The organism is Agrobacterium sp. H141 (assembly GCF_057158725.1).
The window spans coordinates 4,088,312-4,202,156 of record NZ_CM169893.1 but is presented as its reverse complement, the minus strand read 5'-3'; the positions used below and the strand labels follow the sequence as shown (position 1 = coordinate 4,202,156).

At 56.4% G+C, this 113,845-nt stretch carries 108 protein-coding genes and 3 tRNA genes (2 of these 111 cut by a window edge); 47 read left to right on the top strand and 64 right to left on the bottom strand.

Annotated features, from left to right (window positions below):
- Together ACWPM9_RS19820 and ACWPM9_RS19815 are read right to left on the bottom strand one after the other, a co-directional pair.
- Positions 1-302, bottom strand: the 5' portion of a protein-coding gene (locus tag ACWPM9_RS19820; RefSeq protein WP_484756256.1) for a GtrA family protein. Its footprint begins 73 nt before the window's first position; 302 of the gene's 375 nt are visible here — the first part of the coding sequence; the start codon lies at positions 300-302; the stop codon falls past the left edge of the window.
- Positions 299-1,315 (bottom strand): glycosyltransferase, encoded by a 1,017-nt coding sequence (locus tag ACWPM9_RS19815; protein ID WP_484757692.1) that lies wholly within the window; start codon positions 1,313-1,315, stop codon positions 299-301. The genes ACWPM9_RS19820 and ACWPM9_RS19815 overlap by 4 nt, the downstream gene beginning before the upstream one ends.
- Positions 1,316-1,456: 141 nt before the next feature.
- Here ACWPM9_RS19815 and ACWPM9_RS19810 point away from each other — a divergent pair, with 141 nt between their 5' ends.
- The 3 genes from ACWPM9_RS19810 to ACWPM9_RS19800 all read left to right on the top strand — a co-directional run bounded on the left by ACWPM9_RS19810 (position 1,457) and on the right by ACWPM9_RS19800 (position 5,500).
- Positions 1,457-3,301, top strand: coding sequence for a hypothetical protein (locus ACWPM9_RS19810; protein ID WP_484756255.1), 1,845 nt, complete (start codon positions 1,457-1,459; stop codon positions 3,299-3,301).
- A gap of 80 nt (positions 3,302-3,381) precedes the next feature.
- On the top strand, positions 3,382-5,022 hold the full coding sequence (xseA, locus tag ACWPM9_RS19805) for an exodeoxyribonuclease VII large subunit (protein WP_484756254.1): 1,641 nt from the start codon (positions 3,382-3,384) through the stop codon (positions 5,020-5,022).
- 139 nt (positions 5,023-5,161) lie between these two features.
- Complete coding sequence (locus tag ACWPM9_RS19800; RefSeq protein ID WP_484756253.1) at positions 5,162-5,500, top strand: hypothetical protein; 339 nt, start codon at positions 5,162-5,164, stop codon at positions 5,498-5,500.
- Positions 5,501-5,567: 67 nt separating this feature from the next.
- On the opposite strand, the gene ACWPM9_RS19795 is transcribed toward ACWPM9_RS19800, so the two are convergent.
- The 6 genes from ACWPM9_RS19795 to fabA all read right to left on the bottom strand — a co-directional run bounded on the left by ACWPM9_RS19795 (position 5,568) and on the right by fabA (position 10,471).
- On the bottom strand, positions 5,568-6,821 hold the full coding sequence (locus ACWPM9_RS19795; protein ID WP_484756252.1) for an aminopeptidase: 1,254 nt from the start codon (positions 6,819-6,821) through the stop codon (positions 5,568-5,570).
- Positions 6,822-6,961: 140 nt separating this feature from the next.
- Positions 6,962-7,435: a Cys-tRNA(Pro) deacylase gene (ybaK, locus tag ACWPM9_RS19790; protein ID WP_484756251.1), complete on the bottom strand. Its 474-nt coding sequence runs from the start codon at positions 7,433-7,435 to the stop codon at positions 6,962-6,964.
- Positions 7,436-7,443: 8 nt separating this feature from the next.
- A complete protein-coding gene (locus tag ACWPM9_RS19785; protein ID WP_484756250.1) occupies positions 7,444-7,794 on the bottom strand; it encodes an ArsC family reductase in 351 nt (116 codons plus the stop codon).
- A gap of 81 nt (positions 7,795-7,875) precedes the next feature.
- Complete coding sequence (fabI, locus tag ACWPM9_RS19780) at positions 7,876-8,682, bottom strand: enoyl-ACP reductase FabI (protein ID WP_428186327.1); 807 nt, start codon at positions 8,680-8,682, stop codon at positions 7,876-7,878.
- A 5-nt stretch (positions 8,683-8,687) separates the two neighbouring features.
- The gene (gene fabB, locus ACWPM9_RS19775) at positions 8,688-9,911 is read right to left on the bottom strand and encodes a beta-ketoacyl-ACP synthase I (RefSeq protein ID WP_428186326.1); all 1,224 of its coding nucleotides are present in this window, start codon (positions 9,909-9,911) and stop codon (positions 8,688-8,690) included.
- A gap of 44 nt (positions 9,912-9,955) precedes the next feature.
- Entirely contained in the window at positions 9,956-10,471 is a 516-nt protein-coding gene (gene fabA / locus ACWPM9_RS19770) for a 3-hydroxyacyl-[acyl-carrier-protein] dehydratase FabA (RefSeq protein WP_428186325.1), read from the bottom strand.
- A gap of 322 nt (positions 10,472-10,793) precedes the next feature.
- On the opposite strand from fabA, the gene irrA reads away from it, so the two are divergent.
- Both irrA and ACWPM9_RS19760 read left to right on the top strand, forming a co-directional pair.
- Positions 10,794-11,204, top strand: coding sequence for an iron response transcriptional regulator IrrA (irrA, locus tag ACWPM9_RS19765; protein WP_484756249.1), 411 nt, complete (start codon positions 10,794-10,796; stop codon positions 11,202-11,204).
- A 149-nt stretch (positions 11,205-11,353) separates the two neighbouring features.
- Positions 11,354-11,824, top strand: a complete 471-nt coding sequence (locus tag ACWPM9_RS19760; RefSeq protein ID WP_428186323.1) for a hypothetical protein — start codon at positions 11,354-11,356, stop codon at positions 11,822-11,824.
- 10 nt (positions 11,825-11,834) lie between these two features.
- Here ACWPM9_RS19760 and ACWPM9_RS19755 read toward each other — a convergent pair whose 3' ends face one another.
- The 5 genes from ACWPM9_RS19755 to ACWPM9_RS19735 form a co-directional block, all read right to left on the bottom strand.
- Entirely contained in the window at positions 11,835-12,626 is a 792-nt protein-coding gene (locus tag ACWPM9_RS19755; RefSeq protein ID WP_484756248.1) for a YdcF family protein, read from the bottom strand.
- 28 nt (positions 12,627-12,654) lie between these two features.
- Positions 12,655-13,473, bottom strand: coding sequence for a class I SAM-dependent methyltransferase (locus tag ACWPM9_RS19750; protein WP_428186321.1), 819 nt, complete (start codon positions 13,471-13,473; stop codon positions 12,655-12,657).
- Positions 13,474-13,487: 14 nt separating this feature from the next.
- On the bottom strand, positions 13,488-14,402 hold the full coding sequence (locus tag ACWPM9_RS19745; RefSeq protein WP_484756247.1) for a metal-dependent hydrolase: 915 nt from the start codon (positions 14,400-14,402) through the stop codon (positions 13,488-13,490).
- A gap of 202 nt (positions 14,403-14,604) precedes the next feature.
- Positions 14,605-14,680 (bottom strand) — tRNA-Ala (locus ACWPM9_RS19740).
- A 151-nt stretch (positions 14,681-14,831) separates the two neighbouring features.
- The gene (locus ACWPM9_RS19735) at positions 14,832-15,218 is read right to left on the bottom strand and encodes a TIGR02300 family protein (protein WP_484756246.1); all 387 of its coding nucleotides are present in this window, start codon (positions 15,216-15,218) and stop codon (positions 14,832-14,834) included.
- A 264-nt stretch (positions 15,219-15,482) separates the two neighbouring features.
- Here ACWPM9_RS19735 and cmk point away from each other — a divergent pair, with 264 nt between their 5' ends.
- Both cmk and rpsA read left to right on the top strand, forming a co-directional pair.
- Complete coding sequence (gene cmk, locus ACWPM9_RS19730) at positions 15,483-16,130, top strand: (d)CMP kinase (protein ID WP_484756245.1); 648 nt, start codon at positions 15,483-15,485, stop codon at positions 16,128-16,130.
- A 169-nt stretch (positions 16,131-16,299) separates the two neighbouring features.
- Positions 16,300-18,000, top strand: a complete 1,701-nt coding sequence (rpsA, locus tag ACWPM9_RS19725) for a 30S ribosomal protein S1 (RefSeq protein ID WP_428186317.1) — start codon at positions 16,300-16,302, stop codon at positions 17,998-18,000.
- A 79-nt stretch (positions 18,001-18,079) separates the two neighbouring features.
- Here the strand turns inward: rpsA and ACWPM9_RS19720 are convergent, their stop codons facing one another.
- The gene (locus ACWPM9_RS19720) at positions 18,080-19,741 is read right to left on the bottom strand and encodes a hypothetical protein (protein WP_484756244.1); all 1,662 of its coding nucleotides are present in this window, start codon (positions 19,739-19,741) and stop codon (positions 18,080-18,082) included.
- A gap of 277 nt (positions 19,742-20,018) precedes the next feature.
- Here ACWPM9_RS19720 and ACWPM9_RS19715 point away from each other — a divergent pair, with 277 nt between their 5' ends.
- On the top strand, positions 20,019-21,404 hold the full coding sequence (locus ACWPM9_RS19715) for a nicotinate phosphoribosyltransferase (RefSeq protein ID WP_484756243.1): 1,386 nt from the start codon (positions 20,019-20,021) through the stop codon (positions 21,402-21,404).
- Between the two features lie 10 nt (positions 21,405-21,414).
- On the opposite strand, the gene ACWPM9_RS19710 is transcribed toward ACWPM9_RS19715, so the two are convergent.
- Positions 21,415-21,723 (bottom strand): hypothetical protein, encoded by a 309-nt coding sequence (locus ACWPM9_RS19710; RefSeq protein ID WP_484756242.1) that lies wholly within the window; start codon positions 21,721-21,723, stop codon positions 21,415-21,417.
- Positions 21,724-21,870: 147 nt separating this feature from the next.
- A complete protein-coding gene (locus tag ACWPM9_RS19705) occupies positions 21,871-22,497 on the bottom strand; it encodes a ribonuclease D (protein WP_484756241.1) in 627 nt (208 codons plus the stop codon).
- Between the two features lie 644 nt (positions 22,498-23,141).
- Here ACWPM9_RS19705 and ACWPM9_RS19700 point away from each other — a divergent pair.
- Entirely contained in the window at positions 23,142-24,569 is a 1,428-nt protein-coding gene (locus ACWPM9_RS19700; RefSeq protein ID WP_484756240.1) for a phosphomannomutase, read from the top strand.
- Between the two features lie 22 nt (positions 24,570-24,591).
- Here ACWPM9_RS19700 and ACWPM9_RS19695 read toward each other — a convergent pair whose 3' ends face one another.
- The 4 genes from ACWPM9_RS19695 to ACWPM9_RS19680 are packed head-to-tail and all read right to left on the bottom strand — an operon-like array spanning position 24,592 to position 30,099.
- Complete coding sequence (locus ACWPM9_RS19695) at positions 24,592-25,731, bottom strand: aromatic ring-hydroxylating oxygenase subunit alpha (RefSeq protein ID WP_484756239.1); 1,140 nt, start codon at positions 25,729-25,731, stop codon at positions 24,592-24,594.
- A 9-nt stretch (positions 25,732-25,740) separates the two neighbouring features.
- Positions 25,741-26,937, bottom strand: coding sequence for an aminomethyl transferase family protein (locus ACWPM9_RS19690; RefSeq protein WP_484756238.1), 1,197 nt, complete (start codon positions 26,935-26,937; stop codon positions 25,741-25,743).
- Entirely contained in the window at positions 26,934-28,496 is a 1,563-nt protein-coding gene (locus ACWPM9_RS19685) for a phytoene desaturase family protein (protein WP_484756237.1), read from the bottom strand. The genes ACWPM9_RS19690 and ACWPM9_RS19685 overlap by 4 nt, the downstream gene beginning before the upstream one ends.
- On the bottom strand, positions 28,483-30,099 hold the full coding sequence (locus ACWPM9_RS19680) for a phytoene desaturase family protein (protein ID WP_484756236.1): 1,617 nt from the start codon (positions 30,097-30,099) through the stop codon (positions 28,483-28,485). The genes ACWPM9_RS19685 and ACWPM9_RS19680 overlap by 14 nt, the downstream gene beginning before the upstream one ends.
- A 141-nt stretch (positions 30,100-30,240) precedes the next feature.
- Between ACWPM9_RS19680 and ACWPM9_RS19675 the strand changes: the two genes are divergently transcribed.
- Positions 30,241-30,912 carry a TetR family transcriptional regulator C-terminal domain-containing protein gene (locus tag ACWPM9_RS19675; RefSeq protein ID WP_484756235.1) on the top strand — a complete coding sequence of 224 codons (672 nt, stop codon included), beginning with the start codon at positions 30,241-30,243 and terminating at the stop codon, positions 30,910-30,912.
- A gap of 17 nt (positions 30,913-30,929) precedes the next feature.
- Here ACWPM9_RS19675 and ACWPM9_RS19670 read toward each other — a convergent pair whose 3' ends face one another.
- The 3 genes from ACWPM9_RS19670 to ACWPM9_RS19660 all read right to left on the bottom strand — a co-directional run bounded on the left by ACWPM9_RS19670 (position 30,930) and on the right by ACWPM9_RS19660 (position 33,198).
- Positions 30,930-31,736 carry a 3-methyl-2-oxobutanoate hydroxymethyltransferase gene (locus ACWPM9_RS19670; RefSeq protein ID WP_484756234.1) on the bottom strand — a complete coding sequence of 269 codons (807 nt, stop codon included), beginning with the start codon at positions 31,734-31,736 and terminating at the stop codon, positions 30,930-30,932.
- 187 nt (positions 31,737-31,923) lie between these two features.
- A complete protein-coding gene (locus ACWPM9_RS19665) occupies positions 31,924-32,427 on the bottom strand; it encodes a DUF3833 family protein (RefSeq protein WP_484756233.1) in 504 nt (167 codons plus the stop codon).
- Between the two features lie 60 nt (positions 32,428-32,487).
- Complete coding sequence (locus ACWPM9_RS19660) at positions 32,488-33,198, bottom strand: SDR family NAD(P)-dependent oxidoreductase (RefSeq protein ID WP_484756232.1); 711 nt, start codon at positions 33,196-33,198, stop codon at positions 32,488-32,490.
- Between the two features lie 112 nt (positions 33,199-33,310).
- On the opposite strand from ACWPM9_RS19660, the gene ACWPM9_RS19655 reads away from it, so the two are divergent.
- Complete coding sequence (locus ACWPM9_RS19655; RefSeq protein WP_428186303.1) at positions 33,311-33,712, top strand: hypothetical protein; 402 nt, start codon at positions 33,311-33,313, stop codon at positions 33,710-33,712.
- Positions 33,713-33,774: 62 nt separating this feature from the next.
- Here ACWPM9_RS19655 and ACWPM9_RS19650 read toward each other — a convergent pair whose 3' ends face one another.
- The 10 genes from ACWPM9_RS19650 to ACWPM9_RS19605 form a co-directional block, all read right to left on the bottom strand.
- On the bottom strand, positions 33,775-34,008 hold the full coding sequence (locus ACWPM9_RS19650) for a hypothetical protein (protein ID WP_428186302.1): 234 nt from the start codon (positions 34,006-34,008) through the stop codon (positions 33,775-33,777).
- A 688-nt stretch (positions 34,009-34,696) separates the two neighbouring features.
- The gene (locus tag ACWPM9_RS19645; RefSeq protein ID WP_484756231.1) at positions 34,697-35,818 is read right to left on the bottom strand and encodes a hypothetical protein; all 1,122 of its coding nucleotides are present in this window, start codon (positions 35,816-35,818) and stop codon (positions 34,697-34,699) included.
- Positions 35,819-36,180: 362 nt separating this feature from the next.
- Positions 36,181-37,491 carry a polysaccharide biosynthesis/export family protein gene (locus ACWPM9_RS19640; protein WP_484756230.1) on the bottom strand — a complete coding sequence of 437 codons (1,311 nt, stop codon included), beginning with the start codon at positions 37,489-37,491 and terminating at the stop codon, positions 36,181-36,183.
- A 96-nt stretch (positions 37,492-37,587) separates the two neighbouring features.
- A complete protein-coding gene (locus ACWPM9_RS19635; RefSeq protein WP_484756229.1) occupies positions 37,588-38,754 on the bottom strand; it encodes an acyltransferase family protein in 1,167 nt (388 codons plus the stop codon).
- A 45-nt stretch (positions 38,755-38,799) separates the two neighbouring features.
- A complete protein-coding gene (locus tag ACWPM9_RS19630) occupies positions 38,800-39,765 on the bottom strand; it encodes a glycosyltransferase family 2 protein (protein ID WP_484756228.1) in 966 nt (321 codons plus the stop codon).
- The gene (locus ACWPM9_RS19625) at positions 39,755-41,098 is read right to left on the bottom strand and encodes an O-antigen ligase family protein (protein ID WP_484756227.1); all 1,344 of its coding nucleotides are present in this window, start codon (positions 41,096-41,098) and stop codon (positions 39,755-39,757) included. Before ACWPM9_RS19625 ends, ACWPM9_RS19630 begins: the two co-directional genes overlap by 11 nt.
- Complete coding sequence (locus tag ACWPM9_RS19620) at positions 41,095-42,426, bottom strand: lipopolysaccharide biosynthesis protein (RefSeq protein WP_484756226.1); 1,332 nt, start codon at positions 42,424-42,426, stop codon at positions 41,095-41,097. The genes ACWPM9_RS19625 and ACWPM9_RS19620 overlap by 4 nt, the downstream gene beginning before the upstream one ends.
- On the bottom strand, positions 42,321-43,424 hold the full coding sequence (locus tag ACWPM9_RS19615) for a glycosyltransferase family 4 protein (RefSeq protein ID WP_484756225.1): 1,104 nt from the start codon (positions 43,422-43,424) through the stop codon (positions 42,321-42,323). Before ACWPM9_RS19615 ends, ACWPM9_RS19620 begins: the two co-directional genes overlap by 106 nt.
- Before the next feature lie 27 nt (positions 43,425-43,451).
- Entirely contained in the window at positions 43,452-44,711 is a 1,260-nt protein-coding gene (locus ACWPM9_RS19610; protein WP_484756224.1) for a GumC domain-containing protein, read from the bottom strand.
- A 623-nt stretch (positions 44,712-45,334) separates the two neighbouring features.
- The gene (locus ACWPM9_RS19605; protein ID WP_484756223.1) at positions 45,335-46,063 is read right to left on the bottom strand and encodes a sugar transferase; all 729 of its coding nucleotides are present in this window, start codon (positions 46,061-46,063) and stop codon (positions 45,335-45,337) included.
- Between the two features lie 1,136 nt (positions 46,064-47,199).
- On the opposite strand from ACWPM9_RS19605, the gene ACWPM9_RS19600 reads away from it, so the two are divergent.
- From ACWPM9_RS19600 to ACWPM9_RS19565, 8 genes are all read left to right on the top strand, one after another.
- A complete protein-coding gene (locus ACWPM9_RS19600) occupies positions 47,200-48,354 on the top strand; it encodes an MHYT domain-containing protein (RefSeq protein WP_484757691.1) in 1,155 nt (384 codons plus the stop codon).
- A 178-nt stretch (positions 48,355-48,532) separates the two neighbouring features.
- Entirely contained in the window at positions 48,533-49,399 is an 867-nt protein-coding gene (locus tag ACWPM9_RS19595) for an FAD binding domain-containing protein (protein WP_484756222.1), read from the top strand.
- A gap of 10 nt (positions 49,400-49,409) precedes the next feature.
- Positions 49,410-49,910: a (2Fe-2S)-binding protein gene (locus ACWPM9_RS19590; protein ID WP_484756221.1), complete on the top strand. Its 501-nt coding sequence runs from the start codon at positions 49,410-49,412 to the stop codon at positions 49,908-49,910.
- Positions 49,907-52,336 carry an aerobic carbon-monoxide dehydrogenase large subunit gene (locus ACWPM9_RS19585; RefSeq protein WP_484756220.1) on the top strand — a complete coding sequence of 810 codons (2,430 nt, stop codon included), beginning with the start codon at positions 49,907-49,909 and terminating at the stop codon, positions 52,334-52,336. The genes ACWPM9_RS19590 and ACWPM9_RS19585 overlap by 4 nt, the downstream gene beginning before the upstream one ends.
- Positions 52,337-52,349: 13 nt before the next feature.
- A complete protein-coding gene (locus ACWPM9_RS19580; RefSeq protein ID WP_484756219.1) occupies positions 52,350-53,231 on the top strand; it encodes an AAA family ATPase in 882 nt (293 codons plus the stop codon).
- A gap of 1 nt (position 53,232) precedes the next feature.
- Complete coding sequence (locus tag ACWPM9_RS19575; protein ID WP_484756218.1) at positions 53,233-54,420, top strand: vWA domain-containing protein; 1,188 nt, start codon at positions 53,233-53,235, stop codon at positions 54,418-54,420.
- Between the two features lie 2 nt (positions 54,421-54,422).
- Positions 54,423-55,241, top strand: a complete 819-nt coding sequence (locus ACWPM9_RS19570) for an XdhC family protein (protein ID WP_484756217.1) — start codon at positions 54,423-54,425, stop codon at positions 55,239-55,241.
- Positions 55,242-55,254: 13 nt separating this feature from the next.
- Complete coding sequence (locus ACWPM9_RS19565; protein WP_428186287.1) at positions 55,255-55,884, top strand: SRPBCC family protein; 630 nt, start codon at positions 55,255-55,257, stop codon at positions 55,882-55,884.
- A gap of 384 nt (positions 55,885-56,268) precedes the next feature.
- Here the strand turns inward: ACWPM9_RS19565 and ACWPM9_RS19560 are convergent.
- Positions 56,269-56,358: transfer RNA gene (locus ACWPM9_RS19560), tRNA-Ser, on the bottom strand.
- A 201-nt stretch (positions 56,359-56,559) separates the two neighbouring features.
- Between ACWPM9_RS19560 and ACWPM9_RS19555 the strand changes: the two genes are divergently transcribed.
- The 10 genes from ACWPM9_RS19555 to deoA all read left to right on the top strand — a co-directional run bounded on the left by ACWPM9_RS19555 (position 56,560) and on the right by deoA (position 65,759).
- Positions 56,560-56,880 (top strand): hypothetical protein, encoded by a 321-nt coding sequence (locus tag ACWPM9_RS19555; protein ID WP_428186286.1) that lies wholly within the window; start codon positions 56,560-56,562, stop codon positions 56,878-56,880.
- A gap of 37 nt (positions 56,881-56,917) precedes the next feature.
- Positions 56,918-57,568, top strand: coding sequence for a peptide-methionine (S)-S-oxide reductase MsrA (gene msrA, locus ACWPM9_RS19550; protein ID WP_484756216.1), 651 nt, complete (start codon positions 56,918-56,920; stop codon positions 57,566-57,568).
- 242 nt (positions 57,569-57,810) lie between these two features.
- Positions 57,811-58,803, top strand: coding sequence for a BMP family lipoprotein (locus ACWPM9_RS19545; protein WP_428186284.1), 993 nt, complete (start codon positions 57,811-57,813; stop codon positions 58,801-58,803).
- A gap of 69 nt (positions 58,804-58,872) precedes the next feature.
- On the top strand, positions 58,873-60,384 hold the full coding sequence (locus ACWPM9_RS19540) for an ABC transporter ATP-binding protein (RefSeq protein ID WP_428186283.1): 1,512 nt from the start codon (positions 58,873-58,875) through the stop codon (positions 60,382-60,384).
- A gap of 7 nt (positions 60,385-60,391) precedes the next feature.
- Positions 60,392-61,495 carry an ABC transporter permease gene (locus ACWPM9_RS19535; protein WP_428186282.1) on the top strand — a complete coding sequence of 368 codons (1,104 nt, stop codon included), beginning with the start codon at positions 60,392-60,394 and terminating at the stop codon, positions 61,493-61,495.
- 10 nt (positions 61,496-61,505) lie between these two features.
- Positions 61,506-62,477, top strand: a complete 972-nt coding sequence (locus tag ACWPM9_RS19530; RefSeq protein ID WP_428186281.1) for an ABC transporter permease — start codon at positions 61,506-61,508, stop codon at positions 62,475-62,477.
- A 1-nt stretch (position 62,478) separates the two neighbouring features.
- The gene (locus tag ACWPM9_RS19525) at positions 62,479-62,871 is read left to right on the top strand and encodes a cytidine deaminase (RefSeq protein ID WP_484756215.1); all 393 of its coding nucleotides are present in this window, start codon (positions 62,479-62,481) and stop codon (positions 62,869-62,871) included.
- Positions 62,868-63,683 carry a purine-nucleoside phosphorylase gene (locus ACWPM9_RS19520; RefSeq protein WP_428186279.1) on the top strand — a complete coding sequence of 272 codons (816 nt, stop codon included), beginning with the start codon at positions 62,868-62,870 and terminating at the stop codon, positions 63,681-63,683. The genes ACWPM9_RS19525 and ACWPM9_RS19520 overlap by 4 nt, the downstream gene beginning before the upstream one ends.
- Positions 63,670-64,443 carry a deoxyribose-phosphate aldolase gene (gene deoC / locus ACWPM9_RS19515; protein WP_428186278.1) on the top strand — a complete coding sequence of 258 codons (774 nt, stop codon included), beginning with the start codon at positions 63,670-63,672 and terminating at the stop codon, positions 64,441-64,443. Before ACWPM9_RS19520 ends, deoC begins: the two co-directional genes overlap by 14 nt.
- Positions 64,444-64,448: 5 nt before the next feature.
- Positions 64,449-65,759 (top strand): thymidine phosphorylase, encoded by a 1,311-nt coding sequence (gene deoA / locus ACWPM9_RS19510; RefSeq protein WP_484756214.1) that lies wholly within the window; start codon positions 64,449-64,451, stop codon positions 65,757-65,759.
- A gap of 3 nt (positions 65,760-65,762) precedes the next feature.
- On the opposite strand, the gene upp is transcribed toward deoA, so the two are convergent.
- The 6 genes from upp to ACWPM9_RS19480 form a co-directional block, all read right to left on the bottom strand.
- Positions 65,763-66,392 carry a uracil phosphoribosyltransferase gene (gene upp, locus ACWPM9_RS19505; protein WP_428186276.1) on the bottom strand — a complete coding sequence of 210 codons (630 nt, stop codon included), beginning with the start codon at positions 66,390-66,392 and terminating at the stop codon, positions 65,763-65,765.
- A 106-nt stretch (positions 66,393-66,498) separates the two neighbouring features.
- The gene (locus ACWPM9_RS19500; RefSeq protein ID WP_484756213.1) at positions 66,499-67,467 is read right to left on the bottom strand and encodes an adenosine deaminase; all 969 of its coding nucleotides are present in this window, start codon (positions 67,465-67,467) and stop codon (positions 66,499-66,501) included.
- Positions 67,464-68,684 (bottom strand): phosphopentomutase, encoded by a 1,221-nt coding sequence (locus tag ACWPM9_RS19495; protein WP_484756212.1) that lies wholly within the window; start codon positions 68,682-68,684, stop codon positions 67,464-67,466. Before ACWPM9_RS19495 ends, ACWPM9_RS19500 begins: the two co-directional genes overlap by 4 nt.
- 105 nt (positions 68,685-68,789) lie before the next feature.
- Entirely contained in the window at positions 68,790-69,338 is a 549-nt protein-coding gene (locus tag ACWPM9_RS19490) for a TadE/TadG family type IV pilus assembly protein (protein ID WP_428186507.1), read from the bottom strand.
- A 74-nt stretch (positions 69,339-69,412) separates the two neighbouring features.
- A complete protein-coding gene (locus tag ACWPM9_RS19485) occupies positions 69,413-70,006 on the bottom strand; it encodes a TadE/TadG family type IV pilus assembly protein (protein WP_484757690.1) in 594 nt (197 codons plus the stop codon).
- Between the two features lie 175 nt (positions 70,007-70,181).
- Complete coding sequence (locus ACWPM9_RS19480; protein ID WP_428186273.1) at positions 70,182-70,589, bottom strand: pilus assembly protein N-terminal domain-containing protein; 408 nt, start codon at positions 70,587-70,589, stop codon at positions 70,182-70,184.
- 523 nt (positions 70,590-71,112) lie between these two features.
- Here ACWPM9_RS19480 and ACWPM9_RS19475 point away from each other — a divergent pair.
- From ACWPM9_RS19475 to ACWPM9_RS19435, 9 genes are all read left to right on the top strand, one after another.
- Positions 71,113-71,280 carry a Flp family type IVb pilin gene (locus ACWPM9_RS19475; protein ID WP_484756211.1) on the top strand — a complete coding sequence of 56 codons (168 nt, stop codon included), beginning with the start codon at positions 71,113-71,115 and terminating at the stop codon, positions 71,278-71,280.
- A 158-nt stretch (positions 71,281-71,438) separates the two neighbouring features.
- Positions 71,439-71,951, top strand: a complete 513-nt coding sequence (locus ACWPM9_RS19470) for an A24 family peptidase (RefSeq protein WP_484756210.1) — start codon at positions 71,439-71,441, stop codon at positions 71,949-71,951.
- Between the two features lie 129 nt (positions 71,952-72,080).
- Positions 72,081-72,896, top strand: coding sequence for a Flp pilus assembly protein CpaB (gene cpaB / locus ACWPM9_RS19465; protein WP_428186270.1), 816 nt, complete (start codon positions 72,081-72,083; stop codon positions 72,894-72,896).
- Positions 72,897-72,970: 74 nt separating this feature from the next.
- Positions 72,971-74,482, top strand: a complete 1,512-nt coding sequence (locus ACWPM9_RS19460) for a type II and III secretion system protein family protein (protein WP_428186505.1) — start codon at positions 72,971-72,973, stop codon at positions 74,480-74,482.
- On the top strand, positions 74,479-75,240 hold the full coding sequence (locus ACWPM9_RS19455; RefSeq protein WP_484756209.1) for a CpaD family pilus assembly protein: 762 nt from the start codon (positions 74,479-74,481) through the stop codon (positions 75,238-75,240). The genes ACWPM9_RS19460 and ACWPM9_RS19455 overlap by 4 nt, the downstream gene beginning before the upstream one ends.
- Before the next feature lie 19 nt (positions 75,241-75,259).
- The gene (locus tag ACWPM9_RS19450) at positions 75,260-76,537 is read left to right on the top strand and encodes a CpaE/TadZ family protein (protein WP_484756208.1); all 1,278 of its coding nucleotides are present in this window, start codon (positions 75,260-75,262) and stop codon (positions 76,535-76,537) included.
- 30 nt (positions 76,538-76,567) lie between these two features.
- On the top strand, positions 76,568-78,067 hold the full coding sequence (locus tag ACWPM9_RS19445) for a TadA family conjugal transfer-associated ATPase (protein ID WP_428186267.1): 1,500 nt from the start codon (positions 76,568-76,570) through the stop codon (positions 78,065-78,067).
- A 5-nt stretch (positions 78,068-78,072) separates the two neighbouring features.
- On the top strand, positions 78,073-79,086 hold the full coding sequence (locus ACWPM9_RS19440; protein WP_484756207.1) for a type II secretion system F family protein: 1,014 nt from the start codon (positions 78,073-78,075) through the stop codon (positions 79,084-79,086).
- 12 nt (positions 79,087-79,098) lie between these two features.
- The gene (locus ACWPM9_RS19435; RefSeq protein WP_428186265.1) at positions 79,099-80,082 is read left to right on the top strand and encodes a type II secretion system F family protein; all 984 of its coding nucleotides are present in this window, start codon (positions 79,099-79,101) and stop codon (positions 80,080-80,082) included.
- 257 nt (positions 80,083-80,339) lie between these two features.
- Here the strand turns inward: ACWPM9_RS19435 and ACWPM9_RS19430 are convergent, their stop codons facing one another.
- Positions 80,340-81,140, bottom strand: coding sequence for a tetratricopeptide repeat protein (locus tag ACWPM9_RS19430; protein WP_484757689.1), 801 nt, complete (start codon positions 81,138-81,140; stop codon positions 80,340-80,342).
- Positions 81,141-81,294: 154 nt separating this feature from the next.
- Between ACWPM9_RS19430 and ACWPM9_RS19425 the strand changes: the two genes are divergently transcribed.
- The 4 genes from ACWPM9_RS19425 to ACWPM9_RS19410 all read left to right on the top strand — a co-directional run bounded on the left by ACWPM9_RS19425 (position 81,295) and on the right by ACWPM9_RS19410 (position 84,393).
- The gene (locus ACWPM9_RS19425; protein ID WP_428186264.1) at positions 81,295-82,680 is read left to right on the top strand and encodes a leucyl aminopeptidase family protein; all 1,386 of its coding nucleotides are present in this window, start codon (positions 81,295-81,297) and stop codon (positions 82,678-82,680) included.
- Positions 82,681-82,770: 90 nt separating this feature from the next.
- On the top strand, positions 82,771-83,121 hold the full coding sequence (locus tag ACWPM9_RS19420; RefSeq protein WP_428186263.1) for a MarR family transcriptional regulator: 351 nt from the start codon (positions 82,771-82,773) through the stop codon (positions 83,119-83,121).
- Positions 83,122-83,132: 11 nt separating this feature from the next.
- Complete coding sequence (locus tag ACWPM9_RS19415; RefSeq protein ID WP_484757688.1) at positions 83,133-83,987, top strand: C40 family peptidase; 855 nt, start codon at positions 83,133-83,135, stop codon at positions 83,985-83,987.
- Positions 83,988-84,066: 79 nt separating this feature from the next.
- On the top strand, positions 84,067-84,393 hold the full coding sequence (locus tag ACWPM9_RS19410) for a hypothetical protein (RefSeq protein ID WP_484756206.1): 327 nt from the start codon (positions 84,067-84,069) through the stop codon (positions 84,391-84,393).
- A 57-nt stretch (positions 84,394-84,450) separates the two neighbouring features.
- Here the strand turns inward: ACWPM9_RS19410 and ACWPM9_RS19405 are convergent, their stop codons facing one another.
- The 11 genes from ACWPM9_RS19405 to ACWPM9_RS19355 all read right to left on the bottom strand — a co-directional run bounded on the left by ACWPM9_RS19405 (position 84,451) and on the right by ACWPM9_RS19355 (position 94,804).
- Positions 84,451-85,164: an ABC transporter ATP-binding protein gene (locus ACWPM9_RS19405; RefSeq protein ID WP_484756205.1), complete on the bottom strand. Its 714-nt coding sequence runs from the start codon at positions 85,162-85,164 to the stop codon at positions 84,451-84,453.
- The gene (locus ACWPM9_RS19400; protein WP_484756204.1) at positions 85,161-85,904 is read right to left on the bottom strand and encodes an ABC transporter ATP-binding protein; all 744 of its coding nucleotides are present in this window, start codon (positions 85,902-85,904) and stop codon (positions 85,161-85,163) included. The genes ACWPM9_RS19405 and ACWPM9_RS19400 overlap by 4 nt, the downstream gene beginning before the upstream one ends.
- Positions 85,901-86,944 (bottom strand): branched-chain amino acid ABC transporter permease, encoded by a 1,044-nt coding sequence (locus tag ACWPM9_RS19395; RefSeq protein WP_484756203.1) that lies wholly within the window; start codon positions 86,942-86,944, stop codon positions 85,901-85,903. Before ACWPM9_RS19395 ends, ACWPM9_RS19400 begins: the two co-directional genes overlap by 4 nt.
- Entirely contained in the window at positions 86,941-87,801 is an 861-nt protein-coding gene (locus tag ACWPM9_RS19390; protein ID WP_484756202.1) for a branched-chain amino acid ABC transporter permease, read from the bottom strand. Before ACWPM9_RS19390 ends, ACWPM9_RS19395 begins: the two co-directional genes overlap by 4 nt.
- 52 nt (positions 87,802-87,853) lie before the next feature.
- Positions 87,854-89,023 carry an ABC transporter substrate-binding protein gene (locus tag ACWPM9_RS19385; RefSeq protein WP_484756201.1) on the bottom strand — a complete coding sequence of 390 codons (1,170 nt, stop codon included), beginning with the start codon at positions 89,021-89,023 and terminating at the stop codon, positions 87,854-87,856.
- Between the two features lie 594 nt (positions 89,024-89,617).
- Complete coding sequence (locus ACWPM9_RS19380) at positions 89,618-90,925, bottom strand: TRAP transporter large permease (protein ID WP_484756200.1); 1,308 nt, start codon at positions 90,923-90,925, stop codon at positions 89,618-89,620.
- Positions 90,922-91,437, bottom strand: coding sequence for a TRAP transporter small permease (locus tag ACWPM9_RS19375; RefSeq protein ID WP_484756199.1), 516 nt, complete (start codon positions 91,435-91,437; stop codon positions 90,922-90,924). The genes ACWPM9_RS19380 and ACWPM9_RS19375 overlap by 4 nt, the downstream gene beginning before the upstream one ends.
- Before the next feature lie 69 nt (positions 91,438-91,506).
- Positions 91,507-92,622: a C4-dicarboxylate TRAP transporter substrate-binding protein gene (locus ACWPM9_RS19370; protein ID WP_428186255.1), complete on the bottom strand. Its 1,116-nt coding sequence runs from the start codon at positions 92,620-92,622 to the stop codon at positions 91,507-91,509.
- Between the two features lie 36 nt (positions 92,623-92,658).
- The gene (locus ACWPM9_RS19365) at positions 92,659-93,534 is read right to left on the bottom strand and encodes an amidohydrolase family protein (RefSeq protein ID WP_428186254.1); all 876 of its coding nucleotides are present in this window, start codon (positions 93,532-93,534) and stop codon (positions 92,659-92,661) included.
- A complete protein-coding gene (locus tag ACWPM9_RS19360; RefSeq protein WP_484756198.1) occupies positions 93,531-94,001 on the bottom strand; it encodes a MarR family winged helix-turn-helix transcriptional regulator in 471 nt (156 codons plus the stop codon). Before ACWPM9_RS19360 ends, ACWPM9_RS19365 begins: the two co-directional genes overlap by 4 nt.
- Positions 94,002-94,009: 8 nt before the next feature.
- The gene (locus ACWPM9_RS19355; RefSeq protein WP_484756197.1) at positions 94,010-94,804 is read right to left on the bottom strand and encodes a crotonase/enoyl-CoA hydratase family protein; all 795 of its coding nucleotides are present in this window, start codon (positions 94,802-94,804) and stop codon (positions 94,010-94,012) included.
- Positions 94,805-94,951: 147 nt separating this feature from the next.
- Between ACWPM9_RS19355 and ACWPM9_RS19350 the strand changes: the two genes are divergently transcribed.
- Genes ACWPM9_RS19350 through ACWPM9_RS19340 form a run of 3 tightly spaced genes read left to right on the top strand, consistent with a single transcriptional unit; the run spans position 94,952 to position 99,209 of the window.
- Entirely contained in the window at positions 94,952-96,802 is a 1,851-nt protein-coding gene (locus ACWPM9_RS19350) for a feruloyl-CoA synthase (protein ID WP_484756196.1), read from the top strand.
- The gene (locus ACWPM9_RS19345) at positions 96,802-97,563 is read left to right on the top strand and encodes an SDR family NAD(P)-dependent oxidoreductase (protein ID WP_484756195.1); all 762 of its coding nucleotides are present in this window, start codon (positions 96,802-96,804) and stop codon (positions 97,561-97,563) included. The genes ACWPM9_RS19350 and ACWPM9_RS19345 overlap by 1 nt, the downstream gene beginning before the upstream one ends.
- A gap of 5 nt (positions 97,564-97,568) precedes the next feature.
- Positions 97,569-99,209, top strand: coding sequence for an acyl-CoA dehydrogenase family protein (locus ACWPM9_RS19340; RefSeq protein WP_484756194.1), 1,641 nt, complete (start codon positions 97,569-97,571; stop codon positions 99,207-99,209).
- On the opposite strand, the gene ACWPM9_RS19335 is transcribed toward ACWPM9_RS19340, so the two are convergent.
- Entirely contained in the window at positions 99,206-99,955 is a 750-nt protein-coding gene (locus ACWPM9_RS19335; RefSeq protein ID WP_484756193.1) for a copper homeostasis protein CutC, read from the bottom strand. The two genes, ACWPM9_RS19340 and ACWPM9_RS19335, sit on opposite strands and share 4 nt — an antisense overlap.
- 22 nt (positions 99,956-99,977) lie before the next feature.
- Positions 99,978-101,237, bottom strand: a complete 1,260-nt coding sequence (locus ACWPM9_RS19330; RefSeq protein ID WP_484756192.1) for an MFS transporter — start codon at positions 101,235-101,237, stop codon at positions 99,978-99,980.
- Between the two features lie 112 nt (positions 101,238-101,349).
- Between ACWPM9_RS19330 and ACWPM9_RS19325 the strand changes: the two genes are divergently transcribed.
- Positions 101,350-102,267 carry an ROK family protein gene (locus tag ACWPM9_RS19325; protein ID WP_484756191.1) on the top strand — a complete coding sequence of 306 codons (918 nt, stop codon included), beginning with the start codon at positions 101,350-101,352 and terminating at the stop codon, positions 102,265-102,267.
- A gap of 101 nt (positions 102,268-102,368) precedes the next feature.
- Here ACWPM9_RS19325 and ACWPM9_RS19320 read toward each other — a convergent pair.
- Together ACWPM9_RS19320 and ACWPM9_RS19315 are read right to left on the bottom strand one after the other, a co-directional pair.
- Positions 102,369-102,455: transfer RNA gene (locus ACWPM9_RS19320), tRNA-Leu, on the bottom strand.
- Positions 102,456-102,632: 177 nt separating this feature from the next.
- A complete protein-coding gene (locus tag ACWPM9_RS19315; RefSeq protein WP_428186245.1) occupies positions 102,633-102,911 on the bottom strand; it encodes an Rdx family protein in 279 nt (92 codons plus the stop codon).
- Positions 102,912-103,052: 141 nt separating this feature from the next.
- Between ACWPM9_RS19315 and ACWPM9_RS19310 the strand changes: the two genes are divergently transcribed.
- Entirely contained in the window at positions 103,053-103,760 is a 708-nt protein-coding gene (locus tag ACWPM9_RS19310) for a type 1 glutamine amidotransferase (protein ID WP_484756190.1), read from the top strand.
- 60 nt (positions 103,761-103,820) lie between these two features.
- Here ACWPM9_RS19310 and ACWPM9_RS19305 read toward each other — a convergent pair whose 3' ends face one another.
- From ACWPM9_RS19305 to nusA, 8 genes are all read right to left on the bottom strand, one after another.
- Complete coding sequence (locus tag ACWPM9_RS19305; protein ID WP_484756189.1) at positions 103,821-104,837, bottom strand: class I SAM-dependent methyltransferase; 1,017 nt, start codon at positions 104,835-104,837, stop codon at positions 103,821-103,823.
- Between the two features lie 76 nt (positions 104,838-104,913).
- Positions 104,914-107,064 (bottom strand): polyribonucleotide nucleotidyltransferase, encoded by a 2,151-nt coding sequence (gene pnp / locus ACWPM9_RS19300; RefSeq protein ID WP_484756188.1) that lies wholly within the window; start codon positions 107,062-107,064, stop codon positions 104,914-104,916.
- Positions 107,065-107,420: 356 nt separating this feature from the next.
- A complete protein-coding gene (gene rpsO, locus ACWPM9_RS19295; RefSeq protein WP_428186241.1) occupies positions 107,421-107,690 on the bottom strand; it encodes a 30S ribosomal protein S15 in 270 nt (89 codons plus the stop codon).
- A gap of 156 nt (positions 107,691-107,846) precedes the next feature.
- Positions 107,847-108,779: a tRNA pseudouridine(55) synthase TruB gene (truB, locus tag ACWPM9_RS19290; protein ID WP_428186240.1), complete on the bottom strand. Its 933-nt coding sequence runs from the start codon at positions 108,777-108,779 to the stop codon at positions 107,847-107,849.
- Positions 108,780-108,785: 6 nt separating this feature from the next.
- Positions 108,786-109,196: a 30S ribosome-binding factor RbfA gene (rbfA, locus tag ACWPM9_RS19285; protein ID WP_428186239.1), complete on the bottom strand. Its 411-nt coding sequence runs from the start codon at positions 109,194-109,196 to the stop codon at positions 108,786-108,788.
- A 71-nt stretch (positions 109,197-109,267) separates the two neighbouring features.
- Complete coding sequence (infB, locus tag ACWPM9_RS19280; protein ID WP_484756187.1) at positions 109,268-111,895, bottom strand: translation initiation factor IF-2; 2,628 nt, start codon at positions 111,893-111,895, stop codon at positions 109,268-109,270.
- A gap of 100 nt (positions 111,896-111,995) precedes the next feature.
- Positions 111,996-112,682, bottom strand: coding sequence for an RNA-binding protein (locus ACWPM9_RS19275; protein ID WP_484756186.1), 687 nt, complete (start codon positions 112,680-112,682; stop codon positions 111,996-111,998).
- Positions 112,682-113,845, bottom strand: the 3' portion of a protein-coding gene (gene nusA, locus ACWPM9_RS19270) for a transcription termination factor NusA (RefSeq protein WP_428186236.1). It continues 450 nt past the right edge of the window; 1,164 of the gene's 1,614 nt are visible here — the last part of the coding sequence; the start codon falls outside the window, past its right edge — the gene reads right to left on this strand; the stop codon is at positions 112,682-112,684. The genes ACWPM9_RS19275 and nusA overlap by 1 nt, the downstream gene beginning before the upstream one ends.

The window sequence follows — 113,845 nt, the reverse complement described above, 5'->3', positions numbered from 1 at the left end:
GCCGCAAATGGATTGAGCGTTGGAATGGTCAGCAGTAGACCAGTGAATATGAGATAGTTCACCAGGGCCGATGTCAGGCCGACCGAACCATAGCGAAAGCCCTCGCGGATAACGGAATATCGCGAGGCCCCGAAGGTGAAACGCCGATTGAGATACCAGGTCGCAGCAAGCGCGGTCAGGATCGCCAGTGCACGTGCCGGAATGGCACTTATCGGTGTGAACGTCAGAAGAAGCGCGAGCATCGATGCGTCCACAAGGAAGCCGGCACCGCCAACGACCGCGAAACGCAAAAGCCGCATCATGCCGCTTTTCTCGCCTTGCGCTTTCGCGGAGCTGTGTTGGTTTCAACCACATCCGCGACAGTGCTTGATGAGGCCTGTCCCATGACCGGCAGCGACATATAGTGGATGCGCAGCTGTTCGGCGCGCGCACGCGCCAGCGAATCGAGAATGGTGCCTGCGGTCAATAGCAGCAGCGACATCATCATCAGCGCCATGGAAAACACCCATGTCGGCATCCGATCAACGAGGCCTGTCTGAAAATACGAATAGAGGACCGGCGCCATGAAAATCAGGCTGCTGCTCATGAGTACACCGGCAAAGAGACCGAAGAAGGCAAAGGGCCGAGTTTCCTTCATCAAGGTTGCAAACATCCAGAGGATCTTCAGCCCGTCGCGAACCGTCGAAAGCTTGGAATGCGATCCTTCCGGACGCCGTCCATAATCCAGTTCAAGCTCGCAGACCGGCAATTTGAGCCGCAAGGCATGGACGGACATTTCTGTCTCGATCTCGAAACCGTTGGAAACGGCCGGAAAACTTTTCACATAGCGCCGAGAAAACGCCCTGTAGCCTGACAGGATGTCTGTAAAGCCCGGACCGAACATTACGCGATAGATCTGGTTGAACAACCGGTTTCCGAAGGCATGACCATTGCGCCCGGCATCGGCATGAACGCCACGTCGCGTTCCCACCACCATATCTGCGCGTTCGGTAATCAGCGTGCGTATCAGATCTTCGGCATCGCCAGCGGCATAGGTGCCGTCGCCATCTGCCATCAAATAGATATCCGCTTCGATATCTGCAAACATGCGGCGCACCACGTGACCCTTGCCCTGACGGCGCTCGCGAAAGACGGTGGCGCCGGCCAGCATGGCGTGAAGCGCCGTGCCATCGGTTGAATTGTTGTCGTAGACGTAGACATGAGCACTGGGTAGCGTTTCGCGAAATGCGCGCACCACTTCGCCCACGGTCGCAGCTTCGTTGTAGCAGGGCAACAGCACTGCGATCTCGTGGTCGGTCTTCTCGGAATCGAGCATCTGCTTGGCAATCCTGTCGGGCAGCGGTCTCATGCGCGCCAGACTTTACTATTTCTTGAGAAGGTTAAGGCTAGGTTTCGGGGGATTGATGCTTATGAGATATTTTCGCCGGACACCCAGTCGCCGGCAGGAACAGGCGATATGGCAAGCAGTGCAGATGCAGAGACATCTAAGCGGGAGCGTTTTTCATTCTGGCGTTACTATTGGCCGTCCGTTCTGGTTTACAGCGCGCTTCTCATTTTGGCCCTCCTGGCGATAACCCTGCCCTGGTCCAACGATTATGTTGGTAAGGACAATGATGACGTCATGCGTCTCGTGCAGGTTCGTGATTTTTTAGCAGGCCAGGGCTGGTTCGATCTCGTGCAGAAACGGCTGGGCCTCGATGGCGGCACCTTGATGCATTGGTCGCGATTGGTGGATCTGCCAATCGCGGCGTTGATTATGTCATTTAAGCTGTTTCTTGCGCCGGAAAGCGCTGAGGCAGCAGCACTTGCCGTTTGGCCTCTGGTGCTCGTCATTCCGCTCGTAGCCGGTATCGGCCTTGCCGGTCGTCGCGTGGGAAGCGCACAGACGATGCACATAACCATGGGCTTTACGGTACTCATGGTTTTGACCAGCAATCGTTTCCTTCCCGGCTCCATTGACCATCATAATGTGCAGCTTGGCCTGGTCGCGATCATCCTTGCCATGCTGGTTGACCCGCGAAGACGGGCGCTTAGCTTTGCAGTCGCTGGCTTCGCCTCAGCCCTTGCCATCGCGATCGGTGCAGAGACCACACCGCTGATCGTCACGGTTTGCCTCGTGGTTGCTGTGATGTGGGCATGGCATGGCGTCGCTTTTGCCCGCCCTGCAATGGCGTTTTCCGTTGCAATTGCCGTCAGCATCTCTGTTTTGTTCTTCGCAACAGTACCGGCCAGCCGATATTCACAGGTCACCTGCGACAGTCTTTCTCTGGGCTATTACGGGCTTGTATCAATCGGCGGGCTCGTTCTTCTCCTGTCAGTACTGTTTACCAGTCGTTTTGGCAGGCTTGTGCGGTTTGCTATCCTCGGTTTTGACGGAATGCTGATGGCTGGCGCGGCTTTGACGCTCGCGCCGCAATGCATTGGAAATCCGCTCAGCAGTCTCGATCCGCTGCTTGTCACATTGTGGTTGGACAATGTGAGCGAAGCGCAATCCATCTTTTCCGAATTGAGAAACGATCCTGGAATCGTTGGCGGCTTCTATGCACCCGGTCTTTTCGCAATTGCCATTTGTGGATTCCGCATCTGGCAACGTGATCGTGTTGAATTGCACGCACTGTTGCTGCCTCTCCTGTTGGTCAGTGCGTTGATTGCGTTTGTTCAGGTACGAGGCTCGATCTTTCTCAATCTGGTTGCAATCGTGCCATCGGCCTTGCTGGTCAGTGAGCTTCGCCAGATATCCAATCGAGATTCGGAAAATGTCTCGAAGGGTTTCGCATTCGTCACGGCCACACTCTTTTCGGTGCCGAGTTTCTGGGCGCTTGGTGGGACCATGCTGACCGAAGGGACGGCCGGTCTCACCAACAGGATGGAGAACGTAATATCCTCAGGCACAGACACTTCGCCAACGAGCTGCACGTCCCGCCGATCAATGCAGCAACTTCTAAGCCTGAAGCCAGGTCTGGTGGCGGCACCGTCGAACAGTGGCGTCGACATACTTCGGTTTACCGAAAACAGGGTTCTCTCCGCTCCCTACCATCGCAATCAAGGCGGTATGCTCACCGAACTGCATATCGGTCTTGCGCAGCCAGACGAAGCGGATGCGTTCCTGCGCGGTGCAGACGTCGCGACGATAGCCTTTTGCCCGGATGATGTGCAGACGGAAATGATCATCGCGATGAAGCCTGACGGTCTGTATGCGGCGCTGAGCCGCGGAGAGGTGCCTGCCTATCTGAAGGCTTTGCCAAAGGATCCAGAATCGGGGTTCCAGATCTACCAGGTCGAGCTGCCTGACTTGAAATAACGTCCTTGTTGGCGCCTGAAAATTGTGTCCGGCCTGCCTGCCTGTACTGATCTTGGCCCGGTTTTGGGTTACGAGAAGGCATGGCCAATTTGTTAAGCGATGATTCGCCCACCAATCTCACCGAATTCTCGGTGTCCGAACTCTCCGGATCGATCAAGCGGACGGTTGAAACCGCATTTGATCATGTGAGGGTGCGTGGTGAAATTTCTGGCTATCGCGGTCCGCACTCATCAGGTCACGCCTATTTTGCCCTGAAGGATGACCGGTCGCGCATCGATGCCGTGATCTGGAAGGGCAATTTCTCCAAGCTGAAGCACCGTCCCGAAGAGGGGATGGAGGTAATTGCAACCGGCCGGGTCTCGACGTTCCCTGGGTCCTCAAAATACCAGATCATCATCGAAACCATTGAACCTGCCGGCGCCGGCGCCTTGATGGCGCTGATCGAGGAGCGGAAACGCAAACTGGGTGCCGAAGGCCTGTTTGATGCATCGCGCAAACAGCTGTTGCCGTTCATGCCCAAAGTGATTGGTGTGGTGACGTCACCGACAGGTGCCGTTATCCGCGATATTCTGCACCGTATATCGGACCGTTTCCCGGTCCATGTCGTCGTCTGGCCGGTCAAGGTGCAGGGCGAGGGCTGCGGGCACGAAGTTGCCAGTGCCATCAATGGCTTCAACGCCATGACGCCTGGAGGACCAATCGCGCGTCCGGACGTCCTGATCGTCGCGCGTGGCGGTGGCAGTCTGGAAGATCTGTGGGGCTTCAATGATGAAATCGTGGTGCGGGCGGCGGCGGCCAGCGAAATACCGCTGATTTCGGCCGTCGGACACGAAACAGACTGGACACTGATCGATTATGCCGCCGATGTGCGGGCACCGACGCCAACAGGCGCTGCGGAGATGGCCGTTCCGGTCAAGGTGGAGCTCGAAGCTCAGGTCGCCAACCTTGCGGCTCGTCTGTCGGGTGCCTCAAGCCGGCAGATGGATTTGCGCCGCCAGAATGTGCGCGCCCTTGCCCGTGCGCTTCCCTCGCTCGATCAATTGCTTGCTCTTCCGCGCCGTCGTTTCGATGAAGCCGCAGCGGGCCTTGGCAGAGGGTTGGAGCGCAACACCATCGCCAAGCGTCACGGCTTCGAAAAGGTGGCGACCCGCCTGACGCCCGACACGCTGTCGCGCCGTTTTTCCGATTGGCGAAATCGCCTGAATGAACGCTCTGCACTCTCCGATCGCATTCTTGAGCGTCTTATCGACCGCCAGCGCGCGCGTCTTGATCGTTTTGATGCAACACTGAGTGCCGTGCCATCCAGACTAACGGCGCAGATTGATCGCAGCCGTGATCGGTTTGATGCTCTGAGCCGTCGCGCCGAAAGCGCGGTCAGCAACGACCTGCGCCGCGCACGTCAGATGCTGTCTGCCCAAGAGCGCATGTTGCAGTCGCTATCCTACAAAAATGTGCTCAATCGTGGCTATGCGGTAATCCGGGATGAAAGCGACAAGCCGGTATCTCGCGCTGCGTCTCTGTTGGATGGCCAGCGGATTGCCATTGAATTCGGTGATGGCCGCGTTGATGCGGTGACCGGAGAAGGCGCTGGCGGTCCGGTGGCGGGCAGCGGTGGAGCGAGCCCGAAAAAGGCGGCTGCGGCCAAGTCCTCGGTCAAGGAAGCAAAGCAGCGGAGTCCCGTCAGCGACAATCCGCCGCCAAAACAGGGCAGCCTTTTCTGAGGTTTGCTTGGATGCCGTATGGGCATGCATCTGGGATCCCAAGAAGCTCGCGGGTGTCTGATTTTGACAGTCCCCATTCTTTTTTGGCTCCGGCCGCCCTATCTCCTGTTGAAACGGCATCATCATCAGGAGTTCCCCAATGAAGACCATTGCTGCCTTGTTTATTGTTCTGGCTGCCCTCGCGGCGGCCACACCATCGGCATATGCTGATCAAAGTAGGATTGCCGAGATTATCTTCGGCAAGGATTATCATGACGGTGTCATTGCAGTTCCGGTGGGACAGGATAGCCGACGCCATGGCCGTTCTGGAGAAGCGCTGGCAATTTATCCGCTTCCGGTCACGATCAAAGAGGCGCAGGCAGACGTGTCCAGCGATCCGGCGTTGTTGGCGGCACTGGATAGGCGCAATATCGCCGTTCACAATGTCCTGAAGGTCGACACCGCCGCAAATGGCGGACATGTTATCTACTACCGCTGATTAATAAGGCGGTTGGGAAAAAGAGATGCCCCTGCCTTCGTAGTAGGGGCATAAAATATTTATTGTCTCAAACCCATTCGCCGCCGCGCATGACCGGCGTCACGCTGCCATCGGCTCTCACGCCGTCGATGTCGACCTTGTCGGAACCGATCATCCAGTCGATATGGATCAGGCTCGAATTTCCGCCCTGCGCCGTGATCTGTTCCTGTGACAACGAGGCACCGTCGAGGAAGCACTTGGAATAGCATTGGCCAAGGGCGATGTGGCACGACGCGTTTTCGTCGAACAGCGTATTGTAAAACAGGATGCCGGATGCCGAGATCGGTGACGAGTGCGGAACCAAGGCCACCTCTCCAAGACGTCGCGCACCCTCATCGGTATCAAGAACTTTCTGCAGCACTTCTTCGCCCTTGGAGGCTTTCGCCGCAACGATACGACCGCCTTCGAAACGCACTTTGATGTCGTCGATCAGAGTGCCTTGATGCGAGAGCGGCTTGGTCGAGGATACCGTGCCTTCGACCTTGAGCGCATGCGGTGTCGTGAAGACCTCTTCCGTCGGAATATTCGGATTGCAGGTGATGCCGTTTTTCGCAACCGATGCGCCACCATGCCATTCATGGCCGTCAGCAAGTCCAACCCTCAAATCGGTACCCGGACCGGTAAAATGCAGTGCTGAGAAACGCTCGCCATTCAGCCACGTGGAACGGCTGCGCAGCTGAGCATTATGATCGCCCCAGGCAGCGATCGGATCCGCCACATCGACCCGTGACGCGGCGAAAATCGCATCGGCCAGTTTCTTCACGGCCTCCTCTTCAGCAAGGCCCGGAAAGACAAGCTTTGCCCATGCAGGATTGGGATAGGAGCAGATGTGCCAGTTGATGTCGAAATTGGATATGTGCTCGAGCGCTGGCTTGTATGCCATTGAATTTGCCTTGTTGGCACGGGCCACCTTCGCCGGATCTTGCGCGGACAACATCATCGGGTTGTCACCGGCGATGGCAAGCCGTGCAGCGCCATTTTCGAAGGCCTTGGCCATGCCGTCATAGAGCCAGCCGGACGCCTTGTCGAAGCTCTCGTCCGGTGCGTGTGCGTAACGGGAAAGTGTCATGTCTTCATCGGCAAAGAACGTCGTGACAATTCCGGCGCCCGCCATATAGGCATGCTTGGTGATCAGGCGTGCGAGGGGCAGAGCCGCCATCGGCGCGGTCATGACCAGATCCTGTCCACGCTCTAGCCTCAGCCCAACCTGTACAGCGACTTCCGCGAGCTTTTCCAGTTTGACGGGATCGATGGATGTTTCAAATCTTGGCAATACGGTCATGACATTTCCGGCTTTCGTTAACGTATGGCTAGAGACTTAAGAGCCTTTGCCGCCAAATTGAAGCGCGAAACGAAAATTATCGCCGCAATCATGCCCAAGGGGGCAGGCGCAGAAGGAGCGTGCTCAGAAAATCACCCTCGTCAAGCGACCAGTGCCGCGATCACAGCCCGTAGAACCCGCTGCGCATCTCTGGGATCTAACCTCACCTGCAGGCCCCGCTGACCACCATTCAAATAGACCAGCGAATGGTCCAGTGACTCCACTTCCATCGCTGTCGGAACGGGCTTCTTCTGGCCGAACGGACTGATGCCGCCGACATGATATCCCGTCAAACGCTCTGCATCCGTCGGCTTCATCATTGATGCGGATTTGCCGCCAAAGGCAGCAGCCAGCTTCTTCATGCTGACTTCGCGGTCGGAGGGCACGATCACGCAGACCGGTTTGCCATCAAGCTCAGCCATCAGCGTTTTCAAAACCCGAGACGGGTCTTCGCCCAACGCTTCCGCGGCCTGAATGCCAATGCGCTCTGTGGCTGGCTGGTAAACATAGGTGTGAACGGTGAACGAAATACCGGACTTGTCGAGGACTTGAGTAGCGCGCGTCGTCTTGGACATTGCGCTCGTTACTCAGAGAAGAAAGTGTCGTAAGTGTCTGGCTTAAACCCGACGATCAGCCGGTCATCCGAGACAAGAACCGGCCTCTTGATCATCGAGGGTTGCTCAAGCATCAACGCTATTGCTTTGTCTTGGTCGAGATCGGCCTTTGCCTCGGGCGGCAACTTCTTGAAGGTCGTTCCTGCCTTGTTCAGCAGAACCTCCCAACCGGCTTTTTCAGCCCAGATCTCAAGCGATGGACGGTCGATGCCTGCCGACTTGTAGTCATGGAACACGTAAGCTTGCCCATGATCATCCAGCCACTGACGGGCCTTTTTTATCGTATCGCAGTTCTTGATTCCGTAGATCGTGAGGGTCATCAAGCGCACCGACTGAGTAGAATTATTAAGGAAAGGGCGACTCCCGGCAAAGCGCCGGAAGCGCAAGCGTGACGCTGAGACTTACTCGTTCTCGGCAGCCTCCATGGTGTCCAGCACCGGCATAGACGTGATGTTGTAACCGGAATCGACGAAATGCACCTCACCGGTCACACCACGCGACATATCCGAAAGCAGGTAGGTCGCTGACGAACCGACATCGTCGATTGTCACGGTCCGGCGCAGCGGTGAATTCTTCTGCTGCCATGACAACATGGCGCGTGCATCAGCAATACCGGCGCCAGCAAGCGTACGGATCGGACCGGCTGATATGGCGTTCACGCGAATGCCGCGCGGGCCGTAATCGCCAGCCAGATAACGCACCGAGGCTTCTAGTCCTGCCTTGGCAACGCCCATGACGTTGTAGTTCGGCATGATCCGCTGCGAACCATTATAGGTCAGCGTCAGCATCGAGCCGCCATCGGTCATCAACTCCGCTGCGCGCTTCGCGATTTCCGTGAAGGAGAAGCAGGAGATTACCATCGTGCGCACGAAGTTCTCACGCGACGTATCGGCATAGAGGCCCTTCAACTCATTCTTGTCGGAAAAGCCGACGGCGTGAACGACGAAATCGATCTTGCCCCAACGTTCCTTGATCGCGGCCATGGTCGCGTCAACGGATGCGAGATCCTCGACATCGCAAGGCAGCACAAAATCCGAGCCAAGTTCGGCCGCAAGCGGTTTGACCCGCTTGCCCAGAGCATCCCCCTGATAGGTGAATGCAAGCTCAGCGCCTTGAGCGGCAAGTGTCTTGGCGATGCCCCAGGCAATCGAATGGCTGTTGGCGACGCCCATAATGAGGCCGCGCTTGCCCTGCATGATACCGTTCATAGGCGTTACCCGTTGTGACGCTGGAAGACCAGCGTGGCGTTCGTGCCGCCAAACCCGAAGGAGTTCGAAAGGACCGTGTCGATCTTGGCGTTGTCGATACGCTCGCGAACAATCGGCACACCGTCGAATTCAGGGTCGAGCTCGGTGATATGCGCGCTTTCACCGATAAAGCCCTCCTGCATCATTAGCAGGCCATAGATCGATTCCTGCACGCCGGCTGCGCCGAGCGAATGGCCCGTCAGAGACTTGGTCGACTGGACATGAGGAATATCCTGTCCGAAGACCTCGCGAATTGCGCCGATCTCCTTGCTGTCGCCCACCGGTGTCGAAGTACCATGGGTATTGATGTAGTCGACCTTGCCTTTGACAGTCGAAAGCGCCTGTCGCATGCAGCGGATTGCGCCTTCGCCTGAGGGGGCAACCATGTCGTAGCCGTCGGATGTTGCGCCATAGCCGGTCAGTTCTGCGTAGATCTTCGCGCCGCGGGCCTTTGCATGTTCCAGCTCTTCAAGAACCAGAACGCCAGCACCACCAGCGATGACGAAGCCGTCGCGGCTGACGTCGTAGGCGCGGGATGCTGTAGTTGGCGTGTCATTGAACTTTGAGGACATGGCACCCATCGCGTCGAACAGGTTCGACATGGTCCAGTCGAGATCTTCGTGACCGCCGGCAAACATGATGTCCTGCTTGCCCCATTGGATGAGCTCTGCAGCATTGCCGATGCAATGGGCCGACGTCGAGCAGGCTGACGAAATCGAGTAGTTCACGCCATGGATCTTGAACCATGTGGCAAGCGTCGCAGACGCCGTCGACGACATGGCTTTCGGCACGGCAAATGGGCCAATGCGTTTGGGGCTGTTGTTCTTGATCGTGGTTTCGGCCGCATCGACCACGGTGCGTGTAGAAGGACCACCTGAACCCATGACGATGCCGGTGCGCTCATTGCCGCTATAGTCGGACTCTTCCAGTCCGGAATCGGCAATCGCCTGCTTCATCGCCACGTGGTTCCAGGCACCACCTTGCGACAGAAAGCGCATTGCGCGGCGATCAACGAGGTCAGTCGGATCGAGGTCCGGCTTGCCCCATACGTGGCAGCGGAAGCCATGCTCAGCAAAATCTGGAGAGAATGATATCCCGGACTTCGCTTCGCGCAGGGACTTCGTCACTTCTGCAGCATCGCGTCCGATCGAGGAAACAATTCCGAGACCCGTAACAACAACCCGTCTCATGATAAGACCTTTTCTCGTTTCACGCCTTCGCGTGGGCCAGCTCTTTAAGCGGCCTTGTCCTTGGACAGACCAACGCGAAGGTCTGTCGCCTGATAGATAACTTCACCGTCAGCCTTGACCCAGCCATCGGCTGTGCCAAGCACGAGCCTGCCACGCATGACGCGCTTGAAGTCGATACCGTATTCGATGAGCTTCGTTTCCGGGCGAACCATGCCCTTGAATTTGACTTCGCCGGTGGAAAGAGCCATGCCGCGGCCTGGTTCGCCAAGCCAGCCAAGGAAGAAGCCGGTAATTTGCCACATTCCGTCAAGGCCCAGGCAACCGGGCATGATCGGATTTCCCTGGAAATGGCAAGGGAAGTACCAGTCATCAGGCTTCACATCGTATTCGGCTCGGATATAGCCCTTGTCGAAAGTTCCGCCAGTTTCCGAAATGTCGGTGATGCGGTGAACCATCAGCATGGGCGGCAGAGGAAGCTGTGCGTTGCCGGGGCCGAAAAGCTCCCCACGGCCGCAGGCCAGAATCTCGTCATAATTGAAGCTGGATTGTCTGTCTGTCATATACTTTTTCTCCTCCCCCTCGGCTGTCGTAGCCATCGGAGATGTAGAGCAAGATCTTGGCGAATTGAAGCGGAACATTGATTCCCGCTCCAGTGTTTCGTTGTCCTGACCCTATCGCCCTTAGAGTTTGAACTCGCCGTCGCATACAGGAAGCAATTGGCTTCGGCCAGAGGGAAATACGTCAAATCATTCGAATTGCAACCGTTTGCCCCATATAGGGAGCTTGGAAAACTGTTGAAAGACGCGCTCTTAGAAGTTATATCCAGCAGCAGTATATCAACCAGAAGGGCCGGCAAGCCGGTGCCCATGGCGAATGGAGTGTGTGCCAAAGGTGCAAGTTGAAGCGAAACTGCGAAAGTCGGGTCTCCGTCCGACAAGACAACGTGTCGCTCTCGCGGACCTGCTTTTCGCCAAGGGTGATCGTCACCTGACGGTGGAAGAACTCCACGAGGAGGCAATCGCCGCCAACGTGCCCGTATCCTTGGCCACCGTCTACAACACCCTCCATCAATTTACCGAGGCTGGCCTTATTCGTGTGCTTGCGGTTGAGAGCGCAAAGACCTATTTCGACACCAATGTGTCCGACCACCATCACTTTTTCATCGAGGGCCAGAACGAGGTTCTCGATATTCCGGTGAGCAATCTCGAGATCGGCAATTTGCCTGAGCCACCGGAAGGCATGGAAGTCGCCCATGTCGATGTGGTCATCCGTCTGCGGCCAAAGGCGCGCTGACAATTCCCTCCCGAGATTTGGGTTTGGTAGGTGGCTTGTTACAGAAAACGAGCGCTAAGACTTTATGCTGCGTGCTGTTAAGAGACGCGCAAGGCCCGAATAGTATGCTTGGGTAGCCATTTGTCTGGAGCCAATACGCGGAGAAAGCCTTGCGTCTCGCATTCACCCTCTTGCTGAACCTGATGTTGATCCTTTCCGCCACAGCCGTGCACGCGCAGCAAAAGCTGCTGCGCGACCCGGAACTGTATGAAAGGCAGCATTTCGAAAAGCGTTGCGAGAGCGTGAAATATGGTGCTGACTTCATCAGTCGAATAGATATCAATAATGACGGCATCACCGATATGGTGGTCAATGAGGGTTCGATTATCTGTGACGGTGATCCAGGTCCCGATTGCAGCGAAGAGGGTTGCCCCTACAATTTCTATTTGCAGGTGAAAGAAGGCGGCTATTTCATGATCGCCACCGCCCAAATGTATGGCTACGACTTCATCAAGCGTTTCGGCAACATGGTCTTCGTCTTGAAGATGCATCCGAAATTCTGCGACCGCACCGACAGCAAGCCCTGTGAAATGACGGTCCGGGTCAAGGGAACCAAGTTCCTGACCATCTCAAAGAAATAGCGACCGCCTTTCACGCAGAGGGCAACAGCGCGTCGGTCCGACCCGTGAGATAATAGGCTGCAAGCCCGATCCATTCCCGAAGCGCCGTGGACATAAGTTGGCTGTTTAATGTCGGCTGGGTAAAGTCCAGCCGAAGCGCAACCTTGCCGCTGGTGCGATAGTCGACTGGCCAGGGCTGAACCGGAATACCAGCCTTCCGGAACAGTCCGATGGAACGCGGCATGTGAAACGCCGATGTGATCAGGAGGCAGTCGGAGAGTGACGAAGGCGCGAGAAGTCCTTTGGTGTTTTGGACGTTTTCGAACGTCGTGCGAGACGCATCCTCTTCCATCAATCGGCCCGGATGGACACCAAATTCCGTGAGAAACCGTCGTGAAACATCAGCGTCTCCTTCGTAATCACCGCTGAGCGAGCCATCTCCACCCGAAACCAGAATGGTCGCCTGCGGATACTTCAACGCCAGCCGCAGCGCTTCCACAAAGCGATCGCCGGCCTGGTTTACCTCGATGCCGCCTCTGCTGCTGGTGACTTCCGTCTCGAAGGCGCCGCCCAGCACAATCATGCATTGGAGATCAGCTGGATCGGCGTCAGGCTTTGGGAACCGGTTCTCCAGCGCCTGCAGCGCAACAGAGCCGGTCGATGTAAAAAGCGTGACGAAGAGTAAAAGGCAAGCAGAGGACAGAATAGCTACGCCAGAAAGGCGGCACTTGAATGCGACCAGAATGGTGCCTGCGCTAAGCAGCAGGAATGTCAGCGAAAGTGGCTGGGCAACCAGCCAGAATATCTTAGACAGCAAAAACATGCGGGTCTCTCAAGCGTCCAAGGCGGCGTTAGCCTTCCTTCCGGTAGCGCCGGGCCTCATAGACGATCTGACCATTGGACAGACCCTTGTAGAGCTGCGACCCCCTTGAACCGGAGAACTCCTTCATAAAACGCTTCATGAACCATGAGCGCTCGATGCGCTGGCGTTTACGAGCATCAGCGGCATCAAGCGCGCCGACGACATTCTTTGAGATGTTCTTTCTTTCTACCAGCTCGAGGCCGGGCACGGTCAGTTGATCATTGAGAATCTTCAGCTGGTTCTTTGGCCGCATATCGGCAAAGGTAAACCATCCGCCGGGCTTGAGCACACGTTCCACTTCTCGGGCGAAGGCGGGCACATTGCCGTAGCAATGCGAGGATTCGATATTGACGATGATGTCGAAAGAGCCGTCGGCAAAGGGCAGGGCCTCGGCATCTCCAGTCTCGAAGGTCAGCACCGGCGTATCGCCATTGAGGCTCTGCGCCCGCTTGACCGTATCCGGCGAATAGTCGAGCCCTGTCATGGATGCTGGCCCATGGTAGCGAGCGATATAGCGTGATCCGCCGCCACGGCCGGAACCGATCTCGAGAACGCGAGCCCCCCCAATCGGCAGACCTTCGACTGCCTGCTGGTACAGGCCAATAAAAGCACGCTCCGGCTCGTCGTCTGCGTTGAGCGGAAAAGGCTCGCCGAAGGGCAGGTAGCCATAGTTCATGAAACGCCAGTCGCCATCGCTCCAGAAGCGATTAAGCACATTGTAGACACGGCGCCAAACCCACTTCTGCGCGCGCGGATAACGACCAGGCGTGGTAACGTCGAGGACCCTGGAAAACAGACGACTGCTCATGAACTAACTTGCTTTCAGCCGGCCTGCTCGGCGGCGGTATCGGCCTTTAATGCCTGAAATTCCGTGTAGAGCCATGCGCGGCCCTTATGAATCAATTCGTCGTCGTCCTTGTTTTCCGGGCTGAAGCCCGGCAGATAATATTTGAGCACCAGAGGTGCGCATTTACGCCAGTAACCCGGCGACAAGAACAGAACCTTGACCATCTTCAACCAGAAAATTGGTCCGGTCTTGATGCCGTCGGCCTTGGCAAAGATCGTCATATTGCGCAGCGTAATCATCAAAAACTGCCAGGCAACGGCGTTAAATGCCATTGTGCGCAACAGGTAGCGCTGCCAGGCCGGCGTGTTGGGGGTTGCTGCCTTCAAGACGTCGAGAGCGACAGCCTTGTGCTCCAGTTCTTCCAGCGCGTGCCACATCCACAAGCGCCGATATGCCGGAGCTGCGTCTTCAAGAAATTCGGGGTGTCGCAAGGTGACAGTCGACAAGGTCGCAGTCAGGTGCTCGATCGCGCATGTCACGGCGAGCCGAAAGACAGGCTTCTTGTCGCGACCAAGCGTTAGCTTGACCGGGGCTTCCATGGCCTCGACATCGTAGCCGAGTTTCACCAAGGCCTTATTGTAGGCTTCGTGTTCGCGGGTATGAAAAGCTTCCTGCACGGCATAGCCGTTGATTTCGTCCGCAAGTTGTTTGTTTTTCAGCTTCGGCGCGTAAAACTTCAGCGAACGGATAAAATAGCGCTCCCCCTCAGGCAGGAAAATCGACAGGCCGTCAGCCAGCACAGTCTTGTGGAAATCACCACCTAGCCAATGGCGCACCGGGTTCTCCAGAATCCCGAATCGAATGTCGCGCGGAATGATGTCTTCATCGTCATTGCCTGGCGCGGCTGCATCCCACCTGGCTTGCTGACGAACGTTTTCCGCCTGTGCCATCTCATCACCCCATTTTCCGAATCACGAGCTGCTACCTCGCCCCGAGATCCTCACCCTGTTTCACGCACATGAAATGTTGTCGAGCAGCATATGGAATGCACGGCGAGGGAGCAACGCCCGATTTGGCGCACGTAGCGAATGACCCTGCATCGTGCAAAGCTTCCAAGTGCATGGGGCGAACATAAAGCATTTTGAGAAAGTTTGGTGGAGCTAAGCGGGATCGAACCGCTGACCTCTTGCATGCCATGCAAGCGCTCTCCCAGCTGAGCTATAGCCCCATCAATTGGGTCCGGTAAGTTCCGGTTCCGGGAACCGAGGGGCGTCTGCCCGTTCGGTGGCGGCTTATTACTTCCGCATTTGGAAGATGGCAAGCCGAAAATTCGCGCCCCGCAAAAGTTTTCACCTTAAGCGGGGCGAAAGCAGGTCGAATTAGGTGTCGTCGTCGTCGCCGCCAACACCAACGATGCCGGTAACGTCATCATTGTCGTCATCTTCGTCGGCTTCGAGGAAGGTGTCGTCATCATCGTCGTCGATTTCAACGTCGTCATCGCCGATATCCGGGATATCGTCATTGCCTTCGCTGTCGTTCATTTCGTCGCCGGTCGTGACTTCGACATCGGTGTTCTCGGCATCGACTTCAGCAACTTCTTCTTCCTCAGCCTTTTCGAGAACGGCAATAGCCGAAGTTTCCTCGAAATAAGACAGAGGCCAGCTTTTGCCCGTGTAGGGCGAAACAACTGGATCGTTGCCTAAATCATAGAATTTTTTACCCGTGTCCGGGCATGTGCGTTTTGTTCCAAGTCCCGCTTTAGCCACTGTCAAGCCTCTTGAAGCACTGAGTGAATACGGCTGTGCCGTCCGATTGGCAGAGGGCCGCTCGATTTGTTAGCCGGTCCCCATAATCATTGTGCAGTGTCCTGTCAAAGATAAACTTCCAGATTGCGCGATGTCCCATGACCCGGCTGCTGGATGACGCACCGTCTGCAGTGTGCTAACGAGCCGCCCCAATAGCAGGGATATGCATAGGCCACATTCGGTTGAGACGATGATCTAAGCGGCAACTGACAGGCAAAAACAGGGATGAGTGCATTGAATGGAAGCTTCGTAATCGCAATCGATGGGCCGGCTGCTGCCGGCAAAGGCACGCTGTCACGGCGCATCGCCGAGGAATATGGTTTCCATCACCTCGACACTGGCCTGACCTACCGCGCAACAGCCAAGGCATTGCTGGATAAGGGGTTGCCTCTCGATAGCGAGGAAATTGCAGAAGGCATCGCGCGTGACCTGGAGCTTGCTGATCTCGACCGGTCCGTCCTTGCGCGTCATGAAATCGGTGAGGCGGCATCCAAGATTGCGGTCATGCCCGGAGTTCGCCGTGCGCTCGTGGATGCGCAGCGGCGATTTTCAGCGAAAGAGCCTGGCACGGTCCTCGACGGTCGCGACATTGGAACGGTGGTTTGCCCGAATGCGCCGGTGAAACTTTATGTCACTGCCTCGTCTGAGGTGCGCGCGCGCCGACGCTTTGACGAAATTATATCTGCCGGCGGCACGGCCGAATTCGGTGAAATTTTCTCTGATGTGAAGAAGCGTGACGAACGCGATATGGGCCGGGCCGACAGCCCATTGAAGCCTGCCGCGGATGCGCACTTGCTTGATACGTCGGAAATGAGTATAGAAGCCGCGTTTAAGGCAGCTAAGTCTATTATTGATCTGGCCCTGAAACCTTGAAGTGAGAATATGAATGGCGGCTGGTCCGTTTTTGTATTCGACAAAAAAAGCCGACATCGCCGTCCCCGCGCCGGATAGCCTTTTTAAAAAGGCGGACGGAGATGTCAGTTAAATTTAACACTAGCCCACCGGCGCTCCGTGTCCTCATGAGGCACGACTAGGAGATTTCATGACTGTTTCTACACCCACGCGCGACGACTTCGCAGCAATGCTCGAGGAATCCTTCGCCAAGACTGATCTGGCAGAAGGCTATGTCGCCAAGGGCATCGTGACCGCGATCGAGAAGGACGTTGCAATCGTTGACGTCGGTCTCAAGGTCGAAGGTCGCGTTCCGCTGAAGGAATTCGGCGCCAAGGCCAAGGACGGTTCGCTGAACGTCGGCGATGAAGTTGAAGTCTATGTCGAGCGCATTGAAAATGCACTCGGTGAAGCTGTTCTGTCGCGCGAAAAGGCTCGCCGCGAAGAAAGCTGGATCAAGCTCGAAGTTAAGTTCGAAGCTGGCGAACGCGTTGAAGGCGTTATCTTCAACCAGGTCAAGGGCGGCTTCACGGTCGATCTCGACGGCGCTGTTGCCTTCCTTCCGCGTAGCCAAGTCGACATTCGTCCGATCCGCGACGTGACCCCGCTGATGCACAACCCGCAGCCCTTCGAAATCCTCAAGATGGACAAGCGTCGCGGCAACATCGTTGTATCGCGTCGTACGGTTCTCGAAGAGTCCCGTGCTGAACAGCGTTCGGAAATCGTTCAGAACCTCGAAGAAGGCCAGGTTGTTGAAGGCGTCGTCAAGAACATCACCGATTACGGTGCGTTCGTTGACCTCGGCGGCATCGACGGCCTGCTGCACGTGACCGACATGGCATGGCGCCGCGTCAACCATCCGTCGGAAATCCTGACGATCGGCCAGACGGTCAAGGTTCAGATCATCCGCATCAACCAGGAAACCCACCGCATCTCGCTCGGCATGAAGCAGCTCGAGTCGGATCCTTGGGATGGCATTGCTGCCAAGTACCCGGTTGGCAAGAAGATCTCCGGTACTGTCACCAACATCACCGACTACGGTGCATTCGTCGAGCTGGAGCCAGGCATCGAAGGCCTCATCCACATCTCGGAAATGTCCTGGACCAAGAAGAACGTGCACCCCGGCAAGATCCTGTCCACTACACAGGATGTTGACGTTGTCGTTCTCGAAGTCGACCCAACCAAGCGCCGTATTTCGCTGGGCCTCAAGCAGACACTCGAAAACCCATGGCAGGCATTTGCATTCAGCCATCCGGCTGGTGCTGAAGTCGAAGGCGAAGTCAAGAACAAGACCGAGTTCGGCCTGTTCATCGGCCTCGAAGGCGATGTTGACGGCATGGTTCACCTGTCCGATCTCGACTGGAACCGTCCGGGCGAGCAGGTCATCGAGGAATACAACAAGGGTGACATGGTCAAGGCCGTCGTTCTTGATGTAGACGTCGAAAAGGAACGCATCTCGCTCGGCATCAAGCAGCTTGGCAAGGATTCGCTCGGCGACGCAGCAGCCTCTGGCGAACTGCGCAAGAACGCTGTCGTTTCGTGTGAAGTGATTGCTTCCAACGAAGGTGGCATTGAAGTGAAGCTCGTCAACCATGACGACATCACCTCGTTCATCCGTCGTGCCGACCTTTCGCGTGACCGTGACGAACAGCGCCCAGAGCGCTTCTCGGTCGGTCAGATCCTTGACGCCCGTGTGACCAACTTCTCCAAGAAGGATCGCAAGGTCATGCTGTCGATCAAGGCTCTCGAGATCGCAGAAGAGAAGGAAGCTGTTGCTCAGTTCGGTTCGTCCGACAGCGGCGCTTCGCTCGGCGATATCCTTGGCGCGGCTCTGAAGAACCGCTCCGAATAAGCTGAACGACTATCGATAAAAGAAAGCCCGCCGGTTATCACGACCGGCGGGCTTTTTCATTTTCAGGATCGAGTAAGCGTCAGGACCAGCCGGCCATCTTCCAGTAAAGGTCGTTGGCATTTTCCCCTTCAGCGCTTCCGCCAGGCGAGAGGCTGACGGGCTCTTCGGAATCGGCTTCAACAGATTCGACGCCGATCGCATCCTCGTCTTCGCCGCTGGAATTCTGTTCAGGATTTTCCTCCTTATCCTCGAAACCATCGCCTCCGCCATGCTGGAAGGGATAGTTCAATTCCTCGGCTCGCGTTTCCTGCTCGTTATCTCGCGCAAAGAGATAATGCACCATTGGCAGTGCGGCGGCATTTCTGGCAGCTGGCGTCGAGGAAAGCGCTGCCAATTCGGCCTCGGCGCTTTCTGCAAGGGCCGCCACAAGTGCGTCACCCCGCAGACGCGTGGCATTTTGCTGCTCCGCATCCGTCTTGACCTCGGCCGGATCCGGTGTAAGTGCCTGGCGCGAAGCCTTGACGTTCTCGTCTGTTTTACCCGGATCGATGGGCTGCCGCGCGTCAGCTTCAAAGGGCGTGCGTTGCGCACGTGTCATCGGCTCGGCAAACAGGCTCGCCTTCAGAAATCTACCGAGGCTGTCCGGTTGAGGGGTCTCTGACTTTCCGGGCGAGGTGAGTGTTGTAACCTCTTGCCAACCCTTCAGGGCATAGAGCGTTTCGATCTTCTGTGGCTGTGGAGCATCCGGTTGACCGATAGCTGTTTGCTCGATTGCAAGCGATGCCTTGGCCTTGATCTGTTGCGCGCTTGGGGCGGAACTCTTTGCCTGGGCGGCATACACTGCACTACCCTTTTCTTGAGAGCCAATGCTGTTGTGTAGACGGTCTTGATGATGACCTGCGGCGTCTCCCGCATCGGCCTGCATCTCGCCTTGGACAGATGGGTTTGGCAGAAGGGCGGCAGCCCGTGTCAGTGCACTTGGCAAGCCGGGTCTTTCCAACTGTGTTTGGGGAATACGCCCCTCTCCAGATTCAATTCGGGATGACCCTTCCATACGCGATGCCTGAGTGGTGCCGCCTTCTCCCGGAAGCTTCTGCACTGCGATGCCAGGTGAAGCGACCGGTGCTTCCTCTCGCTTGACGCTGGCAGCGGCGGTTTCGGCAGCGATCGGAGCCGATTTTGCTGCTGAGACCTGTGAAGGGTTAGGTCGCTGCACGTTCGAGACAGGACGCTCATCGGCGTCATTTTGAAGATATGTGGTCACCACGCTCTTCGTCGCGAGATCCCTGTCGGACGCATCTGCTTCAATGTGGAGGGCCATGGCTGTCGCGGCCGTTCCGGAAGGGTTTTCAAATGCTGCAATCACCATCTGCAGCTTCAGACCTTTGAAAAGCTGGTCGAGTTGCGTTTCGATGACCGTGCGGCGCTCCGGTGGAAGGTTGGCCAAAGCCTCTACGATGCGCTGGGCATAGCTTGCCGCGGTTTCTCCGTCCTTGCGTGCCAGACCAAGAGATCGACCGAAGACATCTGCCAATATCGAAAAATTCTGTGCAATGCGCTCATCACTGGTCAGCAGCAGCAGGTTCAGCTTCCCCATAATCGCTGCGTTGAGCTCGAGCCCTGATATTGCTGTGGACTGTTCAGCCTGCGGTGAGACGCCGGCCGTCGCCGCAGCGACATCGAAGCGCTGGCTCTTGTACAGCAGAGGTGTACTGGCTGTTGCCGATAGCGGAGGCAGCATGGAATGCTCCCTTGGACGTAAAGGTTGGGAATTCAGAGGCAGTTCACGCCGCTCATGCGGCGGGTGCGTGTTCCCGCCAAACCTGCAAAGGTCAGCGGACGAGCATCGAGTGCATATATGCCGGTCTTCAAACTGAAAGCTTGCCAGAAAAGTCTTAACAAGTTGCTAACCATAATGGCGGCCTGCAGCCTTGCCGGTGCCGGGGAGGTCACATAAGTTTGTTGGATCAAACGCGCTGCTAATGCGCGTCAGCCTGAATGGATCAGCGGAAGTCTCGATGAACATCACCAATCCGATACTCAATACGGACAGCTACAAGCTCGGTCACTTCAGGCAGTATCCGCCGGAAATTTCTGCCATCAGTGGCTATATCACAACCCGTGGTCAGTCTTTCAGACCGGAAGTGGTGTTCTTCGGTTTGCAGATGTTTCTAAAGGAGCATCTCTCCCGCGCAATCACGGCGGCCGATATCGCCGAGGCTGAAGAGATTAGCCGATTGCATGGCCAGCCTTTCAATCGGGAGGGCTGGGAATACATCGTCAATACCCATGGCGGATATCTACCCTTGAGGATTGATGCACTGCCGGAAGGTACGGCAGTGCGTCGTGATGTGCCAATGGTGCAGGTCGTCAACACGGATCCAAAACTGCCTTGGGTCACAAGCTACCTCGAGACAGCCTTGCTGCGCGCCATCTGGTACCCTTCCACCGTCGCAAGCAATGCGCGCCGCATCTGGCAAACTTTGGCGCCGCTTTATGAAAGCACCTCTGATGATGCACAGGAAATGCTTCCGCTGGCACTCAGCGATTTTGGTGCTCGTGGCGTAGCGTCTGCGGAGCAGGCGGGATTGGGGGGGGCAGCGCATCTGCTCTATTTCCATCGCACAGATACGCTGGCTGCAATCCTAGCTGCCCGGAAATATTACGGGGCGGAGATGGCGGGCAGATCCATCCCGGCTTCCGAGCATACGACGATGGTCGCCTGGGGGCTTGAGCGGGAGACCGACGCCTATGCCAACATGATCGAGAGCTTTTCGGAGTTCGGCGCCTATTCGGTGGTGTCTGACAGCTTCGATATTGCCAATGCCGTCGCCGAAATATGGGGCAAGACATTGCAGGACAAGGTTCGCAATGCGGGCGCGACACTGATTGTGCGCCCCGATAGCGGAGATCCGATCGACACGCCGGTCCAGGTCGTCGCCCAGCTGGCTTATGCTTTCGGAACGAAGCAGAACAGCAAGGGCTACAAGGTCATCGATGGCAATGCGCGCGTCCTGCAGGCCGATGGATTGACGACGCAAGACATCACCATGGTTCTTGGTAGGCTCGAGGGTATGGGCTTTGCCGCCGAGAACATTTCCTTTGGAATGGGTGGTTCACTTCTGCAGAAAGTGAACAGGAACAGCTATTCCTTCACGATGAAATGCAGTGCCAAGCAAAATGATGATGGCAAGTGGCACGACATGTCGCGTCTGCCTCCAAACCCGCAGGAAAAGCTGCCGCGAGCGGGACGTCGAGCCGTTGCCGAAATTGACGGCGCTCTTTTCGACATGCATGTTGATGAATTGGCCGGGCGCGAGAATCTGCTTCAGCCGGTGTGGGAAAATGGCAGGCTATTGAAGGATCTGAGCTTTGCCGAAATCCGCGCCCGCGCTGCCTTATGAATGCCGGTGATTACGGGGATATATTCTGGAACATTCGATAAAGACCGGCGTCGTCAGAGTTGACCGCAGAAATCTTATCGTGTCCGGGCAGTGGCAATTCATGCCGGTCGCTCGGCAAAGCGTCAAGCCAGTTGGCCGGCACGTAGCCCTTTTCAGAAACCTCTGCCTCGTCGTCATCGATATCGCTATCGTCAATCCGTGCAGACATTCGCTCGTAAGTTGCCTTGGCGCTTTCGAGCACATCGTCTGAAGTGCGTGATTGCGAATATCGGGGCAGAGCGAGTGACATCTCGCTGGAATTCGCCGATGCATCCGTCATGGTCGCATGTCTTCCATTGGCGCCACCGAAAGACATTGGTGGCTCGTGTTTCAGTCCGTGGCAGTCTCCGTGGAAAGGGAGACTACGCGCGGTCCGTTAACACTTCCTGACCGGGTCAAAAGACGGTTTCTGTTTGGTGGATGCGCCTTAACTATGCGCGAAGATATCGGTGTCTTCCCAGCCCAGAAGATCGAGCTTCGCCCGTGTCGGAAGGAATTCGAAGCAGGCCTTGGCATGGCCGCTGCGCCCATCTCGTACCAGCCGTTCGGTCAGCTTGTCACGCAGGGCATGCAGATGCAGCACATCCGAGGCTGCGTATTCCAGTTGCGCCGGAGAAAGCTTGGTGGCTGCCCAATCGGACGATTGCTGCGCTTTGGAAATGTCGACCTCAAGCATTTCCCTCAAATTGTCTTTCAACCCGTGGCGGTCGGTATAGGTCCTGGTGAGCCGCGAGGCGATTTTCGTGCAGAACACAGGCGATGTGGTCACACCAAATGTATGAAACAGAACGGCGATATCGAAACGGCCATAGTGAAATATTTTCTCGCGGGCAGGATCGGCCAATAGGGCGACCAGGTTCGCAGCTTGCGTCTGACCGGCTGCAATCTGGATGACGTCGGCAGTACCGTCGCCGGAAGACAACTGCACCACGCAAAGTCGGTCACGGCGAGGAATGAGCCCAAGGGTTTCTGTGTCGATCGCAATTGCGTCCGTGTAGCGAGCGGCCGCGTCAGAAGAAATATCGCCAACATGATAACGGATTGTCGCGGCCATTGATCAAAACTCCGGGTCATCGCTTAAACTTCAATCGGTATAGAACAATGCGCCCAGTAGCTCCACCGATGACAGTGGATTACTCACTGGCAACTGCGCGATGGCTCGCGGATCAACGTCCTAAACGCCTGAATTTCGCAAACGACTGGGCGAGGGACGCATCATGGAAAACCGCTCGCGGGACAATGCCGACATGATGCTTTTCGCAATTGCCCATATTTTAGCCGAGTGCTCTGTCGTATTCGCCTAATTACTCGACAATCGAAGCGCAGCTATGCGCTTTGCGCACTGCTGCGTTGCAACATTCGCGCTGTTAATCCGAAGCGAACGGAATATATTAACAAGCATCGAAACGACGCACTCCTCCTCCCAGCGTCGTTAGATGGGATCGGCAATACTCCTCCTCCTCCCAATTGCCGATCGAGTTTAAGAGCCTGACGCATCCTCCTCCCGCGTCAGGCTCTTTTCATTTCCGCATCATTTTCACATTTATGTTCGGCTTGAGCTTGATCCCGATGGAACAGGATTGCGTCGCTATCGTTTGTCCTAGGCGATGGCCTTAATTCAGGCTGTTGTTTCCTGTGGGGCTGAGCGATAGGTTCGCCCTTCACGAAATCATAGGTGATATCCGAGAGGGGGATGGCGTGGCAGCAAAATTCGGCACAAGCGGTTTGCGGGGACTTTCGACAGAACTGGTCGGGAGCGTCTCGGCGCTTTATGCAACAGCTTTCGCGCAATATCTTTTGAAGAATAACCTTGCGAAACTTGGCGATGCAATCTGTATCGCCAGGGATTTTCGCGACTCTAGTCCGGAGATCGCAACGACTGTCATGGCCGCAATCGCGCGAGCAGGGTTGAAGGCGATCGATTGTGGCGAGATCCCCACGCCGGCGCTGGCTTTCTATGCCATTGCCCGGGGCGAAGCCGCGATCATGATTACGGGATCGCATATCCCAGCCGACCGCAACGGCATCAAGTTCTATCGACCCGACGGAGAAATCGCAAAACCGGACGAGGTGGCCATTACCGCCCTTGCAGATGAATTGAAAGATGACGACACCGCTAATCTCGTTGAAGTCGGTACCGCCGAAGATCATAGCAAAGCCGCCATCGAACTGTTTGAAAAACGCAACGAGGCGGTTCTTCTGCCCGGCGCATTGAAAGGGATGAAGATCGGCGTCTACCAGCACAGCACCGTTGCGCGTGACATGCTCATGGACGTTGTTTCTTCCTATGGCGCGAAAGCCTTCGCATTGGGTCGCTCGAACTCCTTTATTCCGGTCGACACCGAAGCCGTCTCTGAGGACACTCAGTTGAAGCTCAAGGACTGGGCAGCGGAGCATACCCTCGACGCCGTCATTTCCTCTGATGGTGACGGGGATCGTCCGCTTCTGGCCGACGAGAATGGCGTACCGCTGCGCGGCGACCTACTTGGCCTTTTGACTGCACGCTTTGTTGACGCCAAGACCATAGCAACGCCTGTGACATCGAATTCCGGCATCGAAGCGGCGGGTGGCTTTGAGGTCGTTCGAACCAAGGTTGGATCTCCGTTCGTAATCGCTGCGATGGATGAAGCGCGTACTGCGGGAAAAGATAGTGTCCTTGGCTTCGAGGCCAATGGCGGACTTATGCTGGCGTCAGATTTTGAGGTAGAGGGTCGTGCCATCGCCGCCCTGCCAACGCGTGACAGCTTCCTGCCGATTCTGGCTGTACTGGCAACGGCTGCAAACGGGAAGAAGTCGCTCTCTGCCATCGCTGAGGAAATCAGTCTGCCCATCGCGATGGCCGATCGCCTTGAGAATTTTGCCACTGAAAAGAGCCAGGCGCTGATGAGTTATCTCAGAGCCTCCGAGAGTAATCTGGAGACCTTTCTGCGCCCCATTGGCAAGCCGGCTAGCCATAGCGATATAGATGGGCTGCGCGTCACTCTGGAGGATGCTCGTGTGATACATTTTCGCCCCTCAGGCAACGCACCGGAGATGCGCTGTTATGTGGAGGCGACAAGCGCCGATGCCGCGCAAGCTCTTCTCAAGCAGGGTCTGTCGATCATTGCCAACTGGAAACCGTCTTGAGCTATCAGTCCATGCTTGACGCTCAGACGTCATCCATCTGCCGCATGACCCATTTCTGAAAGTTATGGATCTCGTATTCCTGCGGCATCAGGCGCGCGGACTTGAAGGCCGGAGATTTCAGGCCACGCTGGTTCATTTCGCTTGCTTCACCGTCTTGATTGAGCACCAGCGTGGCAAAATCGATCACATTGGCGAGATCGAAATCGGGATGGCCCAAGGTATCAGGCAGGAACAGCCACTCTGATTTCAGCATCGTCCGCTCCGGCCCAAGCGGATTAAGCGAAACGATGCGGACATAATCGACATGGCCGACGACGAACATGGTCGGATAGAGCGTGACGAACGTATAGCCATTGGCGCGCTCTGCGGGGCTGAGGCCAACGAATTCCGGCCCGCACGCCATGCCATTCATGGTCCAGCTTTGCGAACCGTCGCGCATGGTCGCACCCGTTATATCCTCCGGGGTCCAGCTTTCAGCCTCGTTCGCGCCCATCAGGCCTTTTCGGTAGACCGGCACCAGATCGCTCAGTTCCGGGTGAATGCCTGGACAGTGAAGGCATTCATTGTAGTTCTCCCAAAAGATCTTCCAGTTGCAGGCCAGTTCCTTCTCGAACACGTGGCCCGTGACCAGAAGATCCATTGGCCAGTTATCGAGCGTGTGCGGCGCGGGATCTGTTTTGAACTCCGGTGGATCGTCTGCAAGACAGACGAAGATACAGCCGTTCCAGATCTTGAGTGATACGGGCAACAGGCCATGTGCGCTCTTTTCGAACTCCGGTCCCGGGGTTGCAAATGCGGTACTGGCAAGCCGGCCGCTCAGGTCATAGGACCATGCATGGTAGGGGCAGGTAATGAGCCGACCCTTCAACGGGCGTTCACCCGCACAGAGCTCGGCGCCACGATGGCGGCAGGTGTTGTGGAAGCAGGTGATGTCGCCATCGGCAGCGCGAGCCAGCAAGAGGTTGAAGCCTGCGACATCGACTTTGCGCAGCGAACCTGGCACCAGATCGTTCACTCTGCCGGCATAAAACCAGTTGCGCGCCCAGATGCGATCTCGCTCGCGCTCATGCCAATCGGGATCGTAGTAGACGGAGGCCGGCAGGCCTTCAGGGCAGTGGTCGAGGAGGGGCGAGGACGGATGGCGTTTCAACGGCTCACTCATGGCAATCACTCAGAAAAGGCCGGGTGGTGTCGAACGCTTGCGCGGTGGCTCGAAGAAAGGCCGCTTGGCAATCTGCGCCGACATCATCAGCTTATGATATTGCAGTTCCCGCAGGGCGTATATCTCGACCCACAGATTTCGACTATCTCGATGATAGGGCCGCCGCAGCATCGCAATCGCGATATTGCGCTTCACTGAGGGCGACCACACCGCCGACGTGATGTAGCCGACCTCTGTCTTCTTGTTGTGGTAGATCAAGGCACCCGGTGCATCGATATTACCCTCGATGTCGAGCCCCACCATAGCCCATTCCGATGTTTCGGACGACTTCTCAGCCAGCAGCGCTCGTCGACCGTTGAAGTGGCCCTTGTCAAAATCGATCATCCAGTCGAGTGACAACTCGAAGGGCGAGCGCGCTCGATCTTCACGCAAAGCCTGATGCGCCGGCACGAAATCGACATTGGTGATAATGAAGCCGGCTTCTATGCGTGCAATGTCCAGCGCATGCGAACCGATCGCGCGAATGCCATATAGTTCACCGGCCGAAAACAAACGGTCCCACAGAGTCAAAGCATCGGCCGGATCGACCCAAAGCTCATAACCGAGATCGCCGGTAAAGCCGGTTCGGGAAATCATGATCTCCCGCTCCCCAAATGCAAGCTTCATCAGGCGGAAAGGCTTCAGCGTTTCGACTTCGTCAAACCCTGCGGCCTTCAACACGGCAAAGGAGCAAGGCCCCTGCAGGGAAAGAGCGGCAAGCTCCGTGGTCACTTCACGGATCGCCACATCAAAGCCCAGCGCACTGTCCAGAAGCCATGGCAGATGCCGTTCCTGACAGCACAACATGAATTCGCTGTCGTCGAGCCGGAACAATGTGCCGTCGTCCAGTACCTTGCCGTTGTCATCGCACCACACCGTATAATGCACGCCACCGACTGAGAGTTTTGTGACATTGCGTATCGTCAGCCGATTGAGATAGACGATGACGTCGGGCCCGACGATGCGGTATTTCACCATGGGGCAGAGGTCATAGACGCTCGCCTGGCTGCGGATTGCGCTGTGCTCCATGGCCTCGTCGTCGAGGGCTAGTGCCGTCGTATACCCGCCCCACGGACCCCATTGGTTGAGCCGGTTGGCAGCAGAGATGCGCTCATGAAACGGTGTCGTCTGCAGCGGTTGGCGATAATGCACACGTTGGTCGTTCATTTCAGTCCTCCCGAAGCGAGAAACCGTTCGGCTGCATTCCACCCTGCCGCACCTGAAACACCGCCACCGGGATGTGAACCCGAACCAGCAAGCCAAAGCCCCTCCAGAGGTGTCGCATATTGCGACACACCGATCAGGGGGCGCAGGAACAGCATGCGCTCCACGGCAAGCTCACCATGATGCCAGTTTCCGCCCACGAGGCCGAAGTTCTGCTCTAGGTCCGACGGCATCAAAAGCTCTGCATGGGCAACCTGTTGACCGATCCCTGGCGATTGTTCCTCAAGAACTGCAAGCGTGTTAGCCAGTAGTTTCCCCCGCGCCGCGTCCAATCCGTCCTTTGGCGCATGGGGCGCAAATTGTACGATGGCCGAAAGGACATGGCATCCATCTGGCGCGAGGCCCTCCTCGAAGGCCGAAGGAATAACCACCTCCGTCACGGGTCGCTCCGGCACTTCTCCATATTTCACCGCATTGAAGGCGTCCTCGACCGCACGGATGGAGGGCGCAATCAGCAAGCGGCTACGCAGATCCGCTCCGCGGAAATCCGGTTCTCCCGTCAGGGCCAAATGGAGTTTTGCGGCTCCACCGCGCATGCGGATGGCACGCGACCGCCGTAACAATCCGGTATCGAGATGCGCGGGGCCAACCAGTTTTTCAAAAGTGGTCCGAGGATTGATCGCCGACATGACAGTATCAGCCGAGATCTGCGCTCCGTTTTCCAGCAGCACGCCGCGTATGCGATCTTCTGCAACAATCACGCTCTTGACCGGCGCATTGAGATGAATCTCGACGCCGAGAGTCTTGACCGCTTCAGCCATAGACTCAGTCACGGAACCCATGCCGCCTGCGGGAAGTGCCAGCCCACCTTTGCTGCCGGACGCTTCCGAGGCAAGACGATTGAGATAGAGGATCAGAGAATTGGGCGACCGCGGCCCAAGCCAAGCCCCGAGCACTGTGTCGAAGGCGATTGCGCCCTTCAACCTGTCATCTTGCAATTCGTCGTCGAGCACATCTGCGACGTTGATCAGGATCATGCGCAGAAATTCGCGGAAGCGATCGCGCCCAAGACTACGCAGCTTCAAACCGAGCCGCGCAAGCTTGACGAATTCGTTACCTGTGCCGAGCGCAAGCCGGGGCGGGGTCATGGTCTTGAAGGGCGCAAGCACATCTGCGAAGTCCATCAGCTGTGACCGCAAGGCCTTCCAGGCAACAGCATCCGCATCGGCTATGTTGCCTTTGAGCTGTTCACCGGCAGCGCCCAGCATCGAGAGATGATTGCCCGTTTTGCAAAGTGCTGTCGTGGACAGGTTTGTCGCTGCATAGCGAAGGCCGTAGTCGTCAAGGTCAAGGCCTTCGATGATGCGCGTATCCAGCATGTTGAGCAGATGCGCCACACGGCTGACCTTGAAACCTGGTGCAAATTCTTGCGTGACGGCAGCGCCGCCCACTGAGGAACCCGCCTCCATAAGGGCAACCCTCTTGCCAGCCTTGGCAAGACGGCCTGCGGCGGCGAGACCGTTGACCCCGGCGCCGATGACGATGATATCAAAGGACGGCATAGGCATCACTCATGTCGGTTGGTTGGCGGATATCGCGCAGGATCTCCGCCGCCGCATTGCGGCCCGGTGCGCCCATGACACCTCCGCCGGGATGGGCCGATGACCCGCACAGCCAGAGATCCTTGATCGGCGAGCGGTATTGTGCAGCGCCTGGTACGGGGCGGTTGAAGAGAAGCTGGTCGAATGTCAGTTCCCCTTGAAAGATGTTGCCCTCGGTGAGGCCGACTTCCGCTTCCAGTTCCCGAGGCGTGCGTATCTCGGCATGGAGCACGAGGTTCTTGAAGCCTGGTGCATAATCTTCAATCTGGTTGATGACCGCTTGGCCGAAAGCATCCCGTTCTGCATCGGTCCATTCGCTGCCTTCGATCTTTGGCGGTGCATATTGCACGAAGCAGGACATGAAATGCTTGCCTAGTGGCGTCATGGTCGGATCGATCATGGTCGGGATCATTGTGTCCTGGAAGGGATCGCGTGACCAGCGACCGGCCTTCCAGTCGTCATAGGCGCGCTCCATACGCTCGATGGAATCTGTGAAATGAAGGTCGCCGCGCATCATCGGTGCATCGTCCGGCAATGCCGTAAACTTTGGCACACCATCCAGTGCGATATTCAGCTTGCCGGAAGATCCACGGATCTTGAAGGCCTTCACACGCTTGACGAAGCTGGCGGGAAGTTCCCTTTCGTCAACAGACTTCAGGAAAGTGCGCTTGACGTCCATGTTCGAGATCACGCGCTTCGCGCGGATTTCGCTTCCGTCTGCCAAGGTCACCCCGACCGCCCGTCCGTTCTTGATCAAAATGCGCTCGATGCCCTGTCCGGCGCGGATCTCTCCACCGGATGCCTGAAGCGACTGAGACAAGGCCTGAGTAATCGCCCCCATGCCGCCGCGCGCATAGCCCCAGGCCCCCACATTGCCGTCGACATCGCCCATATAGTGATGCAGCAGCACATAGGCCGAACCGGGCGACATTGGTCCCAGGGCCGTACCGATGATGGCTGAGACGGCGAGATAGGCCTTGATCACAGGGCATTCGAAGTATTCGTCAAGGTAATCGGATATGCTCATCGTCCAGAAGCGGACCATCTCGTAGATCTGGTTTTCCGACAGGTCGAACAGTTTGCGGCCAAGGAATGCCAGTTCGGATAGATCGCGAGGCCTGAAGCTTGATGGATCCGGTGGCGTGCGCATCAGCAAAGGGCGGATAAAGCGGCAATGCCGCATCACGTCGCGCGAATAGCGGTCATAGGCTTCGGCATCGCGCGGGGAATGCCGCGCGAATTCGCGCCGATTTGCCTCGTGATCGCGGAAAGTGGCAAGATAACCACCATCCTTCTTGAGCACGGCACCACCCTCATAGGGCAGGATCTGCAGTCCGTAACGCGCAAGCTCGAGGTCGCGCATGATCTCCGGGCGAAACAGCGAGCAGACATAAGAACAGTTCGAATAGGTGAAGCCCGGATAGAGCTCGCGGGAGACCGCCGCGCCTCCGACGTAAGAGTTCTTCTCAACAACGACCACCTTCAGTCCCGAGCGGGCCAGATAGCAGGCTGTGACCAACCCATTGTGTCCACCCCCGGCAATGATCGCGTCGTATTCCTGCATGAGATCCATACCTGTTGCGAGCTGTCGCGCCCATCTCGAATTATTTTGACTGAATTGTCAATCAAAATGAGAAAGCGGATTGAAAGGCTGTTGCATATGGGGTTCACGTGCTAATGAAGCCGCCAATGCAGGAGCAGCTGAATGGATGAAGTGTCAGCCGAACGAATGGAAGAACCGCCAGTCGCCCCACGAAAGGCCTCACGCGAGGCACGTCGTCTGCAACTCATCGAAGCGACGATCGATACGCTGGCGACAGAAGGGTATTCGCGGACAACATTGACGAATGTTGCCGCCCGAGCAGGGCTGTCCCACGGACTGGTCATCTTTCACTTTCAATCCAAGGAAGGCCTGCTCACGGAAACGCTGCTCTATCTTGCAGAGGAATACCGACAGAACTGGCGCCGGGCCGTGGCTGCCGCAGGCGAGAGCCCTGCGGCCCAGCTGTCAGCCTTGATCGGGGCTGATTTTTTGCCGGAGATCTGCAATCCCGTGCGGTTATCCGCGTGGTGCGCCTTTTGGGGAGAAGCGCAGAGCCGACCGATCTACCAGCAGAAATGCGGCTCCAATGACCTCGATTATATTCACGCGCTGGAGGACATCTGCGCGCGCCTGGTGGAGACCGGCGGCTATGCCGGAGACGCCAGGCGTATCGCCCGCATCCTGCGCGTGACGATCGAGGGGGTGTGGCTCGATCTGATGATCATGAACACGCCTTTTGACAGGCAGGATGGTCTGAAGACGGTGTTCACCTGTGCGGCGGCATTCTTCCCGGCGCATTTCACGGAGGAGGGCTTAGAGAAGCCAGAGGGCTGACAGACAGATCCCTTAGCCTAACGGCGCGGATCCTCTTCAAGCGCCTTGACGAAACTGTCGAGTTCACTCTTGTCGATGGACACGAGATTGTCTCTGCCCGGAAATGCGCCCGACCTGACGTCTGCGACAAACTCCGAAAATGCTGCGATGCGCTCGCGTTGAAGTCGGTCATATTCCTCGGCGAAATTGCGATAGGCCTTCGAGTGTCGGGGGCGACGGCCGCGATTGGTGCCGAGGACATCCTCGCCGAATAGATATTGTGCATGGCAACCGGAGCCTGCACCCATGGAGATCATGAAGAGCGATGTCCGATGGCTGATCTCTGCGGCCACATCCTCGGCTACGACTTCGATCTCTGCGGCAAAGGCGCCGGCATCCTCCAGGGCTTTGACCTGGCGCCAGACTTCCCGCGCGCTGTCTGCGGTTTTTCCAACGGCTGTAAAGCCTCCGGTCCATGTGGCTTTGGATGGGATCAAGCCGACGTGGCCACAAACAGGAATGCCTTCCTCCCGCAATCGCCAGATCGTACCAAGGCTCGCTGCGCAATAGACTGCGTCCGCGCCCGCCTTCATCGCAGCGAATGAGGCGCGCATGTAATCTTCCACTGTAACGTAGTCTCCGTATTCCAGGCCGGCGATAACGAAGCAGCTTGGAGCGGCATCTCGAAAATCCTGGCCAAGCAGGGATGGCGGTACCGATAAAAGATCGACGCAGGCATTTTCCGCTGCAGCCGCCTCTTCAAGCGTCGCTACGCGTAGCATCGTCAGCTGGCGTTGACCTTTGATGGACAGGAGTTCGGCAACGGTCGGTCTGCCTCTGGACATGTTCGTTCTTCCTGCCTGCCGCATCATTTCACCTGATCGATCCTTCGACTATGTTCCAGTCAAAAATAGAATATTAGCTGATTAAAATAACCGTCGGGTAAATGCGGAACAGGCAATTCTTTATAATTATGCGTCACATCGACCCAAACGTCTCGCGCGGTCATTCAGAGAGCATTGGGCGCTGGTCTCATTTCTGAAACTTGACAGTCGTTTTTGCCACAGGGAATCCGAACTTGGTAACGAGCGCTGTATTCAGCATTTTACCGTTTTTGCCGAGCACCATCTTGTCCCAGAAGCGTACCTGGTTCTTGCGGTTTTCAGAATCCAGAAAAACCAGATAGGTAAAGCGGGCCGTATTACCCTCTATGCGCACTTTCACCTTTCCGCTGACGTCTTCCCTTGTGCCGGAATAGGTCGATGGGCCGGTCTTGGTGAAGCGCCAAGTCTTGCGGTCGCGCTCGCCGTCCGAATAGAGGAAATCTTCGCGCAAAGTCAGAATCTTGCCATTCCAGCGTCCGGTCAGATCGACCGTGAAATCGCGCTTGATCCCATTGATCGCGCTGAACTGACCTGTCGCTGATGTCTTGCCGGTAAAGTATCCTTCCAGCGTGAAGTCTTTCGCTATGGCGATTTGCGGGCTTATTAGGCCGATTGCGATCAGAAGCAGAAGGTGACGAAGCGTGGCAAACATGGACGATCCTCCTCGATATATCTGGAATACGTGACGACGCGTGTTTCGGATCATCGCCCTTCACCACTCAATGGCCGAGCCGTCATAAGCGTAGAAGCCACCGCTCTGTTGCGGGGCCAAATGATCCAGCACGGACAGCATGCGGCGCGCGCTGTCTTCGGGACTGAGGCGGGTTGCGCCGGCGCCATATCGCTCTGACAGACTGGTCGCGACAGTTCCTGGATGAAGACATGCAACCACTGCCTCGGGGAGGCTGCGCGCGATCTCGATGGCAGCCGTATGAACGATCTGGTTGAGGGCAGCCTTAGAGGCGCGATAGGAAATCCAGCCCCCCAGACGGTTGTCGCCAATCGAACCCACGCGGGCGGAAAGAAATCCGGTGACCGATCGTCGTTCCCTGGCCAATAGCGGGGTGAAGTAACGCAGCACCAAAGCCGGACCGATGGCATTCAAGACGAATTGATCCAGCATGGCCTCGCCACGAATGGAACGGATTGTCTTCTCCGGCCCGATACCATCGATGGTCAGTGCCCCCGTGGCGCACAGGATGAGGTCGAAAGTGATGCCCTCAGCAGCCAGCTTTTCAGCGGCTTGCGCTATGCTGCTTTCATCACAAAGGTCGAATCCGTTATCACGACGGGAAAGACGGATTAGCTTTGCACAACGAGGGTCATTTTCCAATGTTGCGGCAAATGCGGAGCCAATGCCCCCTGACGCACCAATGACAAGAGCGATGTAGCCAGAGTTCAGCGAACTCATGCTCTTCGTCATGTTTACCTCCGAAAAATTGCTCAGCCTCACGATCCAAATGGGCAGCTCAAGCGTTACCTATTTTAGAACTACGCGAAAGGCATCGCATCTGGATCACTCGGGAGACTCCATCATGACGTTTCGTATTGCTCTCTTCGGCATCGTTGCCATGATTGCCAGTCAGTTTTCAGGGGTAGCGTTCGCCGATGAGAAGTACACATCGGCTGATATCAAGGGTGATATCGTCGGGCGCCGCATTTTCCTTGCAGCGCCTTTTGGAGGGGAGTTTCCGTTAAACTATCGCACCAATGGACAAGTGGATGGTGATGGAAAAGCTCTGGGTCTCGGGCGGCTTGCGAAGCCAAATGACAAAGGTCGCTGGTGGATCGATGGCGACCGGCTTTGTCAGCAGTTCACCACCTGGTACAAGGGGGAGCCGATGTGCTTTGAATTGTACCGGACAGGCCAGAACACGCTCAAATGGATCCGCAACAACGGCCAGACCGGTACGGCGCGGATCGGTCAGGCACTCTGACCCGGCAATTCGGGGGGCAAAGCCTGCCCCGGTGTGAATGGCCAGTTGTATAGGGTAGCCTGTCAGTCCCCGTCAGCTTCTTCTTGTTTTTCTGTATTTGCAGCGTTCTGGGCGTCAGGCTTGTAGACGACGAACAATTGATAGGCGGCATAGCCGGCGGCAGCGAAAAACAGCACGGCCCAACCTGTTGCACCGTTCGACAATTCCACCAGCGCCCAGGCCGCTGGTACGACGACTGTCAGAACGCGCCGCCAGACCGGCTTGAAGAACGGATGTTGTGGATCCAGAATTTGCAAGTCTACTCCTTGTCCAGCCCGATACCTGGGGCAACGGCTTCCAGTCACGTTAAGCGCAGATCCAATAGCCGAGTCGGTTGCTGATGTCCTTACTTTGTTCGGTATCAACCACGATATAGTCGTTATAGCTCTGCTATGTGGAAATTTCCAAACTCGTGGCGAATCCTGTGCGAAATCGGCGCTGTCGTGTGTTTCCTGACATGCGGGCTGGCGGATGTTGCGCTTGAATGCCATGACTGGCGTGCTGAGGGACGCCCTGGATATGCAAACGACGTTCACGATGAAACGGATAAACGGTCGAAATACTCCAAGCCGACGATTGGTCCCGGCTCTTCACAGGAAAAACCAGAACGCCACAGTGCTGAAGTTCGGCTGGGAGGACCTATTGAATACTCGCGGTAAAACCAGGATCGGCGCTCACTCTATCGGAGAACAAGACCACTGCACCTTGTATAAGGGCAGCCCACATTGTCAGCGACAAAATTAAAGCCAGCACCAAACTGCGAGCACGATATGTCATCACGATCCTCATAAGCCGGAGATCACTATGCCAGCAAAAGGTTTCGTGAATCTGAACGGACAAGGATGGCGGCTTGTTCCTTTGAATGACCGGGTGGACAATTCGCATTTGCTCGTACTCCGGCTCGCGGAAAGCCTGATCTTACGGTCGGATCACGTGTATCAGAGGCTAAAAAGTGACGCTCACAAGATGTGCGAAGATTTGCTGCAAATCAGCTGATAGTTCCGGATCGTAAGTATGCAGTCTTGGCTGGGTGGGCTCCTTTGTCGGCCTGACCCTGAGCGTTACTCCTTCTCCGCCTCGGTCGACAATCAAGAAGCCATGCTGAAACGCTGCTTTTGCGATTTCCATTCCTGCCTTGGTCCGCAGTCCGAGCTTCAAGATATCAAGGTCTGGCGGCAAGCCGAGTCGGCCACCCATCGGCATTTTGCCAGAGTAAGGTATGTCGTTGGAAAGAGCATCACGGTCGAATGCATATGCTGGATATTGAAATTTTGGTGCCAGGAGCTTGGGCGGCACAGTGATCGCAATGGCATGATTGATGCCAGTTTCAATCTCACTGTCGAGGATGGCGCCTGCATAGCTGGGCAACATAGAAGCCGTCTGGCCTCTCTGCCAACCGTCGCCCAAGCTATCTTCATCGGTGACGGAATAAGAGAGTGCCACCAGCGTTAAGTCAGACAAAACGATAGTCGCATAGGTCTCAAGAATGCCGCCGTTCGGCTGGCGCACGGCCATATGGCCATCGGCGCCAGTCGCTGGCACCATACCTGAAGCTGGTACATGATACATAGCCGCCTCCGACGAAGGCGCAGTCAGCACATTATACGACTCTGGCATCGTCCACTCATCGACAGATGTGGAAGAAAATACATTTCCAGAATAGGGAAACACCGATGACGAGGACGTCAGAATATCAGCTTCCACGGCGGGATCGTTCCCGATGCGGTGCCAGGCACCCGAATACACCGCGCCCCAAGCCAACGGATTGTAGAGAATGCGGACTTTAGGATCGCCTTCCTTTGCCTGATGGAAGGGAACAACCCAATACCCGTTCGGATCCCATGTATCCAAACCAACAGGAAGGCCCAAAGCAATATTGGTGGAACCGAAACTCGCCGTTGTCGGCATCGCGACGTTCCAGGGTGAATTTTCCGAAAACAGAGTTTCGGCTTTGGCGGGAACCATACCATACAGCGGCAGGGCGAGACTGATTGTCAGCGCCAATAGGCTTCCATAAGATGTGTGTTTGCGCCTCCTAATAAAGTGAAGAAAACGATAAGCATACATCTCAATCCCACCCAGATCTTCTCATAATTGACATCAAATACGGCCCGCCAAGGCAAAACAACGGGACACGCAAAGCTGCCAAACCGTTCCTGTCGCATTCCTGTCCGGCCAAAGCCAGTTTATGCCGTTCATATTATCTCACGCTCAGCCTGCTCCAGCCACTAAGGCATAATTCAATGTCGAAATGGCTGATGTTGCAGCTCGTGTGGTCTTAGCGTGATATACCGAAGTCATCGTCCCACCGGCGATGTCCCAATCAGGACGAGCAGCAAGCAATGGTCCGCGTCTGCCGCGAACTTGACCGTCTCGAACCGGCCGCCATCTTGCGACGCGACCGCTTTACTTAATCTCATTGTCGCGCCCTAATTCTCCAGCTGCAGTTTGACGCCATTCAGCGTAACCTTCACCAAATCGCCTGGACGCAGTTGCGTGTTTTCGCTCGCAGCAATTTCATCTGTCACGCCGTTATCCGTGCGAAGTATCTTGTAATCGTAGAGGACATCGCTCGTCGAACCCGCGATGGCGCCGGCTGCTGGTGCATTCGTCAGCGCTTCCAGCATAAGGCCGGCATACATTTTCAGTTTCAGTTCATTTTCTGTCAGTGCAGCATTGCTCCGCTGGAGTTCCGCGATCACCTCGGTCTTGTGATTATTGTCGAGATCGATGAGATCGGAGGCTATTTTGCTGATTTCCTGCTTGGCACGTACAGTTGCCGTGTCGATATCCAGAAGTTTGCTTTCCGTGTCAGAAGCGGTTAATTCCAGCCCCAGTACACGCGAGCTGACGAGCAAACCTTGTTCAGCCAATTTTCCAGCGCGTTCAAGTTCTGTATTGATCAGTTCCATCTCCCGTGCCTGCGAGTCCTTTTTTTTAGCAAGTGACGCGACCTCGTTTTGATAGAGAACCTTCGCTTCTTCCAGGGAACTGCGGTGAAGGGAAAGGCTTTCCTTGCGCGACTGCATGAGCACCTTTTCCTGGGCTACCAAATCTTGCAACTCTGGCTGTGAACCGGCTTCCTTGTCTATCCTCGAATCGAATGCTGCGTCTTCGTTTGCAAGTTCAGCCTTTAGTCTGGCAACCTGAACGAGCAGTCGTTGGCGCTCAGCGGCCAGCACATCATGACCGCCTTTCGCGTTCAGAAAATCCCTTTCAAAACGTTGATCACCTCTGGTTGACTGGCGCATTCCGCCGGCCAAGCTGATCGCCTTCAGCACAGTCATTTCAGGGTCAAAGGGGTACCGCCCAGGAGACTGTACCGTGCCGGCTACGAAAATTGGTCTAAATTCCAGCACTTCCACTGACGTTGCTGGAGCCTCAATCAGACCAAGCTTGTTTTTGACATTCGTCGATATCGTCGTCGCCACGGATTGCGTGGTCTGGCCCTGGGCTTGCACCTCCCCGGCGAAGGGAAGCGAAATCGTACCGGACATACCGACAGTAAATTCACCGTTCAAAGCGGGCCATTCTCGAAACGTCGTCGCGCCCGATGGCCAATCAACGACGCGGATTACAAGCTTGTCCAATGGGCCAAGCTTGTAATCGGCCGCCGCCGCATGCCCCGCAACAACCAGCGTCATGACCCCGAGAAAAAGTGCCAGATATCCATAGGACCTCTGCCAAAGATCGACACCCGAGACGCCTCTAATTGGCAACTTGGCTCTTTGCTCACTCATGCGGCACTCCAATAGATTGTTCCATCGATGAAAGTTCAACATCAGTCCGTGATCATCCATTTCGTCTGGGATATGTATTTGTAGGCGTCGGTTGCACTACGGTTTGGTTGCCGTTGAATAGAGTTCATTGGAGTTGCGTCGCGCGACAGCTGGGATCATGCCCAGAAGCCGTTGGCGGACTGAATAGTAGACGGTCTCGAGCGCGAGCACTTGTGCTCTGAGAGATAATGCCGGGCGCTCTATGAAATTCCACGAAAACCAGGCGACGGCAAGCGCGCTTAGAAGGCCGACAGCAGCCGTTAACCAAGCATTTTGCAGGTCGGGAAAGAGCGCTACGAATGCCTGCTGAAGGGTCCAGTGATAGAGGTATAGTCCATAGGACAAATCTGTCAGCCGACTAAACCAGCTTCTTTTGAAGTCGATCAGGCCTATATAGATCGTCACATATACAACCGCTGGGATCGCCAGGTATTCGCCGTTCCAGCTGGCATCCAGCAGGAAAACGGACAGGACGCTGGAGGCAACAAGCAGCGCAGGATGAGCGGGAATGCGGTCGCGAAACTGATAGGCAGAGACGCCACCCAGGAAGTAGAACATCAACACCCAGCCGGATATGTTCGATACTCCCGCTGCCGCATCAGGTTTCACCAATCGGAATGCCCAATAGGCGCAAACCAAGGCTACGAGGGCGATCGGCCCGACCCAGCGCTTTTCTTTCAATCCAATGACGGTAAGGCACGATAGCAGAAGATAGCAATAGAGCTCGTAAGGCACTGTCCACAACTGGGCATTTACGATGCCGGGATCGGGCACATTCAGGAAAACGCCTGGAAGCCAGTAACTGATATGCCCAGTGACATTTCCAACATATCGGACAAATTGCGGGTCGGTGAAATAACTTGCAAGCGGCAACTCGGTGAAGAAGGGCCCGAGGACGAAGGCGGACAGAAGCACCTCAGCAATGAGCGCGGGGTAGATGCGAATAGCTCGTAGTCCTAGAAAGCTGACCAGTGTTCGGCAGCGCTCCATACTACCGGCGACGAGGAAGCCGCTGAGCACGAAGAACATCGGTAGCAGGACGCGCAAAAATGCCCGCAATTCTGTCTGCCATAGGGAGAGATCGAGATCTTCGCCATAGGTTATGCGGATGGAGTGATACAATGTTATCAGAATGGCAAGACCGATGCGCATATAGTCAAAGCCGGATGGTCTACCGCCCGCCCTGTCCAGCATGCCGGCGAACGTAGATTGAACATGGGTCATGATGCAGGCTCCCTCATTGGGTGACATGTTGATATGCACAAGGCTCTAAGCTCCCTTGGGCCGTAGCGACAAAATGAGATGTTCCAGCTTGCGTAAGCCGCTCTCTGGTATGGCGAGCGATGCAAAGGCCGCAAGGGCCCTCAGATCGGTTAAAAACATCTGCGGGCGCAACTTGAAGGCATGGGCGAGCATGGCGCAGGCTCGGTCGTTTTTACCTGCGATGACAGCCTTACGAGCCGCAATCCTGTAATGTTCGGCCCGCGCACGATTGATCACGTGTCGGGGCACTGCGGGCATTGAAGCGCTTATGATATCCAGCGCCATATCGGCCTGACTTACGAAACGATCGACATCGAAGGAAAGGCTCGATTTTCGCAGTCTGTAAAAGGTGAGCGGTTCCGATAGACCGACTGCTATACTGTTGGTTAGCCACAGGATGCGGCACCACATTTCATAGTCCTCACAACTGCGCAGCTCCTCGCGGAAATAACCTGCCGCCTCAAAGCATGAGCGGCGTACCACCGGGGTCGAGCCATTGCCGACGTGATTACGTGAGATCATCTCATGCAACGATGGATGGAGTGTATCGGGCCGCAACAGCCTATGAGTCGAGCTGCCATCCTCTTCTATGAATTCGGAGGCCGAATAGCTAAATCCAATGCCATGGTCACTGTCCATCAACGCGATATGCGCAGCTGCCTTGTCGCAGTGCCACAGGTCATCACCATCCAGAAAGCCGATATAGCGGCCACGTGCCTCGCGAATGCCAGTGTTTCGCGCGGCAGAAAGACCGCAATTCCTCTGACGTACAATTTTCAGCCGAATGTCGTTACGCTGAGCAGCAAGTTCTGCGAGCAATGCCGGCGTCGCGTCTGTCGAACCGTCATCGACAACAATTACTTCGATATCCCGGAAAGTTTGATCGAGTGCCGATTCAACGGCAGGAACGATGAATTCCGCGACATTGTAGGCTGGTATGACGATGCTAAGGCAGGGAATACTAGGAACCATGATACCTCCTGGGCATTGAAGAGCTTGTGAATGCTATGTCCGTGTCTGGCCTATGGTCGTGTGGCTCGAGCGCGCCGCCGATGAATGCGAAAATGTAAGAGCATGGTAGAGTAATACTGAAGAGAGATTCGTACTTGCAAAAGAACAGCAGGGTCAGCGACAGCAGAAGCAAGACTATTGCCTCGTCTCTTCGCTCACCTTTTTCACTGTTCAGTCGAATTAAGCTGGCGATGACAGTGATGCTGATTGCCACCACAAATGCGCCGAAAGCCATTATGCCGCCTGTGTAAAGCAGGCCATAGACAGTTGAGTGGCTTCCTATCGGTAATATTTCCTTCGGGTGAACTGAAGGGCCGATCCAGCCGTAGCCGAAGATGGGTGATTGCAAAAAGCCCTCGAAACTTTTTTCGTAGATTAAGTGGCGGGCAAGACTGGATCCGGCGCGCACTCCATCGACCCGATCCTGTATCGAGAGCAGAAAGTTGATCCAGTCGACGTCTGCTACACTTATGAAAAAAAGAGCAACAAGAGCGAGTGTTATAAAAAGAAGCCTTAATGGAAGAGATACCTTGAGCCAGATCCAGCCGAGGGCACACAACAGCATCGCACCGAGCGCGAGCCGACTCCAACTGAAAACGACACCCACTATACCGCCAGCCATACCCATTAGCCGGAGACGCCAATCCTTCTCCAAGAGGCTGATCATGGTGATCCCAATGCCGCCCAAACCCAATGCAGTCGTGTAGGGATAGAACAGAACAAGCCGTGTTTTTAATTCGCCGAGCGTCTCTTCGGAGATGTAGATCGCTGCGGACCCATACAGCAGCGCAGCCGGACTGTGCGGGGCGATCAACATAGGTATGGTGTAACCGGAATACAGATGTGGCAATCCCAACGCCACGCCCAGCGCACCGATCAGAGCCAGTGGGATGATGATTGCCCCCAGCAAGGCGACAGAGCGTATGATCAACCGGCTGGATAGACCGTGCGCGGCGCCCGCCCAAATCGCGAGGCCACCCATTATCCAGCCGAAAACGCCAAAGCCGAATAGCTGTGCGACGCCTGTGACAGGCTCCTCACGCCAGACCCCAGCAAGAACAGAGGCCGTGAACTGGAACAGCCCAATTGAAATCCAGCTTATGGCGACAAGGCGTGCCAGAAAGCCGACCGGCGCACGAGCATATGCCAGAGTAACAATGACTGCTGCCTGCACGAGCGTCAGCAATCCCGCCGCCCAAAACAAGACTGTGGACGTCAACATGAGCGCATAGAGGCTTTGGTCAGCAACGAGTTCAGGCAAGCCAAATTTCACTCTCGGGTTTTGAACCGTCATAGAGCTTCCCCTGCTCCGAGTGCGACGGACCCAGTCTGCTTGTTATGGAGAGTCAGTGCGTATTCGACGACCGCCAGCGAGATGAAAAAGCACGCCAGGGCAACAATGTGTCCGAGCAGTCCACCAGAAACCGTCGCAACGCCAACGACTACAAATCCCACGATGGCTCTCGCCGCCGTCAGCCAATTGGCATAGCTGATGGCACCTCTCGCCTTTAGGTGTGTTTCAATACAAACGACAACATAGCGTGCAGGCACAGATGACATTAAAATTGCAGCGAAGAACCAGAGATCGCCAACCTTGAACACGTAAATACCCATCGGAACCGCAACAGCAGTGACCACAATGGCAAGCAGTGCACCCAGCCGCAGCATCGATCTGATGAGCCCTCTGAAATAGGCGTCGTCTCCCGTGACGATCTTGGGGTAAACGGACTGCAGATTTGCCCAGCCGGGTGTATCGCTGGCCGTCAATAACTGACGACAAATGCCGAGCACACCGAGATCGCTTCGTCCGAGGATATGGGCGCTCAGAAGAAGGATCATCGTATCGCTTGCCACCAGAACAGCGTCGGAGAACAGATAGCGCAAGCCGCTACGCAAGTGGCCGAAAGCCTGTCCAAACGCGCTGAAATCATGGGGTAGAAGCATATAGGGTATCGCTATACCGAGCATTCTGAAGGCCAACACCACAAGGCAAAAATTACTGAAATCGTTGGAAAAGGCACCTGCTACGAGGCCCAGGCTATTGAGGGCCGGCGCAATGATGCTCTGCGCCTCCTTCCCTTGAAGCACCTGAAGTGCGTTCATCACATTGCATTGCGCGAAATACGGTGCCGATAAAGCGATCGCCGAGAGCTGAAGCTGTTCTGCCGGGTTGTGACCGAAGACCATGCCGAACATGAGCGCGATGATCACAATGACGGGCAATGAGGCTGCTGCAGAGACGAGCCCGATCGTATTTCGCACGCCGTTGTTCACATTGATCTGGGCAAGCCTGAAATGCAGCCCGAATGTGCCAAACAGGGCAAACAACGTAATTGGAATCGTTGCAAGTGTCAGTGTGCCGACAGCGTCGAGGCCGTAGCGGTACGCAACGACGGCAGTCAAAATAAAACCGTTGGCATTCTGCAGAAGACGAGCGAACAGGATCAGTAAAGCCGGGAGCCCGCCGTTGAAGAAGCGTTCAAAAATCGCCTGAATAGCATTGGAGGTCTTCATGCTCAAAAGCGATCCCCATAAAGTTTGCCCACCACAACCGGCATTTTGCCAACGACGCGGTGGTATGAATTGCAGTAGGATTCCGCGATTTTGGACCATGTCGGCCACGCAGACTGCTGTGCTGCTGGCTGAACGCGCCTTTCAACAGCCAACCGCAGCGCATTGTAGAGGCCATTGACGTCTCGCGGTGCAAAACGGATTGCACCACCTCCAACGACGCGAACATTCTCTGGAATATCGCTGACCACAAGGGGCAGGCCATAAGCCATGGCTTCCAGAAGCGCCATGGACATGCCCTCAAGATAAGATGGCAGCACAAACGCAGCGGCATTGCTGTAGAGTTCTTGCAGTTCGGCACCGCTACGATGACCGACAAACATAACATTGTTGCCAGCAATTTGCCTCAGATACGCGTCATAGTCGGACTGGATGCCCTTGCCGGCGATGACTAGTGCCGTTCCATCTTCAAGTCGGGCATGGGCCTCAATCAGGTCGTGACAGCCCTTTTCTGGAGTCAGGCGACTTGCAAAAAACACGTAGCGTCGGTTCTCAAGTCCAAGGCTGTCGAGAAACGGCCCACGAGGAACAGGTTTCACTGACGGCAATCCGTTCGGAATGAAGACTGTCCGCAAATTGTAACGTTCGAGAAAGTATCTCCGAAGCTCTTCGGAGACGACTGTTACCTCATCGGCATAGCGAGCAATCATGTTCTCGGCCATAGACAGGCACGACCTTGCAACCGGCCCCCACTTGTCGCGCTTTTGGTCCAGGCCGTGGACTGTGACAATTGTCGGTTGTGCAAAAAGGCGCGTTACGGCGGACAGCATTCCCGGTCCGATGGCATGCAGGTGGATCACGTCGTATCGGCCCATTGCCCGGGCTAGCGCAATGGAACTGCGAGAAATCGTTTCAGTATGTTTGCCGCCAATGCTGGGAACCCTGACTACATTAAGGCCGGGCAGATCGATAGAAGCCGGACAGTCAGAAGCAAAAACGTCCACCGTGTGACCAAGCGCAACAAGTTCGGGCGAGACGGCATCGAGCACCCGCTCGATGCCGCCGTATGATGTACCAATCCCTCTTGATCCGATCATTGCGATTTTCATGACTGCCCCCTTTGGTGATCGTTAAAGTCAAGCCACGTTGCCCGGTCGAAAACTCTTATTATCGTGGGCGGTGCCGCTTTCCTGTTGCCAGAGGAAGGTCATTTTCACCTGCCGCACACACACCAGCCAGCCCAGGATCAGGATCGCTACCGCCGTGAAGAATGCGAGGAGGAACCCTGTCGCTGCGATAACCATTCGGTGGCTCGTGGGTCTGCTTGGCACCTCAGGCTTGTCCATCAGCTTCACATTCGATTGCCGGGCCTGGGCAACGGCTTCCGTTGACTTTCGTTCGCCGAGCGTTTGGAGAATCTGTTCGTATTGACGCTCTTTCACATCCTGGCGGAGTTTGAGGTCATCAAGTTCCCCCTCTTGGCTGTTGAGCGCCCTTAGATCTTGGCGAAGAACGGCCATATGCGTCTTCAGTCCGGCGGTTCGGGCACGGGCAGAACTGAGCGCCTGCTCTAACCTGTTCAACTCCTGCTGCAGGTTATCCGCATTTTCACCGCGCCTTACGATCACTTCTGCGCCGTTCGTTCTGCGTACAGAATCGGCTGGAAGTAAATTGAGCTGTTCGGACACCGTAGCGCGACGGGCTTCCGTTTCCGTCGCTCCCACTTCTGTCACCTGAAGATCGCGCTCAAGATCTGAGATTTGACGAAGGAGCAGTTCGCGTTGCAAGGGAAAGTCTGAGATGCCCGACCTGGTTCGGAAACTTGAAAGCGCCGTCCGCACCTTTTGCAGTTCGGCCCCCTCGGCCTCGGCCTGTTGTGCCAGAAGGACCGCTTGTCTGTCTGAGAATAGAAAGGAACGGCGTACGAAGTAGAAGTCGATTAACTTCGCAACGAACTCTGCCGCCAGATCGCGATCGGAGTTTTCGTAGGAGATGGTAATCACGTTTCCGCTGCGCCCGGAGTCAACATGCAGAGACTGCCAAACCGCGCGGCGGGCCGAAGCCGATTGTTGCCTTTCCCGATTACCGTCCGCGCTATACCCTGAAATGGCGTTGAAAACACTTGCGAACGCTGACCTTAATAGGCCCGGACCATTGCTTAGCTGAGGGTAAAGCCGCTCAACGCCTATCGAGTTAATGGCCTCGTCAATAACAATTCCGCTCGTCAGGATGGCAACCTCAGCCGACATGTAAGCGTCGCGGTCCATCGAGGACTGAAATGAATTATTGTTCGTACCGACTACGCTGCGAGAGGCGTAATCATCGGACAGAAAAACGAGCAGATTTGCATTTGTTCGGTATCGAGAGGGCGTCTTTCCGACGACCACAAGCGTCATGCTAACAATAGCCAGTGACGCCAATATCGCCAAAAGCCAATATCTCTTGGGAATCAAAAACAGAGACCAGCCAGAACTTCCCTTTGTCCGCACTCTTCGAATGACGGTTGCGTCAACGTGGTTCATCCGCGAGACCCTCATGTAATTGATACGCCTAAAAAAGAAAAACGGATGTGGACCGTAATCTATTCAGGGTCGACTGCGACTTGAGATATCAAATATAATTGAAAATCCGCCGATGACGGAAGCAAAAATAAATCGATATAACTAATCACAACCATTTAGATTGTTATTTTTTGAAATTGCAACAGTAATTTTGTGAATTTATTTTGAAAAATGAAGTAAAAAAATAAAATTTTATGCAATAGGTGTGTAGTCGATTAATTTTTAATCATTAATGAGATTTATTTAGGCGTGAATCATAATTTATAGGCACGTATTTTCATTTTTTAACTGTTGTGAAATATCGAATTTTTATGCAGTTACGACAATGTTATTCGGTTCCGTCCTCAGTATTGTTGGGCGAATAGAAAATAATATGAAATAACGCTGTAGTGACCATTCTGATCTGGTCGCCGAGACGCTCAAACGTCTTGGCACGAGGGCAAGACGCAATAGTCGTTCTAGAAACCTTTACTGTTGGTCAGTTCCGACCACACGGTCAAAGCCAGAATTTTCAAGTCGAACGTAAAAGAGAAGTTCTCAATGTAATAGAGGTCCGAATAAAGCCGAGCTCTTGCCTTGAACGCTTTGTCTGTCGGCCCTCTAAGCCCTCTCATCTGAGCGAGACCTGTGAGGCCCGGGCGAACGACATGGCGCTTATGGTATTGAGGCACAAGTTCCTCGTAGAGCATGCCCGCGGCTAGCATATTGATGGCATGGCAGCGCGGGCCGACCAACGACATATCACCACAAACTACGTTGAAGAGTTGCGGTAGCTCGTCAAGATTGGTCTTTCGCAGAAACGCCCCGACCCGCGTTATTCTCGGGTCACCGACGACGGTCTGTTGGACACCAGTTGCATCGCATTTGTCAAAGTGCATTGACCGAAATTTGTACACCCTGATCTTTGTGCAATCTTTTCCCCACCGGATCTGCGAAAATAACGGGTTTCCTTTACTTTCAATCCGTATTGCAATTGCTATGAGGATCAGCAACGGCGCCAGAACCAAAATACCAAAACCTGCGCCAAGAACATCGAGCATGCGCTTCAAGATCAGGTCGACTTGTTTTGTTGGCTTTATACCCCCGATTTCAGCACATGCACTCTGCTTCGATCCCAGATCTGCAAGCGCTTCTGCGTCGCGGTCAAATATACCCGTGTTACGAACCGCTCTCTCGGCATATATCATGTCGATTTCCCCTGCATACCCACCCGCACATTATAAAAAGCGATGAATTCGTCGACAGGTTTCAACGAACGTTAAAGAAATATTAACTTTGTTGAAAAAATCTATAAGTCAATTGGTGCGATGCAGCAACTGTCTTTTTCTGTAATATTATATTATGATTAATTGAGGTTGGGCTGTGGAGAATATGGCATCGAAAGCGTCAGTAGAGGAGAGTCTCCTCATTCGGCGATGCACGCGGAAATTTGAGAAATGCTGGAGTTTTAGCGTGTTGAATATGCAATCAAAATAGACACCAAATGGATATCAAGGGAATAATTGCTGATTGGCCTCTGCATAGGTTTGGAAGTCCGCTCTATAGAATGCACCAGAGACGCTATATTGATATTGGGCCAGTATTCCGGGAGAAAGTCAGATTTTCTTGCTGAACGAAATTGCAAAATTGTCAACATATTGTTTTGTAAGGGTGATTTTTTTGTGGACACACTGAGTGTGGTGCGCTGATCGGTTTACCCAGGGTTGGTAAGCCGGTAACTTCCCCAGATACGGAAATTTCGGGGATTCTCCCACACGATGTCCAGCCGGTTGAGATATCTGATAGCCGCCATTCTGATCTCACTCACTTTGTGGGCTATTCTGATTATCGGCGTGCTTTGGGCTGTGAATTGGCTGGGATGAATATGCCTATACACAGTAAGGCAACTTTGGTTCACCGCGGACTGTAATTTTGCAGCGCTGATGATGACAACTGGCTGTGCGCGTCAACGGGATCATCGGTGGAAATCGCCCGGCTATTTCCGATTGCGCTTGGGACGTCCTCGTTGCCGTATCCACGCGAAGCCTCGAATTTCTTCAAGTCAGGGCCGGTGGAGTTCGCATCCAGGCCACTGTCTCAAGCCGATGTCGTGGAAATCACCGGCGATTCGTTTATCGATCAATGACCACCGCCCTTTCAACGGCGAATGGTCGAACGCATCCGTGAATGCCGTTAATCTCGACAAAACGCCAGACTCGTCGCTAGAATGGTGTCGGGCAGTTGGGAGGCTTGCCCAAGGGAGAGTAGCCTCACGCTACAGTTTTTGAGCTGCTTGTGCATCGCACCAGCGGAGCCTCCGTTTTGAAGGGTTGTAGTGACCGCAATGACGGATTTTGCCGGTTGGTTTACGTATAGTCCGATCCTCGTCCTGCTCTCGGTGGTGGTGGCGATCCAGGCAGGCTATGTTGGCATCAATCTGGCACTTCTCATATCTACAGCCTTTGCCAATCGGCGTCGTCTTCTCATCGCGGGCTCAGCCTTGACGCTTGCGGTCGGTATCTGGAGCATGCACTTCATCGGCATGTTGGCGGTTAGAACGTCAATCACCATCAATTATGCCGTCCTTCCGACATTGCTTTCATTCCTGATTTGCGGTCTTGTCACCGGTGTTGCCGTCTATCTTGCCAGCCTGCGCTCGCATCTCCTTCTGGTGGCTGCTGCCGTTTTGATGGGCCTCGGCATCACAACGATGCATTACGTCGGCATGATCGCTGTACATTCGGTCATGCACCTAACCCACGATCCGGCCTATGCGATCGCCAGCATAGCCATTGCAATCGCTGCGTCCGGCCTCACCCTCTGGCTTGCCTTTTCTGCTGATCGCCGACCGCCACTGTTTCTCTGTGCGCTCGTGTTCGGCTGCGCCGTTTCGGGCATGCACTACACGGCGATGGTGGGAACGACGCTGCATATGGCAACAGCGCAGGCTGCGACTGCAAAGTCCCTGATCTCCAGCGACATACTGGCCACCATCGTCAGTGTCGTCGCCTGTTCGATCTCGGCGGTTTTCATGCTGGCGCTGGTTCCGACTGGGGCAAAAGATGCATCGAGCGACAGCGTTCAAACGCCGGCAGAGACCACATCAGCCCCGGAAGGTCTGGCCGAAGCCGATCTGCTGCTTCCGATGGAGAAGAACGGCAAGCGTTTCCACATCGCCTCGGATGAAATTGCATCGGTTCATTCCAACGCCCACTACACCTATATATTCAACGGTCGCGACGATCTTTTTTGCCCCTTGTCCATTACAGATATTGCTGCCCGCCTGCCCGAGGCGATGTTCCCGCGCACGCATCGCAGCTATATCGTCAATTTGTCATTCGTAGCCCGCATCAAGAAATCCGGTGACGCGGGCGTCGCCGAGCTGGATACGCCCGTGAGGCGAACAGTGCCTGTCAGTCGATCAAGACTCGCAGCTCTGCGTGATGAACTCGCCGCTTTCAAGGCATCTGCAAAGGGTGCAGCGACCCTGGAAGGGTAGGTCAGTTATTCTGACGCAGTTCGTGCAAACAGCCACGCATTTCGTGCAGAATTGTGCGTTTGGTGCTCTTGTTCTTGTCTCAGCACGATGATCGACGCCTGCTCATGGAGAGCGCAGAGACGAGGTCTTTTGGAGTGGGGCCTTGCCGAGCGTGAAAATGCTTTGGGAGGAGCTCACGATGATACCAGGGTCATTCGATTACCATCGGCCAACGACGGTCGAGGGTGCTGTGGCATTGCTTCAGCAACTCGGTGAGGACGCACTGCCCCTTGCTGGTGGCCATAGCCTGATACCTATGATGAAGACACGGTTGGCAGCACCGGATCATCTGGTAGATCTCGGTGCAGTCGAGGGGCTGCGCCAGATCGATCATGTGGGTAATGAAGTCATCATCGGAGCGATGGTGACGCAACATGCCGTCATCCATTCCTCGCAGCTGGCCGGTCTGGTTCCGCTCATGCGCGAGACCGCTCTGGTCATCGCCGACCCTCAGATCCGTTACAAGGGCACAATTGGTGGCAATTGCGCAAATGGTGATCCGGGCAACGATATGCCGGCTCTGATGCAGTGTCTGAACGCCCGTTACACTTTGACGGGCGTGAGCGGCACACGAGAGGTCGCGGCGCGCGACTTCTATTTCGGGGCCTATGACACTGCGCTTGAGCCCGGCGAAATATTGGTATCGGTTTCCATTCCCGTTCCGCCCCTCGGGCATGGTTATGGCTATGAAAAGCTCAAGCGAAAAGTGGGAGACTATGCGACTGCGGCGGCGGCCGTGGTGATCACGATTGAAGGGGGCACCTGCACCAGCGCTTCCATCGGCCTCACCAATGTTTCGGAAACGCCGCTATGGGCGCAAGAGGCTGCGCAAATTCTGCTTGGCACCACGCTTGACGAGGCAACTGTCGCAAAGGCGGTTGCTGCAGCCGAAGCGATTACCAATCCAGCCTCCGATATGCGCGGGCCTTCGGAATACCGCACCAAGATGGCCGGCATCATGCTGCGCCGGGCACTCGAGAGGGCAAAGACCCGCGCCAAGGGTTGAGGGGAACATCATGACGAAATCGCATATCAAGGTCACTATCAATGGCAAGGATGTCGAGGCTCTCGTCGAGCCGCGGACATTGCTCATCCACTTCCTGCGCGAGCAGCAAAATCTGACAGGCGCCCATATCGGCTGCGATACCGGCCATTGCGGTGCATGCACTGTCGACATGGACGACACGTCGGTCAAAAGCTGCATGACCTTTGCCGTCCAGGCAGATGGCTCGGCCATTACCACAATCGAGGGAGTCGCGAATGCTGATGGAACGCTGAGCGCGCTGCAAGAAGGTTTCCGCATGATGCACGGCCTGCAATGCGGTTATTGCACGCCGGGAATGATCTTGCGCGCGCATCGCCTGCTTGAGGAGAACTCTGACCCCACCGAAGACGAAATTCGCAACGGTATCGCCGGCAATCTTTGTCGTTGCACCGGCTACGTCAACATCGTCAGGGCCATCCAGTATGCGGCGGCCAAGATCAACGGAACACCGTTTCAGGAGGCTGCAGAATGAACGAGCAAGTCAAGATCGATCAGGACCGCGCCGAACGGACCGAGAAGCTGCAGGGCATGGGATGCAAGCGCAAGCGCGTTGAAGATATCCGTTTCACTCAGGGCAAGGGCAATTATGTCGATGATCTGAAGCTACCGGGCATGGTGTTCGGTGATTTTGTCCGTTCGCCTCACGCTCATGCCCGCATCATCAGTATCGATACCTCACGCGCCAAAGCGCTGCCCGGTGTGATCGCGGTTCTAACAGCTGCCGATCTAAAGCCGCTTGGCCTGCATTATATGCCAACCCTTGCGGGCGACGTACAGGCAGTCCTGGCGGAAGAAAAAGTGCTGTTTCAGAACCAGGAGGTGGCCTTTGTCATCGCGGAGGACCGGTATATCGCGTCGGATGCAACAGAACTCGTCGACGTCGTCTATGAGGCGCTGCCCTGTATTGTCGATCCGTTCAAATCTATGCTTGCGGATGCGCCCATCCTGCGCGAAGACATCAAGGACAAGATGGTCGGCGCGCATGGGCCACGTAAACACCCGAACCATATCTTTGAATGGCAAATAGGCGACAAGCAGGCGACCGACGACGTTTTTGCCAATGCCGATGTGACCATCAAGGAAATGCTGGTCGATCACCGCACGCATCCGTCGCCGCTGGAGACCTGCCAGTCTGTCGCCTCGTTTGACAAGGTCAAGGGCGAACTGACGCTTTGGGGCACATTCCAGGCACCGCATGTCATCCGCACAGTCGTCTCGCTGATCTCGGGTCTACCAGAACACAAGATTCATGTTGTAGCGCCGGATATCGGCGGCGGATTTGGCAACAAGGTCGGCGCTTATGCCGGCTATGTCTGCTCGGTGGTCGGCTCGATCGTGCTCGGTGTGCCGGTCAAATGGGTCGAGGACAGGATGGAAAACCTCTCCACCACTTCCTTTGCCCGCGACTACCACATGACCACCGAACTGGCCGCCACCAAAGAAGGCAAGATCCTTGGCATGCGCGTGCATGTGCTGGCAGATCATGGCGCATTCGACGCCTGCGCCGACCCGTCCAAGTGGCCGGCCGGCTTCATGAACATCTGCACAGGCTCCTACGACATCCCGGTGGCACATCTGGCGGTCGATGGTGTCTATACCAACAAGGCGTCAGGCGGTGTGGCCTATCGCTGCTCGTTCCGGGTGACCGAGGCGGTGTTTGCCATTGAGCGAGCCGTCGAAGTGCTCGCCCACAAGCTCGGCATGGATGCAGCCGAGCTCCGCATGAAGAACTTCATCAAGGCCGAACAGTTTCCCTATCACTCGGCGCTCGGCTGGGAATACGACAGCGGCGATTATCATACAGCCATGCAGAAGGCGATGGACACCATCGGCTACAAGCAGTTGCGTGAGGAACAGGCAAAAAAGCGCGAAGCCTTCAAGCGCGGAGAAACCCGCGAACTCATGGGCATCGGCATTTCCTTCTTCACAGAAATTGTCGGTGCCGGGCCGGCCAAGAACTGCGATATCCTCGGTATCGCGATGTTCGATTCCGCTGAGATCCGCATCCATCCGACCGGCTCGATAATCGCCCGAATGGGCACCAAGAGCCAGGGGCAGGGGCATGAGACCACCTATGCCCAGATCATCGCCACGGAACTTGGCATTCCAGCAGATGACATCATGATTGAGGAGGGCAATACGGATACTGCGCCGTATGGTCTTGGTACCTATGGCTCGCGCTCGACCCCGGTCGCCGGCGCTGCAACCGCAGTGGCTGCGCGCAAGATCAAGGCCAAGGCACAGATGATCGCTGCCCATATGCTGGAAGTGCATGAGGATGATCTGGAATGGGATATCGATCGCTTCAAGGTCAAGGGTTTGCCGGAAAAGTTCAAGACCATGAAGGAAATTGCCTGGTCGGCCTATAATTCCCCGCCGCCAAACATGGAGCCGGGTCTGGAGGCAGTAAACTATTACGAGCCGCCTAATATGACTTATCCATTCGGGGCCTATTTCTGCGTTATGGATATCGACGTTGATACGGGTGTCGCCAAGACGCGCCGCTTCTACGCGCTCGATGACTGCGGTACGCGCATCAATCCCATGATCATTGAGGGTCAGGTGCATGGCGGGCTGACAGAGGCGTTTGCCTGCGCAATGGGTCAGGAGATCCGTTATGATGAGACGGGTAATGTCATGGGTGCTTCGTTCATGGACTTCTTCCTGCCAACGGCGGTGGAGACGCCCAAATGGGAAACCGACTTTACCGTAACGCCGTCCCCACATCACCCGATTGGGGCCAAAGGTGTCGGTGAAAGCCCACATGTGGGCGGCGTGCCGTGCTTTTCCAATGCCGTCAACGATGCCTATGCCTTTCTCGACGCCGGTCACATCCAGATGCCGCATGATGCCTGGCGCCTCTGGAAGGTGGGTGAGCGGCTGGGGTTGCACGGCTAGGACGGCGAAGAAAATGGTGGTCACACTTCCACAGGACCAGATTGCCACTGATATGGCTGCGGTCGGGTATATTCCCGACCGTGATCTGGCAACCGCCCTGTGGCTCATGAACAGCCTCAGTCGTCCCTTGCTGCTTGAGGGCGAGGCGGGCGTTGGCAAAACAGAGGTCGCGCGGGCTCTGGCTGTGGTCCACGATACCAAGTTGATCCGGTTGCAATGCTATGAGGGGCTGGATCAGAGCTCGGCGCTTTATGAATGGAATTATCAGCGGCAATTGCTGGCCATCAAGGCACGCGAGGGGCTCAACGCCAACGAGGTCGAAGACGAGATATTCTCGGAAAAATATCTGCTCGAGCGGCCGCTGCTGGCGGCAATCCGCCAGCCGAAATCGCCGGTCCTGTTGATCGACGAGGTCGACCGCGCCGATGAAGAATTCGAAGCCTTCTTGCTGGAGCTGTTGTCTGATTTCCAGGTCTCTATTCCAGAACTTGGAACAATCACAGCGCGGACCATTCCGCTGGTGATCCTGACGTCAAACGGTACGCGAGAGCTCTCTGATGCGCTACGTCGCCGCTGTCTCTATCACTATGTCGATTTTCCCGATGTCGATCGTGAGGCCCGGATTATCCTGTCACGTCTGCCCCGGATCGATGCGGCGCTGGCCCTTCAGATTGCCACCATGGTCAACGAGATCAGGAAAGAAGATCTTAGAAAGGCTCCGGGGGTTGCCGAGACGCTGGATTGGGCAGCAACGCTTGCCGGTCTGGACATCCGCCATCTGAAAGACGAGCCGGAAGCCATCTTTGAAACCATGATGTGCCTGATCAAGACCGCAGAGGACAAGGCACGGATGACCCGTCAGGTGTCGGATCGACTTTTGGGCAAGGTGGCATGAGATGAGCGTGGTGCGAAAGTCAGATGCTGATCTGGGCGAAATGATGCGGGAAAAGCTATCGGGCTTCGTTTCGGCGCTGCGCGACAACGGTTTTGTCATTGGCCTGGCCGAGACGCGTGATGCCCTCGGTGTTATGAGCGGCGTCAGCGTGGCACGTCCTTCACAGTTTCGCCCGGCACTTCGTGCATTGTTCTGCAGCCGGCATTCGGATTGGCAGAAGTTTGACGAGATCTTCGACGCTTGGTGGTTGGTACGTGGCATGAAGTCCGCCACCCGGATATCAGGCGCGCCGCAAAAGGCACCCAGTGGTCTGCAGGCGGTCGCAGCCGGAAACCGAGGACTGGGGGACAACCAGAATGCCGACCATGTCGAGCGCAGCGAAGGAGGCGGACAGACAGACACCGGGCAGTCAAAACGAGAGGGGGCCTCGCGCACCGAACTCTTGACCGGAACCGATTTCAGGCATTTGACCGACCCAAACGATCTGGCGGCCGCCCACGAGTTGGCTGCGAGGCTGGCGCACGAGATGCGGGCACGCCTGACGCGGCGCCTGAGGGTGCGTCGCAAGGGCCAGCGGCTCGATCTCAGACGCACCATTCACAAGAGTATCGCCCATGGCGGCACGCCGATGGAACTCGTCCGTCGAAAGCGAAAGGACAAGCCGCTGAAGCTTGTCGTCCTGCTGGATGCATCAGGCTCGATGAGCCTATATTCGGCGGTGTTCCTGCGTTTCATGCACGGGGTGCTGGACGCATTTTCGCAAGCCGAGGCCTATATTTTTCATACAAGGCTGATTCATATCTCGCCCGCATTGCGTGAGCGTGACCCGCAGCGATCAGTGGAGCGGATGTCGTTGATGGCGCAGGGAACCGGAGGTGGCACGCGGATCGGTGAGAGCCTGGCGACATTCAACAGGTGGCATGCCAAACGCTGCATCCATTCGCGTACTTGCGTGATGATCGTCTCCGACGGTTATGACACAGGCTCTGGTGAGGTTCTCGCTGCCGAAATGCAGGCCCTTCGGAGACGATGCCGGCGGATCGCCTGGTTGAATCCCATGATCGGCTGGCAGGACTATGCGCCGGAAGCGGCAGGCATGAAGGCCGCGCTTCCTTTCGTGGACCTCTTCGCGCCGGCTCACAATCTTGAAAGCCTGAATGCACTTGAACCCTATCTGGCGAGGATTTGATCATGCCCGAACCGGACGATATTCTCGATCTGGTCGCGCAAACCAGAGCTCGTGGCGAGCCTTTTGCGATCGCAACGGTGGTACGCACTGTTTCTGTGACGGCAGCCAAGGCCGGAGCCAAGGCAGTCTTGCTTGCCGATGGCACCATATCGGCTGGCTGGATTGGTGGCGGTTGCGCGCGCGGCGCCGTGCTCAAGGCGGCTGCTGAGGCCATTCGCGATGGTCAGCCACGCCTTGTCAGCATCCAGCCGGAAAACTTGCTGGAGATGCAGCAGGTGCATTCGGGTGAATTGCGCGACGGCGTTTCCTATGCCCGCAACATGTGCCCTAGCCAGGGAACGATGGATGTGTTTGTGGAACCGGTTCTGCCGCGCCCGCATCTGACTGTGCTCGGCGCGTCGCCCGTGGCGGCAGCCCTTGCCGATATTGCCCACCGGATGGGCTTTTTCGTCACCGTATGTGCTCCGGCCTCCGACCACTCTGCCTTTTCGGTCGCCGATCGCCTGGTTGATGGCTTCGAACTGCCGAAAGACGGCGCGCGGCATTGCTTCGTTGTCATCGCCACGCAGGGGCGAGGAGATGGCACGGCTTTGAAGGCCGTCCTCGGTATGGAGACCCGCTACACCGGCTTTGTTGGCTCACGCAAGAAATTCGCAGCCATGCGACGCGATCTCGAAGCCGAGGGCCTCGACGTCAGGTCGATGGATGGGGTGCGATCACCAGCAGGACTCGATCTCGGTTCCATCACGCCCGATGAAATTGCCTTTTCGATTGTCGCAGAGATGATTGAAATCCGGCGGCGCGGACAAAGAAATACGTAAAGGGAGAACAGCTATGGATATGAACGGGTCACAACGCATAGAAGCGTCGCGAGAGACCGTTTTTGCAGCACTGAATGATGTCGACGTCCTGCGTCAATGCATACCGGGCTGCGAAACCATCGAGAAGACATCTGACACGGAGATGGTTGCCAAGGTGACCCTGCGCATCGGTCCGGTTAAGGCGAGCTTTTCCGGCACTGTCACCTTGTCCGATCTGGATCCTCCGAACGGGTACACGATCTCTGGCGAGGGTTCGGGTGGCATGGCCGGCTTTGCCAAGGGTGGAGCGGACGTTACGCTTGAGGCGGACGGCGAAGCCACCCTCCTGCATTATAAGGTCAAAGCCGAAATTGGCGGAAAGCTTGCGCAGATGGGAAGCCGGTTGATCGATAGTACGGCAAAAAAGCTGGCCGGTGACTTCTTTACCAAGTTCAGCAACATCGTCGGACCACAAGCGCCTGTTGATGCGCCGCCGGAAGAAGCAAAGGAAAAGGGCTGGATCGGCCGCATCCTTGGGACCGGCGCCGCAGCCTTTCTCATCGTCGCCGTTACTCCAAATCTGTGCTGCATCACTGGCGGGCATTCCGCCATGGCAAACGATATGATGATACTCTCGATCTGCACATTGACCCCGGTGCTCTGACGGGGAGCCATAAAGCCTCCAAGGCAACCAAACCTATGATGACCGCGATTGCGGTCTGGTTCCCAGGGATATCCTTGTATGCGCCGATCTCGAGACGTCCGTTTTAACCGAAGTCGATGTCCCCGCCATCTCTTCGAGCAGCCGTATATGACTCGAAGTTACATCTACCGTTCTGTTTGGCAGTCCGCAGGCTTGCATAGGGTGGTTCTGGTAGATGCAAATCACGAATGCATTCTGATGAGATGGCCTGTGCTCTCGCTCTCATTGCTGAAGGCGATCCGCCGTTGATACGATTCCGACAAAATCTCGGGCCAGGCATCGGTGATGGCCAACGACGAGAACGTTTAAAAAAATCGCAAAAAATCAACCGCTTACTGGAAGAAGTGGCGGACAGGGTGGGATTCGAACCCACGGTACGCTTTCACGCACACACGCGTTCCAGGCGTGCGCCTTAAACCACTCGGCCACCTGTCCTTACACAGTTCGCGCGGGCCATATTGCGGCGCCGCGACTGGTTCGGCGCGATATATACCGAGGATTCGAATTGGATCAACCGGAATCTGACGGATTTATGAAGTCTCTTCGATAACGCCGTTCGAATCCCGTTGCGAGACGGTTATATTGGGGCTATCTAATGGAGAGTGCGGCATGAGATATCACGACAGGAGTATGTCGATGATCAGATTTGTATTTCGTATGTTCAGTCTCCTGGCGCTTGTTATCGCCGTTGTGGCCGCAACGATGGATTCCATCGAGTCGGTTTCGTCCTCGGATGTGGCGCTCACATCCCTCGCCTCCATCTGGGCGCAATTCAATGATGGCAATTTTTTAGCCTTCAAGGAAGCAGCCAGTGTCGGCCTGCCACTTTGGCTCTGGGATGCAATCCGAATGTGGGTCTTGCCTCAGCCTGCCTTCATTGCATTCTTGATCGTTTCGCTTCTGTGCTGGATGATCGGTTATAAGAAGCCCAATCCTGCCGGGCGCTTCGCAGCATAGCGAAGATGCATCAACAGGGTCTCTGCGGGAGGGCGACGTGTTCCTGATTGACATGTTCAACAAAAAGACAGTCATGCCTACGGCAGAAACGGCCCTTCCCGGACGCAATCTGCCCATACCCACAGCCGAAACACATTTCGTGACAGGCAGGCCGCTTCATGGCCCTGATCCGGATGGACTGGCATCGATATCCCTCGGCATGGGCCACTTCTGGGCAGCCGAGCGTCTCCTTTGGCAAATGCAAGGCGTATGGGTCACTGTGGCTGGATATCAGGGCGGTTTCACCCCCAACCCGACCGCACAGGAAACGGTGACCGGGCTCACCGGCCATGCCGAAGTGGTAAAAGTCGTCTATGACGCGCAGCAGCTTCCATTGCAAAATCTGCTCAAGATCTTCTTTGAGGGGCATGATCCGACCCAGGGCATGCGTCAGGGCAATGATATCGGCAGCGCCTATCGCTCCGCAGTTTTTGTGGCCAGCGCGCAGGATCGAGACACTGCCGAACGGATGCGAGACGTATATCAGCAGGCGCTCTATCGCGCAGGTCGTACCTCGAAGATCACCACAGAAATTGCTGAAGCACCGATGTTCTACCCCGCCGAAGAGTACCACCAACAGTATCTGGCGAGGAATCCCGCAGCCAATTCAGCGTTGCGCGGCACCGGTGTTGATTGCCCTATTTTGTGAGGTTGCGATTTACCAGCGTAGCCTTTTCCCACAGCGCTTCGGGAACGCTTGGGCCTGTCAATCGGGACATTTTCGCAAATATTTACCGCATGAAAAAAATCTGGTGAATTTTTGATCGAGCCATGCAAGGATACCGCCATACAGGCTGCCGAGGGGCGTGTCTGGGGACCGTAAGCACGTTCGAAAGCGTGAGGGAGGACCCGAATAAATAATAAGATCAATAGCAACAACAGGGCTGCAAAATGAAGAAAACCCTTTTGAGTATTTTTGCGTTGGCCGCGATGTCGACAACAGCGCTCGCTGCTGACATCAAGCCAGCGCTTGTCTATGGCACGGGCGGAAAGTTCGACAAGTCCTTCAATGAGGCAGCTTATAACGGCGCCGAGAAGTTCAAGGCCGAAACCGGTATCGACTACCGCGATTTCGAGCCGACTGACGATACCCAGGGTGAACAAGCAATCCGCAACTTTGCCTCACGGGGATACAGCCCCGTGATCGCGATTTCCTTTGCCTGGGCATCAGCTCTGCAGAAAGTTGCTCCGGAATTTCCGGACACCAAGTTCGTCCTCGTTGACGATGTTGTCGACCTGCCAAACGTCAAGTCGATCGTCTACAAGGAGCAGGAAGGGTCCTATCTCGTCGGTCTCCTGGCCGGTCTGAAGTCTGAAACCGGCAAGGTCGGCTTTGTCGGCGGCATGGACATTCCGCTGATCCACAAGTTCGAGTGCGGCTATGAAGAAGGCGCACGCGCTGCCAACGCCGATATCGAAGTGTTCCAGAACATGGTTGGCACCACCGGTGCGGCATGGAATGACCCGGTTCGCGCCGGCGAACTCACCAAGAACCAGATCGATCAGGGTGCCGATGTGGTCTATGCGGCAGCTGGCGCTTCGGGCCTTGGTGTGCTGCAGACCGCTGCCGACAACAAGAAGTTCTCCATCGGCGTTGACTCCAACCAGAACTATGTTCAGCCAGGCTCCGTTTTGACCTCGATGGTCAAGCGTGTCGATCTCGCGATCTACAACTCCTTCATGGAAGCCAAGGATGACAAGCTTGAAGGCGGTATGACGTCTCTCGGGGTCAAGGAAGGCGGCGTTGATTTCGCTCTGGACGAACATAACGAAGCACTGATTACGCCTGAAATGAAGGCTGCGGTCGAAAAGGCCAAGGCAGACATCATCTCCGGTGCTGTCACCGTACACGATTACATGACGGACAATTCCTGCCCGAAGTGATTTGACAGGGGCGCAAACCGGGTTAGTTCGGTTTGCGCCCTTTCCATGTCTACAATCCGGAGTGAAGCTGTGAGCCAGGCACCAGCGATCCAACTCATCGACATCGACAAGAAGTTCGGTGCCGTTCACGCAAACAAGAATATCAATCTGACGGTCGCCAAGGGCTCAATCCACGGCATCATCGGCGAGAATGGTGCGGGAAAATCGACACTGATGTCGATTATCTATGGCTTCTACAACGCTGATTCCGGATCGATAGAGATCGACGGCAAACCGGTTAATATCCGCGACAGCCAGTCGGCTATTGATGCCGGTATTGGCATGGTGCACCAGCATTTCATGCTGGTCGAGAACTTTACCGTTCTTGAAAATCTGATGCTGGGCGCGGAGGGGGGAGCTCTTTTGCGTCAAGGCGTTGATCGTGCCCGGGCGGAACTGAAGCGCTTGGCCGATGAATATGAACTCGAAGTCGATCCAGACGCTACGATTGAGGAATTGCCGGTCGGATTGCAGCAACGCGTCGAGATCCTGAAGGCGCTCTATCGTGGCTGTGACATCCTGATTCTCGACGAGCCGACCGGTGTGCTGACCCCGGCTGAGGCCGACCACTTGTTCCGCATTCTCGAAGTGCTGCGCAAAGAGGGCAAGACGATCGTTCTGATCACCCACAAACTGCGAGAAATCATGGCGATCACCGATACGGTCTCCGTCATGCGCCGCGGCGAAATGGTCGCCACCAGGAAGACAGCTGACACAACCGTGGAAGAACTTGCCGAACTGATGGTCGGACGGCGCGTGCTTCTGCAGGTGGATAAGGGCGAAGCCAAGCCAGGCGATGTCATGCTATCGGTGAGGAACCTGACCGTGAAGGATGGTCGGGGTGTCACCATGGTCGACAATGTATCCTTCGATGTGCGTTGCGGCGAGATTGTCGGTATCGCGGGCGTCGCCGGCAATGGACAGAGCGAGTTGCTGCAGGCGATCACCGGTATCCGCAAGCCGGTATCGGGCGAAATTCTGATCAATGGCGAGCCGGTAACCGGTTTCGATCCGGCCAGACTTCGCCAACTGGGTCTCGCACATATTCCCGAAGACCGGCACCATATGGGGCTTGTTCTGCCCTTCGAGGAGGCCGAGAATGCCATTTTGGGTTATCATCGGGACGAGCGATACGGGCGTGGCCCGATGCTTGACCCCGACGCGGTGCGCAAAGCCGCAGAAGCCGAGATCGAGAAATATGATATCCGTCCGCCTAATGCGCGATTGAAGTCGGCCAATTTTTCCGGCGGCAATCAGCAGAAAATCGTGGTTGCTCGTGAAATCGAACGCGATCCGAGCCTGTTGATTGTTGGTCAGCCGACCCGCGGCGTGGACATCGGCGCCATTGAGTTCATCCATCGTCGCCTGATCGAGACGCGAGATGCCGCCAAGGCCATCCTGTTGGTGTCAGTGGAACTCGACGAGATCCGCTCGCTTTCCGACCGTGTTCTGGTGATGTTTGCTGGCAAGGTGGTGGGCGAAACCGGTCCGGAGACCGGTGAGCAGACCCTTGGCCTGATGATGGCCGGTATCGCGGCGTGAGGTTTTTATGAGTAGTTCATCTGTTCCGCTTCCCAATTGGATCAATTATGCCCTCCTGCCGATCATCAACCTGATACTTGCTTTCCTCGTCTCGGGTCTCGTGGTCTGGATTATCGGTGAAAGCCCTCTGGAAGCTCTGAAGCTTCTGTTGCAAGGGGCTTTGGGTCGAGGCGAAGGTGTTGGTTTCACACTCTATTATGCGACCAACTTCATTTTCACCGGCCTGTCGGTCGCGATCGCCTATCACGCTGGCCTCTTCAATATCGGCTCTGAGGGACAGGCCTATATCGGCGGCCTTGGTGCCGCATTGGCAGCTTTGGCACTTGATCAATACGTGCCATGGTATGTGACCATGCCGTTTGCGATCGTGGGTGCCGCCGCATTCGGCGCTCTCTGGGCGCTCATCCCGGCTCTGTTGCAGGCAAAGCGCGGCAGTCACATCGTCATCACCACCATCATGTTCAATTTTATCGGCTCGTCGCTGATGGTCTACCTGCTTGTCAACGTGTTGCGTCCCGTTGGAAAGATGGCCCCGGAAACGCGGACCTTTCTTGAAGGTGGACAGCTTCCCAAGCTTAAAGGGCTGATGGAACTATTGGGCATGAAACTGGGGGCCGCACCCTTCAACGTCTCATTCCTGATCGCACTTGTGATGTGTTATCTGGTCTGGCTTTTGATCTGGCGTACCAAGTTTGGCTACGAAATGCGCACACTTGGCATGTCGCGCTCCGCTGCTGCCTATGCCGGCATTCCCTATGTCCGCACAGTGGTCATCGCCATGCTCTTGTCGGGCGCGTTGGCAGGAATGATGTCGCTCAATCCCGTGCTTGGCGCATCCGCCCGTCTACAGGTCGAATTTGTCAGTGGTGCCGGTTTTGTCGGTATCGCCGTCTCACTGATGGGTCGCAACCATCCGGTTGGCATTGTTCTCGCCGCGATCCTGTTCGGTATCCTCTATCAGGGCGGGGCGGAACTTTCATTCGACATGCCAGCGATCACGCGGGATATGATAGTTGTCATCCAGGGGCTTGTTATTCTGTTCACCGGCGCGCTGGAATACATGTTGCGGCCTGCCATGTCCCGCGCCTACCAACAATTTGCCAAGGGCTGAGGAGAGATCCATGGAGTATTTCGATATCCTCGTCAGCATTTTCGGATCGACCATACGATTGTCCGTTCCGTTAATTTTCACCGCACTTGCCGGTTTGTTTTCGGAGCGCGCGGGCATTTTCGATATCGGCCTGGAAGGAAAGATGCTGGCGGCGGCATTCGCCGCAGCATGCGGGGCCTATGTTAGTGGCTCACCCTGGATCGGCCTGTTGTGCGGCATTGGCGTCTCTATCCTGTTCTCGCTATTGCACGGCTTTGCCTCAATCACCAATCGTGGCAACCAGATCGTCTCCGGTGTGGCGCTCAACTTCGTGGCCGCCGGCCTGACCGCCGTTCTCGGTCAGGCCTGGTTTCACCAGGGTGGACGAACGGCTCAGCTTTCTACGGAGGCGCGGTTCTCGCCCATCACGCTTCCCGGCACTGATACCATGCGCGACGTACCGATCATCGGCCCTCTCTATTCCAATGTGATCTCTGGAAACAATATTCTCACCTACCTTGCTTTCGCCGCGGTACCTCTGTCCTTCTGGGTGCTCTATCGCACGCGTTTCGGTCTTCGCCTGCGTGCGGTTGGCGAGAACCCGGGCGCGGTCGACACGGCCGGCATTTCGGTATCGTGGCTGCGCTATCGGGCCGTCATCGTTGCCGGCCTTCTGTGCGGCTTTTCCGGCACTTATCTGGCGATCGCGCAGTCAGCCGCCTTTATCAAGGATATGTCGGCCGGTAAGGGTTACATCGCACTTGCGGCACTGATCTTTGCCAAGTGGAAACCGGTCCCGGTTCTCCTTGCATGCCTGCTGTTCGGATTTCTGGACGCATTGTCGAACTTCATGCAGGGTAAATCCCTGTTCGGCATTGGCGAGATCCCGGTACAGATCTTCCAGGCTTTGCCCTATATTCTGACCTGCGTTCTGCTTGCGGGATTTATCGGTGCTGCCAATCCGCCAAAGGCGGGTGGTGTACCTTATGTGAAGGAGCGCTGACATGGCGAATGACCTGTTTAATGCGGCGCGCGACGCAATGCAGTTTGCCCACGCGCCATATTCCGAGTTTCCCGTGGGAGCCGCCATCCGCGCTGATGACGGTAACGTCTACACGGGCGCCAATATTGAAAACCTGTCCTTTCCCCAGGGCTGGTGTGCCGAACCAACGGCCATCGGCTGTATGATCATGGGTGGCGGCAAAAGGATCGTCGAGATGGCTGTGATCGCCGAAAAACTGGCGCTCTGCCCACCTTGCGGAGGTTGCCGCCAGAAGATCGCGGAGTTCGCGTCCGCCGATACGAAAATCTATCTCTGCGATGAGGTCGGCATTCAGAAAACCATGACCATGGAAGAGCTTTTGCCTTTTTCCTTCAAGACTGAGCTATTGGGATGAAAACCGTCATAGATCTCCTTGTCGAGCGCCTTGAGGGCTTGATGCCGCGCTATGGCATCGTTCTCGGTTCGGGGCTTGGAACACTGGTCGAGGAGGTGAGCAATCCCGTTCGCATACCGTATTCCGAATTGCCCGGCTTCCCCGTAAGCCGCGTCTCCGGCCATGCTGGAGAGGTCGTCGCCGGTACTCTTGGGAAGGAACCGGTGATCATGCTGTCCGGGCGCGTTCACTATTACGAAAGCGGTGATGCCAATGCCATGCGCTATCCGCTGGAAGTGCTCAAAGGCCTTGGCGTCCAGTCCCTGATCCTGACCAACTCTGCGGGATCTTTGCATAATGACCTGCCTCCGGGGTCCGTTATGCAGATCACTGACCATATCAATTTTTCCGGCTATAATCCGCTGATTGGCGAAGAAAGCGACAACCGTTTCGTCGGGATGACCGCCGCCTACGACACTGAACTGGCCGATGCCATGCGTCGTGCTGCGGCCACCGTCAGCGTTCCGCTCCGGCGCGGGGTCTATATGTGGTTTTCCGGCCCGAGCTTCGAAACACCGGCTGAAATCCGCATGGCGCGTATCCTGGGCGCCGATGCAGTCGGCATGTCCACGGTACCGGAAGTGATCCTGGCTCGCTTTTTGGGGCTGCGTGTTGCTGCCGCATCGGTTATTACCAATTTTGGAGCCGGGATGACGGGCAGCGAGCTGAGCCATGAAGAGACAAAAGACATGGCCCCCATTGGTGGGAAAAGACTCGCCGCCATCCTTACGACGATGATATCGGGTGGAGGAAGCAGCCGTGGACATTCATGAATTGCGGGAGACTGCGGCCATCGCGCTCAGCCTGCTTGACCTCACAAATCTGAAGGACGACTGCACGCCAACCGCCATCGACGCGCTGTGCAACCGGGCGATCACAAGCCATGGCAGTACCGCGGCAATCTGCATCTGGCCCCGCTTCGTGTCACACGCGCGCTCGGTGCTCGGATCTGCCAGTCCGGTGAAGATCGCGACGGTCGTCAATTTTCCCTCCGGAAACCTGAGTGTAGATGCGGTTGTCGCCGAAACGGAAAAGGCCGTTTCAGATGGTGCCGACGAGATCGATCTGGTTATCCCGTATACCGCCTTGCTGGCTGGTGACGAAGCAGCGGTTGAAGCCATGGTGAAAGCCGTACGCCAGGCCTGCCCGCATCCTGTTCTTCTAAAAACGATACTTGAAACAGGTGAGATCAAGACGGCTTCGCTGATCCGGCGCGCATCCGAGATCGCGATTTCGGCTGGCGCAGATTTTATCAAGACCTCCACCGGCAAGGTGCAGGTTAACGCGACCCTCGAAGCCGCCGATATCATGCTGCAGGCAATACGCGACAGCCGCAAGACTGTCGGCTTCAAACCGGCAGGAGGCGTGTCCAGCGTCGCTGATGCCGCGCTGTATATCCGGCTCGCTGAAACGATCATGGGCGAGGGCTGGGTCATGCCATCCACATTCCGCTTCGGTGCATCGGGCCTTCTGGACGACATTCTGGCTGTTCAGGAGAATGGAAAGCCTTTGGCCAAAGCCGCGGGATATTGAGCCGGATGAATCCGCAGGAAGTCATCCGCCGCAAACGAGATGGTGCTGAACTTGGTGCCGCCGAGATATCGTCGTTCATCGCGGCCCTTGGCGAGGACAAGTTGTCAGAAGGGCAGATTGCAGCCTTTGCCATGGCGGTCTTCATTCGAGGTATGACTTCGGGCGAAACGGTGGCTCTCACCACGGCCATGCGCGATTCTGGCGATGTTTTGCAATGGGAGGGGATTGGCAAACCAGTCGCCGACAAACATTCGACGGGCGGTATCGGTGACAATGTCTCCCTGATGCTCGCACCCATCGTTGCTGCTTGCGGTCTGGCGGTGCCAATGATTTCGGGACGGGGCCTCGGGCACACCGGCGGTACACTGGACAAACTGGAAGCGATCCCCGGTTACAACATCGTCCCGGATGCCGCGCTCTTTCGACGAACCGTTGCCGATGTCGGTTGTGCAATTATCGGTCAGACCGGCGATCTCGCACCAGCGGATCGTCGCCTCTATGCTGTCCGAGATGTGACTGCCACTGTCGAATCCATCTCCCTTATTACGGCCTCCATCCTGTCGAAAAAGCTTGCAGCGGGTCTCGAGACCCTGGTCCTCGACGTCAAGTTTGGCAATGGCGCCTTCATGCAGAAAGTGGAAGAGGCGGAAGCTCTCGCGCAGTCGTTGGTTGATGTCGCCACCGGCGCCGGGATGAAGACCTCTGCCTTGCTGACCGATATGAGCCAACCTCTGGCAGATGCAGCCGGTAACGCCGTGGAAGTGATCAACTGCGTCCAGTTCCTGAAAGGGGAGAAGGCCGGGACGCGACTTGAAACTGTGGTTCTGGCGCTTGGCGCACAGATGCTGGTCAATGCAGGTGCAGTCGCAAGCCTGGATGAGGCGGAAAAGAAATGCAGGGCAGCACTGGCCAATGGTCATGCTGCCGATTGCTTCGGCAGAATGGTTCACACACTGGGTGGACCAGCAGATCTGATGGAACGACCCGAACGCTATATCGTGGCAGCGCCCATAGAAATTCCGGTACTGGCTCAAAGCGATGGATGGCTATCGACCTGTAACACGCGAGGTCTCGGCATCTCCGTGGTCGATCTCGGGGGCGGTCGCCGGCGACCAACCGATAGTATTGATCATCGTGTAGGGTTGAGCAGGCTCGTTCCGCTGGGGACAAAAGTCGACAAGGGTGATCTCATTGCCACCGTTCACGCATCCGATCGTGAGAGCGGAGAAAGAGCGGCACAGTCGGTCCTTACGGCTTACGAGATTGCCGAGCGAGAGCCCGAAGCGATGCCGCCGGTTCTAAAGACGATCGGATAGCGCTTACTTGGTGCCGTACATCCGGTCGCCGGCATCACCAAGGCCCGGCACGATATACCCCAATTCATTCAGATGGCTGTCTATAGAGGCCGTATAGACCTGCACATCCGGATGCGCTTCGCGGAAGTTCTTGATCCCCTCAGGGGCCGCCAGAAGACAAAGGAAACGAATGTTTTTCGCCCCGCGCTCCTTGAGCTTGTCGACGGCGGCAATCGATGAATTGCCGGTGGCCAGCATGGGGTCAACGATGATCACGAGCCGTTCGTCCAGATTTTCCGGAGCCTTGAAGTAATATTCGACCGGCTGCAGCGTTTCATGGTCGCGGTAAACGCCGACATGTGAAACACGCGCCGCGGGAACCAGTTCCAACATGCCTTCCAGCAAACCGTTGCCCGCGCGAAGAATGGATGCAAACACCAGCTTCTTGCCCTCGAGAATCGGCGCGTCCATCTCTGTCATCGGCGTTTCGATACGCTCGACCGTCAGTTCCAGGTCACGGGTCACTTCGTAGCAAAGCAGTGTGGAGATTTCGCGCAGCAGTCGCCTGAAACTGGATGTGGACGTGTCTTTGCGCCTCATGATCGTCAGTTTGTGCTGTACGAGCGGATGATCGATTACTGTGACGCCGTCCATGGAGTGAGCCTCTTTGCTGTGAACTCTTTGGTTCGTTTTTTCATGGCGCAGAGCATTTAAGCAAGTGCCGTATCGGCTTTTAGCGCATCATCCCCAGCTGGGGCAGCTAAAGTTGTGCCAAAAGGCCAGATCGTGTCTGCTCGTCGACAAATGCAGCCTCAATCGCGGTGCGCGTCATCGCATTGATATCCTGGTCCGAAAACCCCATCACGTGCGATGCAATCTCGTATTCTGCTTCAAGCGACGTATGGAAGAACGGGGGATCATCCGAATTGAGTGTGACCTTCACGCCCTTTTCCCACAATGTCCGCAACGGATGGCTGGAGAAATCGGGAAACACACCAAGTGCAATGTTCGACCCTGGACATACTTCCAGTACGGTACCGGTATCAGCAAGGCGCTGAACAAGATCAGGGTCTTCTATTGCCCGAACGCCGTGTCCAATACGGTGCGGACGAATAAGATCGAGCGAGTCTGAGACACTGAAGGCGCCGCAGAGCTCGCCCGCATGGATGGTGAGCCCCAGGCCCGCGTCTCTGGCGATATCGAAAGCCCTGGCGAAATCGGCCACACGCCCCATTCGCTCGTCGCCCGCCATGTTGAAACCGGTGACGAGAGGATGGTCCAGCCGGGCGGCGTAGTTCGCCATCCGGATGACACGTTCAGGGCCGAGATGACGTTCGCCTATGATCACCATGCGCGAGACAATGCCCGCCTTCTCACGAGCACGTTCCATTCCGGCCGCAAGCCCCGCGATATAGTCATCCGCACTCAGGCCAACCGTTTCGCCGTGATCTGGCGCAACGAAGAGTTCGCTATAGATGGTGTTGCAGTCGGAAAGCTCCAGGAGATAGGTTTCCGCGAGAAGAGCATAGTCCTCCTCACTCCGGAAAACGGATGATACGGCATCGTAGCATGCGATAAAACTGGTGAAGTCATTCCAGACGTAAGTGCCGTCAGAAACGAAGTCAGAAATGTCCGCGCCGTATTTTTCGGCCTGCAGCAGTGCGAGTTGAGGCGGAGCAGCGCCCTCGATATGGCAGTGCAATTCCGCCTTTTTCAAATGCTGCGTCACAGGAAGCTCCGCCCGTATCGGCCTGGCGCAATACCGAGATGCGCTGCGACCGTTTCGCCTATATCCGCATATGTGCTGCGAATTCCGACCGCTCGCGACCTGATGCCCGGTCCGAACGTCATGATAGGCACCCGCTCGCGCGTATGGTCGGTGCCGCGCCATGTTGGATCGCATCCGTGATCAGCCGTCAAAAGCACGAGATCTCCTGGTTTCAGCTTGCGGTTCACTTCCGGCAAGCGTCTGTCAAAGGCCTCCAATGCCGCTGCGTATCCGGGAACATCGCGACGATGCCCGTAGAGCATGTCGAAGTCGACGAAATTGGTAAAGACGAGATCTCCGTCTGCCGCTTCATCCATCACCTTGAGCGTTGCATCCATCAAGGCCATGTTGCCATTGGCCTTGATGGTGCGTGTCACACCTTTATGGGCGAAGATGTCGCCGATCTTGCCCACAGCATGCACAGAGCGCTCTGCCTGTGTCAGCCGGTCCAGTAATGTCGGTTCCGGTGGCGGAACCGAAAAATCCTGCCGGTTTCCGGTCCGCTCAAAGCTCTTACTGTCTTCGCCAACAAATGGCCTTGCAATCACCCGTCCTATGTTGAGCGGGTCCAGAAGCTCGCGAACGATCGTGCAAAGAGCCACCAGCTTGTCGAGGCCGAAATGGGTTTCATGGGCAGCGATCTGGAAGACCGAGTCTGTCGAGGTGTAGCAGATGGGTTTCCCGGTCCGCAGATGCTCCTCACCAAGACGAGCGATGATCTCTGTTCCTGAGGCATGACAATTGCCGAGTATTCCCGTGATCTCAGCCTTCTTGCATATCGCTTCCACCAGTTCAGGCGGAAAAGCATCTCCCTCTGCTGGAAAATATCCCCAATCGAACGTCACAGGGGTCCCAGCAATTTCCCAGTGGCCAGAGGGGGTATCCTTGCCATGGCTGATCTCGGACGCAGCGCCGCGAAGGCCGAAAACGCGTTCTGGAACGGGCATGCCAGCCGGATAAAAACCACTGGCTTCTTTGGCGATGTGAAGAAGGCCAAGCGCCGACATATTGGGAAGTTTGAGCGGACCAGATCTCAGCCCTTTTCGATCTCCTGCGCCAGCGGCGCAGAACTCGGCAATGTGCCCGAGAGTGTCTGACCCGTCGTCACCATACTTAAGCGCATCCGGCGCGCCGCCGATGCCAAAAGAATCAAGGACGAAAATAAATGCACGCGCCATTGGTCACCCGAAAAGAGGAAGACCGATCTCGTTGCGGTCCACCAGAGGTGCCGATGAATAACGCTTCATACGACACTTGGCAAACGCTGGCATTTTGCACACGATTCAGCAATCGCTGCAGGAAATCCCGGCGTCACCGACGCGCTGGCGATAATAGTATTCGCGACTGATTGTGATATTTTTGACGGACCTTGAAATGTCAGGCATGAACATCAGCAATTCGTGAGGTACCGAAAGTTCGCTGTGGACCAGGAAGGTTTCGGGATAGAGGAGGTTGCTCGCGAGGCTGACTTCGCTTCCTTTAACATAAGGAGTACTCCCGTCATTTGCCCAGGACCACGCGATGGTCGCCTTGTTGGTGGCGCTGATGGTGATGCCCGATATCTTCATTTTGATACCAGTGACGCTATAGGGCGCGAATATGCTTTTCGCCACGTCCTCCATCGTTGCGAGTTCAGCTTTCGTGACGCTCGATTTCTGGCTGATGAGATCGGCGACCACGCTTGCGGAATTGGTCGTCCGCTTGACCGCGCTCAGACCCATCGTGAGTTCGAACGAAGCCAGATAGGTTACAATCAATATTGGTGCGATCAGAGCAAATTCTATGGCGCCTACACCGCTGCAATCGTTGCGGAAGCGCGAAAGCGTAGCCATTGCAATCGATGTAGCGTCGCGAAGTGAACCCTTACACCTGCCTATGAGGCCGGGCGGTTGCTTGAAGAACTGCATCAAGGGTAGTCCTCATTTACGAATGCTGTAGTCTCAACGATGAGGAAATCAGTGGGCCTCGAGCCTTCTTCGGGACGAACGTTCGAGATATAGGGTCTGATGAGATCGGTGATGACATGCCACTTGTAATAGGCCCGCATCATGTTGATCGTGCCTGGTCCACCCGGATTGTAGGCGAATGTCGATGTATCCAGAGGAGCAGAGGTTTCGGACGATGTTCTCGGAATGGCTGTGGGAATGTCCGCGAATGTCTTGAAATTTCTAATGTCCAGGAAAAGTCTCGAGGGCGTATTGATCTCTTCCTGTGTGCAGGAAATCAGGATCGATACCTCATCGCAGAAAGCAGCGCGAAATTGCTTTTCCGTCATGTTGTTATCCCGACCCAGATTGTATGTGATGTTGCCGGTCCGCAGCTCACGCGACATTGTCTGTACTGCGTTCGCGACAAGTTCTTCGCCCCAAAATGCGATGAAGGTCTCAAGTATTGCGAAGATAATCATGAAGTAGGGAATGGCAAGTATCGCAAACTCAATAGCTGCGGCCCCATCGCGCGAGCGGCGAAATTGCCCGCCAAGTTTGCACCATGACGCCATTCTGGTGGCGCGGTAGCCATTCGAGATTTTGGACAGGTTCAGCATCTACACCCCACAAATCAAGGCTTGATGTTAGATCGAAGATGTTGATTTTCCGTTTCCGGTTTTCCTAGAATTGCCACGAAATCGGCAGCCTTGGCTGAGGCAGGGTTTGACCTCAGGGATTGTTTTCAGGCTAGTTCCCGCTCGTGCCGGAACGCTCCGCATGCTGCTCGCAATTTGGTGTGCAAGATAACACCGTACGGCTGGTGGATTTATAAACGCGGACCGTATTTCCCTCGTCGATCGACACGAGAATTCGCTCATCCACGATAGCGTTGCCATCGCTATCCAGCAGAACCAGGTTGGTCGTGCCGAAATTCCGACCGGTCAGAACAATGGTCTGGGGGTCCGCCACCGTTGCGTCGGCGACGTCCGAATTCCCGACAATGACTTTGCTCACTGCCCGGTCCAGCTTCAATACGCGGGCGTGATCCATGTAGACACGAAGCATGTCCTCCTCTGCCATTGCGGGCATTGCGGACAATAAAAAGGTGGCACATGCACCTGTGGCAAGGGAAATAAAACCGTTGCGAACCAACATCCAGCGCGCCTTCCGGAAACAATACGCTACTTCAGGGAATTCAACGTTATGATGGCTTCGATTGGTGAACGAAGCGTTAAGTGGAGCTAGATGGCTGACAAATAGGCCAAAGCGAACGGAATGCAGGAAGGATTTTGGCTCTGGCATTGCGAAGTTGAATGGAACCAGATGTCTCGTTGTAATACAGGCCGACAATTCTGTGCGTCGTAAAAAACAAATTGCACTTTATAGTGGTGCGCCTAAAGCAAGTCGCGCTGTTCGATGTAAATGTTTGGAGCAAGTATTCCGCAATTTTCATTGTGCCCTTAGAGGGATTGCCCTGATTTCGGGGTGTTCTCGCAAATATAAACAGTTTCCATTGTGGTCTCATTTACCAATTCTCCCCCAAGCCCACGTTAGCGTTTTGCTAACCGTTTTTCTTAAGCTGATGGCAATGGCCTGCTGTGTAAGGTCCTGGACATCCGAGCAACGGCGAACAGTTGCCGGGAAGTGCTGACCAACATTTGTGGAGTAGGAGAGTAACATGAACAAGATTTTCGCACGTTTTCTTAAGGACGAATCGGGTGCAACGGCCATCGAATACGGCCTGATCGCAGCCCTTATCTCGGTCGCCCTGATCACCGGCGCCGGCGCGCTGGGCACATCGCTGAACACGACATTCAGCAACATCGCGACACAGATTAAGCCCTGATAGGTTTAGTTGCTAGAAAGTCGCCTTTCCCTTGGAAAGGCGACTTTCTGCTATTTGTCAAAGGTATACGAGAGTAAGCCACCAAACTGAAAGATTTCAGAGAGTGGTTTCCCGGGAAATAAAGTCCCCAGGCCAAGTTCGGCAATGCGAGTGCAGCAATGATCGTCAGTGTCATATTTTTGGTGTTTCCGCTCTGTCTGGTTCTTGCCGGTTTGACCGATTTCCTAGAGATGAAGATCCCCAATCGCATATCATTGATACTTCTGGCCTCCTTTCTTTTTCTATGTCCGTTTGTCGGTTTGAGCTGGACGGCCTTCGCCATGCATCTTGCAGCCGGTGCAGCGGTATTCACAGCGTGTTTTTTACTTTTCGCCCTCAACGTCATGGGCGGCGGGGATGCCAAATTGCTGACAGCCGCGGCATTGTGGTTTGGAATGGGCATGCCTTTGCTCGATTTTCTGGTGGGCGTTGCCTATATGGGCGGCTTCCTCACGATCGTCATCCTGTTGATCCGGACGCAGTCGTCTAAGATCATGGCAATGGGCCTTCCTCTGCCTAATTCAATCTTTGTAGCCAAAAAGATTCCATATGGCATTGCCATCGCTGTTGCGGGTGTCGTGGCATATCCGCAGTCACCTTTTGTTGTCTGGGCTCTCGAGCGCGTTTCCTGAGAAATAGCGTCTTCCGGCAAGAAGAAAGTTTTCGTTAACCACGCCTGTAAGGGTCCGGTTAACCATTATTATACCAATTCCTGATCATTCTGATGCCGACAATTCTGTTGAGTCCCTCAAGGATCGATCATGAAACCCGCCCGCATCATAATTCTCGCTATTGCCGTTCTGGCGGCCGGTCTTGCCGGATTGCTGGCTATGCGCCTTACCGGCAACGACCAAGTGATCGTGCAGCAGGCGGAGTCGGTGATCAAAAAGGAACCCACGGTCGACGTGCTGGTGTCCGCAGAAAATCTTCCAGTCGGATCGCGTCTGAACGAAAAGTCCATGCGGTGGATGGCTTGGCCAGAAGGCGATCTTGTCGACGGCTTCATCACCAGCTCGACACGTCCTCAAGCCCTTGATGAACTGAAGGGTGTTGTCGTTCGTCTGCCAATGTTCGAGGGCGAACCGGTCCGCATGGAAAAAATCGCAGATTCATCTGATCGGATCATGTCTGCTCTTCTCCCTGCGGGCAAGCGAGCAGTGGCCACTGAGATTTCGGTCGCCACTGGAGCAGGTGGTTTCATTCTTCCCAACGATCGGGTCGACGTGATCATGGTTCGCCGCGGTGATGGCTCGAATTATCTCACCGAGACTGTCCTGACCAATGTGCGCGTACTCGCGATTGATCAGCAGATCCAGCAGAAGGAAGACGGATCGAAATCCGTCGTGGGAACAACAGCCACGCTCGAACTGACACCAGACCAAACCAAGGTGATCACTGTTGCACAACAGATGGCTGACAGGCTTTCGCTTGCCCTTCGATCCGTTGCCGACGCGCAGGAAGCAGATACTTCCGCGGCTGACTATCTCTTGAGCGGAGATACAGGATCACCGTCGATCCAGATCATCAAGTCTGGCGAAGTGGTCAAGTCGACGGATGAGAAGGCGCCATCGAGATGAGCGGAGACAGAAAAGTGCGTTGCTTGAAAAAACGAATTCGAAGCTCATTGGTCGGCGGAATTTCCGTCAGTCTTATGGTATCAGGCGTGCCGTTCAGCGCAGTCGCTCCAGTGCTGGCACCGTCTGTCGCTGTAGCCGCATCGCAAAGTGTTGTCAGGATCGCTGAATCAGGTCCCGGCGCACGCCGCACAATCAAGCTTGGTCTGAACAAAGCTTTGGTCGTTGATCTTCCAGAAGATGCGCATGATATTCTCGTTGCGGATCCTACGATGGCAGATGCGGTGACGCGCACGTCGCGACGAATTTACCTCTTCGGAAAAGCGGTTGGGCAGACCAACATCTTTATTTTCGGTTCCGCAGGGCAGGAGATTGTCAGTCTCGATATCGAGATCGAGCGAGATGTCGCAGGCCTTCAGGACAACCTGCGCCGCTTCATTCCGGAATCTGACATCTCAATCGAAATTGTATCCGACAATATCATTATGACTGGATCGGTTCGTACTCCGCAGGACGCGGCTCGTGCAGAGAGCCTTGCCGAGGCATTTCTGAAGGGTGGTGAGGCGACGACCCGTAACCAGACAGCTTCTGGCGGTGACAATGGTGGCGATGTGGCAATCTTCGCGGAAGACCGCCAAGTCTCGCAGATTATCAACCTGTTGACGATTGAGGGTGAAGATCAGGTTTCGTTGAAGGTCACCGTTGCAGAAGTCAGCCGCCAGGTTCTCAAGCAACTTGGTTTTAACGGAAGTGCTTCCGACGGTGCTAGCGGCATCAGTTACAATAATCCCGCCAACCTTGGAAACGCAGCGAGCGTCACCAACGCAATCGGCGGCACTTTGCCCAATATAGTGGGCAGCATCGGCGGCTATACAATCAGCAGCTACATCAATGCGATGGAGCAGGCGGGCGTGATGCGAACGCTGGCAGAGCCGAGTCTGACCGCGATCTCTGGAGAAGAAGCAAAATTCTATGTCGGTGGCGAATATCGCTTGGCCGGCGAGCAGGAAATCGGTGTGGATTCCGATACTGGTGCCACGACAGTAAGCCGGACAACTAACTCCGTTGATTATGGTATCGAGCTGAATTTCCGCCCTGTCGTTCTTTCACCTGGACGGATCAGTCTCAAGATCGAGACCAATGTCTCGGAACCGACTTACGAGGGCTCCAACGTCACTGGCAATACTGCGTCCGGTATCCCTGGCAACACATATATGTCCATTCGCAAACGTGAAGCCTCGACAACGGTCGAGTTGCCCTCCGGCGGGTCTATCGTGATCGCTGGCCTGGTGCAGGACAACGTACGTCAGGCCTATTCCGGTGTGCCAGGTCTCGCGAAGGTTCCGATTCTTGGGACCCTTTTCCGGAGCAAGGACTTCATGCGTAACGAGACCGAACTGGTCATTATTGCAACGCCATATCTCGTACGTCCCGTCGCGCGCAACCAATTGGCTCGTCCGGATGACAATTTCAATCCAGATAACGATGCGGCCACGTTCTTCCTTAACAGGGTCAACAAGGTCTACGGGCGCCGGGAAGCCGATGTCTCGGGTCAATATCACGGCGCAGTCGGATTTATTTACAAATGAGCCCGGAGATCGACATGAAGAAGCTGGCAGTCACGGCTGGTAAGCCAACCCGGGAGGTGCGTATACCACTGCATCGATCTGCTCCAGTGAGCGTTCGCCTGGGCAAGGCGGCTTGCGCAATCCTGGTTATCGCGTCAGCGGGACTGCTGGCCGGTTGCGGCAACATGCACAAGGACAGCATGACCACAGGGGCCGTCGATGACTATCGGACACGCCATCCCATCACCCTGACGGATGTCGAGCACACGCTCGACGTTCCAGTTTCCTCCGGGGATCGACGTCTGACGACCGGTATGAAAGATGCGATCGCCGGTTTTGCGGCTGAATATGCCTCAAGCGCTTCTGGCATCGTCCAGATTCTTCTTCCGCAGGGCTCGCCCAATTCAGGTGCAGCACATCAAGTGCGCAAAGAAATCAGGGCGGTCTTGACGAGATCGGGCGTTCCGTCGCCACGCATTGTTGAAACCAGTTATCAAGCCGATGCAAGCGGCGATGCGGCACCGATTAGATTGTCATATGTGGCAATGACAGCGGTCACCAATCAGTGCGGAGAATGGCCCGAAGATCTCGCAAATGACACGCTGCAAAACCGCAATTACCATAATTTCGGTTGCGCTTCGCAGAACAATCTGGCCGCCCAGATTTCAAGTCCGATGGACCTTCTGACGCCGCGCAAGATGTCACCAATCGACGCGACCCAGCGGGCTAACGTCATCAGTGATTACCGCACCAATATCACCACCGGATCCTCTGATTGATGGACAGGATTACAGAACAATGAGCGCGATCGACTATAACATTGAGACACGCGCCGCGCAGGAGCCGCAGGCAGGCGATCTTGAAGCTTTGCGTCCGTTGCCGCGGATCTCCGTGCATGCCTTCTGTATTTCGGAAGAGGTGCAACGGCTCATGGAAAAATGCGGTGGAGACCGCCGTATGGCCAAGGTCAGCATGCGCGTGACCAGCGGCAATATCATGGCCGCCGCGAACATGTTTGCCTCAGCACCGACACCCAATCTGATTATTCTTGAGACAGATGCCACTCCTGCAGGCCTTCTTGATGAGCTAGCCCCGCTCGCGCAGGTTTGCGACCCCAGCACCCGTGTCATTATCATTGGGCGATACAACGATATCGCGCTTTATCGCGAACTGGTCCGCAACGGTATCTCGGAATATGTGGTCGCCCCGGTGACTATGTCTGAGGTGATTGCCTCGATTGCAGCAATATTTGTAGACCCGGATTCAGAACCGCTGGGCAGAAGCATTGCGTTCATCGGCGCCAAGGGTGGCGTTGGCTCGTCAACAATCGCTCATAATTGCGCGTTTTCAATTTCCAATCTGTTTTCGACGGAAACGATCCTCGCCGATCTGGACCTCCCGTTCGGCACGGCTAACATCGACTTCGACCAGGACCCGGCACTCGGCATTTCCGAAGCCGTATTTTCGCCTGAACGTCTCGATGAAGTCTTCCTGGATCGTCTGCTTACCACCTGCTCGCAGCACCTGTCTCTGCTGGCGTCACCGTCGATGCTTGATCGCGCCTACGATTATGATCGCGGCGCTTTCCAGCCCGTCATGGAGCTATTGCAGCGCAGTGCTCCTGTCACCGTGCTCGACATCCCGCACAACTGGTCTGACTGGACGCGGGTCGTCCTTTCCGAGGCAGATGAAGTCGTTATCACCTGCACACCCGATCTCGCAAATCTGCGCAATGTTAAGAACATGCTGGATGCGCTGAAGAAACTGAGGCCCAACGATAAAACGCCGCATATCATCCTCAATCAGGTTGGCATGCCGAAGCGGCCGGAAATTGCACCTGCCGACTTCTGCGAACCGCTTGAAATCGAGCCTGTCGCGATTGTGCCCTTCGATGTTCAGCTGTTCGGGAACGCCGCCAACAGTGGTCGTATGATTTCGGAACTGGACGCCAAATCTCCGACGTCCGAGACGTTCTCACAACTTGCACATCTGTTGACGGGTCGCGCGACCGTTAAGAAGCCAAAAAAAGCCGGCTTGGGTTCGGTCCTGAGCCGGTTGGGCCGCAAATCGGCATAGTGCCCCTGATGAACGAATAGGTTAAGTAGTATGTTTGGCAAACGCGGTGGCGATGGTTTTGGTAGAAGTGGCAAGGACGGCGGTGTTGCCACTGTCACCCCTCCGCAGGCACCTGCGCCCGCACAGAACTCCTTGTCGTCGGACACCCAGATTATTGAGCCTGTCCGCGAGGAGGCGTCTTCGCGTCAACAGGTGACGCCACCCCCAATGCAAACGCCTGCGCGCAAGAAGCCAGCGCGCACACAGGATTACTACGACACGAAGTCACAGGTCTTCTCGGCACTGATCGATACCATCGATTTGTCCCAGTTGGCCAAGCTTGACGGCGAAAGCGCGCGCGAGGAAATCCGCGACATCGTCAATGACATTATCACGATCAAGAATTTCGCAATGTCGATCTCGGAGCAGGAAGAGCTCCTGGAGGACATATGCAACGATGTGCTCGGCTACGGCCCCCTGGAGCCCTTGCTCGCCAGAGACGACATCGCCGATATTATGGTCAACGGTGCAGGACAGACCTTTATCGAAGTTGAAGGAAAGACACTGGAATCGGAGATACGATTCCGTGACAACGGACAGCTTTTGTCAATTTGCCAGCGCATCGTCAGCCAGGTTGGTCGCCGAGTCGATGAATCCAGCCCGATATGCGATGCGCGCCTGCCCGACGGCTCTCGTGTCAACGTCATCGCACCGCCGTTGGCCATCGATGGCCCAGCACTCACCATTCGTAAATTCAAGAAAGACAAGCTCAAGCTTGAGCAGCTTGTCAAATACGGATCGATTACCCAGCAGGGTGCGGATGTCCTGGAGATCATTGGTCGCGTCCGATGCAATGTCGTGATTTCCGGCGGTACCGGCTCGGGTAAGACGACCCTTCTCAACTGTTTGACTGGCAAAATCGATCCTGATGAACGCATTATCACATGCGAAGATACGGCAGAATTGCAGCTCCAGCAGCCCCATGTGGTTCGCCTTGAAACCCGCCCGCCCAACATTGAAGGCGAGGGCGAGATTACCATGCGTGATCTCGTCAAGAACTGCCTGCGTATGCGTCCTGAACGGATCATAGTCGGCGAAGTGCGCGGACCGGAAGTGTTCGACCTGTTGCAGGCGATGAACACCGGTCACGACGGATCAATGGGCACCATTCACTCCAATACGCCGCGGGAATGCCTCTCGCGTATGGAATCCATGATCGCGATGGGCGGCTTCAACCTTCCCGCAAAGACTGTTCGTGAAATCATCGCCGGCTCTGTCGATGTCATCATTCAGGCGGCGCGTCTGCGCGACGGCTCCCGCCGCATTACGCACATTACCGAAGTTGTCGGGATGGAAGGCGATGTCATCGTCACACAGGATCTCATGCGCTACGAGATCGAAGGCGAAGACATGAATGGCAAGATCATCGGCCACCATAAGTCGACCGGTATCGGGAAGCCCCATTTTTGGGATCGTGCGCGCTATTACAACGAAGAACGCCGTCTGGCCGCCGCGCTTGACGCGATGGAACAGGCAAGTGGTGGGATCTAGAGCAGATGTTTGGATTTGACCCGATCATTTTGGCAATTGTCGCGCTTGTCGCCTTAGCCGCGGGTGCGGCCGCGTACGCCTTGATGTACGCTCGTATCGAGGTTGAGCGCAAAACAACAAACCGTATCGCTCGAGTCAAGTCGGCCGAAACGGATCGCACCAAGGTCAAGGCTGCCCGAGACCGCGTTCAGGAAATCTCCAAGCGCAAGAAATCCGTCCAGGATTCAATCAACGAGCTCGAACGAAAGCAAAAGGAAAAATCCAGGAAGGCGTCTAATGTCAGTTTGAAAATGCGTCTGGTCCAATCCGGCCTCTCGATTTCCATCACCACATTCTATTTGATGGGTGTTGCTCTTGGCGCGGGCATCTTTTTGGTTACGCTGGTTTTCGGCGCCCCGCTGCCGATTGTCGCCGGTGCTGCAGCTATTGCTGTTCTAGGTGTGCCGCGCTGGGTACTCAGCTTTCTGATTAGCAGGCGCAAGAACCTGTTCTTGAAAGAATTTCCGAACTCTCTCGATGTCATGGTACGCTCTATCAAGTCCGGCTTACCGCTCAACGATGCTCTCAGGTTGATCGCAACCGAGGCTCAGGAGCCTGTCCGCACAGAATTCCGGCGTGTGGTCGAATCGCAGCAGATGGGCCTCAGTATTCCGGAGGCATGTCAGCGCATGGCGACAACCATGCCTTTGCAAGAGATCAATTTCTTCGCCATTGTTATCGCAATACAAAATCAGGCGGGCGGTAACCTTTCCGAGGCACTGGGCAATCTTTCTCGCGTGTTGCGTGATCGAAAGAAGATGAGAGCCAAGGTGTCGGCGATGTCTATGGAAGCAAAGGCGTCGGCCGCGATTATCGGCATACTGCCATTCGTCGTTGCCCTGCTCGTTTACCTGACCTCACCGCAATACATCATGATTCTATTTACCGATCCGCGTGGACATCTGATCCTGGGATGCTCGGCGGTCTGGATGAGTATCGGCATTCTGGTCATGCGGAACATGATCCAATTCGACATCTGAGGAACGACCGTCATGCTGGAGCTTTCGACGAAACTGACCGATCCGGCACTTCTTGTGGCAGTGCTTGTCGCGCTTGGTGTTTTCGGCACCCTTTACTCCGTCGTGATCCCTTACATGGAGCGTGGCGACCTCAATAAGCGCATGCGAGCAGTATCGACCGAACGTGACCAGATACGTGCACGCGAGCGAGCACGTATGAACTCCGAGAGCTCACACGGGAAGGCGAGTTTGAGAGCTGGCAATAACCAGTCGGTGCGCCAGATTGTCGAGAGGTTCAATCTCCGCAAGGCGCTGGTCGATGATGCGACTGTTTCCAAACTTCGCGCCGCTGGATATCGCTCACAGAACGCGCTCAACATGTTTCTGTTTGCGCGATTCGTTTTGCCATTCATCTTTCTGGCGCTTGGTGCATTCTGGATTTTCGTACTTGGAAATTTGGCAGAAAAAGCATTCCTTGTTCGTTTTCTGGCTATGATTGTGGCCGGCTACATCGGATTTTATCTGCCGAATATCTACATCTCCAACAAGGTGAAGAAGCGGCAGCTCTCCATCAGACGCGCTTGGCCGGATGCGCTTGATCTGATGTTGATCTGTGTGGAGTCCGGTATATCGATTGAAGCTGCAATGCGTCGTGTTGCTGAAGAAGTTGCGCCGCAATCTGCTGAATTGGCAGAGGAAATGGTTTTGACCACTGCCGAGCTCTCCTTTTTGCAGGACCGACGCACAGCGCTGGAAAACCTGGGTGAACGTACTCAGCTGGACGGTGTGAAGAATGTCACCCAGGCACTGATACAGGCGGAGCGCTACGGTACGCCGATCGGTCAGGCATTGCGTGTTCTGGCTCAGGAAGGCCGTGATGAACGCATGAACGAAGCGGAGAAAAAGGCCGCCGCTCTGCCGCCGAAGCTAACAGTGCCGATGATTCTTTTCTTCCTGCCGGTCCTGGTGGCGGTCATTCTTGGCCCCGCAGGAATTCAGGTCGCCGACAAGTTCTAATTGATGGTTCGAGTGCGATTGAGGCTATCGAACGAACATTCACGTCCGTTGAATGTGTCGCAGCGACCGCTGTCCAATAGCGAACAATGAAATAGTCGATGAGCCGAGAGATAGTGTCAGCCCGTTCTGCCTGAACTGCCCCATTGCATTGTCCGGTGCGGGATTTTTCGGGCTCGCTGTAATTTGGAGGCTAATGCCAAGCAGCGCGGCGACGCCCGATTAATCAGGCTGCGCCTTCGTCACGGGAGAATAGAGAACTAGCTTTTCGTGGACTTGTCCTTGGAAGCCAGTTTCTTCCACGAATCTTGCTGTGCCAGCATCGAGCGTAGGTAGGCCACATTGGCGTCGGCCTGTTGGGTGGAGAGTTCCTGTCGCGCAATGCGCTCAGCCTCGTCGAAACGCCCTTGAAGACCGACGACCAATGCCAGATTCTGCCGCACGCGGCTGTCGGCGCCAGGCTGCTGGGACGCATTCTTCATGTAGGTTTCCGCGGTCTTGAGATCGCCGGAAAGAAGATAGGACATACCGAGATTGGAAAGCACTGTGGGTTCGTTTGGCTGCATATCGAGCGCCATACGATAGTTCGTGCGCGCTTCGCCGGAACGTCCCAATTGGTCGAGAACCGCGCCTGCCGCTGAATAGAGTTTCCAGTCAGGGCGATCGGGCGTCTGTGCACGGTTGATGGTGGCCAGCGCTTGTTCCAGCTGACCTGCGGCGGCCTGGGCCTTGCCATAGGCAGCGAGGACGCTGCGGTCACTCGGGTGAGCAATGGCCACCTGCTGCATGACGGCCAGTGCCTGAGGATCCCGACCTGTCATATGCAGGATATTGGCATAGGCGAGACCTGTATCGCGATCTTTCGGATTGGCGTCGTAGGCTTTGCCAATGCGTTCTGAAGCAGTCTGCAGCTCTGTTTCGTTCATCGTTTCCACAGGCTTGGTCAGCTTGGGAATGGAGCCGGTGGTCATTTTGCTTGGCGCCGTCGCGCAGCCAGATACGGCGAGGATGGCGAGGACCGTACAGGCGCCACTCAGCAATCGTGATCTGATTTTCGACATGAATCCCGTGACGAACATGGGTGCGTCCTTGAGCTGTGGTGCCAACTGCCGCTCGACTCAGGGAGGAAACGGCGCAATCTACGCTCAAGCAATAATCTGTTAACCCTAACGTAGTGTTAATAAGACGATTCCCGGACGTTGCAGAAAGCAGAAAATGGCCCCCTTCCAGTACATCGAACGATCGAGCCCCTTCAGCACGAAGAAAGGCAAAACCCTACCCGTATTTGCGGTGACACCGGCTTATATCGAGACAGGGATGATCGACCCGCTCGCGCTCAGTTGGGCCGAGAAAGCGGGGTTCAAGGCAGAGCCTGGCGCGTTCAGTCTCATTCCCAACGATGAGGGACATGTCGGCGGCGCCTTGTTTGGCCTTGGCACTGATCCTTCCGAAAGTCCTTTTTTGACAGGGAAATTGGCCCGGAGTCTGCCAGCCGGTGATTGGCATATCGAAACTGCACCATTGACGGCGAGCCGGCTTCTGCTCGGCTACGGTTTGGGAAGTTACAGTTTCCGCCGATATCTGAAGGAACAACCCGCAGGTCCCAAACTGCTCATTCCGCAGGATGCCGATGGTGCTGAAATCAAGCGCATTCTAGCCGGCGTCTTTCTGGCGCGTGACCTGATCAACACGCCGACGAACGATATGGGACCCGCCGATCTCGAAGACGCCTTCCGAAAGCTTGGCAGTCATTACGACGCTGAAGTGTCTGTCATTGAAGGTGACGCTCTTCTCGAACAAAATTTCCCACTGGTCCATACGGTCGGACGGGCCAGCAGCCAGGCACCTCGACTGCTGGAAATGCGGTGGGGCAAGAAGGGACATCGTCGCATCACGTTGGTCGGGAAAGGCGTGTGCTTTGATACCGGTGGGCTGGACATAAAGTCGGCAGCCGGCATGCTGTTGATGAAGAAGGATATGGGGGGGGCTGCCAACGTCATGGGCCTGGCCCTGATGATCATGGATGCCAAACTGAAGGTAGACCTGCGCGTCATCATTCCAGCGGTCGAAAACTCCATTGCCGGAAATGCGTTTCGCCCGGGTGACGTCTATCGGAGCCGAAAGGGGCTCTCGGTACAAATCGACAATACCGATGCCGAAGGGCGGCTGGTTCTCGCCGATGCGCTCGCTTATGCAGACGAAGACGCGCCTGATCTTCTCATCGATATGGCAACCTTGACTGGCGCTGCCCGCGTTGCCCTCGGTCCCGATCTTCCACCATTCTTCACGGACGATGGAGACTTGGCCCAGGATATTTTCGAAGCCGGCATGGCAACAGATGATCCGCTTTGGCGCATGCCACTCCACAAAGGTTATGAGCGGTTGCTCAAGACACAGATCGCGGATCTGACCAATGCGCCAGCGGGGGGAATGGCGGGTGCGATCACGGCAGCCCTGTTCCTCAAGCGCTTCGTCACCAACACGGGCAGTTGGGCCCATTTCGACATCTATGGCTGGAATCCGAGCGAGCGCCCGCATTCTCCAGCAGGCGGCGAGGCACAGGGCATTCGTGCGCTCTACCGCCATATCAAGTCGAGTTGATCCGAAGACGGCAAACGCCTCGCACTCTTGCATTACCGCGCTGATTGCCGGAAAACAGGAGGCGAGGCGACCGATAGTCTGGAGTAGGCGATGAGCGTAGATTTGACTGCCTCGGAGGCACTTGGCCTCTGGCACCACGTGAGTCTGCGCCAGGTGCAGGGCGACAAACGCGACCTGACGCTGCGCCAGATGGCCATCCTGTTGCAGATCTATCTGGTTCCGCCGCCGCACACCGTGCGCGGGCTTGCAGCGACGCTGGGTGTTACCAAGCCAGTGATCACGCGCGCGCTCGATACCATGGGTGCCATGGGACTTGTGGATCGTGTGAGAGATGATATCGATCGACGGAACGTGGTCATCAAGCGCACCGTCGCCGGCGCGCTTTATCTGGAAAAACTGGGTGACCTGATCAGGCAGCAGGGACGGGATTTGCGGCTGTGACAGATGAGACTATGACACTCGACAGACGCCTGAATGCGTTCCGCCCAGACCTCGCCGATCAGACCCTTGAAGGGCAGGTCACCTCTCAACGATTCGCGACCGGCGAACCTGCAAGGGTTGTGGTGCCGGTTGCCGGACTTCGGCCAAAGCCGGATCTGGTAAAAGGCATCGATAACGAACTTCTGTTCGGTGAAGACATTAAGGTCTTTGATCGGGCGGACGGTTGGGCCTGGGTCAAGGCCGTTGCCGATGGCTATGTCGGCTATCTGCCGGTGGCCCATATTGGCGATCAGGTTGAGAAGCCAACCCATCACGTCATTGCCACGCGAACATTTGTCTATCCCGGGGCCGATCTGCGGTTCCCCCATGTCGCTACCTTGTCGATGGGTAGCCGGGTGACAGTGATTGCTGAGGCGGAAACCCGCGGCACCAGGTATTTTCTTTTGGCCGACGGCAATGCGCTGATAGCGGGCCATTGTTTGCCCTTGGGACAGTATCCGACAGACGATTATGTCTCGGTCGCAGCCCGCTTCATCGAGACGCCTTACCTGTGGGGCGGTCGGTCGGGATTGGGGATCGACTGTTCAGGCCTTGTCCAGCTTTCGCTGCAAATGATCGGTCGCGAGGCGCCGCGCGATTCCGATATGCAGGCAGAGGGCCTTGGTCGCGAGATCACGCGGGAAGAGCTGCGGCGCGGCGACCTCGTCTTCTGGCGAGGCCATGTTGGTATCATGGAGGATAAGCGCGTGATGCTGCATGCCAACGGCCACACCATGAATGTCTCCCGGGAAGATCTGGATATCGCAATCGAGCGGATCGGTTGGCTCTACGAGCAACCGACAGGATACCGCCGCCCCTTCGACTGACGCACTTGTGTAGGTCCAACCCTTTCTTGGCCTTGTTCCCGTGCCTATATTGAGGTCGGATTTGAAGGTCTGGACCGGAATGATGGTAAGTAGAATTTCGCGCATACTGGCGTTCGCTGTAGTGGTGTTCCCATTGAACGCGCTTGCCGCTGAGCGGCTGAAGGTCCCGCAACAAGCCTTCCGGGATTTACCGGGTGTGGATGCCCCAACGATCAATCCCAAGCCCGACTATAACTGCAAGACCGTTACACGCTACGCTGATCATCTGGGCGGGATGGAATTCCTCGGTGATGACATGCCGTTTCTTGTCTATCAGTGCGAGCGCGACGGCGTGGTCTATGAAAGCACCCGTCCACCTGTATCGTCGACTTGGCTTCCAGGTATAAACCCGCAAACCGTTCCGTGAAGTTGAGCGCCGTTTCGCGCAGCGCGCATATGGATACGACAAAATTCCAAGCGTGATCTAGTTCCGTTCGACCGATAGATGCCTGCCGAGAATGCCCTCATCTTCCAAAAGCGAACGTGCGGGTCCCTGGTAAACGGCGCTGCCGCGATCAAGAATCAATGCGTCATCGCAAAGCGGCAGTATTTTTCGTGCCTTCTGCTCGATGATGATAGCCGACAATCCGTCTCCCTTCACGATAGCGTTCAGCGCTGAAAGCAGTTCGTCGATGATGATGGGTGCCAGCCCCTCCAATGGTTCGTCCAGCAACAGCAGCTTGGGGTTCAGCATCAGAGCGCGCCCGACCGCCAGCATCTGTTGTTCGCCGCCTGAAAGCTGGTTTCCCAGATTGGTTCGCCGTTCCTTCAGCCTTGGAAACATCCCGTACACCCGATCTATGGTCCAGACCCCGGGCCGGGCAATGGCCGTCAGGTTCTCCTCCACGGTGAGTGACCGAAAGATGTTGCGCTCCTGCGGGACCCAGCCGATGCCCGCTCCGGCGCGACGCTCCGGCCGCATTCGGGTAATATCCACACCGTCGAGGTGGATTGTGCCGCTGTGATAAGTCGTAAGTCCTGCAAGGGTGTCGACCAGTGTGGTCTTGCCTGTTCCATTGCGCCCCAGCAGTGCCAGCGTACGGCCTTTTGGCAAAGAGAGGCTCACGCCCGAAAGAACGCTGGCCTCGCCGTAGCCGGACACGAGTTCCCTGGTTTCGAGCAAAGCGGCGCCGGTCATGCATTTTCCCCAAGATAGACGGATTTGACGCGTGGATCGCCCGCAATTTCCTCGACCGATCCCTCCGCAAAAATGGCACCGGCAACGAGAACCGTGATTCGATCTGCGAAGGAGAAAACGAGATCCATGTCGTGTTCGATAAGAACCACGGTAACCTCTGACGGCAGGGCGGAGACGATATCCAGAACCTCATGGCGTTCGTCTTCCGGCACACCGGCAGCTGGCTCATCCAGAAGCAGAACCTTTGGCCGGCTGGCAAAGGCAAGCGCCAGTTCCAATAACCGTTGCTTGCCATAGGGCAGAACGGAAGAACGCACGCCCATCACAGACCCCAGCCCAAAACGGGTTAGAAGTTCTGCCGCTTCGTCAATCACATGGCTGTATTGTGTGAGCGGCTTCCAGGCATTCCCGCCGCCATCACGCTCGCAGATAGCCAGCGAAATGGATTCCAGCGGCGTGAATGGCGTGAACAATTGGTTGATCTGGAAGGTTCTGGCCAAGCCCTTCTGCACCCGGCGATAGGGCAAGGTCTGGGTAACGTTTTCGCCCTCGAGGAATATCTCGCCACCCGAGGGAGGGATCACGCCAGTTAGCAGATTGATTAACGTCGTCTTGCCCGCGCCGTTCGGACCGATCAACGCGTGACGCGCCCCTTGATTAACCTTTAGACTGACGTCGTCGGTGGCAATGAAAGCGCCAAACCGCCTTTTCAATCCATGCGTTTCCAGGGCGAAGCTCATGGCTGCCCCTCCGGCGCGCGCGCTTTACGCGTCAGGCGTTTCGGTAGGATGCCTGCCCAGCGAGACAGCCTCTCTCGCCCGAACATCACCAGGATCACCAGCAACAGGCCGATCCAGAACATCCAGTATTGTGGTGTGGCGATGGACAGCGCATCCTTGATCAATGTGAAGGCGATGGCGCCGAAGATGCCGCCATACAGATAACCGGTTCCGCCGATGACGAGGACCAGCAACACGTCCGCTGACCGATGGAAAGCCATCACATCGGGCGAGACGAAGCTGGTTGTCTGCGTAAGCAGCGCACCGGCAATCCCGGCGAAGACCGCGGAGATCGTATAGGCGGAAACGATGCGCCGCCGCGCAGGAATGGCGATCATGCCGGCGCGCACCTGATTGGCCTTTATCGCTTTCAGCGAAAGACCAAAGGGTGACTGAACAATGCGTCGTGCGATCATGGTCACGCAAAACAACACGATCAGGCAGTAGAGATAACCCGTCTTGCCCCACAGATCGAATTCCCAAAGGCCAAGGATCGGTCCGGTGAAAAAGCCGGAAAGGCCATTGGCGCCGCCGGTCAGATCATTGGCCTGATTGGCGGCCTCTGCAAACATGAGGGCTATGCCAAGTGTGGTCATGATGCGGGTGAGGTCTGAACCGCGCAAAAGCAGAAAACTCGACAGGTAGCCGAGAATACCGGCTGCCGCTGCTGCGACAAATAGGCCGGTCACAGGTTCGGCAAAGACATGCAGGGCGAAAAGTCCGGCTGCATAGGCACCAATTCCGAAGAATACGGTATGGCCGAGTGAAACGATCCCGACATAGCCGAGCACAAGATCAAGCGAGAGGGCGAAAAGCGACAGAATGGCGATTTCCGTCAGCAGCAGCATTTTGCTGGGGATCAGGAAATAGGAACCGAATGCTACCACCCAGAGAATGATCTCATAGGCCCGGATACGACTGCGTCGGCGCATCAATCTGTGTGCTTCGGCTTTGGCGGCGTTTATCGGCTTCGAAGTCGCGGTGCTCGCCATGTGGGTCATCGTCCGCCCTCCCGCGAAAACAGGCCGTTTGGACGAAGAAACAGCATCACGATCATGATAGCGTAGATGATGAAGGAGCCGAGCTGCGGCACATAGTATTTGCCGGCAACATCGGCGACGCCCAACAAGAGCGCCGCGACAAAGGGTCCCGTGACGGTTGAGGTGCCGCCAACAGCGACCACGATCAGGAAGTAGATCATGAATTTGAGCGGAAAATTCGGGTCGAGACCGAGGATCTCGGCGCCCAGTGCACCGCCAAGTCCGGCTAAACCGGACCCAAAGGCAAAGGTGACAGCAAAGACGATCGGCACGTTGATCCCCAGGCCGAGCGCCGTACGACGATCATCCACGGCGGCACGCAAACGGCTTCCGAACCGGGTCTTGGAAAGAATGAGCTGCAATCCGAGAGCAAGCATTGCGCAAATGACGATGATAAACAGGCGGTAGCGTCCGATGCCCACACCGAAGAGGTCCATGCGACCGGAAAGCGCCGGAGGCAGGTTAATAAGCTGCTGCTGCCCCCCCATAAAATAGTCGACGCCGGCGATGGCCATGAAAACGAGACCGATGGAAAATAGAACCTGGTCGAGGTGGTCCGCGGGGTAGAGGCGCCGGTACAAGGTTACCTCGAGCACGGCACCTATGGCAGCGACGAACAGGAATGCCGCGGGCAGGCACCAGTAGAAGGAAATACCGAAGCGGTTCATCATCACCACAGTTAGGTAGCCCCCCGCCATGGCGAACGCGCCGTGTGCCAGGTTGATGAAGTTCATCAGTCCCAGCGTGACAGTCAGTCCGCAGGCAAGAACGAATAGCAGCATTCCATAGGCGATGCCGTCAAACAGGATTGTCAGCATTGGTCCTCGCAGGGATTGGCGGCGGATCTGTATCCGCCGCCCTTATGAGGTATCAGTTGGCAGCGAAGGGATCGTGGATCTTTGGATAGGTCGCAAACTCTACATTGTAGAGCTCGCCATCCACCTCCTTGACCTCGCGCATATAAATGTCCTGAACGATGTCTCGGGTGTTCGGATCAATCGAGATCGGTCCCCGCGGGCTCATCAACTCCATGCCCTTCATGGCATCGATCAGCTTTGTGCCATCTGTGTCGCCGCCCGTCTTCTCAAGCGCCTGATAGGCGACATGCATTGCATCATAGCCTCCGACGCTCATGAAGTTGGGGCGCATATTGTCATTTTCCTTGCGCACTTCGGCCACAAAGGCCTTGTTTTCCGGGCTGTTATGCAGGGCCGAATAGAAGTGGCCGGTAATGACGCCCATCGAGGCGGGGCCGATACTGTTTAACAGATCGTCATCCGTGACGTCGCCCGTCGCAATGAGTTTGATGCCGGCATCCGCCAGGCCGCGTTCCACAAACTGTTTCATGAACAGCGAGCCGACTCCGGACGGAACGAACACAAACACAGCGTCCGGCTTGCTATCGCGCACACGCTGTAGGAACGGTGCAAAATCTGGGTTTTGCAGTGGCACACGCACCGCCTCCACGATCTCCCCGCCTTCCTTGACGAATTGATCGGTGAAGCCCTTCTCGATGTCATGTCCAGGGCCGTAATCGGTAACGAGGGTCACGACCCGCTTGATGCCATTCTCCATCGCCCAGGTTGCCACCGGCACAGCCGACTGAGGCCCGGCCATGCTCACGCGAACGAAGTAGTCCGATTGCTTCATGATCGCAGAAGTCGTTGCCGAGGTGATGATCGCCGGGATCTTCGCCTGATTGAGAACCGGAGCAACTGACATGGCAAGCGGTGTCAGGCCAAAGCCCATCAGCATCTTGACGCCATCATTGACGACAAGCTCCTGCGCAATACGCCGTGTCTGGTCCGCCACGCCACCATCGTCACGCAGCACCACTTCGATCTTCTTGCCCGCAGCCATATCGCCATTGAGGCTCATGAATGCGCGCACACCGGCATCGACCTGCCGTCCGGTGGATGCAAACGGCCCTGTCATAGGCAGAACGAGGCCGATCTTGACGGTGTCTTCCGCCTGCGCGTTCACGGATGTGAGGCAGCCGAGCGCGACGCCTGCTGCAAGCAATGCTCTTCTGGTAATCATGGATCACTCCTCCCTTGGTTTCATCTGCCGTGACCCGCGTCTCCTCACGCGGCCTCCTTGTCACGAACCGCCCGTCTATTGGGCGGTATGGCTCTGCTCCGTCATGGACCGCCTTATCCTCATGAGGCGGTTGTCGTCCAAAATCGTCTTAGGGTGCTCTGTCGTAATCGTGCCCCCACTTCACGTCACGCCGTATGACGGGGGAAGCGTTGCCTCTCATATCAAATTGGTAGGTCACATTCCGGACTGACGCAATATTGTGGAACCTGCACCGTCGGCCGGCTGCCAATCGATAAAGGGTTGGATCGATGAATGCGTATATATGTATACATGCTCGACGGCGTGGTCGCCTGACGGCATTCATCGGGAAAGACGGCTTCCCCTGAGCAAGCGGTTGGCCTGCATAAGTTGCATTCCCAATTTTGAGAGATGGAAAAATGAAAGTCGTATGCATAGTGCGCCATCTGCGCGCTCTGGTACTTACATACTGGCGATGGACGAGATCCATAGCCGTTCCTCCGTTCTCCCTAGGCTTATCATACATCATGTGTACATTAGTGTGTCAAGCAAGCGAGACTGCGGTGCGGATTTCGCTTAGTGCAACAATTGCGGCAGGATCAGCACGATGCCTGGGAAGGCGATCGTCAATGTGATGACGACGAGGTCGGCCAGGATGAACGGTATGACACCTTTGAAAACCTGCACGACAGTCACATAGCGTGACGCCACATTCTTGATCACGAACACGTTCAGACCCACCGGCGGAGTTATCATCCCGATTTCCAGTAGTTTCACCACCAGTACGCCAAACCAGACGAGGCTGATCCCCTCCGATTTCAATACGGGCAACATCACGGGAAGGGTGACCAGCATCGCTCCAAAGGGTTCCATGAACATCCCGAGGGCCAGATAGATCAGCACGATGATCGTCATCAGTGATCCGTAGCCAAGATCGGCATTCGAAACGAGCGTACCGATGAAGGACGAGAGCCCCGTGATTCCGAGGAAGCGAGTAAACATCGACGCGCCGATACCGATGATAAAAAGCGAGGCGCATGTCGAAAGCGTTTCCAACAGAGACACCCGCATGACGTTCAAGGTCAGCTTTCCTGTCACCGCCGACAGGAGGATCGCACCGGCGGCCCCGACAGCCCCGGCTTCTGTGGCTGTGAAATATCCGGAAAACAGTCCGCCAAAGACAAGGACGACAAGGGCTCCTATGGGCCAGATGCGCAGGACGGCGGAAAACCCGCCCGCCGCAGCAAAGCCGCCTTCCACACTTCTTGGAACGATGTCAGGCCGAAGCCACCACATTGCCAGCACCACGAGGCAGTAGGAAAATGCCGTCAGTATCCCGACGCCAATGCCGCCGACGAAAACCTGGGTAATCGAGGTTTCAGCAAAGACCCCGAACACGATCATCAGGATGGATGGAGGTATCAAAGCGCCTATGGTCCCGCCGGCTGCAAGCGCGCCGCTGGCAAAGCTTGGCTTGTATCCGGCTTCGACCATCTCCGGGATGGCGATACGGCCCATAGCCGCGGCGCAAGCAATGGATGAGCCACTCACGGCGGCAAAGCCTGTGCAGGCGAAAATGGAGGAGATGGCGAGGCCGCCTGGCACCCGCCACAAGATGGCCTTTGCTGCCTGAAACAGGTTCGTGGTCAAACCTGCATGAAAGGCGACAAATCCCATGAGAAGAAACATTGGCACGGCGCTCATCGTCCAGCTGGCAACGAAGCTGTAGGGCGTGGATGTCACGATTCCGATAGCCGGCTTAAAGCCGAGCAGTGAGGCGATGCCGCCGAATGAAACGGCAATCAGGGCCAGGGCGACGGGCAGTCGAAGTGCCAGCAAAACAAGAAGGCAGATGAGCCCGTAGATACCGGTTTCAACACTCATGCTTCTACCTCATCGGTCCGCTCAAGCGGATGTCGGGCAATCTGTAAAAGGCGAACCAGCAATATGAAGGCTGCAAGCGCAAAGCCAGCAGGGGGCAGAAAATAGCCGGGCCATGTCAGGATTTTCGTCTGTAATGCGATGACGAAGGTTCCGGTGTCGTAGTTCTTGAGCGCTGTCTGCCAGGTGGCAAATGCCATGACGGCATAGATACAGGAGCCGACAATGGCGATTAAGGCATCCGAGATCCGTCGCATTGTGGGTGTCATGACGAATTCCAGCAATTCGACCGAAATCATACCGCCTTTGCGCTCCACCCAGGCAAGCGGCAGGAACGCGACCAGAACCATATAGTAATAAGATACGACTTCTACTGTTGCCGGTAGCGAGGCGCCTGTCAGGACACGCGAAATGACATCCGCGCAGACATGCACCATCATGGCTATCACGCCAAAAGACGCAATTGTTGCCAGAATGGTCGACAATTTGTCCGCGAGTTTGAAGACCAAGGACATTTGCGGCCCCGTGCTAGGTTTTGAATGAATGAGGGAAACCGGCGAGCACAATGCTCGCCGGCATTGGCGCTACATGCCGTAAGTTGCGAAATCCACCTTGCTCCAGATCTCCTCATCAAGCCGTGCAGTGATCGCATCCGGGTCGCCCTTGGCGTCCTTGACGATACCATTCCACTTTTCAACGAGACTGGAGAAGCGGGCAACGCGTTCGGCGGCGTCAGCAAATCCGAAACGCTCCTGCGAGACTTTCGCAGCCGTTTCCTTGTCGGCCTCGGCAAAGTCTTGCGAGGCTTCAGCAAAGGCAGCATCGGGTTCGATGAACTCGATCCCGGCCTTCTCTGCGGCAGCCTTTGCTTCGGCTGCCATGTCATAACCCCAGCGCTGAGTGAACACGACATTGGCCATGTTGGCAGCCGTCGCGAGTTGCTTGCGTTCGTCCACGGAAAGGCTTTCCCAGGCAGGATTGGCGACGGTGAAGTCGGATGTGGCGTGATAGGTGCCCAAGGGGACTAAGGTAATGCTCTTCACCAATTCCACGAGGCGGAAGGACAGCAAATCGCCAATGGAGGCCATGGAACCGTCGATCACGCCCTGTGACATGGATTCGAATGTATCGCCCACACCGATATTGGCCGGGACGGCACCAAAATTTTCGGCCCAACGCGAAAACGGGGCGCCACCGCTCCGAAGTCGAAGGCCTTTGACATCCTCGGCATTGTGAACCGGCTTTGTCGTCAGCAGAGCATAGACGTCGGACGAGCCTGAGCCGAGGTAGACCACGCCGAATTTCTTCAACTCCTGCTGGCACGTCTCGCAGGTGACGATATATTCCGTCATCGCCGCCGCCATGGCATGTGGTTCACGACCGGACAGAGCGAGTTCTCCCGCAAGCGACATGTTGGGCAAGTCGGCGGGGAAGTAGAGCGGTAACAGATTGCCAACCTCCACCAATTGGCTCTGCAGTGCGTCCTTCATCTGGCCAAGGGTGACGACTTCAGGTCCAAGGACCTGGGCTGTGAGCTTTCCACCGGACACTTCCGGCAAGAACTCTGCCAGTTTCTGGTACATGTAGGAATTCGATGGATGCGCCGGTGGGGCGCCGGGTGCCACACGAAGTTCACGGGCATCCACAGTTGTTGCAGCCAGAGCCGCAACGCCGACAAGCAAAGATAATATTCGTCTCATGTTCATTTCCTCCCAGTTAGAACACGTTAAAATCATCTAAAGTTTGAGCAGTCTCCGCGCGTTTTCCTTCAGAATAAGCGGGCGGACATCATCGCGAATTTCGATGTTCTCGAAATCCGCAAGCCAGCGGTCCGGTGTAATCGCCGGCCAATCTGATCCAAACAACATCTTGTGCTTCAGCAGACTGTTTGCATATTTCACGAGAATGGACGGAAAATATTTCGGCGACCAGCCCGAAAGGTCAATGTAGACGTTCGGCTTGTGGGTCGCGACAGAGAGCGCCTCTTCCTGCCAGGGAAATGAAGGGTGCGCGAGAATGATTGGCATCTCCGGAAAATCAGCCGCCACATCATCCAGATAAATGGGATTGGAATATTTGAGTCGCATGCCCATGCCACCAGGCATGCCAGCGCCAACGCCCGTTTGTCCCGTGTGGAACAGGCTGATCGCACCTTCTTCTGCAATGGCTTCGTAAAGCGCGTAGGCGCTGCGGTCATTCGGATAGAAGGCTTGCATGGTCGGGTGAAACTTGAACCCGCGGATACCGAATTCACGCACCAGACGCCGCGCTTCGCGCGCGCCCATCTTGCCTTTTGCGGGATCGATCGAGGCGAAGGGAATAAGGACGTCGTCGTTTTCCGCTGCGATCCGCGCCACCTCCTCGTTTTCATACCGGCGAAATCCGGTTTCCCGTTCGGCATCGACCGGAAAGATGACGCAGCCGATCTTGCGCTCGCGGTAATAGGCGGCTGTCTCCTGCATGGTTGGCAGCATGCCCTTGGCGCCAGCAGGATTCTTGAAGTATTTGGCCATGCCGGCCTGAAACTCGTCATAGCCATCGTCACGCGGTACGCTGCAGGGTTCTTCCGCATGCGTGTGAATGTCGATTGCCAGCAGTTCATCGATTTTCATTTGCTGGCCTCCTCCAAGCCCAGATATTTATGTAACAGGCTGACCAGTTGTTCGCGCTCCCGCTTGGTGAGGGGCGCACCGGTCGTATCTTCATATTGAAAGAACAGTCCTGCTGCCCGCTCCACCTCGACATTGCCCGCCTGCGTCAACGTCAACTCGATCGCCCGCCGGTCGTCATCGGGTATCCGTCGTGAAACGAGGCCCCTTTCTTCCTGGGCACGTATCAGCTTGGTCATATGGGCCCGCTTGATCATCAGCGTTTCACCCAAAGCGCTCTGCCGGATGCCCGGATTGAGCTTGATAACCCACAGCACCGAAAAGTCGCCTGGCTTTAAATTTTGCGGCCCGCGATCCGAGAAGAACTCTTCGAAGGCGTGGAGCTGTGCCAAACGTAGAAGAAACCCCAGCGAACCGCTAAGCGCTCCGACCTTGACCCGCTCGGAACGGCGGACAGTCATTTCCATCATCCGTCTCCTCAGTCTGAACCAGGCGCTTTGATGCGCGCAGCACGTTTCTCAAGGAAGGCCCGCAGCCGCTCTTCCGCCTCGGGGCTGGTCGCCGTGAAGGCGGAAATGAAGGATTCCACGAACAATCCGTCTTCCTTGGCCATGTCCTGAATGCGGGGAAGCGCGTTGATGACGGCGTAGTTGGAAAGCGGCGCGTTGCTGCCGGCGAGCTTTGCCAGTTCATGCGCCTTCTCGCGAGCTTTGCCCGGTGCCACGACATACTGCACCAGGTTCCAGCGCTCGGCCTGTTCAGCCGATACCACGCGGCCTGTCAGCATCATGTCCGTCATTCGGGCTGCACCGGTCAGGCGGGCCACACGAACAGAGCCGCCCCCGCCGACGAAGATGCCGCGCTGACCTTCAGGAAGTGCGAAGAACGCAGTTTCATCGGCCACACGCACATGGGTCGAGGCTGCCAGTTCCAGCCCACCGCCAACAACCGCGCCGTGAAGCGCGGAGAACCAGGGGATCGTGCCATGCTCGATACCGGAAAAAACGGCATGCCAACGGCGTGAGCCACGCACGCCTTCAATGGGGGATTTCTGCACGTGTTCGGCAAGATCCAGCCCGGCGCAGAAGTGGCTGCCATGGCCATGAAGCACGACGGCTTTCGCTTCATTTTCGGCACGCTCGATCACGCTGGCGATCTTTTCCACGAATCGGTCGCTGATGGCGTTTCGCTTTTCTGGACGGTTGAGCCCGATATGGGCGATCTCGTCCATCATCTCATAGCTCACGAATTCCGCCCCCGGATTGTCGTTCATGGCTATCGTCCTCCCGCCGTGTGCGGCATTTTCAATTTTGTTTTACGCTTGTTTGTTTACATAGAGATTGTTTCTTTGTAAACAAATTTCAACCCGCTGGGAGAGCGCGTTAATAACGATATGTCCGATTGAATCTGGGAGGAAGTCATGACGATAGCGCAAGCGCGCGACGTGAAGCTGTGGTCGCCCGACTTGGCTTGGGAAGAGCGTGCCGACGGCACAGTCGTCATCTGGCGCAAGGATCCCATCGGGCCTTACCCGGATAAACTCAACGAACGCTTCGCCCATTGGGCAAAGACGGTACCTGATCGACCGTGGATGGCCGAACGGGCCGATGACGGGAACTGGCGCAAAATCAGCTACGCAGACGCACACAAACGCATTCGGTCTCTGGCTCAGTTCTTCCTCGATCTCGACCTGTCGGTCGAAAAGCCTGTCTTGATCTTATCTGATAATTCGATCTCTCATGCGCTCGTCGCTCTTGCCGCGCAATATGTGGGCATTCCATCAGCTGCCATCTCTCCTGCTTATGCGATGGTGGCGGAGGACTTTACCAAGCTGCGTGATATTGTTGCGCAAATCACGCCGGGCCTTGTCTTCGCAGAAGATCTTCAGCCGTTTGCGAGGGCAATCGACGCTGCAATGGGCGCGGACATGCCACTATTGGCAGAGCGGAACCCGCTTGGCGGCCGCAATTGCCGCATGCTGGCCGAATGCTATGAGATAGAAGCCGGTCAGGCAGTGGACGACGCGTTCAAATCCGTCAATCTGGATACCATCGCCAAGTTTCTTTTCACCTCTGGCACGACAGGGTCACCCAAGGCCGTGATCCAGACCCAGCGCATGCTTTGCTCCAATCAGGAGATGGTGGCGGATTGCTATGCTTATCTGCGCGATGATCCGCCTGTTGTCGTTGACTGGGCGCCCTGGAACCACACCGCCAGCGGCAACAAGGTATTCAATCTGGTGATCTACAATGGCGGCACCTTCTACATCGACAAGGGGCGCCCGACGCCAGACGGCATCAGGACCACCATCGCCAACCTTCTGGACATATCGCCCAACTGGTATTTCAATGTGCCTGCTGGATACGAAATGCTCGTCGACGCGATGCGCGCGAATGACGCTCTTCGTACAAACTTCTTCAAAGACCTGAAATTCATGCTCTATGCCGGTGCCGGCATGGCCCAGCATACCTGGGATGAGCTGATTGCTCTTGCGGAACAAACGGTCGGACGGCGCATCTTTCTGGGCACCGGCCTTGGCTCGACGGAGACCGCGCCCTTTTCGCTGTTTTGCACCGAGCATCAGGATTTCGCCGGCAATATTGGCATTCCGGCGCAAGGCATTACCGTCAAGCTGGTTCCCAATGATGGGAAATACGAACTCAGGCTCAAGGGGCCCAATGTGACGCCCGGCTATTGGCGCAATCCCAAACTCACGGCCGAAGCTTTCGATGAAGAAGGCTTCTACAAGATAGGAGACGCTGTTCGATTTGCAGAGGCTGGCAATCCACGCGCGGGCTTCTTCTTCGACGGGCGCACCGCCGAAAACTTCAAATTGAACACGGGCACCTGGGTTGCGGTCGGACAATTGCGGGCCCAACTTGTCGACCAATTCGGCGGGCTGATCCGCGATGCGGTCATTACCGGCGCAGACAGGGAAGAGCTGGGCGCGCTGGTCATCCCCTTTCTGCCCGCCTTGAGGCAGATCGTATCGGCAGGGGAGCATCTGAGCGATGCGGACCTCCGTGATCATCCAGAAGTTCAAGCAGCCCTCAGGGCGAAGCTTGTCGAGCATGCCAAGGCTGCCACGGGATCTGCACGCCGGGTGATGCGCATTGCGATCCTGAAGGAGCCGCCGCGGTTTGAAAGAGGCGAAGTCACCGACAAGGGCTCGCTCAATCAGCGCGCATTGCTTGCCAACCGGAAGGATGATGTCGAGACGCTCTACTCGGGTGGCGCGGATGTCATCTGCGTGAAAAGGGAGAATGCCTGATGAAGGTCCGTGGTATCAGCGCTCTGGTTACCGGGGGTGGCTCCGGTCTCGGGGAGGCGACAGCGCGCCACCTGGCAGAGCGAGGCGCCAAGGTGCATGTCATGGACCTCAATGCAGATGCCGCCGATCTTGTCGCGAGTGAGATCGGCGGTGTTGCGATTGTTGGTGACGTCGCGAGCGAAGCCGATGCGTCGAGAGCGGTTAGCCTTGCAGCTGAGCATGGCGATGGCTTGCGCATCCTCGTCAATTGTGCCGGCATTGGTCCGGCATCTCGCGTTGTTGGCCGCGATGGTGTCATGCCGCTTGCCGATTTCCAGCGTGCAATCACCGTCAACCTTGTCGGCACGTTCAACATGATCCGACTGGCGGCTGACCACATGTCGAAATTGGTCGAAATCGAGGACAAGGCTCGCGGCGTCATCGTTAACACGGCCTCCGTCGCCGCATTCGATGGCCAGATAGGGCAGGCGGCCTATGCCGCATCGAAAGGTGGCATTGTCTCCATGGCGCTGCCCATTGCCCGTGAACTGGCCCGCTTCGGTATTCGCGTGAACACGATTGCGCCCGGTATTTTCCTGACGCCCTTGCTGTACGGCCTGCCTGAAGAGGCGCAACAAAGCCTCGCATCCGCCATTCCGTATCCGCAACGCCTCGGCGATCCAAAAGAATATGCCGACGCCGTCTGTTTCTGCATCGATAACCAGTATCTCAACGCGGAGGTCATCCGCCTCGACGGTGGCATTCGCATGCAGCCCAAGTAATGCCAATGGCGGATTTTCAAAACCACGCGGATAGAACGTTAGAGCTTCTGGCAATCACACCCGGTTGGGCAAAACTTCAACAGATCAGGCCGGATTGCGATGATGCAACGGTCGCAGCGATCGTCGAAGAAGCCGCGGCTTTTGCAGAAGGCATCATTGCCCCCCTTAACGTCGTGGCAGATAGAGAGGGGTGCGCGGTCGTCAATGGCCGTGTCGTCACCCCCGATGTCTACAAGGCGGCGTTCCGTCAATATACCGATGCCGGTTGGCTTGGCATGGATATAGATGAAGCTTATGGCGGCATGAACCTGCCGCTCACACTGCAGGCAGTCTGTGGCACATTCTTCGAACGCGGATGTGTGGCGCTGATGATGGCCTTTGGGGCGTCCCGTGCTGCGGCTCACCTTCTGGCGGAGGTCGCCGAGCCGGTCATTGCGGAAGAATGGGTGTCCAATCTGGTGGCGGGCCATTGGTCGGCCACCATCTGCATCTCCGAGCCGGAGGCAGGGTCAGATGTTGGGCGTCTCAGAACTGTGGCGCGTCGAGGTCAAGATGGCTGGCGCATCACAGGCCAGAAGATCTGGATCTCATTTGGCGATCACGATCTCACCCAGCGCATCGGTCATTGTCTTCTGGCGCGCACAAGCAATCAACCCGGCACACGAGGCTTGAGCCTGTTTCTGGTGCCCGACCGCCATGCGGATGGATTGCGCAATGGCGTGACACTGGAGCGGATCGAGGAAAAGATGGGCCTTCACGGTTCACCAACCTGTGCGCTTCGTTTTGAAGCGGCACAAGCGATCTTGTTGGGCGAGGAGGGGCGAGGTCTGCCGCAGCTTTTCGCTATGATCGAACGGATGCGCCTGCAGACAGGTGGCCAGGGCCTGGGGCTGGCAACTGCGGCTTGCGACATCGCAGAAGCCTATGCCCTGGACCGTCGTCAAGGCGGTGCGCCGGACAAGCCGCCTGTCGCAATCTCCACCCATCCCGATATCCAAAGGCAGCTTGCGCAGATGCGTGGACGAACAGAGATCGTCCGGGCCGCACTCCTGGAAATAGCAACGACCATGGACCTTGCGCGTCATGCGCCCTCTGGCCCTGCCCGCCATGCGCTGGAAAGTGTTAGCGGTTTCCTGTTGCCGCTGTTCAAGAATTTCGGCGCCGAAGCCGGCTTCAGCATTCCCAATGCAGCGATTCAGGTCCTGGGCGGTGTTGGCTATACGAAGGACTGGCCACTCGAACAGTATATGCGCGACGCCCGCGTTATGACGATCTATGAGGGCACCACGGGCATTCAGGCAATCGATCTGCTGACACGCCGCATCTGGCGTGATCAATCGGTGGGATTGGCACTATGCCTTGAGCGGGCCTGGGAAGAGGTATCGACAGCTGCAGATACCCATCGCGAGATCGGGCTTGCAGCGATTGCTCAGGTGAAAGAACTCGCGCACCACATGGACGCGATGAAGGTCGATCCTGAGGCAGGTCTGGCGCGCGCTGACAGCTTCATGCGTGCAATCTGGTCCTTCATATCGATCTGGATGGCCGTACGGCTCACACGGTCAGCAGCAGCCCGTTCAGCGGCGGAGGCAATGCTGCCAGTGCTGGCCGCCGAATTGACGATGTACGCCACGCTTTGCCGCTAGCTGGCCGCGAGCACCGATTTCAATGCAGCGACAGCATGGGCATCGGTCTGCCGCTCATGCGTCGATACGAAACCCATGTTCACGAGTTTTGAGTGGGCGTGAGCGATCGGGACTGAACACGAGGCATGCACTTCGCTGACGGATAAGCCTTTAAGGAGCGTTGCCGCGTTATCCGCCCTGATACCACTGCCTGGCATGATGGAAATCCTACCGCGCGACATGCCGTTCAATTCCGACAGCAGCTTTTTGCCCTCGATCGCGGTTCGCTCGCAACCGGAGGTCAGAATCCGTTTGAAGCCGAGCGAGATTGCAAGTTCCATGGCCTGAAACGGATCGGGAGTAAGATCAAACGCCCGATGCAGGGTAAGGTCCATGCCCTCGGCTGTTTGAACCAGTGCCGTTAGTGCATCCTCATCAAGGGCACCGTTGCGTGTTGAGGCCCCGATGACGACACCCGCCAGTCCTGCAATACGGGCGGCGTCTATATCGGTTCTCATGACAGCGAGCTCCGAGATAGAAAATGCGAAGTCTCCGGCGCGTGGGCGGATCAAGGCATGCACCGGGACCGGAGCCTTGGCCGCAAGCGCCATTAGGCCAGTGGATGGCGTCAGCCCACCGAGCGCGAGTGCAGAGCATAACTCGATCCGGCCCGCACCGCCCGCTATCGCGGCGTCCAGCCCTTCGGCATTATCGACGCAGACTTCCAGAAGCGGTGTCTGAGTGGTGGGGTTCGTCTGACGCGTCATATTTTCTCCGAAGGACTCTGGCTCAGCTTGTTGTCTTCTTCAGGTCGAGGACAGCCATCAGCACGCCTCCGACAAGGGCTGCACATGCCCCCATGATCGCCGTTCCCGAATAGTCGCTGACGGCGGTGCCGATTGCAAAAATTGTGGAGCTGAGGCAGGCGCTCATGAAAACATTGACGGCAATCAGTGAACTGCCCAGTCCCGCACGATCGGCGATCAGGTTCTGCATATAGGAGAGCGGGAGACTGATGATCGCAGCGCCGCCGCAACCTGATAGCAGGGTGAGTGAATAGACGTAGTGGACCGTCGGCGCAAAACTGAGCAAGGCGAGATAGACGCTGTACATCGATCCCCCGATCAGGATTGCGACAATGGGCGAGATCAGCCGGGTGAGCCGCCCCCACAGGATCATGAAGCCTATCTCGAGAAAGGCAACGATGCCGACGATCACACCGACATCTGCAGAACGTCCGCCCGCCTGGCCAGTGACAATCAGTGGCAAGACCGCGCCATTGAGGCTGAGCGTCGACATCAGCAAAGCCAGCGCCAGCATTCGAACGAGGAGTGATCTGGATGCCAGCAGCCTGAAAGATCCGGCAAGCGCAAATGCCGGTGGCGGCGTCGCTGCCCTATCGGGCCCGGGCAAGAAAAACTGTATGAGCAGAAAGCTGCTGGTGGAAGCCAGACTTGCCAACAGGAAGATCGGCAGCATGCTTCCGCCATCGGCCAGAAAGTAGCCGACGGTTCCGGGAACAATCACCCAGGCAAGGGAGATGAGTGAGCGGATGAAGGAGGTAAGCGAAATCAGTTCTCGTACCGATAGTCCCGTGGCGGCTGCGCGGGATTGAGCGAAAATCAATGAGTTGAGCGAATTGTGGATCGGTATCGCCGAAAGCATCATGCAGACGAACAGCCCGGCACTGGGCGCAATATAGATACTGGCAAATCCTGCCATGCCAAAGGCCGCTGCACCGAGCATAGGCCCCCGAAAGTTGCCGAAGCGGTCTGCAACGCTGCCGGCAAGCACACTGGAGGCAACGTTCACCAGCGCCGATAATAGCATCAGGATGGAATAGCTGAAGTCACTGAGACCGAACTCTCGAATTCCAACGACAGCCATATAGGGCGTGGTTGCAGCCCCCGTTGTGCCAAAAGCCAGCATCACGAGCGCACAGGTGCGGATCGCCGGTTTTCGAAGCGTAGTAGTGAGTACGGAGGTCATGAAGCAATCGAGAAAATCGAGCCGAGACGGAGGAGTGATCGCGACCGGATGTCGGTTCATCCGTGCGCCAAATCAGCAATGATGGGACGATATAGCAAGCGCGTTGCGTTGAACAGAGATTGTGAAACAGCCGCCCTCCGGTATAGGAGTTGTGCGACTGGAGACTGTTTTGATGATCGTATGCTTTGATATTGGAGGCACTGCCATCAAGGGTGGGTTTGCCTTTTCAGGTGAGGACGTACGCCCCTTGCCGCGTCGTCCGACGCCGTTGCACGACTATGATGCATTTGTCGGTGAACTCCGCGGAGTATTGGAGCAGGCTGACGCAACACCCGACTGTGTCGCAATCTCGATTGCCGGCGTTCTGGACCCGGACACGGGAGTAGCAACGATTGCCAACATTCCCTGCCTGCATGGGCGCCCACTTGTGGCGGATCTCGAAGCAGACCTCGGATTACCCGTCATTGTTGCCAATGATGCCGATTGCTTTGCAATGGCGGAAGCGCACAACGGTGCCGGGCGTGGCCACGCCATTGTTTTTGGGGCAATCCTCGGCACCGGCGTCGGTGGTGGACTGGTAATCGATGGCAAGCCGATCAATCGAGGTGGTTTTGCCGGAGAATGGGGGCATGGCCCGGTGGCGGCAACGCTTGCCGGGTCGCCTCCCGTCGAACTTCCCCGCTTCCAGTGCGGATGCGGCTTGAAGGGATGTATCGATGCGGTTGGTGGTGCGCGGGGCATGGAGCGCCTCCACACGCATCTAAGCGGTGCTGCCCTCACCAGTGAAGAGATCGTCGAGGCTTGGGAAAGCGGCGATGTCGATGCAACACGCACAATCGATGTCCTGATCGACCTGCTCGCATCTCCATTGGCGCTGGTCATCAACGTAACCGGTGCAACCATCGTCCCCGTAGGCGGCGGATTGTCGAATTCGCTTTCTCTTCTAAGGGAGATTGATGCAGCGGTCAGGTCGAGGATTTTGCGCCGGTTCGACCGTCCGCTGGTGGTTCAGGCGACATGCCGTCCGGAGCCAGGTTTGGTTGGAGCAGCCTTGCTGGGCCTTGAATTTTCAGCGTCTCAGCAACACTGAGCCCGCAAAAATAACCGGAAAGAGAATGAGCATTAAAAAAGCCCGGCGAACCGGGCTTTTTTATTATTTCTCAATCGGTTGTCCGATTGGAAACTTGAAATTGGTGCCCAGAAGAGGACTCGAACCTCCACACCCTTGCGAGTACCAGCACCTGAAGCTGGCGCGTCTACCAATTCCGCCATCTGGGCGACGGCCCGCATGTAAGGGGGTGGCTTTGTCCTGTCAACAGGCTTTTTGAAGTTTTCATGTCAAACCCGATATTCCTTTGACGAAACTGCACTCGGGCGGGGCTCAAATCGTCTTGCAGTCACCCTATGAACGGTCGCCTTTCTCCCGGCAGCGAGGGTTTTGAAGGCATGTGTGTCCTATCGGTCGATATGTCCAAGGTCCCGGGCCGGGTCTGTCGCATCGCGGATCAATTGTTTCAGTTCTTTCGGTCCTGGAAAGCCGCCATCGCGCTTTCGTTCCCAAACGAGCGCACCATCCACCCTGATTTCGAATCGCCCACCGGTGGAGGGGACAAGCGCCACTTCGCCCAGGTCCGAGCCGAAGGTCTGCAGAAGCTCCTGTGCCATCCATGCCGAGCGAAGCAGCCAGTTGCACTGCGTACAGTAAAGAATGCTGATGCGGGGTTTGATATCCATGCTGTTCCGATCCTGTTCGAGCCCTAACGATAGCGCTGCTGGCCAAAGTGGTTCAAGCCGAAATACAGCCGGAACGCGCTTGATAGCGCATGCCATCCGTGCTCATCTTCGACGGTATTAACCCTTCGGAATGAACTCTCCATGCGCGTCGCCATTGTTGAAAATACCGGTCACACCGATCACGGTCAGGTGGGCATCGCGCTCGCTGAGAAAAATGCCAGCATCGAGGTCTTTCGGCCTTTTGCCGGTGAGGCTCTTCCCACCGATAGCAGCGGGCACGATGCGATTGTTGTCTTTGGTGGCGAGCAGAATGCACTCGCCGACGATAGGCATCCTTATCTGCCAGCACTCGCCGCGCTGATGCGGCAGTTCGGAGATGCAGATAAGGCAGTACTTGGTATCTGCCTTGGAAGTCAGCTTCTGGCACGGGGCTATGGCGGAGAAAACCATGTCGGTACGGCACCGGAGTTCGGCTGGCAGCAGATCACACTAACCGCAGAGGGTGCCGCCGATCCCGTTCTGGCATCTGCAGCGGAAAAGGGCTTACTCAAATCGTTCCAGTGGCATGACGATACCTTCTCGTTGCCCGAGGGTGCCGTGCATCTGGCGACCAACGAGAATGCGCGCAATCAAGCCTTCAGGATCGGACGCGCTGTCTATGGAACGCAGTTTCACTTCGAAGCGAACCGATCCGTTGTCAATGATTGGAACCGTCTTTTCAGAGACCTTATCAGCGCCAAGCACCCCGATTGGTTTGATGTCTACCCCGATGAGGCAGAACGGCACGGCGTCGCAGCGGATGCAGCAGGTCTGGAGATTGCACGTGCCTGGGTGCAGCGCATCATGTAGTGAAGACCCGCGACATTGGTCGCGGATCCAGGGTGATTGCCTCGGTGGTTACCGGAAAGGCTACTTCTTGGCCCAGAGGACCTTGAACTTGGCGTTGCGGCAGGTCTCTCCGTATTCGCGGAAGTCTGCGGTCAGTTCCGTTTCATAGGGCAGACCGCGATTGGCGACCAGCATCAGGATGCCGCCGTTGCGAAGCGCATTGCTGGCCGTCTTGATGATGGATTGACCGAGCGCCGGCTCTGCGGCGTGCCCCTGATGAAAGGGCGGGTTCATGATCACCAGGTCGTATTTTTCCTTCGGCGCTTCACTGACCAGGTCCTGCCAGAAGAAGCGAGCCTGAAGATCCGGATGGATTTCCCTTAAGTTGCGCTTGGCGCATTCCAGCGCCTGATAGTCTGCCTCGAACAGATCGATGCGCGCGGTGTTTGGCGCCCGTTCGGCCAGCATGGCGGAAAGATAACCCCAGCCCGCTCCGAAGTCGGCAGCATTGCCGTCGAAATCCTGCGGCAGTCGGCCGGCCAGAAGTTCTGAACCCGGATCTATGCGATCATGGGAGAACATTCCGGGCATGGTGTTGAAACGATTGGCAACCTTCACGGCGCTCGACTGGAGCGCAGTAATTGTCTCCGGCGAATTTTCCGGAGCGGCAAACCACAAGACGACCCCATGATATTTGGGCATATGCTCAACCGTAAGGCCAAGCCCCGTCAATCGCTTCCTGAGGGCCTGTATGCCGTCTTCCTTGCTGCCGGCGGCAACCACCAGCCCGCCAACCTTCACGCGCTTCAGCGCCTCTGCCACGCGATCGTCATTTTCAGCGCGGTGTTTGCCACAGAGAATAAGCGCACCGTCAAAGTCATCGCCTTCAACTACCGGCAGCGGCTCTTGCCGTGCGGCGGTCAACCGCAGGAATTCTGGTCGCAACCCCTGAACGGCAGTGATCGCTGCCTCAAAGCCTGAGGGCTTGGCGTTGCCTGCCTCGGCGCCCAGAAACAGGTAGCGTTCGTCGCTGCTCGGCAAAGCCAATACATCGATTGCGAATGGGTGGAACAAGGTCTTCAGGCTGTCACGGCTCATGGTTCAATTTTCCTGCGTGCGGATATGAAAAAGGCGCGGAACGAGCCGCGCCTTGTCTCTGGAAAGGGTGGGCCGATTACTCGGCTGCTTCGCCCTCATCCTTCTTTTCCTTCTTCTCGCCAGCGATTTCCTGGCCAGTCTCCTGATCGACAACCTTCATCGACAGGCGAACCTTGCCGCGCTCGTCAAAGCCCATCAGCTTGACGAAGACCTTGTCGCCTTCCTTGACCACGTCCTGGGTCTTGGCAACGCGCTCGGAAGCCAGCTGCGAGATGTGCACGAGGCCATCACGCGAACCGAAGAAGTTGACGAAAGCGCCGAAGTCAGCGGTCTTCACAACCGTGCCTTCATAGATCACGCCGACTTCAGGCTCGGCCACGATCGAATGAATCCACTTGCGAGCGGCTTCGATTTCCTTGCCCGACGAAGACGCAATCTTCACGGTGCCATCGTCTTCGATGTTGATCTTGGCGCCGGTCTTTTCGACGATTTCGCGGATAACCTTGCCGCCCGAACCGATGACTTCACGGATCTTGTCGACCGGGATGTTCATCACTTCGATGCGCGGTGCGAATTCGCCGAGTTGGCTGCGGCCTTCGGTGATGGCATTGGCCATTTCGCCGAGGATGTGCTTGCGTCCGCCCTGTGCCTGGCCGAGTGCGACCTTCATGATCTCTTCGGTGATCCCGGCGATCTTGATGTCCATCTGCAGCGAGGTGATGCCATCGGCAGTACCGGCTACCTTGAAGTCCATGTCGCCGAGGTGATCTTCGTCGCCGAGGATGTCGGAGAGAACTGCAAAGCGCTCACCTTCAAGGATCAGGCCCATGGCGATACCGGCAACAGGCTTTGCCAGCGGAACGCCAGCATCCATCAGAGCAAGCGATGTGCCGCAGACCGTTGCCATCGAGGACGAGCCGTTGGACTCGGTGATCTCGGAGACGACGCGCAGCGTGTAAGGGAACTGTTCAGCTGAAGGCAGCATCGGGCGGATTGCGCGCCATGCGAGCTTGCCGTGACCGATTTCGCGACGACCCGGCGAACCCATACGGCCTGTTTCACCGACAGAGTAGGGTGGGAAGTTGTAATGTAGCAGGAAGCGTTCCTTGTACATGCCGGTCAGGCTGTCGACATACTGCTCGTCTTCGCCGGTGCCGAGCGTGGCAACGACGATTGCCTGCGTCTCGCCGCGGGTAAACAGCGCCGAACCGTGGGTACGTGGCAAGAGACCAACTTCCGAAACGATTGGGCGAACTGTTTCCAGATCGCGACCGTCGATGCGGCTCTTGGTGTCGAGAATGTTCCAGCGAACGATCTTCGCCTGCAGGTGCTTGAAGGTCGCACCGATAACTTCGGCTGCATACTTGGCTTCGCCTTCTTCCGGCAGGAAGTGGGCCTTGACCTTTGCCTTGACGGCGTCGACGGCTGTATAACGAGCAGCCTTTTCGGTGATCTTGTAGGCGTCGCGCAGTTCGGCTTCGCACAGCTTCAGCATTTCGGCTTCAAGTTCGGAATAGTCTTCCGGTTCGAATTCGCGAGGTTCCTTGGCAGCCACTTCAGCGAGCTTGATGATCGCATCGATGACCGGCTGGAAGCCCTTGTGGCCGAACATGACGGCACCGAGCATGACGTCTTCGTTCAGTTCCTTGGCTTCCGACTCCACCATCAGAACGGCGTCCTGGGTACCGGCAACAACCAGGTCGAGAGCGCTTTCGTCCATCTCGTCCAGGTGCGGGTTCAAAACGTATTCGCCGTTGATGTAGCCGACGCGCGCGCCGCCAACCGGGCCCATGAAGGGGACGCCCGAAAGGGTGAGTGCAGCCGAAGCGGCGACCATGGCCAGAACGTCCGGATCGTTTTCCAGGTCATGCTGGACGACGGTAACGACAACCTGGGTTTCGTTCTTGTAGCCTTCAGGAAAGAGCGGACGGATCGGACGGTCGATCAGGCGGGAAACCAGTGTTTCCTTTTCGCTTGGGCGACCTTCGCGCTTGAAATAGCCACCCGGGATCTTGCCGGCAGCATAGGTCTTTTCCTGGTAGTTGACAGTCAGCGGGAAGAAATCCTGGCCAGGCTTTGCGGACTTGGCCGAAACGATCGTGGCAAGCACGACGGTCTCACCGTAAGTCGCCAGAACAGCGCCGTCAGCCTGACGGGCGATTTTGCCGGTTTCCAGTTTCAGCGGGCGGCCTGCCCACTCGATTTCAACGCTATGGGAATCAAACATATCTTGTCCTTCTTCCACGGAACCGGGGCGCATTCGCCAGTGGCGAAAAATGTACCGTTCGCGGCCGTGAATTTGGTGACACATCACGGGCAAGACAGCGGGAAGCTTTTCGCGTAAGGCCCTATCGGACTTTCCGCCTTTGCAACGCTTGCGTTGCAGTCGCCAGTTGAACTGGCAAAAGCATCCGGCAATCCTGCCCCATGACAGGTCATCGGTTGGTCTGGCAGATCCGGCCCATCCGGAGCTTGCCCTTGTCTGTGGTTCCGCGAGAGACATGAGCGTCTCTTGGGAACCTTGCCGGTTGCCCGGAAATGAAACCGGCGGGAATGCCGAAGCAATGCCCGCCGGAAGCGATATTAGCGGCGAATGCCCAGACTTGTGATCAGCTTGGTGTAGCGAGCTTCGTCCTGCTTCTTGACGTAGTCGAGGAGCGAACGGCGAGTCGAAACCATAGTCAGAAGGCCACGACGCGAGTGGTTGTCCTTCTTGTGACCTTTGAAGTGTTCAGTCAGGTTGGTGATACGCTCGGTCAGGATAGCGACCTGAACTTCCGGAGAACCGGTGTCGCCGTCCTTGATTGCGTATTCCTTGATGAGGGCGGCCTTGCGCTCTGCAGTGATCGACATCGAATATTCCTTTCTATAACAGGAGATAAAAGTCGCCATATGCCGAGATGTCGGTCAGCATTGGCCATGATAGACAAGCGGACACGCCGCATGCTGGCGTGCCTATAGCTTATCCCTTGTCGAAAGGAAAGAACTCTTTCGCAAGGTGTTCGCGCATCAGTTGAACACGCGGCGCGGGTGAAATTCACCACCGGCGATCTCACCGATTGCGACAAGCTTGCCGCCAGCAGTCGCGAACGCTTCCGGTTCAGCCACCGGTGCAGAACGCCCTCGCAGCAGAATTGCGTTGCCCATTCTGAGACGGTGTGCCTGATCATCGGTGATCGCAATATGCGGCAAACTGGAAAGTGCTTCACTGGTGTCGATAAGATGTACGTCCAGTTGAGCAAGGCGTTCTTCGCGGTCTTCTATCTGCTCCAGAGCGACCAGATCAGACAGCTTGACCATCTTTTCTTCTGCGAACGGTGCAACGAATGTGCGCCGAAGTGTCGAAATGTGACCATAGCAACCGAGATCGCGGCCCATGTCGCGTGCAAGTGCCCGCACATACGTGCCTTTGCCGCATTCGACTTCGAAAAGCGCGCTGTTCTCATCGGGGCAGCTAAGCAAAGTCAGCCGATAGATGTCCACATCACGGGCGGGGATGTCGACCTGCTCACCCTCACGGGCGAGATCATAGGCCCGTTCACCGGCTATCTTGATGGCGGAGAACTGCGGTGGGATCTGGCTGATCGTCCCGGTGTAATTCGGCAGCAAGGCGGCGATTGCCTCTTGCGAAGGACGAACATCGGACGACTGGGTGACACTGCCCTCCAGGTCGTCGGTTGATCGTTCTTCGCCCCATGTGACTGTGAATTCGTAGATCTTGCGACCGTCCATCACATAAGGGACCGTCTTCGTGGCATCTCCCAATGCAATCGGCAACATACCGGAGGCCAGCGGATCGAGGGTTCCGGCGTGTCCCGCCTTCTGGGCGTTTAACAGCCATTTGATCTTGCCGACAGCCTCCGTCGAACCGAAGTCAACGGGCTTGTCGAGGATGAGCCAGCCCGAAATCGGACGGCCCTTGGGTTTTCTGGGTTTTGACATCAGGCCTCAGTTTTGGTCTTCGTCATCATCGCGATTGAGATCGCGAGCGACCTCGGGCGAGCGCAGAAGATTGTCGATCTTCTGGTAATTGTCGAAGCTGGTATCGTCGCGGAACCGGATCTCGGGCATGTATTTCATCTGCCGGAGCTGTGGTCCAAGACGTCCACGAATGAATTTCGCATTGTTGTTGAGTGCAGTGATGATCGACTCGTGGTCGCTCATTCCCAGCGGGGTCACATAGGCTGTTCCAATCTTGAGGTCCGGCGACATCCGGACTTCAGAGATGCTGATAACGGTCTTTTCGATCAGCGGATCGCGCACTTCGCCGCGCTGCAGAACCTGTGTCAAGGCTGCGCGGACCTGTTCTCCAACACGCAGCATACGCTGCGATGGAGCTGATGATGTAGGTTTGGACATAAGTCTAGCCTTAAAGCAAAGCGGGCGCCGAAAGTCCGGCGCCCGTTGTTCTTGCCGGTAAGCGTTCAGTTTTACAGCGTGCGCGTTATATGCTCAACGCGGAAGCACTCGATCGTGTCGCCAGCGCGAATGTCTTCGTAGTTTTCGAAGGCCATACCACATTCCTGACCGACCGGCACTTCCGAGACTTCGTCCTTGAAGCGCTTCAGCGTCTTGAGCTTGCCTTCGTGGATGACGACATTGTCGCGCACCAGGCGAACGCCTGCGCCACGTTCCACCTTGCCTTCGACGACGCGGCAACCTGCGACCTTGCCCACCTTGGTGATGTTGAACACCTCCAGGATTTCGGCATTGCCGAGGAATGTTTCGCGCCGTTCCGGCGAAAGCAGACCGGACATTGCTGCCTTAACGTCATCAACCAGATCGTAGATGATGTTGTAGTAGCGGATCTCGATACCTTCACGCTCGGCCAGCTGACGTGCCTGCGAATTGGCGCGGACATTGAAGCCGATGATCGCAGCACCGGAAGCTTCCGCAAGCGAGATATCGGACTCTGTGACGCCACCGACGCCGGAGTGAACGATCCGCGCGCGGACTTCGTCTGTGCCGAGTTTCTCAAGTGCGCCGGCAATGGCTTCGATCGAGCCCTGTACGTCGCCCTTGATCAGCAGCGGGAATTCCTTCAGGCCGGAGGACTGAAGCTGGCTCATCATCTGCTCGAGCGAACCGCGCGAACCGGACTGACGGGCAGCCGCCTTGTCGCGGGCCAGACGCTGGCGATATTCAGACACTTCACGTGCACGGGCTTCGTTCTCAACCACGGCAAACTTGTCGCCGGCACGCGGTGTACCCGACAGACCGAGGACTTCGACCGGCATGGCTGGACCCGCTTCCTTGACGTGGTCGCCCTTGTCGTTGACCAGAGCACGAACGCGGCCCCACTGATCGCCGGCCACAAGAATCTGGCCAGGCTTGAGTGTACCCTTCTGAACGAGCACCGTTGCAACCGAACCACGACCACGATCGAGCTGGGCTTCGATCACTGTACCTTCGGCAGTGCGGTCCGGGTTTGCCTTGAGGTCAAGGATTTCCGACTGCAGCAGGATCGCTTCGAGCAGCTTGTCGAGGTTGGTGCGGTTCTTGGCAGAAACTTCCACGTCGAGAACTTCACCGCCCATCGATTCAACAAAGACTTCGTGCTGGAGCAGCTGATTGCGAACCTTCTGCGCGTCAGCAGAGGGCTTGTCGATCTTGTTGATCGCCACGATGATCGGAACACCTGCCGCCTTGGCGTGATTGATGGACTCGATCGTCTGCGGCATCACGCTGTCGTCTGCGGCAACCACAAGGATCGCGATATCCGTCGCCTGAGCACCGCGGGCACGCATTGCGGTAAAGGCGGCGTGGCCGGGAGTGTCGATAAACGTGATCTTCTGGCCGTTCTGCTCGACCTGATAAGCGCCAATATGCTGGGTAATGCCGCCGGCTTCACCAGAAACAACATTGGCATGACGGATGGCGTCGAGCAGCGAGGTCTTGCCGTGGTCGACGTGACCCATGATGGTGACGACCGGAGGACGCGAAACCAGCTCGCCGTCGTCATCGCTGACATCGAAGATGCCTTCTTCGACGTCGGATTCAGAAACGCGCTTCACTGTGTGACCAAATTCGGTCGCGATGAGTTCGGCAAGGTCGGCGTCAATGACGTCCCCTGGCTTCATCATCTGACCTTCCTTCATCAGGTACTTGATCACATCGACGGCCCGTTCGGACATACGCTGCGACAATTCCTGAATAGTGATGGTTTCCGGCAGAATAACCTCGCGCATAACCTTTTCACGGGTTTCCTGCATTTGGCTGCGACGGAACTTCTCCTGACGTCGACGCATGGCCGAAAGCGAGCGGCCGCGCGGGTTGCCCTCTTCGTCAACATTTGCAGTCGTGATTGTCAGCTTGCCACGGCGACGGTCTTCCTCGGCCTTCGGGCGAGCAGGAGCCTTTGCAGGCTCAGGACGCACGACCTTGCCGCGGTTCGGACCTCTGGGCGCAGAGCGGCTTTCGCTCTCGTCTGCTTCGTCCTTGCGTCCACGGATAATCGGTAGAGGCGCTGAACGCGGTGCGGCGGGCGCAGCCGGAGCAGCAGGTTCTGCTGCCTTTTCAGGAGCAGGCGGTGCGGCCGCCTCTGCAGCAGCCTGGATAGCAGCTTCTGCTTCCTGGCGCTTGGCCTCTTCTATGGCTTCCAGCCGTGCTTTTTCTTCCTCTACCTTGCGAATTGCTTCGGCTTCGGCGCGCTGCTTGGCTTCGATGACGTCCCGAGCCTGCGCTTCAACCAGCGCCTTGCGGCGCGCTTCCATTTCGCCAGCAGAAAGATCGTGCAGCACATTGCCGCGTGGACGTTCTTGACGTTCCGGGCGGGGCGGTGTGTTCGGCTTTACCTGCTGATGGACGCGGGTCTGTTGCGTCGGCTGTTGACGCGTCGGTGCTGCGGGCTCGCTTGCGCGAGGGGCAACAGGCGCTGCGGTAGGCTTCTCGTCCTCTGGACGGGCCACGCGCCGCTTTCTCGTCTCGACTACGACCGCTTTCGTCCGACCGCGCCCCATGTCCTGGCGCACGGTACCTTGAGTTACGCCGGATGGTTTGAGGCTAAGAGTCTTCTTGGCCCCTGTGCTGGTCGTATTGTCGTCTTTGCTATCGGTCATTCCGTTCCCGTTCCTTCGGACTGGGACGGATGATACCATCAGGCCCAGTCGTAAATATGCTGTCGCTTGCTGCGGTTGCCGGCCTTCGCCAGTGACCGCGTCATCGGTCTGTAGTGTCGGCGCGCCGCGCGGGCAGCTCGCCAATGCGATAGAGCTCAAGCAGCTTTGCGCGCTTCACTACACCCACACCTGCCTGCCCTGCAAGCACTGCGGCATGGATAAACGCGTTCTGACCCATCAGAGCCTCCATTTGTAATCCCGAAAACGGTTTGAAAACGGGTATTTCCGTTTCGGCTCCGGTTCCGAGAAACCAGGCTTTTCGAGCCTGATCTATCTTGCGGACACCGTCTGCGGCGGCATCCTGAGAATGAAAGACCGCATATGCGGCCCCGCCGCGTACGGCGTTTTCAACTTTCATCGACCCGATGACGAACTGCCCGGCCTTGCGAGCGAGGTTCATCATGCCGGCCAGATCGGCGGCGAGTAGGCGATCCACGGTCTCACCGAGATCGGCATCTGCCTTGACGTCCGCCTTGAGTGCGCGGGCGAAGAGCTTCTTCGCCACCGCCTTGTCAACCGCTGCCCGGCTGATCGATACCCAGCATCCCCGTCCGGGAAGCTTGCGCTTCAGGTCGGGATAAATGGTGCCGTCAGGCCCGGCCACGAAACGGATCAACGTTTCCGGTGTTCCGCTAACACGTGTGACGATGCAGGTGCGGTCGTTCATCGGTGCCTCTGCCGGCTCATCATTATCTGCCGAGGCATCCGTCTGTCCGACCCCCATCATCAGTTTTGTTCTGCGCTGTCGGCCTCTTCGCCTTCAACTTCCTCTTCTACAGGCTGAGCGAGGTCCTCCTCGGTGATCCAGCCAGCGATCAAACGGGCCTGAACGACCATGTTTTCAGCTTCGGCGCGAGATACGTCGAACTTCGAGAACAGTCCCTCGAACTTCTTGGTCTCGCCATTCTTGCGTTCGCTCCAGCCGACCAGATCGTCCGATGCGCAACCGGCGAAATCTTCGATCGACTTGATGCCGTCCTCGCCGAGCGCAACCATCATCTGCGATGTCATGCCGTCGATCTGGCGCAATTCGTCCAAGACGCCGAGAGACTGGCGCTTGGCATCCATTTCCGCTTCGATCTTTTCCAGATATTCGCGCGCACGGGTCTGGATTTCTTCGGCGGTGTCGTCATCGAAGCCTTCGATCGAGGCAATTTCCTCGAGCTCAACATAGGCAAGTTCCTGCACCTGGGCAAAGCCCTCGGATGCCAGAACCTGGCCCACCATTTCGTCGACGTCGAGCGCCTCCATGAAAAGGTTGGTGCGTTCGTTGAATTCCTTCTGACGACGCTCCGACTCTTCTGCTTCGGTCATGATGTCGATGTCCCAGCCAGTCAGCTGAGAAGCAAGGCGAACGTTCTGACCGCGGCGACCGATGGCGAGCGAAAGCTGCTCGTCCGGAACCACGACTTCGATACGTTCTGCATCTTCGTCCAGAACAACCTTTGCCACTTCAGCAGGCTGAAGCGCATTGACGATGAAGGAAGCCGGATCCTGGCTCCACGGAATGATATCGATCTTTTCACCCTGCAGTTCGCCGACAACGGCCTGAACACGGCTACCGCGCATACCAACGCAGGCGCCGACTGGGTCGATCGAGGAATCGTTCGAGATGACGGCGATCTTGGCGCGCGAACCCGGGTCACGGGCAACCGACTTGATCTGGATAATCCCGTCGTAGATTTCCGGCACTTCCATGGTGAACAGCTTCACCATGAACTGCGGATGGGTGCGCGACAGGAAGATCTGCGGGCCGCGCTGTTCGCGACGCACGTCATAAACATAGGCGCGAACACGGTCGCCGTAGCGGAAAGCTTCGCGCGGTATCATTTCATCGCGGCGGATGATGCCTTCGCCACGACCGAGATCCACGATCACGTTGCCATATTC

Excerpts from the sequence above, each read along its gene's own strand:
- ACWPM9_RS19595 (WP_484756222.1), top strand. The coding sequence starts at position 48,533 with ATGATACCAGGGTCATTCGATTACCATCGGCCAACGACGGTCGAGGGT.
- ACWPM9_RS19720 (WP_484756244.1), bottom strand. The coding sequence starts at position 19,741 with ATGCTGCCTCCGCTATCGGCAACAGCCAGTACACCTCTGCTGTACAAG.
- ACWPM9_RS19630 (WP_484756228.1), bottom strand. The coding sequence starts at position 39,765 with ATGGTTCCTAGTATTCCCTGCCTTAGCATCGTCATACCAGCCTACAAT.
- ACWPM9_RS19370 (WP_428186255.1), bottom strand. The coding sequence starts at position 92,622 with ATGAGACGAATATTATCTTTGCTTGTCGGCGTTGCGGCTCTGGCTGCA.
- upp (WP_428186276.1), bottom strand. The coding sequence starts at position 66,392 with ATGGACGGCGTCACAGTAATCGATCATCCGCTCGTACAGCACAAACTG.
- ACWPM9_RS19340 (WP_484756194.1), top strand. The coding sequence starts at position 97,569 with ATGGCGGATTTTCAAAACCACGCGGATAGAACGTTAGAGCTTCTGGCA.
- ACWPM9_RS19420 (WP_428186263.1), top strand. The coding sequence starts at position 82,771 with ATGAGCGTAGATTTGACTGCCTCGGAGGCACTTGGCCTCTGGCACCAC.
- ACWPM9_RS19615 (WP_484756225.1), bottom strand. The coding sequence starts at position 43,424 with ATGAAAATCGCAATGATCGGATCAAGAGGGATTGGTACATCATACGGC.
- infB (WP_484756187.1), bottom strand. The coding sequence starts at position 111,895 with ATGACCGATAGCAAAGACGACAATACGACCAGCACAGGGGCCAAGAAG.
- ACWPM9_RS19325 (WP_484756191.1), top strand. The coding sequence starts at position 101,350 with ATGATCGTATGCTTTGATATTGGAGGCACTGCCATCAAGGGTGGGTTT.
- ACWPM9_RS19590 (WP_484756221.1), top strand. The coding sequence starts at position 49,410 with ATGACGAAATCGCATATCAAGGTCACTATCAATGGCAAGGATGTCGAG.
- ACWPM9_RS19670 (WP_484756234.1), bottom strand. The coding sequence starts at position 31,736 with ATGTCCAGAGGCAGACCGACCGTTGCCGAACTCCTGTCCATCAAAGGT.
- ACWPM9_RS19530 (WP_428186281.1), top strand. The coding sequence starts at position 61,506 with ATGGAGTATTTCGATATCCTCGTCAGCATTTTCGGATCGACCATACGA.
- ACWPM9_RS19585 (WP_484756220.1), top strand. The coding sequence starts at position 49,907 with ATGAACGAGCAAGTCAAGATCGATCAGGACCGCGCCGAACGGACCGAG.
- ACWPM9_RS19490 (WP_428186507.1), bottom strand. The coding sequence starts at position 69,338 with ATGGCTACGCTTTCGCGCTTCCGCAACGATTGCAGCGGTGTAGGCGCC.
- ACWPM9_RS19275 (WP_484756186.1), bottom strand. The coding sequence starts at position 112,682 with ATGATGGGGGTCGGACAGACGGATGCCTCGGCAGATAATGATGAGCCG.
- ACWPM9_RS19535 (WP_428186282.1), top strand. The coding sequence starts at position 60,392 with ATGAGTAGTTCATCTGTTCCGCTTCCCAATTGGATCAATTATGCCCTC.
- ACWPM9_RS19750 (WP_428186321.1), bottom strand. The coding sequence starts at position 13,473 with ATGAGCAGTCGTCTGTTTTCCAGGGTCCTCGACGTTACCACGCCTGGT.
- ACWPM9_RS19435 (WP_428186265.1), top strand. The coding sequence starts at position 79,099 with ATGCTGGAGCTTTCGACGAAACTGACCGATCCGGCACTTCTTGTGGCA.
- ACWPM9_RS19410 (WP_484756206.1), top strand. The coding sequence starts at position 84,067 with ATGATGGTAAGTAGAATTTCGCGCATACTGGCGTTCGCTGTAGTGGTG.
- ACWPM9_RS19385 (WP_484756201.1), bottom strand. The coding sequence starts at position 89,023 with ATGATTACCAGAAGAGCATTGCTTGCAGCAGGCGTCGCGCTCGGCTGC.
- ACWPM9_RS19405 (WP_484756205.1), bottom strand. The coding sequence starts at position 85,164 with ATGACCGGCGCCGCTTTGCTCGAAACCAGGGAACTCGTGTCCGGCTAC.
- ACWPM9_RS19480 (WP_428186273.1), bottom strand. The coding sequence starts at position 70,589 with ATGTTGGTTCGCAACGGTTTTATTTCCCTTGCCACAGGTGCATGTGCC.
- ACWPM9_RS19745 (WP_484756247.1), bottom strand. The coding sequence starts at position 14,402 with ATGGCACAGGCGGAAAACGTTCGTCAGCAAGCCAGGTGGGATGCAGCC.
- fabI (WP_428186327.1), bottom strand. The coding sequence starts at position 8,682 with ATGAACGGTATCATGCAGGGCAAGCGCGGCCTCATTATGGGCGTCGCC.
- ACWPM9_RS19305 (WP_484756189.1), bottom strand. The coding sequence starts at position 104,837 with ATGAGCCGTGACAGCCTGAAGACCTTGTTCCACCCATTCGCAATCGAT.
- ACWPM9_RS19685 (WP_484756237.1), bottom strand. The coding sequence starts at position 28,496 with ATGCCGTCCTTTGATATCATCGTCATCGGCGCCGGGGTCAACGGTCTC.
- ACWPM9_RS19570 (WP_484756217.1), top strand. The coding sequence starts at position 54,423 with ATGCCCGAACCGGACGATATTCTCGATCTGGTCGCGCAAACCAGAGCT.
- ACWPM9_RS19345 (WP_484756195.1), top strand. The coding sequence starts at position 96,802 with ATGAAGGTCCGTGGTATCAGCGCTCTGGTTACCGGGGGTGGCTCCGGT.
- rpsA (WP_428186317.1), top strand. The coding sequence starts at position 16,300 with ATGACTGTTTCTACACCCACGCGCGACGACTTCGCAGCAATGCTCGAG.
- ACWPM9_RS19635 (WP_484756229.1), bottom strand. The coding sequence starts at position 38,754 with ATGACCCATGTTCAATCTACGTTCGCCGGCATGCTGGACAGGGCGGGC.
- ACWPM9_RS19705 (WP_484756241.1), bottom strand. The coding sequence starts at position 22,497 with ATGGCCGCGACAATCCGTTATCATGTTGGCGATATTTCTTCTGACGCG.
- ACWPM9_RS19755 (WP_484756248.1), bottom strand. The coding sequence starts at position 12,626 with ATGTTTTTGCTGTCTAAGATATTCTGGCTGGTTGCCCAGCCACTTTCG.
- rpsO (WP_428186241.1), bottom strand. The coding sequence starts at position 107,690 with ATGTCGATCACTGCAGAGCGCAAGGCCGCCCTCATCAAGGAATACGCA.
- truB (WP_428186240.1), bottom strand. The coding sequence starts at position 108,779 with ATGTCAAAACCCAGAAAACCCAAGGGCCGTCCGATTTCGGGCTGGCTC.
- ACWPM9_RS19330 (WP_484756192.1), bottom strand. The coding sequence starts at position 101,237 with ATGAACCGACATCCGGTCGCGATCACTCCTCCGTCTCGGCTCGATTTT.
- ACWPM9_RS19580 (WP_484756219.1), top strand. The coding sequence starts at position 52,350 with ATGGTGGTCACACTTCCACAGGACCAGATTGCCACTGATATGGCTGCG.
- ACWPM9_RS19310 (WP_484756190.1), top strand. The coding sequence starts at position 103,053 with ATGCGCGTCGCCATTGTTGAAAATACCGGTCACACCGATCACGGTCAG.
- ACWPM9_RS19675 (WP_484756235.1), top strand. The coding sequence starts at position 30,241 with ATGGATGAAGTGTCAGCCGAACGAATGGAAGAACCGCCAGTCGCCCCA.
- ACWPM9_RS19525 (WP_484756215.1), top strand. The coding sequence starts at position 62,479 with ATGGCGAATGACCTGTTTAATGCGGCGCGCGACGCAATGCAGTTTGCC.
- ACWPM9_RS19355 (WP_484756197.1), bottom strand. The coding sequence starts at position 94,804 with ATGAACGACAATCCGGGGGCGGAATTCGTGAGCTATGAGATGATGGAC.
- pnp (WP_484756188.1), bottom strand. The coding sequence starts at position 107,064 with ATGTTTGATTCCCATAGCGTTGAAATCGAGTGGGCAGGCCGCCCGCTG.
- rbfA (WP_428186239.1), bottom strand. The coding sequence starts at position 109,196 with ATGTCCAAACCTACATCATCAGCTCCATCGCAGCGTATGCTGCGTGTT.
- ACWPM9_RS19640 (WP_484756230.1), bottom strand. The coding sequence starts at position 37,491 with ATGAGTGAGCAAAGAGCCAAGTTGCCAATTAGAGGCGTCTCGGGTGTC.
- ACWPM9_RS19555 (WP_428186286.1), top strand. The coding sequence starts at position 56,560 with ATGATCAGATTTGTATTTCGTATGTTCAGTCTCCTGGCGCTTGTTATC.
- ACWPM9_RS19380 (WP_484756200.1), bottom strand. The coding sequence starts at position 90,925 with ATGAGTGTTGAAACCGGTATCTACGGGCTCATCTGCCTTCTTGTTTTG.
- ACWPM9_RS19810 (WP_484756255.1), top strand. The coding sequence starts at position 1,457 with ATGGCAAGCAGTGCAGATGCAGAGACATCTAAGCGGGAGCGTTTTTCA.
- ACWPM9_RS19545 (WP_428186284.1), top strand. The coding sequence starts at position 57,811 with ATGAAGAAAACCCTTTTGAGTATTTTTGCGTTGGCCGCGATGTCGACA.
- ACWPM9_RS19575 (WP_484756218.1), top strand. The coding sequence starts at position 53,233 with ATGAGCGTGGTGCGAAAGTCAGATGCTGATCTGGGCGAAATGATGCGG.
- ACWPM9_RS19415 (WP_484757688.1), top strand. The coding sequence starts at position 83,133 with ATGACACTCGACAGACGCCTGAATGCGTTCCGCCCAGACCTCGCCGAT.
- ACWPM9_RS19470 (WP_484756210.1), top strand. The coding sequence starts at position 71,439 with ATGATCGTCAGTGTCATATTTTTGGTGTTTCCGCTCTGTCTGGTTCTT.
- ACWPM9_RS19690 (WP_484756238.1), bottom strand. The coding sequence starts at position 26,937 with ATGAACGACCAACGTGTGCATTATCGCCAACCGCTGCAGACGACACCG.
- ACWPM9_RS19800 (WP_484756253.1), top strand. The coding sequence starts at position 5,162 with ATGAAGACCATTGCTGCCTTGTTTATTGTTCTGGCTGCCCTCGCGGCG.
- cpaB (WP_428186270.1), top strand. The coding sequence starts at position 72,081 with ATGAAACCCGCCCGCATCATAATTCTCGCTATTGCCGTTCTGGCGGCC.
- ACWPM9_RS19520 (WP_428186279.1), top strand. The coding sequence starts at position 62,868 with ATGAAAACCGTCATAGATCTCCTTGTCGAGCGCCTTGAGGGCTTGATG.
- ACWPM9_RS19315 (WP_428186245.1), bottom strand. The coding sequence starts at position 102,911 with ATGGATATCAAACCCCGCATCAGCATTCTTTACTGTACGCAGTGCAAC.
- ACWPM9_RS19495 (WP_484756212.1), bottom strand. The coding sequence starts at position 68,684 with ATGGCGCGTGCATTTATTTTCGTCCTTGATTCTTTTGGCATCGGCGGC.
- ACWPM9_RS19440 (WP_484756207.1), top strand. The coding sequence starts at position 78,073 with ATGTTTGGATTTGACCCGATCATTTTGGCAATTGTCGCGCTTGTCGCC.
- ACWPM9_RS19430 (WP_484757689.1), bottom strand. The coding sequence starts at position 81,140 with ATGTCGAAAATCAGATCACGATTGCTGAGTGGCGCCTGTACGGTCCTC.
- ACWPM9_RS19680 (WP_484756236.1), bottom strand. The coding sequence starts at position 30,099 with ATGCAGGAATACGACGCGATCATTGCCGGGGGTGGACACAATGGGTTG.
- xseA (WP_484756254.1), top strand. The coding sequence starts at position 3,382 with ATGGCCAATTTGTTAAGCGATGATTCGCCCACCAATCTCACCGAATTC.
- ACWPM9_RS19395 (WP_484756203.1), bottom strand. The coding sequence starts at position 86,944 with ATGACCCACATGGCGAGCACCGCGACTTCGAAGCCGATAAACGCCGCC.
- ACWPM9_RS19350 (WP_484756196.1), top strand. The coding sequence starts at position 94,952 with ATGACGATAGCGCAAGCGCGCGACGTGAAGCTGTGGTCGCCCGACTTG.
- ACWPM9_RS19450 (WP_484756208.1), top strand. The coding sequence starts at position 75,260 with ATGAGCGCGATCGACTATAACATTGAGACACGCGCCGCGCAGGAGCCG.
- fabB (WP_428186326.1), bottom strand. The coding sequence starts at position 9,911 with ATGAGACGGGTTGTTGTTACGGGTCTCGGAATTGTTTCCTCGATCGGA.
- ACWPM9_RS19360 (WP_484756198.1), bottom strand. The coding sequence starts at position 94,001 with ATGATGGAAATGACTGTCCGCCGTTCCGAGCGGGTCAAGGTCGGAGCG.
- deoA (WP_484756214.1), top strand. The coding sequence starts at position 64,449 with ATGAATCCGCAGGAAGTCATCCGCCGCAAACGAGATGGTGCTGAACTT.
- ACWPM9_RS19655 (WP_428186303.1), top strand. The coding sequence starts at position 33,311 with ATGACGTTTCGTATTGCTCTCTTCGGCATCGTTGCCATGATTGCCAGT.
- ACWPM9_RS19660 (WP_484756232.1), bottom strand. The coding sequence starts at position 33,198 with ATGACGAAGAGCATGAGTTCGCTGAACTCTGGCTACATCGCTCTTGTC.
- ACWPM9_RS19365 (WP_428186254.1), bottom strand. The coding sequence starts at position 93,534 with ATGAAAATCGATGAACTGCTGGCAATCGACATTCACACGCATGCGGAA.
- ACWPM9_RS19485 (WP_484757690.1), bottom strand. The coding sequence starts at position 70,006 with ATGGCGTCATGGTGCAAACTTGGCGGGCAATTTCGCCGCTCGCGCGAT.
- ACWPM9_RS19425 (WP_428186264.1), top strand. The coding sequence starts at position 81,295 with ATGGCCCCCTTCCAGTACATCGAACGATCGAGCCCCTTCAGCACGAAG.
- ACWPM9_RS19565 (WP_428186287.1), top strand. The coding sequence starts at position 55,255 with ATGGATATGAACGGGTCACAACGCATAGAAGCGTCGCGAGAGACCGTT.
- ACWPM9_RS19335 (WP_484756193.1), bottom strand. The coding sequence starts at position 99,955 with ATGACGCGTCAGACGAACCCCACCACTCAGACACCGCTTCTGGAAGTC.
- ACWPM9_RS19665 (WP_484756233.1), bottom strand. The coding sequence starts at position 32,427 with ATGTTTGCCACGCTTCGTCACCTTCTGCTTCTGATCGCAATCGGCCTA.
- ACWPM9_RS19605 (WP_484756223.1), bottom strand. The coding sequence starts at position 46,063 with ATGATATATGCCGAGAGAGCGGTTCGTAACACGGGTATATTTGACCGC.
- ACWPM9_RS19715 (WP_484756243.1), top strand. The coding sequence starts at position 20,019 with ATGAACATCACCAATCCGATACTCAATACGGACAGCTACAAGCTCGGT.
- ACWPM9_RS19785 (WP_484756250.1), bottom strand. The coding sequence starts at position 7,794 with ATGACCCTCACGATCTACGGAATCAAGAACTGCGATACGATAAAAAAG.
- ACWPM9_RS19710 (WP_484756242.1), bottom strand. The coding sequence starts at position 21,723 with ATGACGGATGCATCGGCGAATTCCAGCGAGATGTCACTCGCTCTGCCC.
- ACWPM9_RS19455 (WP_484756209.1), top strand. The coding sequence starts at position 74,479 with ATGAGCCCGGAGATCGACATGAAGAAGCTGGCAGTCACGGCTGGTAAG.
- ACWPM9_RS19400 (WP_484756204.1), bottom strand. The coding sequence starts at position 85,904 with ATGAGCTTCGCCCTGGAAACGCATGGATTGAAAAGGCGGTTTGGCGCT.
- ACWPM9_RS19795 (WP_484756252.1), bottom strand. The coding sequence starts at position 6,821 with ATGACCGTATTGCCAAGATTTGAAACATCCATCGATCCCGTCAAACTG.
- ACWPM9_RS19375 (WP_484756199.1), bottom strand. The coding sequence starts at position 91,437 with ATGTCCTTGGTCTTCAAACTCGCGGACAAATTGTCGACCATTCTGGCA.
- ACWPM9_RS19625 (WP_484756227.1), bottom strand. The coding sequence starts at position 41,098 with ATGACGGTTCAAAACCCGAGAGTGAAATTTGGCTTGCCTGAACTCGTT.
- ACWPM9_RS19610 (WP_484756224.1), bottom strand. The coding sequence starts at position 44,711 with ATGACGCTTGTGGTCGTCGGAAAGACGCCCTCTCGATACCGAACAAAT.
- ACWPM9_RS19460 (WP_428186505.1), top strand. The coding sequence starts at position 72,971 with ATGGTATCAGGCGTGCCGTTCAGCGCAGTCGCTCCAGTGCTGGCACCG.
- fabA (WP_428186325.1), bottom strand. The coding sequence starts at position 10,471 with ATGACAGACAGACAATCCAGCTTCAATTATGACGAGATTCTGGCCTGC.
- ACWPM9_RS19445 (WP_428186267.1), top strand. The coding sequence starts at position 76,568 with ATGTTTGGCAAACGCGGTGGCGATGGTTTTGGTAGAAGTGGCAAGGAC.
- ACWPM9_RS19600 (WP_484757691.1), top strand. The coding sequence starts at position 47,200 with ATGACGGATTTTGCCGGTTGGTTTACGTATAGTCCGATCCTCGTCCTG.
- cmk (WP_484756245.1), top strand. The coding sequence starts at position 15,483 with ATGAGTGCATTGAATGGAAGCTTCGTAATCGCAATCGATGGGCCGGCT.
- ACWPM9_RS19695 (WP_484756239.1), bottom strand. The coding sequence starts at position 25,731 with ATGAGTGAGCCGTTGAAACGCCATCCGTCCTCGCCCCTCCTCGACCAC.
- ACWPM9_RS19815 (WP_484757692.1), bottom strand. The coding sequence starts at position 1,315 with ATGCTCGATTCCGAGAAGACCGACCACGAGATCGCAGTGCTGTTGCCC.
- ACWPM9_RS19475 (WP_484756211.1), top strand. The coding sequence starts at position 71,113 with ATGAACAAGATTTTCGCACGTTTTCTTAAGGACGAATCGGGTGCAACG.
- ACWPM9_RS19390 (WP_484756202.1), bottom strand. The coding sequence starts at position 87,801 with ATGCTGACAATCCTGTTTGACGGCATCGCCTATGGAATGCTGCTATTC.
- ACWPM9_RS19645 (WP_484756231.1), bottom strand. The coding sequence starts at position 35,818 with ATGTATGCTTATCGTTTTCTTCACTTTATTAGGAGGCGCAAACACACA.
- ybaK (WP_484756251.1), bottom strand. The coding sequence starts at position 7,435 with ATGTCCAAGACGACGCGCGCTACTCAAGTCCTCGACAAGTCCGGTATT.